The sequence below is a fragment of the Microbacterium sp. NPDC003461 genome, assembly GCF_053588335.1.
In genome coordinates this window covers 56817-169458 of the sequence record NZ_JBSFPT010000001.1, presented here as the reverse complement: position 1 = coordinate 169458, position 112642 = coordinate 56817, and the positions used below count along the sequence as shown (strand labels likewise).

The window sequence follows — 112642 nt, the reverse complement described above, 5'->3', positions numbered from 1 at the left end:
CCGCGCCCGATCATCTGCCAGAACTTGGTCTTCGAGTGCACCTCCTTGAACAGCACCAGATTGAGCACCTCGGGCACGTCGATGCCGGTGTCGAGCATGTCGACGCTGATCGCGATGTGCGGGGCCTTTGCCGGCTGTGAGAAGTCGTCGATGAGGCTCTGCGCGTACGCGGAGGCGTGGGTGATCACCTGGGCGAAGTCCCCACCGAGGTGGGGGTACTGCGCATCGAACCGCTCCTTGATGAAGTCCGCGTGGCGCTGGTTCTTCGCGAAGACGATCGTCTTGCCGAGCCTGTCGCCTCCCGCCACCCGGTGGCCGTGGGTCATGAGCTCGGCAAGCGCCTTGTCGACGGTGTCGGCGTTGAAGAGTGTGCGGAAGACCCGGACCGCCTCGACCTCGGTCGGCGGATCGTCGTGGTCACCCTCCTCGTCCCAATCCAGGGTGTCCCACTCCTCCTGCTCCTCCTCAGACAGGTCGTCGTAGCGCACGCCACGGCGGTGGAAGCCGAGGTCATATGAGTAGCCCTCCGGCCCGACGAGGTAACCGTCCGCGATCGCCTCATCGAGCGGGTACGAGTCTGTCGGCACGCCGGGCTCGAGGCCGAACAGCCGGTACGTGCTCCGCGCGATGTCGTCCACGGGCGTGGCGGTCAGACCGAGCAGCAGCCCATCGAACCAGTCGAACAGCGCGCCGTACTTCTGGTACACCGAGCGATGCGCCTCGTCGATGACGATGAGATCGAAGAATCCGGGCCCGAATCGCCGTTCGCCGCGCGGGCCGCGGTCGCCGTCGATGAGATTCATCATCGTCGGGTAGGTGGAGAGGTAGACGCGACCCTCGGTGACCTTGTCAGACGTGAGATTCACGGTGGCGACGTCGGGAAGGTGCTCGGAGAACGCCCGGCCGGCCTGACTGACGAGCGCGGTTCGGTCGGCGAGGAACAGCACGCGCTTGACCCAGCCCTGCGTCATGAGCTGCTTGACGAGCGCGACCGTGGTGCGGGTCTTCCCGGTGCCGGTCGCCATGACCAGCAGTGCCCTGCGCTGGAGCGCATCGAAGTGCTCCCCCACCTTCGCGATCGCGCGGAGCTGGTACGGACGCCCAGCGATGGCCGTGTCGACGGGAGCAGCCGTGAGTGGCTGACGGAGCGCGCGGCGCTGAACCATCAGCTCCAGCTCGTCCCGCGTGTAGAAGCCGGCGACGGTGCGCGGCGGGTAGCCGGCGGCGTCGTCCCAGATCTGGTGCCGATCGCCGTTGGACAGGAAGATGACGGGCCGCTGCCCCGTGACCGCCTCCAGCCGGTCCGCGTACAGCTTCGCCTGCGGGCCACCGGCAGCCGGATCCTTGATCGTGCGCTTCGCCTCGACGAGCGCGAGCGGGAGTCCATCGGCGCCCCACAGCACGTAGTCGACGTACCCGATGCCCGACTCGTTGACGCCGGGGATGACCGGCATGCCCTCGACCCTGTACTCGCGGTCTCGGGGCTGATCGAGCGGCCACCCCGCCTCGTGGAGGAGGAGGTCGATGAGCTGACGACGAGTGTCGTCCTCGCGATAGTCGTGAGTGTCCGCAGTCATGTCCGCCGCCTGCGCCGCCGCGATCTGCTGCCGCAGCCGCGCGATCTCGGCGTCGCGCTCGGCGAGAGTGGCATCGCGCTCCGCGAGTGCCCGCTCGGCGGCCTCCTGATCCGCCTTGATCCGCCTCGCGAGCGCGACCTGCTGCTCGGCCGTGAGAGGCGCGCGTCGCTTCACGATCTCGACATCGAACTGCGACCCAAGTGGCGCGGCATCGGGGAACGTCGAGTAGTGCTTGACGGTCCAGACGACGACGTCGAAGAGGTGCCGCAGCAGCTCGAGCGCCTCGCGCCCGGAGAGCTTTCGCTTCTCGTGGACGGCGTCGTTGCCGACCCGGCGGATGATGTTCATCTTCCCGTTCACGACGGACGTGCGCAGCTTGAACTGGTTGTCGTTCATCCGCGCGTTGAGGTCACTGCGGTACGGTTCGGGCAGACCGAAGACCTCGACGAAGAGGTACTCGACGAGTGCCTCTATCGCGCTGCGCGCGTACTTGCCCGCCGCTTGCGGGTCCGTGACGACGTAGGACTCCGCGCGCTGACACACCTCATACAGCTCCGGCCACTCGTCGCGGATGAACCCGAAGTTGCTCACCGATCCCCCGATCACACAGAAATCAGGATCAGCGTATCGGCGCCGTGCGACATCGCGTGTGGTCGGCAGATCCGGCCCGTGACGGGAATGTCGGCGGTCGGTGAGAGGTTGTTCATTGCAGGTGACCGGGAAGGACGTCCAGGGGATGTGTTCCTCGCGGATAACCGGTTACCACACCTGCCGGTATCGGCTACGCTGACACGTACACCCCCAGATGCTTCGGCTACTGGTTAGAAGGCCTCGCTTCGGCGGGGCCTTCGGAATTTCCGCGCCACTTCTCGGGGCGTCTCACCGTGCCGTGCTCGTCGCTGAGCTCGTCAGGGAGCTGGCACTCGGCGAGCGCCGACACCGGCACTCGCCGGAAGAGGTCGAGGTCGAGCTGGCGCAGTTCGTTGCTCGAGCGCTTCTCGTCGACCGGCGACAGGATCCCGACCTGCCGCCCCAGTTCCTGCTTCACCATGCGGATCGGCATCACGAGGTCGGAGTCGTTGCTCAGCACCACGAAGCAGTCGGCAAGCCCGCGCATGGCATCGATGAGGAGCATGCTGGCGAGCGCGACGTCGGACCCCTTCTCCTCCGTTTTCTTGACCCTCACGGTCTTCGCCGAACCATCTGCGAGCAACTCGACCGGGTGCACCGGCATCACACGTGTGTCCACGCGGAACTTGCCCTCGAAGATGCTCGTGCGCGGCAGAGTGCGCAGTGCACGCAAGTACGCCTGCTGGCGCTGGGGAGCGTTTCGATCCTTGCCGGGCAGCGGTTTGATCACCGCCGTGAAGTACCGAACAGCCACGACCTCGAACTCGGGAAGCAACCGCGTGGCGAGCGCTTCCAGGTCGAGCCACTTGTCCTGCGGCTGGCCCTCCAGAAGACGCCGGTACAGGTTGAAGCCGTCGACGTACACAGCCGCTGTCGGCCGCGTCGACGACTTTGCCATCACAGCTCCCCGCGGAAGGCTCGGTGCTGGAGGGCGGCGAAGAGCTCGTCGTCGGCTTCGAGTGCACGAGCGACACGGGCGCGCTCTGCGTGGATCGCCTCGACCTTCGCGGCGAACTCCTGCTGCGCGGCGAGCGAAGGCAGTGGCAGTGGCATCCGCTTGATGATGCCCATGTTCAATCCAGCCATGATCGCCCCCTTCGTCTCGCGCATCAGGTAGCGCCTCGACGCCGGGTGCCAGAGGAACGCCGCCCGGACGAATTGCGGCAAGGCGACGTCGGTCGCGAGCGTCAGAGCGCAGATGTGCTTCGTGTTGATCGCCGTCGGGATATCGGCTGGCACGATCGCGCACCGCCCCGTGGTCCCCATGATGCTGATCAGCACGTCGCCGGGCTTGACGGTGTATCGACGTAGCTGGGCGTACTTCTCCGGTGTGATGAAGCGCCGAGCCCCCCAACGAAACTCGTCGCTCACGACGTTGTCGAGTCCGAGCACCGCGATGCCCTCATCGACGAACTCCTCGTGCAGAAGTTGGCTTCCGAATGGGCCTGTCCTGATTGCATCTCTTGTGGCGGCCAGCACGTCGGCGACAACCGCGTCGGCACTCAATGCTCCGAACATCTCGCGAAACATTGCCCGGGGGAGATCGTCAAGGTGGGCGAGCTGGGCGCGGCGCTTCGCGCGGATCCCGTCGGCCGCGTCGAGGATCGCCGCGATCCGCCGTTGCTCGATGATCGAGGGCAAGGGCACCCGGAGCGCACGCAGCACGGCCGGATCGACATGCGGAATCGTCGCGCCCTTCGCCCGCGCACGCAACGAGTATTCAGCTGACCGAACAAACCACGCCAGGTACGCAGGAGCAACTGCACCGCTGTCGTTCACCCGGAGCACACCAATCGTGCTCCCCACGACTCCTTCGAGGCCACTCGCCGATACGCCCGCGTTGGCCCCGTCCCACGCCAACAGCACGTCGTCTTTGCGTGCGAAGACTGCATCCGCAGTCGGCCGGGTAAAGCGAGCGACTGCATCGCCGCGCAAGTCCGCTACCTGCAATAAACGAGCGTCTCCGTCCTGCCGATACTCACGGATCAGACCAGGTTTCCGGCCCTTGCGAATCGAGACCAGGCCACCGAGTGTAACGGCCCTCACGCCAGCAGCCCCCGCAGTTCCTTCACGCCGTCCGCGATCTCCGCATTGAGGCGCTCGACGTCGGCGAGGATGTCGGCCACCGGGCGGTGCTCGACCTCCTCGTACTCGACCTCCTTGTAGCGGTTGATGGACAGGTCGTAACCCTGCCCGCGGATCTCGTCGGCGGGCACGAGGAACGACTGCTCCGTGCGGGCGCGCTCCTTCTCCCCCGCACGGTTCCGCCAGCGGGTGAGCACGTCGGGCAGATCCGACGTCTCGAGCTTCGTGCGCTTGTCGTCAAGCGAGAAGCCGTCGCTGCGCACGTCGTAGAACCAGACGTCGTCGGTGCCGCCGGCCCCCGTCTTCGTGAAGAACAGGATCGCCGTCGACACCCCGGCGTACGGCCTGAAGACGCCCGACGGCAGCTTCACGACGGCGTCGAGCTTGTGCTCGTCGACGAGCATGCGGCGCATGTCCTTGTGGGCCTTGCTCGATCCGAACAGCACGCCGTCGGGCACGATCACCGCGGCGCGACCGCCCGTCTTCAGCAGGCGCAGGAAGAGCGCGAGGAACAGCAGCTCGGTCTTCTTGGTCTTGACGACGCGCTGCAGCTCCTTGCTCGTCGCCTCGTAGTCCAGAGAACCGGCGAACGGGGGGTTGGCGAGCACCATGTCGTACGACTCCGCGTCGTCCACCGATCCCTCCGCGAGCGAGTCGCGGTAGCGGATGTCGGGCGCGTTCACGCCGTGCATAAGCATGTTCATCGACCCGATCCGCAGCATCGTGGAGTCGAAGTCGAAGCCGTGGAACGCCGAGTGGTGGAAGTGCTTCGACTGCGCCTTGTCGACGAGCGCCTCGGGGTGCTTGTCGCGGATGTACTCCGAGGCGGCCATCAGGAAACCAGCCGTGCCGCAGGCGGGGTCGACGATCTCCATGCCGGGCTCGGGTGCCATCATGTCGACCATCAGCTGGATGATGTGGCGCGGCGTGCGGAATTGCCCGTTCACGCCGGCCGAGGCGATCTTGGACAGCAGGTACTCGTAGAGATCGCCGTTCGTGTCGCGATCCTTGATGGGGATGCCGTCGAGCTGATCCATAACCTTGCCGAGCAGCGCCGCGCTCGGGATGGTGAAGCGCGCGTCGCGCATGTGAGCGCCGTAGGTGGTCTCCACCCCCGCGATCTCCGATCCGAGACCGCGCAGGAACGGAAACACCTCCTCCGACATGACTTCGTACACCGCTGCGCTGTCGCCGTTGGCACGCAGTCGGGACCAGCGCAGGTGGTCCTGTCCCTCACCGAACGGCATCGGGCGCGACGTCGAGCCGGTCAGGTGCAGCTCGCGCTCGGCATCGGTCTGCTGGTCATCGAGGCGGCGGAGGAACAGCAGGTAGGTGATCTGCTCGATCACCTCAAGCGGGTTCGAGATTCCACCAGACCAGAACGCATCCCAGACCCGATCGATCCTGCTCTTGAGTTCACCCGTGATCACGAATCGAGCCTACGGCTGCGCCCGGACACGTTCCTGCACGCCGACCCGCCGCCTCTCTCCGAGCACCGCCGACGCGGCCCGCTACTGTGAGTCGCGTGACGACGCAGACGGCCGCCTCGCGCATCCGGATTCAGCTGGTGACGTGGGGGATCCTGCGCCTCGCCGCCGCCGCGCTCATCGCCGCCGCGGTCGTGGCGCAGCTGGCTCGCACACTGGACAACGCCGTCCAGGCCGACCAGCACCTGCCCACCGTGATCTGGAACTTCTTCAGCTTCTTCACCGTCGAATCGAACGTTTTCGCGGTGATCGTGCTCGTGATCGCCGCGATTCGCGGCTGGACTGCGCGGGAGGAGCGCGATCCGGCGTGGCTGGCGGTTGCCCTGGCGGCCGTGAGCACCTTCATGATCATCACCGGCATCGTCTACAACCTGCTGCTGCGGGGCATCGAGCTGCCGCAGGGACAGACCGTGCCGTGGTCGAACGAGGTGCTGCACGTGGTCGGCCCCCTGTTCCTGCTGCTCGACGTGCTGTTCGCGCCGCGCCGGCGCGGGCTCCCGTGGGCGGCGATCGGCATCGTCGTGATGTACCCGATCGTGTGGGCGGTGTACACGCTGGTCCGCGCCAACCTGGTGACGAACCCCGGCACCGGCGACCCGTGGTGGTACCCGTACCCGTTCCTCAACCCGCACGTGCAAGACGGCTATGGCGGCGTGGCCATCTACATCGTCGGCATCGCGATCGCCTTCGCCGTCGTAGCGTCTGGCGTCGTGGCGATCGGCCGACGCGGCGATCCGCTCACCGCGCGCTGACGTACACCAGGCGCCCCCGCGGTTCGCCGCCTCGTCACGTCTCATTCACCGAGACCGCGCGCGCCGTTTACCCGCCGTGTCCCGAGTGGACACGCGGCCTGCGTAGCGTGCGACGCGTCGCGCCCTCCCGAGCGCGACGTCGGGCGCGCTCGCGCCGCACACACGCCCCGCACCGGAGGACCCGCAATGTCACGTCGTCATCTGCTCACCGCGCTCGGCTTCACCGCCGTGTCCGCCATCGCCCTCGCCGGCTGCGCGTCGGCGGCCCCCACCTCCGGGGGCGAGGGGACCGACGCCGCTGCCGCCACGAGCGTCGAGGACTTCGGCTCGTTCGAGGCTCTCGAGGAGGCCGCCAAGGCCGAGGGAGCCCTCAACGTGATCGCGCTGCCGCGTGACTGGGCCAACTACGGCGAGATCCTCGACCTGTTCGCCGAGCGCTACCCGGAGATCACGATCACGGAGGACGCTCCGGATGCCTCCAGCGCCGAGGAGATCCAGGCCGCCAAGAACAACGCCGGCCAGGACAACGCCCCCGACGTGTTCGACCTGGGCCTGACCGTCGCGCTGCAGAACACCGACATGTTCGCCCCGTACCAGGTGCAGACCTGGGACGACATCCCCGACGCGCTGAAGGAGCCCACGGGCCTGTTCGTGGGCGACTACGGCGGGTACATGTCCGTCGGCTACGACTCGTCCAAGTTCCCGGAGATCACCAAGCTGGACGACCTGCTCGGCGCAGAGTTCAAGGGCGCCGTGGCGCTCAACGGCGACCCGACCCAGGCCGGCGCGGCCTTCGCCGGCGTGGGCCTCGCGGCCCTGCTGAAGAGCGGCGGTCTGGACGACTTCCAGCCCGGCATCGACTTCTTCCAGGAGCTCAACGCCGCTGGCAACTTCCTCAAGGTCGACGTGACGCCCGCCACGATCGCGAGCGGCGAGACGCCGGTCGTGTTCGACTGGGACTACCTGAACGCGGTGCACACCGCCGACAACGAGGACTGGAAGGTCGTCGTGTTCGACGATCTGGGCTACGCCGGCTACTACTACCAGGCGATCAACAAGGACGCTCCGCACCCCGCCGCCGCCCGCCTGTGGCAGGAGTTCCTCTACAGCGACGAGGTGCAGAACCTGTGGCTCAAGGGCGGCGCCCGCCCCGCGCGCATGGACGCCATGATCGAGGCCGGCACAATCGACGCAGACCTCGCCGCTGCGCTCCCCGCAACCCCGGCCGAGACGTTCGTCCCGACCGAGGAGCAGAGCACCGCGGCCGGCGAGCTGCTCGGATCCGAGTGGGCCTCGGCCATCAGATGACCGCCGCCACCCTTCCGGCCGCGAGGCCCGCTCCGGCGGGCTCCGCGGCCGGCGGGGCGGCTCCCGCCCCGCGTCAACGCGCCCTCCGCGCCGCACTGCCCTGGATCGGCCTCGCGCCGTTCACGGCGTATGTCGTGCTGTTCCTCGTGCTGCCGACCGTGCTCGCGCTCGGCTCCGGGCTCTTCGACAGCGCGGGTGCGCTCACCGGCGACAACCTGTCCGCCCTCGCCGATCCCGTGATCCTCGAGGCCTTCTACAACACCATCTGGATCTCCGCCCTCACTGCCGCCGTAGGCGCCGTGGTCGGGGCGCTGGTCTGCTACGCGCTGCTCGGGCTGCCCGAGGCGAGCCTTATCCGCCGTGGCGTCGACGCGGCGGCGGGCGTGCTCGCCCAGTTCGGCGGCGTCATGCTGGCATTCATGTTCATCGCCACGATGGGCACCAACGGCGTCGTCACGCTGCTGTTGCAGAACGCGCTCGGCATCGACATCTACGCCGGGGGAACCTGGCTCTACGACCTGCCGGGCCTCATCGCCCCCTACATCTACTTCCAGGTGCCGCTCATGGTGATCACCTTCATGCCCGCACTGACCGCGTTGAGGCCGCAGTGGGCCGAGGCCAACCTGACCCTCGGCGGCACGCGGCTCGGGTTCTGGACCCAGATCGGGATCCCTGTGCTGGCGCCCGCATTCCTCGCCAGCCTGCTGCTGCTGTTCGCAAACGCATTCTCGTCCTACGCGACGGCCGCGGCCCTCGTCAGCCAGGGCGCGCCGATCATCCCGCTCCACATCCGCGGGGCGCTCACGAGCGAGACTGTCCTCGGCCGGGAGAACCTCGCCGGGGCGCTGGCCGTGGGCATGATCGTCGTCGTGGCGCTGGTGATGTGGGGCTACTCCGCCATCCAGAGCCGCGCCACGAGGTGGCAGCGATGAGCGCGGGCCTGATCGCACCGTCGCGCGTCACCCGCGGCGTCATCGGCGTGGTCGTCGGCCTGTTCTTCCTGATCCCGCTGATCGCGACCTTCCTGTACACGCTGCGCGACGGCGACGGGTACTCCGGCGCGAACTGGGCGCGGCTGATCGACCCCGCCGCGGCCGGCACGCTGAGACCGCTGTGGACAGGGCTCGTCAACTCACTGATCCTCGCGCTCGTCACCGCACTGATCGTGCTGCTTCTGATCGCTCCGACGATCATCTTGGTCAACCTCCGGTTCCCCTCGCTCAAGCGCGCCTTCGAGTTCGCCGCCCTGCTGCCGATCTCGATCCCCGCGATTGTGCTGGTCGTCGGTCTCTCACCGGTGTATCTGCAGGTGTCGCGCATGCTCGGCACCGGCGCGTGGACGCTGGCCTTCGCGTACGGCGTCACCGTGCTGCCCTTCGCTTACCGCGCCATCCAGGCGTCGATCGACGCGATCGACATGCGTACCCTCGCGGAGGCTGCGCGCTCGCTCGGATCCGGCTGGGTCACGGTGGTGCTGCGGGTCCTCGCGCCCAACCTGCGACAGGGCCTGCTGGCCGCGTCGCTCATCTCGGTCGCCGTCGTACTCGGCGAGTTCACGATCGCGTCGCTGCTGAACCGTCAGGTGCTGCAGACGGCGATGGTCGTCGTCAGCAAGCAGGACGTCTACGCACCCGCCATCTTCACGCTGATCGCGCTGGTGTTCGTCTTCGTTCTGCTGCTCATCATCGGAGGGGTCGGCGGGGGCGCCGCGCGCCCCGGCAGGAAGGCGAAGGATCGGACATGACCACCACACCGATCGGCACCGCACGCCAGCTGCCGCGCACATCCGACAACGCGCTGCTCGCGGACGCGGGAGCGGGAACACACGTGGAGCTGCGCTGCATCGTGAAGGACTACGGCCCCACTCGGGTGCTGCACGGCATCGACCTCGACATCCAGCCGGGGGAGTTCGTGTCGGTGCTGGGCCCGTCGGGCTGCGGCAAGACCACGGCTCTGCGTGTGCTGGCCGGTCTCGAGCAGGCCACCGGCGGATCTCTGCTGTTCGGGGGGCAGGACGTCTCCGGTACTCCGACCAATAAGCGTGACATCGGCATGGTGTTCCAGGCGTACTCGCTGTTCCCGCACCTGAAGGTCGTCGACAACACCGCGTTCGGCCTGCGTCGACGCGGCGTGGGCCGCGCGCAGGCGACGAAGCGCGCCGGCGACGCCCTCGACCTCGTCGGGCTCGGGCACCTCGCCGACCGGTTCCCGCATCAGCTGTCCGGCGGTCAGCAGCAGCGCGTCGCGCTCGCCCGCGCGCTCGTCACCGAGCCGCGTGTGCTGCTGCTGGACGAGCCGCTGTCCGCGCTCGACGCGAAGGTGCGCGTGCAGCTGCGCGACGAGATCCGCCGCATCCAGCTGCGCCTCGGCACCACCACCGTGTTCGTCACGCACGATCAGGAGGAGGCGCTCGCCGTCTCCGACCGGATCGCCGTGATGAACGCCGGGAGGATCGAGCAGATCGGCACGCCCGAGGATCTCTATCTGCGCCCGCAGACGCCGTTCGTGGCGGCGTTCGTCGGCCTGTCGTCGACCGTCCCGGCCACGGTGACGTCAGGCGTCGCGGATGTGCTGGGCGTCGCGCTGCCCGTGATCGGCCAGGCCCCGGACGGCGCGGCAGAGGCCCTCGTCCGGCCCGAGAACGTGCGCCTGGGCGGCACGATCCCGGCGGTGGTGCAGGAATCCACCTTCCTCGGATCCCTGCGCCGGACCCTCGTGCGCACCGAGACGGACGCGTTGCTGTGGCTGCAGCACGCGGCCGCCGAGCGGCTCGAGTTCGGCGAGCGCGTGACGGTGGGGATCGACCCGGTTCCCGTGGTGGTGCGCCCCGTCGCATAGTCGACGCACGTGAGCGCACCCGCCGCGGGCAGAACTCCCGCGCTGTCGATGCGGGACGGCGGCAGCCCCCGCGCGCTGAGCGGCGGCAGGTACGCCGGCGTCAGTCAGTCGCTTCTGGGAGCACATACCGCGCCCCTCGACGTTCTCCGATCATCTTCAGGACGCCACGCGCCTTCAGGGACCGGAGGAGGTTCTTGGCCGCGTCCGAGTTCAGGGAGCAGAGGTGCGCTGCTTGGGCGCGGGTGATGCTGCCGTGCGAACGAACGTATGACAGAACCATCTGCTCCTGCTGCTCGTCATCGAAGGCGCGGACTCGGACGTAGCCTGCGGGCGTGCTGATCTCACGGTAGGTCGCTGCGCTTAACGTGTATCGACGTCCGCGGCCGTTGCCGCGCATTTCGATGAGTCCATCCTCGAGCATTCGCGTCAGGACCGCGCGGGTGGCGATCTCAGAGCGCTGTACCGTCGACGCCAGTTCACCGACCGTGAGACGCGGGTCGTCCTGCAACGCATGGAGGACCAGCAACTCCTCCACCGAGAACGGGCGACCGCGCCTCTCCGCATGCGCGACGAGGAAGCGCACAACGGCGAGGTCAGCGCGACCGACCGGCAGGGTGACCACCACATGGTCCGCATCGGTTCGCGAGTAGTCGGGTGCAGCACGCCCACTGCGGAGCGTCCATTCGAACACCCGGTTGATTCCGCGTCCGGTTCGCTCTACCAGCCCTGCACGGAAGAACGCCTCCGACAGAATCCGACTGCGCGGCTGAGACGTCGACAGCAGGTTGTCGAGGGTGACACCGCGCGGGAGACCACCCGGGTTCGACACCGTCAACTCCTCATCGGTGAGCTGGATCGAGACGGGGCCCTGCATCGTGTAGTCCCTGTGCACCAGCGCATTGGCGATGAGCTCGCGCGCCGCAACCGCCGGGATTCGCGGCACCGAGATGCGTGTCAGACCGATGTCGAGCTCGTCCTCTTCGTCATACCTCATGAGCTTCGCGTACAGGTCCTCCGCCGCGCTGAGGAGCGGCGCGTTTCCGAACTGGTTCTGCCGCACGCTCGTGCCGGACAACACCTGAAACGCCGTCTCATGGGTGGGAATGAACTCACGCAATCGCTCGGCCTGACCGAAGAGAAGAAGCGCACCGCGACGGATGAGCGGCGCACCATCGTGGCCATCGATCACGCCCAGTGCGCGGCCGATATCGAGGTCGCTGAGCGTCGCGAGAGCGGAGGGCGCACCTGACTGCTCGACCAGCCGTCGAAGACGCTCGAACTCCGCGGGGTCGAGATCATCCAGAGTGGCGCCGGGCTCTTCGATCGCGGCATAGTCCACCTCGCCCCTCTCGATGCGGGAGGCGAGCATCTCGTGCGCGAGAAATGGGAAGCATGCCGGGCGACCGTCACCGCCCAGACCGCGTCGTGTGTACTGACCCCCGGACGTGCCCGTGACGGTGGCGGCCTTCGGCACTTCCACCAGGATCACATGCACGTCGTCGAGTGCCACGACTTCGACCTCCACGACGACGGACGGCACAGTCTTGTTCGAGATCATCGCCTGCAGGCGGCGCGGATTCGTCACATCCCCATGCCGCGGTTGCGCCCCCGTGATCGACCCGTCGTCCTCGACGCCGATCAGCAGCGTGCCTCCCTGTGCGTTGGCCATGCAGACGACGACCTCGACGATGCGATCGTCGGCGAGACGCGGACGATCCGATCTGAACTCGACGGCGATCGACTCCCCCGCCGCGACGACAGCTCGCACTTGGTTTGGGGTCACATCCCAAATATCCCAAATTATTTGGGCATTGACAATCAAGTTTTGGACCGACCCAAAAGTTCCCCAGAACGGCGACGGGGCCGCAGTGACAGCAGACCCCGTCGCGCACACCTCATCGCGTCGACCGGGCACAACTCCCCGCGGCCGGGTCGGCGGCGCCCACGTAGGCTGGCCGGAGGCACACGGAGGGGAACCGATGAGCACTGCACCGACCGATCAGGAGCTGGCCCGCGCGCGCGAGGTGCTCGACCACATCGCGACGGCGTACTCGCGCAGGGTGGTCGGTCAGGAACGACTGCGCACGAGCCTGCTCATCGCGCTGATCGCCAACGGGCACATCCTGCTCGAGTCGGTTCCCGGCCTGGCCAAGACGACGGCGGCGAGCACGCTGGCCGACACGATCGCGGCCGACTTCAAGCGCATCCAGTGCACGCCCGACCTGCTGCCCAGCGACATCACCGGCAACCAGGTGTACGACGCCTCGACCGGCTCGTTCCGCACGGTGCTCGGCCCGGTGCACGCGAACTTCGTGCTGCTCGACGAGATCAACCGCTCGAGCGCCAAGACGCAGAGCGCCATGCTCGAGGCGATGCAGGAGCGGCAGACCACGATCGGCGGCGAGGTACATCACCTTCCCAAGCCGTTCCTCGTGATCGCCACCCAGAACCCCATCGAGCAGGAGGGCACGTACGAGCTGCCCGAGGCGCAGCTGGACCGCTTCCTGATCAAGGAGATCGTGGAGTACCCGAGCCCCGCCGAGGAGTTCGAGGTGCTGCAGCGCATCGACACCGGCGTGCTCGACCCGGAGCGCCACCTCGAGAGCTCCGCGACGATCGAGGACGTCCTGATGATGCAGGACGTCGCCAGCCGCATCCACGTCTCCCCCGCCGTGCGCAACTACATCGTCGGGATCAGCTATGTCACGCGGAACCCCGCGCCCTACATCGGCGAGGAGAAGGCGCGCTACATCAAGTACGGCGCGAGCCCGCGGGCGAGCATCGCGTTCCTGCAGTGCTCGCGCGCGCTCGCGCTGCTCAACGGCCGCACGCACGTGCTGCCGGAGGACGTGCGCACGCTGCGCCACCTCGTGCTGCGCCATCGCGTGCTGCTCACGTTCGAGGGCGAGGCCGACGGCATCCGCAGCGAGGACCTCATCGACGCGATCTTCCAGTCGGTCCCGACCCCGTGACCGCATGACCACCCTGCTCACGCGGGTGAAGGGCAAGCTCTTCATCCACTCGCGGCGCAAGTCGATGCACGCGCTCGACGGCGCGTACGCGTCGCTGCTGCACGGGCGGAGCCTGGACTTCGAGGACCTGCGCCGCTACGAGCACGGCGACGACATCCGCGACATCGACTGGCGCGCCACCGCACGCCTATCGACCCTGCTCGTGAAGCGCTCCCGCGCCACGCGCATGCACACGATCCTGTTCGCCGTCGACACGGGACGGCGGATGGCGGCGGTGGCGCCGGACGAGACCTCGAAGAAGGAGCTGGCGATCATGACCGTCGGCGCGCTGGGGCTGCTGAGCGTGCGCCACGGCGACGACGTCAGCGTGCTCTACGGCGACGCCGCCGACGTGCGCCGCACGCCGCCGCGCCGGTCCGAGGGCGCGCTCGAGCACGCGCTGCGCACGATCGACGCGGCGTGCACCCCGGCCTCGGCCCCGAGCGACCGCGCGGCGCTGCTGCGCACGATCGCCCGCACCGTGCAGCGCCGCATGATCATCGTCGTCGTCACGGACGAGGCGCCGCTCACCGACGAGCACGAGGCGGCGCTGCGGCGCCTGCGCGTGCAGCACGACGTGCTGTGGATCACGGTGCGCGACGCCGATCCCGTGCTCGAGCGGGCCTCGCGCGACGCCCGGCGCGACGTCGACAGCGGCTGGCGGGTGCCGGAGTTCCTGCACGGCGACGAGGAGGTGCGGCGCGAGCTCGCGGCCGAGCGCGAGGCCGAGGACGCCCGCCGCGCCGAGACGCTGAACGCGCTCGAGATCAGCCACGCCGACGTGTCGACCCACGACGACGTCGTGCCGCGGCTCATCGCGCTGCTGCACAGGAGGGCCGCCCATGTCGGCGCGCGCTGAGGCGGCGGCGCGGCTGGCCGCGCCCGCCGACGAGCTCTACCCGCCCGTGCAGTACGGCGGCGGCTGGCTGCTGCTGGCCGCCGCGATCCTCGTCGTCATCGTGCTGGCCGTGTGGCTCATCCTGTTCCTCACGCGCGAGCGCCCCGTGAAGGCGCCGCCGGCCGACGACGGCCGCCCCACCGCGCAGGCACTCGACGCCCTGCGCGGCGACTACCTGCGCCGGATCGACGAGGTCGAGCGCGCATACGCCGACGGCGCGCTCAGCCCCCGCCGGGCCAACCACGAGCTGAGCGGTCTGACCCGCGCGTTCGTGAACGAGTACACCGGCATCGCCGCGCCGGTCATGTCGCTCGACGAGCTCGAGGCGCACGGCGTGCACCCCGCGCTCGTCGACGCGGTCAAGCGCCACTACTACCCGAGCCTGTTCGCCCGCGGTCCCGTCATCGATCCGCATGCCGGCGCCTCGGCGGCCCGCGAGGTGGTGAACGCATGGCACTGACGAGCATCTGGCCCCTCATCGCCATCGCCGTGGCGGCCGTGGTGGCCATCGGCGCAGGCCTGGCGTGGGGACTGCGTCGGGGCCGCGGCGCGCGCGGGGGCGACGGCCGCCTCGTGGCGCGCGCCGAGCGGCTGCGCGAGCTCCCCGCCGTGCGGCGGGCCACGCGGCGCCGCGCCCTGGGCCTGGCCGCCATCGCGCTGCTCGCCGGCACGGCGGCGGTCGCCGGCGGCGTGGTCGTGGCGCGTCCCATGGCGGCGCAGACGATCGTGCCCGAGAACACGAGCCGCGACATCATGCTGTGCCTCGACGTCTCCGGATCGATGACGGAGGTCGACAAGGAGGTGCTCGACGTCTTCCTCGAACTCGTCGACGGCTTCGAGGGCGAGCGCATCGGCCTGACGATCTTCAACGCCTCGCCCGTGCAGGTCTTCCCGCTCACCGACGACTACGCGTTCGTGCGCGAGCACCTCGAGTCGATGCGCGAGAGCTTCGAGTACGGCGACGTCACGCCCGAGCACTGGCTGGGCACGCTCGACGGCCCGGGCGCCTCGCTCATCGGCGACGGCCTGGCCGCGTGCGCGATGCGGTTCGACCACTCCGACGAGGACCGCTCGCGCTCCATCATCCTCGCCACCGACAACGAGGTCGCCGGCGCGAGCGTGCTGACCCTCGAGGAGGCGGCCGCATACTCCGCCTCGGTGGGCGTGCGGGTGTTCTCGCTCAACCCCATCCAGGACGAGGACGAGGTCTCGCAGCAGCTCGTGGCGGCGGCGCGGTCGACGGGCGGCGAGGCGTACGGCCTGCGCGGCACGACGACCGTCGCCGAGATCGTCGACCAGGTGCAGCAGGAGGAGGCCACGGCGCTGCGGGGCGAGATCGAGGTGATGTGGACCGACGAGCCCACGCTCTGGATCGTCGTGACGCTCATGCTCGTCCTCGTGCTGATCCTCGTCGCGTGGAGGGTGAAGCTGTGACCTTCCTGCCCGTCCTGCATCCGCTGCTGCTGCTGGCGCTGTGCCTTCCCGTGCTCGCGGCGGCCGTGTGGGCGCTCGCGAGGGCGCGCACCGGCGCCGACCGTGCGACGTGGATCCTGCGCGTCGCGCTCGTGCTCGCGTGCACGGCGCTCGCGTTCCGGCCCGGCATCCCGGACGGCGCGGCGCGCTCGGTCGCCACCGACGTCGACATCGTCATCGCGCTCGACAACACCGCGAGCATGCTCGCGGAGGACTGGAGCGGCGAGCGGCGGATGGACGGCGTCACCGAGGACGTGCGCGCCATCGTCGAGGAGTACCCGGGCGCGCGGTTCGCCCTGATCGCCTTCGACGACAGCGCGCAGCTGCGGCTGCCGCTCACGACCGACACGAGCGCGCTCATTGCCTCCCTCGAGGTGATGGCGCCGCCGCCGGCCGACCGGGCCTCCGGCAGCTCGATCGGCATCGCCGCCGACGTGCTCGAGCAGACCCTGCGCAACGCGCAGGAGTCACAGGCCGAGCGCGCCCGCATGGTGTTCTACCTGGGCGACGGGGAGCAGACGGCGACCGGCGAACCGGAGTCGTTCGCGGCGAGCGCCGAGCTCGTCGACGGCGGGGCCGTGCTCGGCTACGGCACCGAGGAGGGCGGGCGGATCCCGCGCGTCGAGCCGGGCGTCGAGGGGCCGACGGGCGAGTACCTCGAGGACCCCGCCACCGGCGAGCCGGCGCTCTCGCGCATCGACGAGGCCGCGCTCGGCACGATCGCCGAGCAGTTGGGCGTGCCGTATCAGCACCGGCTGCCGGGTGAGGAGCCGCAGCTGCCCGAGGCGCCCGCCGAGACGACGACGGTGGCGGATCAGGAGACCCCCGGCGCGCGCACCGAGCTGTCGTGGATCCTGGGTCTCGTGGTCGCGGGACTCCTCCTGACCGAGGTGCTCATCGCGTCCGCCCGGGTCGGCCGCACGCTGCGGCTGGCCGCCCCCGCGAAGGGAGGAACCCGATGACGCGCTCGCGCCTGCGCCTCTGGCTGCTGCTCGGCGTCGCGCCGTTCGCCCTCGTCGGCCTCGTCGTGGTGGTGAAGATCCTCAGCATGTACGCCTTCGCGCACCAGTCCGTCACCGCCCACGTGCAGGGCGACCCGGCACGCACCGTCGCGGCCGCGCAGGGGCAGGAGCCACTGAACTGGTTCGAGCCGTACAAGGCGCCGTACAACCAGGGCGTCGGGCTCGCCGGCATGGAGCGACTGCCCGAGGCGCGGGCGCAGTTCGAGCGGGCGCTGCCGCTCGCGCACGGCCTGGAGGTGTGCGCGGTGCAGCTCAACCTGGCGCTCGTGATCGAGCGCCAGGGCGACGCGGCCGACGACCCGGCCGAGGCCCAGGAGTTCTACGCCGAGGCCCTCGCGCTCAACGCGTCGCTGCCCGAGGAGTGCCGCACCCCCGAGGCGAACGAGCAGTCGCCCGATCCGGAGCGCGACAACTCCCAGACGCAGGACGACCAGCAGGATCGTCTGCAGCGGAAGCAGCAGGAGCAGCCGCCGCCGGACGACGGATCCGAGGGCGACGAGCAGGATCAGCCGGGCGAGCAGGAGCAGCAGGACAAGCTCGACGAGATCGAGCAGAAGCTCGAGGACGGCGCCGAGGAGCGCGAGCAGGGCGGCGACGACGGCGAGGGATCGGGCGGCGGAACGGACAAGCCATGGTGAATCGCGCGCGCTTCGTCTCGAACCACGACGGCGCTCCGCCCACGCCGCCGCCGGGCGGCTACGAGCGCCCGCGCCGGTTCCCCTCCTCGCCGTTCGCGCCCGAGCTGGCGCCGCTCGGCGCGCCGCTGCCGCCACAGGCGACGCCGCGGCAGCGCCCCGCCCGGCACTGGATGGGCTGGGCGGCGCTCGGGGCGGCCGCGCTCTTCGCGCTCGCGCTGCTCGTGATGCTCGCGCAAGGCGCGACCGACGCGATCTACGGCACGACCATGCTCGCCCTCCAGCTGGTCGTCGTCGCCGTGGTGGTGGCGGCGCTCTTCGTTCCGAGCGCCCGCACGATCGCCGCGATCGCCCTCGCGACGACCGTCATCCTGAACGTCGGCACGATCGGCGCGGCCAGCGCGCTGCGCTCGTCGGCGGCCGGCGCCTACGACGGCACCACGGTCGAGGAGCAGGGCGAGCGCGCGTACCCCGGCATCCGGGACGTCGATCCGGATCTCGTGCGGGAGGCCGACTCGCTCGAGCAGGTGAGCGCGCGCTTCGAGGAGCTGTCGCGGCTCGTGCGCGAGGAGCTGTCGGCGCAGTTCGGGTTCACCTGGGTGCGCATCTCGGACGAGAGCACCCGCCCCGAGCGCAACGGCTACGGCGGCGAGTCGATGCTCGTGGAGTACAGCGCACCCGTCTGGGCCACCGAGCAGCCGATCCGCTCGCTGTCGCAGAAGCGGGCCGTCATGGCCGCCATCGACGAGGTGCTGCTCGACGCGGGCAACTACTGGACGCTGTATCCGCTGAACGAGTCGCAGGGGATCAGCGAGGAGACCCTCGAGAAGCTGTACGGATCCGCCGATCCGGAGACGCAGACCGTGTGGGAGTACTACACGGAGATCTCGGACGACGATCCGTACGGATCGGGCGGCGCCCCCGATCCGAACCTCATGTACGCGACACTCACCGACCTCACGCACGACGACACCGGCGTGTTCCGCCAGCGTGCCGAGGCCGACCAGGCCCGCAGCGGCGCGCCGCTGGAGGGGCTGCAGCTGTACTTCCTCGGCCGCCAGCTGCTCAGCGAGGGCGACGTGGAGGAGTTCGAGCAGCGCCTCGAGGAGAGCCCCGTGCCGTGACCGCGGTCGGTCGCGACCGCCCCGCGGCGGGGCCGGCCTGCGGCGGCGCCTCCCGAGACGGGGCGCACCGTCGCGCGCCGCCTAGGATTGAGGCCATGTCGAACGTCCTTCAGTCCCTGCCCGTCGGCGAGCGCGTCGGCATCGCCTTCTCGGGAGGTCTCGACACCTCCTGCGCCGTCGCCTGGATGAAGGACGCCGGCGCGGTCCCCTACACGTACACGGGCGACCTCGGCCAGTACGACGAGGACGACATCGCGTCGATCCCGGAGCGCGCGCTGCAGTACGGCGCGGAGAAGTCGCGGCTCATCGACTGCAAGCCGCTGCTCGTCGAGGAAGGCCTGTCGGCGCTCGCGTGCGGCGCGTTCCACATCCGCTCCGCCGGGCGCACGTACTTCAACACCACCCCGATCGGCCGGGCCGTGACCGGCACGCTCCTCGTGCGCGCCATGAAGGAGGACGGCGTCGACATCTGGGGCGACGGCTCCACCTACAAGGGCAACGACATCGAGCGGTTCTACCGCTACGGCCTGCTGGCCAACCCCCGCCTGCGCATCTACAAGCCGTGGCTCGACGCCGACTTCGTGACGCAGCTCGGCGGCCGCACCGAGATGAGCGAGTGGCTCGTCGCGCACGGCTACCCGTACCGCGACTCGACGGAGAAGGCGTACTCGACCGACGCGAACATCTGGGGCGCCACGCACGAGGCCAAGACCCTCGAGGACCTCGACGTCTCGCTCGAGACCGTCGAGCCCATCATGGGCGTGCGGTTCTGGGACCCGGAGGTGCAGATCGCGACCGAGGACGTCACCGTGACCTTCGAGGCCGGCCGCCCCGTCGCCATCAACGGCCGCGAGTTCCCCGACGCCGTCGCGCTTGTGCAGGAGGCCAACGCGATCGGCGGCCGCCACGGCCTGGGCATGAGCGACCAGATCGAGAACCGGATCATCGAGGCCAAGTCGCGCGGCATCTACGAGGCGCCCGGCATGGCGCTGCTGTTCATCGCCTACGAGCGCCTCGTGAACGCGATCGTGAACGAGGACACCCTCGCCACGTACCACGAGCAGGGCCGCCGCCTCGGCCGCCTCATGTACGAGGGCCGCTGGCTCGAGCCGCAGTCGCTCATGCTGCGCGAGTCGATCCAGAAGTGGGTCGGATCCACCATCTCGGGCACCGTGACGATCCGCCTGCGCCGCGGCGAGGACTACACGATCCTCGACACGAGCGGCCCGGCCCTGTCGTACGCGGGCGAGAAGCTGTCGATGGAGCGCGTGGGCGACGCCGCCTTCGGGCCGACCGACCGCATCGGCCAGCTCACCATGCGCAACCTCGACATCGCCGACTCGCGCGCGCGGCTGGAGGGCTACGTGGCCCGCGGCATCATCGGCGGCGCCACGGGCGAGCTGATCGGCGCGCTCGAGCGCGGCGAGGCCGGCGCGATCGTGGAGTCGGCCGTGCCTCTCAGCCCGGCGGGCGAGCAGGCCGCCTCGGCGATGGACGAGGTCGGCGAGGCCGCGGCCTTCGACTCCGGCACCGACTGAGCTCGCGAACAAACTCAGCCCGTGGCGACGTCGAGGGTGGCACGGGCGCGGGGGCGGTCAGGAACGAATGGCCGCCGCGCGGAGCGCGTCGAGCGCGGCCGGCCATGGAATGCGCTCCTGTTCCAGGCGCACACCGCCTTCGTCCGCGATCCGATCGAGGGTTCGCTGCTCTGCCGGGGTCAGGGTCGGCAGCGCACGACGGGCGACACCCCCGGGGTCCGGCACCCACAGGTCGCGGTAGGCGAGCAGAGTCTCCTCATCCATCAGGACGCTGCGGGCCTCGACTCCGTGGGCGCGCAGGCGGTGCAGGATCGCGAAGCCGTCGGCATCGAGGTCTCCCCAGTACACGACTCGCCCGCGCCGCGCCCACGGGATCGCATGGACCGGGACGGCGTAGCCTGCCCCATGGATCGCGACCGCTCCGGGCCAGTCCGGCAGGGCGAGCACCGACTCGAGGTTCTCGAAGACGAGCACCGTGTCCGGCGCGATCGTCATGGCCGCGAGTTCCTGGATCGGCGCGGTCACATCCGTCAGCCCGCCCGGGCGCGATGACGGGTCGAGGAAGCGCACACGAACCGTCTCGGGGGCGCCCACGAGCCCAAGGGAAACGCTGCCCGTGACCGCCGCATGAAGCCCCTCGACGAGAGCCCGCCGGGCCCCGAGCCACTTGGTGTGCATACCCGGGATCGGCACCTGTCGCAGCCGGTATCCCGAGGACGGGTTCTCACGCAACCAGCAGAGCACGTGCAGCAGGAGGGCGAAGTCGGGATCATCGAGGCGATCGATGGCGGTGCCGTGGCGTCGGATCGCATCGACCAACGCGGACTCGGGTTCCGCGCCGTCCCGCGCGCGGCCGAGCTCGCCGCCGCGCCCGCCAGGGGTTCCGAGACGCTCCCGAAGCGCCTGCGCGCGGTCCCGCAGCCGCGCCCAGTCGCCTGCCACATCGCGGCCGGCGAAGCGCGCGATCGCGTCAGCGCCGGTCAGGATCACCCTCTCCGGGATCTCCTGCCGCCCCATGCTCGGCCAGCTCCGCGAGCTCCATCGCACGACGACCCCGTCGCCGCCCACGGCACGCCAGGCTGCCGCCCACTCTGCCGCGGCACGGGGGTCGGCCAACGCGGCCCGCTCATTCGGCGGACGCAGCGGGATCTCGCAGGCAGCGCCGGCGCCATCGCCTGCGGCCGCCCAGCCCCGCCGATCCCGTTCGACGAGCTTGGCCGCTCGGGCGCGCGCCTCGTCGACGGTGACGGGCGCCGGCATCAGTCCGCTCCTCCGATCACGCCGGTGGCCGCCTCCTCGAAGGGGACGTTCGCCAGAAGCGACTGCCGGCGCGTGGGATTCGAGACGCTGGTGACGGCGCCGATGTACCGCTCGATCGTCTGCAGCAGCTTCTGCGGCGTGGCGAGGATCATGTGGAACCCGAACTCGCGGAAGACATCCATAGCCATGCGCGTGTACTGGCTGTCCGCCTTGTCGAACGCCTCATCGAGCACGATCGTGCCGTAGGTGGGCACGTCCTGGTCGTCGTCCGTGAGCTGGTACCGCAAGGCGGCCGCGAGGCAGAAGATCACGAGCTTTTGCCTCTGCCCGCCGGACAGCCCGGCACTCGAGTCGTGGACGTTCAGCACACGCCCCGCCCGGTCGACCTCCTGAGCCTGAAAGGTCACGTGCTCGCGGGTGTCGAGGCAGCGCTGCCGCCACAGGGCATCGATACGGTCACCGTTGTCGGCTGATTCGAGTCGGTCCATCACGCTCTTCAGCACGGTGAACCGCTCCTCGGCCCTGGCGTCGTCCTGGTCGAAGGAGCCGTCGACGATGCTCTTGAGCTGCCCGATGAACTCGATCGCCTCCGGGGGCCTCTTCACCTTCACCCGGATCCTCAAGAACCGGTCGACATCGAACAGGGAGCGGCCGAGCGAGGCGTTGACCGGATCGATCCGCTCCTCGATCTCCTTCGGCGCATCGCGGATCTCCTTGAGCAGATGACCGATGAGGTCGCGTGACTTCTCGCGGAGCAGCCGCCGGAAGTTCTCTTCGTGATCGGGCAGGCCGCGAGAGCGGATCGCCTCCCGCAACGCCAGGAAGCCCCCGCGGTCGTCGATATGGGGCGCGAGGTCGGCCGCGGCAGCCTCCCACCTCGTGCGGAACTCCGCGGCGAGGCGGACGAACTCCGCCTCCGCGCGGGACCGGCTCCTCGCGCTCTCGTCAACGACCGCGTGGAGGTGCTTGACAACCGCCGCCCCGACCTGCGCGATGTTCGTGCCGTCGATGCGGCGCTGGACGGCGCGATAGCGCGCCTCGAGGTCGGTCGCGTCCGTGTCGTCGAGGGTGCGCCCGGCGAGCCGATCGGTCAGGCGCTCGATGAGCTCGTCTGTCTGCTGCAGCGCATTCTCGGCGATCGCCGCCGCTCTGCTCGCGGTCTCCGCCTCGTCGTCGCGCTCCTTCTTGAGAGCCTCGGCGGACGCGACCTCCCGCGAGGCCTCCTCCAGTTCTCTGCTGCGCTCCGTCAGAAGGGTGAGCTCGCCTTCGCGGGCCTCGAGCGCCGCGTGGGCCGCGGCGACGTCGAACTCGGACCAGTCCTGGGTCAGGAGGCGACGCAGCACCCCGCGCCGAGCGGCATCGGCCTCGGCGGCCGCGCGTCTCTCCTCAAGCACAGCGAGCGCGAGGCCCTCCTCACGCTCCATCTCGCGGCGGCGCTCCAAGAGATGGTCGATCTTCGCCTGGTTGTCGGATCCGAGGATCCAGTGCCGACGATCCCCGATTTCATGCCGGTCGTTCTTCTCGTAGCGCCGGGCAGCGAGCTTGACCTGCCCGGCGATCGTGACGCCGCGCTCGACTGCATCGAGGTCGTCGGGACTGTCGACGCACGAGATGTCGTAGGCATCCGAAAGTCGGCGCTGCAGCCAGGACGCGAAGGGGCCGTCGGTGACGCGGATGCGGTACAGCAGCGATTGCGGCGCGGCCGCCGGGCGGGGCGCCTCCGCCTCGGCCGGGACGGCTTCGATGACGAGCCGCGTGCCGAGGTGCCAACCGTCGATGTACCGGCGCACGCGCGGCAGATCGACGTCGCGCACGAGAAGCGCGGATGCGATCGGACGCAGCACGCGCTCGAGAGCACCCGTCCACTCCGCATACTCGGGCAGGACGTCGATGAGCTCCCCGCCGAACGGCAGCGCCTTCTCGCTCACGCCCAGTTCGGCGCACAGCCGCTCCCGTACGCCGAGCAGGCGCGGTTCGATGTTGCTTCGGCGGTTCTTCAGCGCCGTCAGCTCCTCGTCGATTCGCGTCATCTCGCGCTTGGCCGCGGCGTGACGTGCGTACGCTGCGTGGTCGTCGCCGCCCTCTCGCCTCTGGCCGAGCGCCTCACGCGCCGACTCCTGCAGCTCGGCGAAATCGGCGGCGCTGCCGGGAACGCTCTCGATCCCGGCGCCCGACAACTCGGCGGCGAAGTTCTCGACGTTCTTCCGGATGCGGTCCGCCCAGCGCCGGGCGTCCTCGATCCGGCTCCGCAGCAACGCGGCGTCCGCCCCGCCCAGGTTCGCCTCGCGCAAGCGTGCGGCCTGCAGCGCGTCCTCCGCCTCCCGCTGGGCGGCACGGGCTCGGTCCCGCGCCTCGGTTTCGCGGGCGAGCGTCACGATCTGATCGGCCCGATCCCCCTCGGAAATCTGCAGGTGGAACCGATCCTGGAAAACCTCCTGCGCGGCGAGCAGTCGCTGGGCCTCGCCGACCTCGCGTGCCGCGCGGTCATAGTCCGCGACGACCTCGGCGAGGTGATCGAGATGCTCGACCTGCCGGCGCAGCTCAACGACGTGCTCGTGCGCGGTGTTCAGCTCCCGGAACTGCTCGGTCGCGTTGCGCGCCTGGTCGAACGTCTCAGGGCGATCGAGCATGAATGTGCGGAACAGGTGGTCGAGATCGCCCAGGTTCTTCGCGGACTGCGTCTTGTGCAGCAGATGCAGGGCGTTGTCCCCGCCGATCCCGAAAACGCGTCGCACGCGCGCGTAGAAGCCTCCGTGGCTGCTCGTCGAGACGAGACCCTCCGGGAATGCTGCCTTGAGCCGCCTCGCCTCGATGCCCTTCGCCACGAACCCCGCGAGGTCCGTGAGCGAGATCTCCGTGCGCAGCATCACGAGCGCGTCCTTGAGATCGGCGCGGCTCGTGCTCGTGCCGGGCAGGTGGAACAGCCGCACCAGCGTCACCGGCGCGTCACGCAGGTTCTCGTAGTGCAGAAGCACGCCGCTCCACGTGGCCCGCGAGCGGAGGTAGCTGGCGACCGCGCGATCCTCATGCTCGTCCGCCTCTTTGCTCCACGCACCGCGCACGTAGCTGACGAGCCCACGATCGTTGCCCCGAGAGGAGGCGTCCTGCGCGGCGGCGTTGAATCGGAGCCATTTCTCGGGCGTGAGCACCGCGGCGATCGCATCGAGAAGCGACGACTTGCCGGATCCGGAGGCTCCCGTGATCAGGTGGCCCTTTCGGGAGACCTCGATCCGGTGCGCACCGTCGAACGTGCCCCAGTTCACGACCTCGATGCGGGCGAGTCGCCACTGCCCGATCCGAAGCTCGTCCGACGCCTGGGCGGCGGGAAGATCAAGCAGCATCGTCATCCTCCGCCCCGGTGTCGATCCCCGACGTCACCGGGGCGGACTCCCCTCGCGCGACCCGCTCGTACTCGGCGCGGATCGCCGCAACCTGCTCGGCATCGACGAGCATGCGCAGCACTGGCGAGATCTCCACGCGGTCCTCCGAGACCGTGTGCACGACGCGCAACCGGTTCTTCATCTTTCCCCAGGAGGAGTTCAGCCTCTTGCCGAAGTCGGTCTCGTCGCGATCGACCGTGCGCAGAGGCCCAAGCTGCTCGAAGACCTCCTCCCGCCCGACGATCACGCGGGATTCTCCCTCACCCGAGAGCAGCATCTGCCGGAGGACGAGCAGCATCGCCGTGTCGAGGAATGTCAGCTGCTCACTGCGCACGGCGACGGGTGCCTCGACCTCGCCGGTCTGCGCGTTGCGGACGAAGGCGAAGCCGGCATCGCGGTCGATCACGAGATCGAGGAAGAGATCGTGCAGCCGCGAGCGGACGGTCCTCTCGTCTGCGAGTAGCGCCGCCCATGGACCGGGCTCGCGCGCGGCCGAAAGGTACGGACCCTTCACCAGCCTGAGGAACGCCCGCCGCGCATCGAGCGCGAGCGTGCCGGTGTCCCCCGGCCAGCGCCCTTCGTCGGCCGCGGTCTCGATCTCCTCGGTCGTCTGCATGCTCACAGCACCCTCCCGGTGAAACGGTAACGAGGAATCCGCGCAGCCCGGGGCACGCCGTCGGCGCCCTCCCACTGCACGTGCTCCGTGTCGCCCGTCGATGCGCCCTGCGCAGCTGCGAGCGAGAGAAGGCCGACGACGCTCGCGACGCCCTGGGTCGCCGGAAAGCTCTCCAGCACCTCACCGATCGACGCGTCGCCACGCTCGTCGAGCAGCGCATTGACGTTGCGTGTCAGCTCCTCGAAATCGATCTCGGTCTCGCGCGCGAGGGCCCGCAGGTCCTCGATGCTCACAGGGTCCGTCGCATGCAGAACGACATCCTCCGGTGCGTCGTACGCGGCCGGATCGAGAAGACGGAGCGCTCCGGCGCTACGCACCGGTACCGCCGACAGCTCGAGGCGCCGCGAGGTCGCAGCGTAGGGCTTGGTGCGCGCACTCGCCCGCTGGGCGGCGGCCAGAGCGTCACGCAGCTCGCGCCGGAGCACACGGTCACGCTGATACTCGTGGGATTGCACGTACCGACGCAGGCCCCGCGCGAAGGAGGTCACGACGTCGTGAATCTCCGCGCTGCGCTCCTTGAGCGTGCGGAGCAGTCTGCGGAGGAATCGCCGCTCGGCGAGCGTCAGGGCGCCCGCGAACTCGCGCTCCAGAACGCTCCGGATGTCGTCCTCCAATGCCTGCCCTCGTTCGGGGTCGAGGACGAGCGCGGAGAAGCCCGAGAAGCTTCGCCCGGCGTCCGACTGGTCGATCAGGTCGACACCGCGGAAGATCTCGTCCAGCACCGCCTTCTGTGCCTCATCCGACTCGAGCACACGCGTACGCAGGTCGCGATTGAGGCTCTCGAACTCGGCCCGCACACGCGCGAAATCACTCGGGATGTCCTCCGCAAGCGTCAGAACCTCGCGCACCCGCTCCATGGCTCGCTCCGGATCGAGCGTCGGCGCCTCACCCCGATTGACCGCCTCGATCTCGGCATCGATCCGCTCTCTCTGCTCCTCGAGACGGGCGATCCGGGTGCGTGCATCCGGGTCGGAGTCGACGGCGAGCCGGTGCAGCTGGTCGGCGATGCTTGTCAGACGGGATTCCGTCGCCGTCTGCCGCGGTTGTGCCAGCTGGTTCAGAAGGCGGATCGCGGCGAGGGCCGCGGGAGACAACTCGAACGTCTCGCCGCGACTCGACTCGGCCGGGCGACGCACGAGGTATCCGGCCTGCCGCCAATCGGTGCAGTATGCGCGCGCAGTGAGAGGAAGGTCGAAGCCGTGCGCACGCAGGTCGTCGAGGTCGACATCGATTCGCTCATACAGCTCCTCGCTCTCGATGCGGCGCTCCTCTCCGCCCAGATGCGCGTCCAGGATCGCCGCGATCACCGGCGCGTTGTCGGCGCGCAGCAGACGCCACGCCTCGTTCTCGTCGAGGAGTCTGGTGAGCGCATGAGCCTGCGCCAGAGCTCCCATCGCCTCACCCTCCGTTCCGGCCTGCTCCCGGGTCAATCTTGGGGCATGGCGCGGACATTCTTCAGTCCGGGCATGCGCGTACCGAGCTCGAAGCCGCCGGCACCCACTGAGCTAGCTGTTGCGGCTCTGCTTCTCGCGGATGAGGTCGAGCGCGATCACCGATCCGATGACGGCGGCGCGCTGCGCGTCGCTCAGGCCGTCGGCCAGCTGCACCACGTAGGTCGACTTGCCGAGCAGGGCGTTGCTCATACCCGACCACTGCCGCGACACGGTCGCCATGACGCCGTGCGCGCCCACCACCCGGAACTCGAAGCCCCACAGGTTGCCCTCGAGCTCGATCGGCTCGCCCATCAGGTCGACCGAGACGCGCATCTTGAAGAACGTGATCCGCTTGACGAGGCTCGCGAGCGGATTCCCCTGACCGTCGAGGATCTCCATGCGATCGCGCCCGAGCGTCATGGTGTCCTTCACCTGGATGATCGGGTTGCCGGGGCCGTCGAACACGGTGAGCTCGCGGGCGCCCACGAGCATCCGGCCCATCGTGCTGCCGCCGGTCTCGACGTGGGCGACCTGCTGTCCCTGAACGTCCAGGATCGCGAAGTCGTTCTTCGAGAAGTTCCTCGTCTGCTGGAAGACGAGCACGTTGTTGCGCAGGAGCGACATGCGACCGATCCTTCCACCCCCGCGCGTTCACCGCACGGTCTATCGGATGTCGGCGGCGGATGCCATGATCCAGACGTGACCGGGCATTCCGGCCCGGCGCTCAGCGACGAGGGGATCGGATCATGGCGTTCAAGGTTTCGCCGTACATGGGCTTCAACGGGCGGGCGGCCGACGCGCTCGCGTTCTACCAGGCGGTGTTCGGCGGCTCGCTCGACATCACCCGCTACCGCGACATGCCGATGGAGGACATGCCGGGCGACCCGGACTGGGTGATGCACGGCCAGCTCGAGCTGGAGAACGGCATCAGGCTCATGGCGGCCGACGGCCCGGAGGCCCGCACGAGCGGCAACGTCGAGATCTGCCTCTACGGCGACGACGAGGCCGAGCTCGAGCGCTGCTTCGAGGCGCTGAGCGACGGCGGCACGGTCGAGCTCCCCTTCGAGCCGGCGCCGTGGGGCAGCTACTTCGGCCAGGTGAAGGACCAGTTCGGCATCGTCTGGATGCTCGAGGGCGGCAGCACGGGCGACCAGCCCGCGGAGTGACGCGCGCCGCCCGGGTTGCGGAACCGATCGGTTGCGGAGCGGAGCGCCGGAGGCCGCGCAGATGAAGCGACCACCGCAACACACCCGCTTCACCCACGCACAGGCCCACCGGCAGACTGGCACGCATGGATCCTCTCGACGCGCTCACCGAGATCGCCTTCCTGTTGGAGCGCGAGCGGTCGTCGCGCTACAAGTCGAAGGCCTTCCGCACCGCGGCCGACGTCATCGCGGGGCTCACCGCCGAGGAGCTGAACGATGCCGCGGCCCTGCGCCGGCGGCCCGGCATCGGGGAGACGACGTTCCGCGTGATCCAGGAGGCGCTCGCGGGCGAGGTGCCGTCCTACCTCGCGGAGCTGCGCACCCGCACGGGCGTGGCCGGGCGCAGCGCGCTGCGGGAGGCCCTGCGGGGCGACCTGCACTGCCACTCCGACTGGTCAGACGGCCTCACACCGATCGACGCGATGGTCGCCGCCGGACGCCGCCTCGGCCACGAGTACCTGGCGCTCACCGATCACTCCCCGCGCCTGCGCGTCGCCAACGGCCTCTCGGCCGAGCGCCTGGAGCGGCAGCTCGAGGTCGTGGCCACGCAGTCGGGCGACGGCTTCACCCTGCTCAGCGGGATCGAGGTCGACATCCTCGCCGACGGCGGGCTGGACCAGGACGACGCGCTGCTGGACAGGCTCGATGTCGTGGTCGCCAGCGTCCACTCCGAGCTGCGGATGGATGCGGCGAGCATGACGAGGCGCATGCTCGCCGCCGTCCGGAACCCGCGCACCGACGTCCTGGGCCACTGCACGGGGCGGCTCGTCGAGGGGTCGCGGGGCACACGCCCGCCCTCGGAGTTCGATGCGCGAGCGGTGTTCGAGGCCTGCGCGGAGCACGGCGTGGCCGTGGAGATCAACTCGCGGCCCGAGCGGCAGGATCCACCCGACGAGCTCCTCGCGCTCGCCCACGAGCTCGGCTGCCTCTTCTCGATCGACAGCGACGCCCACGCCCCCGGGCAGCTGTCGCTGCTGGACTACGGGGCCGAGCGGGCCGAGCGCGCGGGTGTGCCGGCCGACCGCATCATCACGACGTGGCCGCTCGAGTGGCTGCGCACCTGGCTCGACCGCGACCGCGGGTGAGCCACCGCTACTCCCCCGTGCCGAGCTCCTCCGAGCCGATGGGCGTGAGCGCGTCGGGCAGGTCGCCGTCGGCGGGCTCGAAGGTCTCCACCTCGACCTCTCCCCGCAGCCGAGCCACGGCCTCGCGGAACTGCTCGTCCAGCGCCGCGACGGCGCGCTCGGCATCGCCGTCGCGGAGGGCGCCGATCAGCGAGCGATACGTCTCGGACACCTCCCGGCGCACCGAGTACCCGTCGGGCGCGCTGAACGCGGCGATGCGCGTCTCGAGCGCCAGCGTCGACATCGCGCGGCTCAGGCGCGGACTGCCCGACGCGTCGACCAGCGTCTGGTGGAACTCGAGATCCGCGTTGCCGGCGTCGATCGCGTCGTCGCCGGCGCTGCGTCGCACGAGATCCTCGTACGCGCGCTCGATCGCATCGACGGACGACATCCGCTCGTCGCGCACGATCCTCCGGATGGCCTGCCCCTCCACCGCCAGCCGCGCCTCGTAGACGTCGGCCACCTCCTCGGGACCGATCGTCGTCACCCGCAGGCCGCGTCCGGGCACCGAGGTGAGCACGCCCTCCTCGACGAGCCGCTGCGCCGCCTCGCGCAGCGGTCCCCTGCTCACGCCGAGCTGCTCGGCGATCTCCACCTCGCCGATCTGCGCGCCGACGGGCAGCGCACCCGAGCGGATGGCCTTGCGCAGCTCCACCGCGATGAGATGCGCCGTCGAGGTGCGCGCCACGCGGAAGACGGAGCTCTGGCCCCCTCGCGCCCTGCCGGTCATCCCCGTCCTTCCGTTCCGCTGCCTGCGCCGATCCTAATCGCCCCCTTCGGCTCCCTCCGGACCATGCCGTCCCATGGTAACGATACGGTATATCTGTCAACAATCAGCGCCGTCGAATGTACATGTGTACGCAAACTCCGTAAGGTGATCGACGGCCCACCCGAGGGTCGCCGGTGCGACGCGCCGCAGCAGACAGAAGAGGAGCATCGATGACGAAGCGGACCCTGACCACGATCGGAATGTCGACCGCGGCGGTGGCGGCCCTGGCACTCGCCGGCTGCTCCTCGACCGCGACGGACCCCGATGCCAGCACGCTCGAGCGCGCGCAGGAGGAGGGCACCATCACCCTCGCGGTCGCGTCCGAGCGCCCCTACTCGTGGGTGGACGAGAGCGGCGAGCCCACCGGCGCTACCATCGCGATGCACAAGGAGATCTTCGGCAACCTCGGCATCGACGACATCGAGGTCGAGGAGGTCGCGTGGGACAACCTCATCCCGGGCCTCAACGCCGGTCGCTGGGACGTCATCAGCGCGGGGATGTCGATCCTTCCCGACCGCTGCGCCGAGGCGGCGTTCAGCGAGCCCGAGATCATGTACACCACCGCGCTGGCCGTGCCCGCGGGCAACCCCGAGGGGCTCACCGACCTCGACTCGGTCGCCGCGGCCGACGGCGTCACGCTCGCGGTGCAGTCGGGTGCGATCGAGGACGGCTACGCCGACGAGCTCGGCATCACCGACAAGATCGAGGTCGACACCGCCAGCTCCGGCCTCGAGGCCGTGCAGACCGGGCGCGCCGACGCCTTCGCGCTCACCGCCGTGTCGCTCAACTGGATGACCGAGGACATGGACGACCTCGAGACCACCGAGCCGTTCGTGCAGGAGATCGACGGCGTGGAGCAGATCGGCGCGGGATCGACCGTGTTCCGCAAGCAGGACACCGCGCTGCTCGAGGCCTACAACGCCGAGCTCGAGAAGATCAAGGGTGACGAGCAGACGTACCTCGACCTGGTGGAGCCGTTCGGCTTCACGGCCGAGAACCTGCCGCCGGCCGACCTGACCGCCGAGCAGCTCTGCGCCGGCGAGGTCGAGTGAGCGGGGCGCGGACCACTCGTGACCGATAATCTCGAGGCGCTCGGAAGGGCGCTGCCGCGGATCCTCGACGGGTTGCTGATCACCCTCGAGCTCACCGTGGGCGGCGCTCTCCTGGCGTTCGTCGTCGCCGTCGTCTTCGGGCTGCTCGCCCGCTTCCAGAACATCCTGATCCGCGGCATCGCCCGCGTCTTCATCGAGTTCTTCCGGGGCACGTCGCTGCTCGTGCAGCTGTTCTTCCTGTTCTTCGTGCTGCCGCTGCCGCCCATCAACCTCGAGATGGAGCCCGTGCTCGTGGGCATCGTCGCGCTGGGGCTGAACTACGGCGCGTACGGCGCCGAGGTGGTCCGCGGATCGATCAACGCGGTCCCCGCAGGGCAGTGGGAGGCGACGACGGCCCTGAGCCTGTCGCGCTTCCAGCGCATGCGCCGGGTGATCTTCCCCCAGGCGTGGGCGCTCATGATCCCGTCGCTGAACAACCTGCTGATCCAGCTGCTCAAGGGCACCGCGGCCGTGTACCTCATCACGATCGTCGACCTGACGGCCGAGCTGAACCGGCTGCGCGTCGACACCGACGTGTTCTTCGCGTACAGCATCGGCCTCATCCTGTACTTCGCCCTGGCCTACCTGCTGAGCCTCGTCATGAACGCGCTCGAGGTGCGCGCCAAGCACCGCCTCGGGCAGGGCGAGTCGCTGCGTGAGGCGCTGCGCTTCGCGAAGGCCGACACGAAGGGGACCGCCGCATGATCGATGAGAGCCCCTGGAACTGGGACCACGCGCTCGCGGCGCTGCCGCAGCTGCTGCAGGGCTTCTTCACCGTCACGCTGCTCGTGACGGTGGTCGGCAGCGCCATCGCCGCGCTGCTCGGCCTCGTCGTGGCGCTCGTGCGCCGCACGGCGCCGCGCCCCGTCGCGGGCGTCGTGGCGTTCGTCATGAACTTCGTGCGGATGACGCCCATTGTCGTCCAGCTGCTGTTCGCCTACTACGCCTTCACGAGCGTGCCGCCGATCGTGCTGGGGATCGTCATCTTCGGCATCCACTACGCCAGCTACATGGCCGAGGTGTACCGGGCCGGGATCGACGCCGTGCCGCGCGGCCAGTGGGAGGCCGCCACGGCGCTGTCGATGTCGCCGCGGCGCACCTGGACCGCCGTGGTCATCCCGCAGGCGGTGCGATCCACGCTGCCGGCGCTCGGCAACTACGTCATCTCGATGTTCAAGGACACGCCGTTCCTCGCGGTCATCACCGTGACCGAGCTCGTGCGCGCCGCGCAGCTGTACGGCGGCCAGCACTTCCGCTACATCGAGGCGATCACCCTCGCGGGCCTCATCTTCCTGGCCGCGAGCTACCCGACATCCGTCCTCATCGGGCGATTGGAGAAGCGACTTGCCTACCGTTCCTGAGACCCACACCGGAGCCATCGCGCTGAGCGACGGCGAGGTGCCGGCCATCCGATTCGACAAGGTCGAGAAGCGGTTCGGCGACCACGTCGTGCTGCACGACCTCGACTTCACTGTGCGCCGGGGCGACCGCGTCACGCTCATCGGCCCGAGCGGATCGGGCAAGACGACGATCCTGCGCCTCCTCATGACGCTCGAGGAGGCCGACGCGGGGTACATCCTCATCGACGGGCAGCCGCTGACGCACGCCCGCCGCGGCGACCGGCGCGTGGCGCTCAAGGAGAAGCACCGCAACGAGATGCGCAAGCGCATCGGCATGGTGTTCCAGCAGTTCAACCTCTTCCCGAACATGACGGTGATGCAGAACATCATCGAGGCGCCCGTGCACGTGCTCGGGCTGTCGAAGGACGAGGCGATCGCCCGCGGCCGGCAGCTGCTGGAGAAGGTCGGCCTGCCCGACAAGGAGGACGCGCACCCCACCTCGCTGTCGGGCGGGCAGCAGCAGCGCGTGGCGATCGCCCGCGCCCTCGCCATGGAGCCCGAGATCCTGCTGCTCGACGAGGTCACGAGCGCGCTGGACCCCGAGGTCGTCGGCGAGGTCCTGAACATCCTCCGCGACGTCGCCGCCACCACCGACGTGACGATGCTCATCGTCACGCACGAGATGCAGTTCGCGCGCGACGTGTCCAACCGGGTGCTGATGTTCGACGGCGGCCGGATCGTGGAGGAGGGCTCCCCGGAGAAGATCTTCGGCTCCCCCGACGAGCAGCGCACGAAGGACTTCCTCTCCGCCGTGCTGTGAGCGCTGCGCCCTGACCGGGCCCCTCAGCTGAAGCTCGCCGCGACGCCGTTGCGGTGGTACTCGAAGATGAGGCTCGTCCGCGTGGCGGCGACGAAGGGCTGGGTCGACAGATTGTCGACGACGAACTGCCGCACCTCGCTCGAGTCGCCCACGGCGATGTGCACCATGAAGTCGTCGGTGCCGCCCAGGAAGAACAGCTGCACGACCTGCGGCAGCGCGCGCACCTCGTCCGCGAAGCTCACGATGCTGTCGTGCCGTGTGCCGCCGCGCAGCGTCACGCCGATGATCGCCTGCAGGCCCCGCCCGAGCCGGCGGTGGTCGACGCTCGCGTGGAAGCCCGTGATGACGCCGCGCTCCACGAGCGATCGCGTGCGGGCGTGCGCGGTGGACGGCGCGATGTCGAGCGCGGCGGCGAGGTCGGCGTTCGTGATGCGGCCATCGCGCTCCAGGATCTCCACGATCCGCTGGTCCGTCTCGTCGAGCTCGATGGGTCGAAGCTTCTTCGGATCGGACGGCACCATCGCATCGGTCATGCAGGCGATCGTACGTGATCGGCACGGGATGCCGAAGGGTCTTCGGGCGTTACGCGGCGGAAACGAATCTCCTGCGATTCTCGACGCAACCGAACACCCGTGTCGCTGAACGAGGAGCCCCGATGCGCGTCGGCATCCCCACCGAGATCAAGAACAACGAGAACCGCGTGGCCATCACGCCCGCGGGGGTCGACGCCCTCGCGCGGCGCGGACACGAGGTGCTCGTGCAGGCCGGCGCCGGCGCCGGGTCGCGCATCTCGGACGCCGACTTCGCCGCCGCCGGCGCCCGGATCGTGCCGAGCGCCGCCGACGTGTGGGGCGATGCCGAGCTGCTCGTGAAGGTGAAGGAGCCGATCGCCGAGGAGTACCCGCACCTGCGCGACGACCTCACGCTCTTCGCCTACCTGCACCTCGCGGCCGACCGTCCGCTCACCGACGCGCTCGTCGCCGCCGGCACCACGGCCGTCGCCTACGAGACGGTGCAGCTGCCCGATCGCTCCCTGCCGCTGCTCACCCCGATGAGCGAGGTGGCGGGACGCCTGTCGATCGCCGTCGGCTCCTACCACCTCATGCGCGCGCAGGGCGGGCGGGGCGCCCTGCTGGGCGGCGTCGCCGGCACGCGCCGCGGCAAGGTCGTCGTCATCGGCGGCGGGGTTGCCGGCGAGCACGCCGCCGCGAACGCGCTCGGCCTCGGCGCGCAGGTGACCGTCCTCGACGTGAACCTGCCCCGGCTGCGCGAGCTGGAGCACCGCTACGGCAACGGCCTGCAGACCGCGCACTCCACGCGCTACGCCATCGCCGAGGCGCTGGCCGACGCGGATCTCGTGATCGGGTCGGTGCTCATCCCCGGGGCTGCCGCGCCGAAGCTCGTCACCGACGACATGGTCGCGGGCATGAAGCCCGGCGCCGTGCTCGTCGACATCGCGATCGACCAGGGCGGCTGCTTCGAGGGATCGCACGCGACGACCCACGACGACCCGACCTTCGCGGTGCACGACACCCTCTACTACTGCGTCGCCAACATGCCAGGCGCCGTGCCCGAGACCTCCACGCGCGCGCTCACGAACGCCACGCTGCCGTACCTCACCGCGATCGCCGAGCGCGGCTGGGACGCGGCCGCGGCGGCCGACGCGGCCCTCGCCAAGGGCCTCAACGTGCGCGCTGGCCAGGTCACGAACGCGGGCGTCGCGAGCGCCTTCGGCTACGCCCTGGCCAGCTGATCCGCCTCAGCTCTCGTCGCGCTCCTGCGCCAGCTCGTCCACGATGAGGCTCTCGGGGTTGTAGGTGCCGTTGCGGTACGCCTGCCTGCCCACCATGTGCGCCGACAGCGGCGCGGTCGCCAGCTGGATGAGCACGACGGGCACGAGCATCGCCAGCACGGGCCACGACCGCATCGTGAGCGCGATCGCCGTGGCGATCAGCAGCAGCCCGAGCACCTGCGGCTTCGTCGCGGCGTGCAGGCGCGAGAGCACGTCGCCCAGGCCCAGCAGGCCGATCGACGCGATGAGGCACAGCAGCGCGCCCGCCAGCACGAGCACCAGCGCGACGGCGTCGAGCACGGATTCGAGGGTCACTGGTCCCTCCTCGCCACGAAGCGGGCCACCGCCACGGTGCCGAAGACGCCGACGGCCGCGATGATCAGCATGATGGGCAGCGTCTCGGTGTGACGGTTGATCACCATCTCGGCCCCGATCAGGCACATCACCTCGGTGAGCAGCACATCGCTCGCCACGGCGCGATCCAGGATCGACGGCCCGCGCACGAGGCGCACGAGCGCGATCGCCGCCGCCGCGGCGAAGACCACGGCGATGATCGTCACGAGCACGCCCGTCATTCCGCACCTCCCGCATCCGCGTGATCCGCGTCCGCCCGATCCGCGATGGGCTCGGCGCCGTCGCGCAGCGCGCGCAGCTGAGCCCTCGTGCCCACGGCCGCGACGGCGCGCTCCTCCCAGTGCTGCACGCGGCGGCGCTGCGCCTCGACCGCCGCCTCGTCCCTCATGCCGATCGCGTGCAGGTAGACCACCCGGCGCTCGCGGTCCGCCTCGATCACCGTGGATCCGGGGATCAGGGAGGAGGCGACGGCGACGTGCGTCATGATCAGGTCGTCGTCCACGCGCAGCGGCACCCGGATGATGGCGGCGCGCGTCGGGCCGGGGCGCAGCACCTCCCACGTCACGCTCAGCGCACCCTGGACGAGCTCGACGAGGAACGTCACCCCGAACACCACGCCGTACCAGAGGTTGACGCGCCCCGACATCTGGGCGGCGGGAAGCCGGAACCACGTGCTCACGAAGATCGCGACGAGCACGCCCGTGATCAGCGCCAGCATGGTGAGCTGCCCCCACAGCAGCATCCAGAGCACGACCAGCCAGACGAAGAACGGCAGCTGCCGCCAGAACAGCTTCAGACGGGCGCGGAGATCGATCACGGCTGCGCCTCCACATCATCGAGCTCGACGAGCGAGATGGGCTGGAGCAGCGATTGGCCGATCCGGTCGCAGATGGCGTACAGCGGCCCGGCGAACACCGTCAGGCCCACCGAGAGCACGACCATGCCGCACGTGGCCGCCGTCATGATGCGCGGGATCACCCGGCGCTCGCTCTGCTGCTGCGCCTCGGGCGATCCGCCGAGGTAGGCGATGCGCGCCTCCGTCTCGCTCGAGTCCTCCTGCTCGCGCCAGAACGACAGGTTCCACGCCCGCATCAGCGCGTACAGCGTGAGAAGGGACGTGACGATCCCGCCCACGATGAGCACGTACATCAGCGGATCGCCCTGCTCGGCGGCCGCGTCGAACAGCGCGTACTTGCCCAGGAACCCCGAGAAGGGCGGCAGCCCGCCGAGGTTCAGGGCGGGGATGAAGTAGAGCACGGCGATGAGCGGAGCGGCCGCCATGAGCCCCTTGACCTTCAGGATCGACGTCGATCCCGCGCGCCGCTCGATGAGCCCGACCGCGAGGAACAGCGTCGTCTGCACCACGATGTGGTGGACCATGTAGTAGATCGTCGCGCCGACGGCGGCCTCGGTGCTGATCGCGAGCCCGAACACCATGTAGCCCACGTGGCTCACGAGCGTGAACGACAGGATCCGCTTCAGCTCGGCCTGCGCCACGGCGCCGAGGATGCCGACGATCATCGTGGCGAGCGCGACGATCAGCAGCAGCGGATTGATGTCGCTGTCGTAGAACAGCTGCGTCTCCGTGCGGATGAGCGCGTACACGCCCACCTTCGTCAGCAGGCCCGCAAACACCGCCGTCACCGGCGCGGGCGCCGTCGGATACGAGTCGGGCAGCCAGAACGACAGCGGAAACACGGCCGCCTTGATGGCGAAGGCCAGCACGAGCAGCAGGTGCAGCAGCAGCTGCACGTCGTCGGGCAGCTCGACCATGCGCTCGGCGATGTGCGCCATGTTCACCGTGCCGAGCGCGCCGTAGATCATCGCGATCGCCGAGAGGAACAGGATGCTCGACACGAGCGAGACGACGATGTACACGGTGCCGGTGCGGATGCGCGACTCCGTGCTGCCGAGCGTGATGAGCACGTACGAGGCCACGAGCAGGATCTCGAAGCCCACGTAGAGGTTGAACAGGTCGCCGGCGATGAACGCGTCGAAGATGCCCGCCGCGAGGATGAGGTAGGAGGGGTGGAAGATCGACACGGGCGTCTCGTCGTCGCCGTCCGCGGCGCCCTGGCCGACCGAGAACAGGAGGACGGCGAGCAGCACGACGCTCGAGACGGCCACGAGCAGGGCCGACAGCCGGTCGACGTACAGCACGATGCCGAAGGGCAGGTCCCAGCCCGCCACGCTCACGGCGAGCGGGTTGCCGGCGTCGACGACGAGCAGCAGCACGACGGCGATGACGAACGTCAGCGTGAGCGTGGCGATCGACACGCTCACCTGCCAGCGGCGGTGATGCCCGAGCACGAGCGTGATGGCCGCCCCGAGCAGGGGCAGCACCACGAGCATCGGCACGAGGAGGCTCCAGCTCATCGCTTCCCCTCCCCTTCGCCGTACCCGTCGGCAACCGATCCGCCGGCCGCCGATCCGCCGGCCGCCGATCCGTCCCCGTCTTCCGGCCCGTCGTCCGAGCCGTCGACGCCGTATGCACCCGTCGGCATATCGACCGGTGCGTTCTCCGCGATCGCCGACATGTCGGCCGAGCCGAGCACGCGCAGCGGGATGGGCGCGCCGTCGACGAACTCCGTCGTCGCCTCGTCCTCGGTGGCGGCGTCCTCCGCCTCGTCCTCCATGGCGTCCTCGGTGCCCGCCGCGGTCTCGCGCAGGGCGAGATCCTCGGCGTCGTCCATGACGGTGTCGGCCTGGCCCAGCTGCCACGAGCGGTAGATGAGGGCCAGCAGGAACGCGCTCACGGCGAACGTGATGACGATGGCGGTGAGCATGAGCGCCTGCGGCAGCGGATCGCTCTGCGGTTCGTCGGCACCATAGAAGGGCGCGGTCCCCGGGAAGCCCATGACGATGAGAAGCAGCAGGTTCGTCGCGTTGCCCAGCAGCAGGAAGCCGATGAGAACGCGCGTCAGGCTGCGCTCGAGCATGGCGTAGACGCCGCCGGCGTACAGCGCGGCCATGACGATCACGAGGGTGAGCGAGACGCTCATCGCGTCACCTCCACGCCGCCGGTGTGGGCATCGGGCGACGGCGAGCTGTGGAACGTCTCGTCCGAGGACTCCTTCAGCTGCTTGTCGACCTCGGCCCCGAGGCTGCGCAGCACGTCGAGCACGAGCCCGATGACGACCAGGTAGACGCCCATGTCGAAGATCGTCGAGCTGACGAACTCGATGTGGCCGACCACCGGCAGGTCGGCCTCCCACACCGCGCGGGTGAGCGGGTCGAGGCCGAAGAGCATGGGGGCGAGCGCCGTGCCGACGGCCAGGATCATGCCCACGCCCAGCAGCTGACCGGCGTCGCCCGGGGCGGCCGCGCCCAGCTCCCAGCGCCCGCCGGCCACGTAGCGCATGACGAGGGCCATGCCCGCGACGAGGCCGCCGGCGAAGCCGCCGCCCGGCAGGTTGTGGCCGGCGAAGAGCAGGTAGATCGACACGACGATGATCGTGTGGAACAGGATCCGCACGACCACCTCGAGGATGATCGAGCGCGATTCGGCGCGCAGCTTCTGGCCGCCCACGAGCCAGGCGCGCGGGCTGTCGCGGTTGTCGGCCGTCTGCGGGCGCAGGCCGTCGGTGGTCTCGACGAGCGGCCGGCGCGAGGCCTTGTTCGCGGCGATCCGGCTGCGCAGCGGCAGCCGCCGGCTCAGGCGGGTGAGGGTGTTGTCGGTGCGATGCGTCACGAACACGAGCGAGGCGACGCCCGTCGCGGCGAGGACGAGCACCGACAGCTCGCCCATCGTGTCCCACCCGCGCAGGTCGACCAGCGCGACGTTGACGACGTTCTTGCCGTGCCCGATCTCGTACGCGAGCTCGGTCCACGACGCCGACACCGGTTCGTGCACGCGCGCGCCCGTGGCGATGACGACGAGGAACGCCATGGTCACGCCGACGGCGACGCCGATCACGGCGCGCAGCAGCGGCACCGAGCTGCCGCTGTGGGCGCCCAGCCGCGACGGCAGCCGGCGCAGGACGAGCGCGAACGCCACGAGCGTGACCGCCTCGACGAGCACCTGCGTGAGCGCGAGATCGGGCGCGCCCATGCTCGCGAACAGGGCGACCATGCCGAGGCCCGTGACCGAGACGAGCACGACGCCCGTGTAGCGCTTGCGGGCCATCACGGCGATGATCCCCGCGAGGATCATGATCGGCGCGGCGGCGAGCTGGAGGGGGTGCTGCCAGGCATCGAGCTCGACGCGCCACTCGCGGCCCGCGAGCAGCACCGTGCCCTCGGCCGCGATGAAGACGAGGAACACCGTGCCGACGTAGATGGGGAGCGATCCGCGCTGCGTGAAGCGCGTGACGATCACCGACAGGCGATCGACGGCGCGCACGGCGAGGAAGTACACGTCCGACGCCGTGAACGGCAGCACCCGGCCGGACGCGTCCCAGCGGCTCGCGCGGGCAGCCCAGAACACGACCGCGCCGAGGGCGAGCGTGCCGAGCGAGATGAACAGCGCGGGCTGCAGGCCGTGCCACAGCACGAGGTGCCCGTGCGCCTCGCCCGGCGCGGTGTCGGCGTACGGCGCGAGAAGCCGCTCGATCCACGGCCCCGCGAATCCGCCCGCGAGCGCCAGGACGGCCAGGGTGATGGGGGCGGCGAGGAAGCCGAGCGGCGGATCGGGCCACTCGGTCGTGGGCCGGGGGTGCCCGGCCCCGTCGCGCTTGACCCAGAAGGCGCCCCACAGGAAGCGGATGCCGTAGGCCACCGTGAGCACCGACCCGAGCGACACCCCGATGAGCGCGGCCCAGCCCCACCCGCCGCCGGCGAGCGCGTCGTCGACGAGCGCGGTGAGCGCGGCCTCCTTGGCGACGAAGCCGAGCGTGGGCGCGACGCCGGCCATCGACGCCACGGCCACGAGCGAGACGATCGCCATCGTGGGCGCCTGCCGCGCGAGCCCGCTGAGCTCGTCCACGTCGCGCGTGGACAGCTGCCGGTCGATGACGCCGACGACGAGGAAGAGCGTCGACTTGAACAGGGCGTGCGCGAGCACGAGCGCCCCGCCCGCGAGCGCCGCGTCGCGCGTGCCGAAGCCCACGACGACCGCGATGAACCCGAGCTGGCTCACGGTGCCGAACGCGAGGATGCGCTTCAGGTCTTTCTCGCGCAGGGCCTGGACGCCGCCGAGCAGCATCGTGAGCAGCCCGAGCGAGACGACGATGGGCCGCCACGGCCCCGTCTCGGCGAAGAAGGGCGCGAACAGGGCGAGCAGGTAGACGCCCGCCTTCACCATGGCCGCGGCGTGCAGGTAGGCGCTCACCGGTGTGGGGGCCGCCATCGCGCCGGGCAGCCAGAAGTGGAAGGGGAAGATGGCCGACTTGCTCAGCGCGCCCACGAGCACGAGCACGAGTGCCGCGTTCACCATCGCGCCCGCCGGCGGGTCGGCGAGCAGGGCCGAGATGCTCGTCGTGCCGCTGACGGCGACGAGCATCACGACGCCCACGAGCATCACGAGCCCGCCGAGCGTCGTCACGAGGAGCGCCTGCAGCGCGGCGCGGCGACTGGCGGCGCGCAGGTGGTTGTGCCCGATCAGGAGGTACGACAGGATGCTCGTCGCCTCCCAGAACATCACGAGCAGCACGAGGTCGTCCGTGAGCACGAGCCCGTACATCGCGCCGGCGAACGCGAGCAGCACGCTCGCGAACCGCCCGATCCCGTCGGCCGTGCCGCGGAAGTAGACGACGCAGTAGATCATCACGAGCGCGCCGACGCCCGTGACGATGAGCGCCATCAGTGCGCCGAGCGCGTCGAGCTGCATGGAGAGGCGGATGTCGAGCGCCTCGATCCACACCCACGACTCGGTGACGACCCCGCCGTCGGCCACGAGCGGCAGCTGCAGCACCGTGTGCACGAAGGCCGCGAGGGGGAACACGGCGGCGACGAGGAAGACGCGGGGGCCGAGCGGCCGCGCGAGCAGCGCCGTGAGGACGGAGCCCACCGCGAACGACAGCAGCAGAGCGAGCATGGGCGGCTCCTCTCGCTCTGCCGAGCAGGGGTCATCGTGGGCTTTTGTCTATTCTAGCGGGCACTGCCGTGGCGGCGCTGGTCGATCCATTCCGCCGCGGGAATGTCATGCCAGCGCCCGGATGAGTTCGAGGTGCTCCGCGGCGTCGTCGGCGGCCGTGATCCCGCGCACGACGACCTCGTCGACGATCCCCTCGTACTCCCGCAGTCGCGACGGGATGTCCGCCGGATCGTCGGCAAGGATCGCGGAGGCGGCGGGCTCGTACCCGTACCGGGCGAAGTTCGCCGCGTAGGTGGGGATCGCGCCGTACCGTTCCGCCTCCTCCCGCAGCCGGTCGTGTGCCGGCGGCAGCGCCGTGCGCACGTAGAGGGCGAGCTGCGAGCCGCCCTCGGGGTCGTCGGCGTCGCGATCCGCCCGCGCCTGCCGCGCGGCCTCCGGGGTGAGCCAGTTCAGGAGCACGCCGTCGGCCTCGGTCACGCCGAGCCGCCGCATCCGCGGGCCCAGCGCGCCCACGACGACCGGCACGCCGAGGTCCGCCCGCAGCCGCGCCGCCGCCTCGCCCACGGTCGTGAGCGGGCTCGGCTTCGCGCTCGCCCCGATGCCGATCACCGTGCGCTCCGGCGGCAGCCGCAGCGCGCGCACCCGCGCGACGATCTCGTCCGCCGGGTACAGGTCCACCGGGATCACGCCGGCGGCCACGCGCAGCGTCGTCGTCTCGGCGGCGGCCGCGGCCATGGCGCCCAGCGCGTCGCCGTGCCGCCCCGGCTGGTTCACCCAGAGGGTGTCGACGCCCGCCCTCTCGAGCTCGGGCGCGATCGCCCGTACCGTCTCCACCGCCAGCCCACCCGTGATCCCGTACCCGATGCGCATGACCTCAACCTATCCGCGCGCGCCGGCCGGCGGCAGGGGCGGCGACCGCGGGGAGGGGTGGCGGGTAGGCTCATCCGGTGCGCCTCGTCATCGCCCAGTGCTCCGTGGACTACACCGGCCGGCTCAACGCGCACCTGCCGCTCGCCAAGCGCGTGCTCATGCACAAGGGCGACGGCAGCGTGCTCATCCACTCCGACGGCGGCTCGTACAAGCCGCTGAATTGGATGAGCCCGCCGTGCCGCGTCGACGTGATGGCGCCGGAGGAGGAGCTCGCCGAGGCGGGCGTCGTCGAGGTGTGGAAGGTCACGCACCAGAAGACCGGCGACGCGCTGACGGTGCGGATCCACGAGATCTTCAGCGACTCCTCGCACGACCTCGGCGTGGACCCCGGCCTCATCAAGGACGGCGTCGAGTCCGACCTGCAGCGCCTGCTGGCCGAGCAGGTGGAACGGATCGTGGAGGGCGCGACCCTCGTGCGCCGCGAGTACCCCACCGCGATCGGCCCGGTCGACCTGCTCGTGCGCGACGCGCAGGGCGCGCCGATCGCCGTCGAGGTGAAGCGCCGCGGCGACATCGACGGCGTCGAGCAGCTCACCCGATACCTCGAGCTGCTGGGGCGGGATCCGATCCTCACGGGCATCCGGGGCGTGTTCGCCGCCCAGGAGATCAAGCCGCAGGCGCGCGTGCTGGCCGAGGACCGCGGCATCACCTGCCTCGTGCTCGACTACGACGACATGAAGGGCATCGAGTCGGGCGTGCCCCGCCTGTTCTGATCCCGGCGCCTCGAGTGCGGTTGCGCGCCCGACGGCTCCGGCCACACGGGCGAGCACGGGAGGGGGTCGACCGCGTTCCGGCGCGATCGACCCCCTCCCGTCTGCTCAGTGCGCGGCGCGGTACAGCACCGGCTCGGGCAGCCCGTGCGCGGCTCGCACCCGGCGTGAGAGACCCTCGATCGCCATGAGCGCGGCGACGACCATATCGGCGGTGACGGGGAACGGCAGGTTGTGGATCGTCTCGTCCGGCACTGTTGCGGCCTCGGCGACGGCCCGCAGCTCCGCGGTGTCCTCGGGGCTCAGGCCGATCTCGGTGAGGGTGTTCGGCAGCCCCACCCTCGTCGTGAAGACGATGAAGTCCTCGATCTCCTCGGTCGGCGCTCCCTCCATCACCAGCTGCGTGACCGATCCGATGTTCACCTTCTGCCCGTGGGTGAGGCCGTGGGTCTGCGGCGCCGCGGTGAGACCGTTGTGGATCGCGTGCGCGCCCGCGAGCCCGCCCGACTCGAACCCGAGACCGGACAGCAGAGTGTTCGCCTCGACGACGGCCTCGAGGGCGGGGGTGACGACATTCGCCCGGACCGCGTCGAGCGCGGGCAGGGCGTTCTCCCACAGGATCTCCCACGACAGCCGCGCAAGAGCGGTGCCTGCCCGCGTGGGCCGCCCGCCCGCCATCGTGGCACCCCGACCGCGCTGCGTCGCGCGCGCCTCGATCCACGTCGCCAGGGCGTCTCCGATGCCCGCGACGAGGAACTTCTCGGGCGCGCCGGCGACGAGCCGCGTGTCGATGAGGACCAGGTCCGGGTTGTGCGGGAAGAAGCGGTACTCGATGAACTCGCCCTCCTCGCTGTAGATCACGGCGAGCGCGGAGGTCGGCGCGTCCGAGGAGGCCGCCGTCGGAACGCTTGCCCAGCGGATCCCGGCGAGGTGCCCGGCCGACTTGGCGGCGTCGATCGCCGATCCGCCGCCGAGCCCCACGATCACGTCGTGCCCGCCGGCGCGGATCGTCTCGGCGAGACCATCCACCGCCTCGGGCGTCGCGAAGCGACCGAAGCCGACCCGCGCGACGGGCAGCCCTGCGGCCTCGAAGCCCGTCGTGAGGACCCCCTCGACCAGGCCCCAGACGACATCGTCCGCCACGAGGAGCGGGTTGCCGCCGAGTCCCTTGAGATGCATGCCGAGATCGGCGATCGCGTTCTTCCCCTGCACGTAACGGGCAGGGCTGGCCAGTACGGAGATGGACATGGTTCCTTCTTCCTCGAATCCCTCATCGGCGTGCTCGTCCGGCGGCCTCTGCGGCAGAATGCTCCTCGCAGGCGCAGTCTGCCCGGTTCCCGTCGACATGTCGATTCTCGTCCCCCGCCGGGGGAACACGCCAGCGGTCGCCGAGACGAGCAGGCGATGCGGTGCCACCGCCTGATCCGCGCTCCGCGGCCCTCGCCCGATAGGCTCGAGGCATGTCGTCGTCCCCCTGGTCCTGCGTCCTGTGGGACGTCGACGGCACGGTCGCCGACGCCTCCGCCGGCATCCTGCCCCGCATCACCGAGGTGCTCACGCAGCTCGGCCGCATGCCCCCGGAGCCCGATGAGCTGCGCCACTGGATCGGCCCTCCCATGCTCGAGTCGTTCGAGGTGCGCGGCCTGCTCTCGCCCGACGAGGCCGTCGAGGCGGTGCGCAGGTACCGCGAGCTCGCGGCGCGCGACGGCTACGCCGCGTCGGTGCGCCTGTACGACGGCGTGCCCGAGCTCATCCGCGCGCTGCACGAGGCCGGGGTCCCCCAGGCCACCGCGAGCACGAAGCCCGAGAACCAGGTGAAGGCCATCCTCGAGCACTACGGCCTCACGTCGTGCTTCGTCACGATCGTCGGCGCCCGCGCCGAGGCGACCGTGCTCGACACCAAGACCGACGTGATGCGCCGCGCGCTGGATCGCCTCACCGAGGCCGGCGTCGATGTGTCGCGCCCCGTGCTCGTGGGCGACCGCCATCACGACGTGGACGGCGGCGCCGCCCTCGGCGTGCCCGTGATCTTCGCCCGCTGGGGCTTCGGCAACCCGGGCGAGGAGGAGGGCGCGAGCGCGGTGGTCGACGACGCCGGCCAGCTGCGCGAGCTGCTTCTCACCGACTGATCGCCCACACGGAGGCACGCATGACACAGCCCGCACCCGACATGGCCGCGGTGTTCGACGCGGTCACCGCCGAGCAGCTCCGCGCCGCGGGGTCGATCAAGTGGACCCTCTTCCCCGACACGATCGCGGCCTGGGTGGCGGAGATGGACTTCGGCACCGCGCCGGTCGTCACCGAGGCGCTGCACGCCGCCGTCGACGCCGGTGCGTTCGGCTACCTGCCTCCCGCGTTCGCGACGCGGCTCGGCGAGGCGTTCGCCACGTGGTCGGCGACGCGCTACGGGTGGGCCGTCGACCCCGCCGACGTCAAGCCGATGCCCGACGTCATCGCGGCCCTCGAGCTGGCGATCGAGCACTTCAGCGCCCCGGGCTCCGCGGTCGTCCTGCCCACGCCGGCGTACATGCCGTTCCTCACCGTGCCGCTCGCCCACGGCCGGCGGATCATCCAGGTGCCGATGATCCGCACCGCCGACGGCTGGGAGTACGACCTCGACGCCCTCGACGCCGCCTTCGCGGACGGCGGCGGGCTGCTCGTGCTCTGCAACCCGCACAACCCGATCGGGCGCGTGCTGCGCCGCGACGAGATGGCCGCGATCGGCGAGATCGTGGCGCGCCACGGCGCACGCGTGTTCTCGGACGAGATCCACGCGCCGCTCGTCTACGACGCGCCGCACGTGCCCTACGCCTCGGTCAACGCGGTGAATGCCGGTCACACCATCACGGCGACGTCGGCGTCGAAGGCCTGGAACCTGCCCGGGCTCAAGTGCGCGCAGCTCATCCTCTCCAACGACGCGGATCGCGCCTACTGGCAGGAGCACGGGCAGTCGTTCGGTCACGGCGCGGCGAATCTCGGCGTGATCGCGAACACCGCGGCCTACTCCGCCGGCGGCGCCTGGCTCGACGGCGTGGTGTCGTACCTCGAGGGCAACCGCCGACTGCTGGCCGACCTCGTCGCCGAGCACCTGCCCGGCGTGGTCTACACGCCGCCGGAGGGAACGTACCTGGCGTGGCTCGAATGCGCCGCCCTCGGCCTCGAGGGATCGCCGGCCGAGTTCTTCCGCGGGCACGCGGGCGTCGTCACGACCGACGGCGCGATGTGCGGCGCCGGGGCGGAGACGGCCATCCGGTTCAACATCGCCATGCCGCGCCCCCTGCTGGAGCAGGCGATCGCCGCGATGGGTGCGGCGCTGCGCGCCCGCTGATCCGCCTCGCCCGCGCGGGGGCAAGACGAAAGCCCCACCCGCCTGAGCGGATGGGGCTTGTCGGTGATCCGGACTACAGCGGCCGGATGTTCTCCGCCTGAAGACCCTTGGGGCCCTGGGCGATCTCGAACTCCACGCGCTGGTTCTCTTCCAGCGAGCGGTAGCCCGACGACTCGATTGCGGTGTAGTGCGCGAAGACGTCGGAGCCGCCCTCGTCAGGAGAGATGAAGCCGAAGCCCTTCTCCGAGTTGAACCACTTGACGGTGCCCTGCGTGCTCATTTACTGCCGTTCTATAGAAATTCGGCCGCCGTAGTGTTGTCGACGACCAAGGCCCACGCTAGCCGGTCGCGGCTGTGAGCGATAGGGGAACGGCGTAAAGAATGGAAACAGCCCTCACCGTTGGGGGGAAACAGTGAGGGCCGGACGACCGAGAGAGGACGTCGGGCATTATGTTACGCCACGTGTCCCCCAAACGGTGGACACGTACCCGCCCTCCCCGGGCAGCCCCCAAAGCCCACCGCCTGAAGCGTGCCAGGCGGCCGTCACAGGAGCGAGCGGCGCTCCACCGTCCGCGCGCACCGGAAGCCGATGTGCGTCGTCGCCGAGTCCTCGCTCTGCGGAGAGCGGGCCGCGGGGCGGTAACGCAGGCAGTACTCGGGCGCGCACAGGTGCGAGCCCCCCTTGAGTACGCGGCGCGGGATCGCCTCCCCGGGAGCCGCGTCGGCGGCGGCGTCCGAGGGGCCGCAGGAGCAGGCACCCTCGCAGGCGGCCGAGGGATCCCGATGGCGATCGGTCCAGCGATCGCTCGTCCACTCCCACGTGTTGCCGGTCATCTCGTAGAGGCCGTACCCGTTCGCCGGGAACGACCCCACGGGTGCCGTGCCGATCCACCCCCGCGCGCCGGTGTTCTCGTAGGGGAACCGGCCCTGCCAGGTGTTGGCGTGCGCGGCGCCCTCGTTGCCGTCCTCGCCCCACGCGTATGTCGCGCCGCGCAGCCCGCCGCGCGCGGCGAACTCCCACTCCGCCTCGGTCGGCAGCCGCTTGCCGGCCCACGCCGCGTACGCGTTCGCGTCCTCGAACGACACCTGCACCACGGGATGGTCCTCGCGCCCGTCCACCGTCGTGTCCGGCCCGCCCGGGCGGCGCCAGCACGCCCCGGGGACCCATGCCCACCACTGCCGCCAGTCCCGCAGGTCGACGGGACCGGAGGTCATCCGGAACACGAGGCTGCCGGCCGCGCGCATCGCCGGATCGGCGCCGGGGAAGGCGGCAGGGTCCAGGGGCCGCTCGGCGACCGTCACGTAACCGGTCTCGGCCACGAACCGGGCGAACTCCGCGTTCGTCACGGCGTGCTCGTCCAGCTCGAACGGATCCACCCGCACGCGGTGCACGGGGCCCTCTTCGGGGTAGAACCGCTCGGAGCCCATCTCGAGGACGCCGCCGTCGATCCGGACCATGCGGATGCCGTCGCTCACCGGATCCCCTCCCACAGCACGTAGGCGGCGCAGGCCGACGCGAGCGCCGCGAGCGCACCGGCGAGCAGCGCGAGCGGTACGGCGTCCTGGTGTGCCAGCGCGCGCCCCGCCGTGAGCGCGTCGTGCGCCCTGCGGTACCGGCGCCCGGCGGCCAGGTAGGCGGCGAGCGCCAGCACGACGCCGCAGAGTCCCAGGGCGGCCGCGAGCGCCCCGGCCTGGGGCGCGGCGAACCGTGCGGCCACCGCGCTGCCCACGCCGAGCGCGAGGCAGGTGCGGCGCCACGCCAGCAGCGTGCGCTCGGGCTGCAGGCCGGGATCGAACACGGTCACAGCAGCATCCCGATCGCCACGAGCACCGTCCCGGCGACCACGCCGAGCGCGATCACACCCCCGAGCGACTGGCCGGGCAGCGGCCGGCCCAGTCGCATGGCGCGCTCGGTGCGGGCCCAGCCGATCCATGCCTGCAGCGCCGCCGCCGTGCCGAGCGCGACGAACACCGCGGCGGCGGCGAAGCGGAACCGCTCGTCCGCCGGAAGGCGCAGCGCCTCCAGCGCCACCCCGGCCGCGAGGAGCGCGAGGGACGTGCGCACCCAGGCCAGGAAGGTGCGCTCGTTCGCGAGGCTGAACCGCGGGTCGGGCTCCTCGCCCCGGCCGTACACCGACGACGGGAAGCGCGCACCCGGGCTCACGCGCCCCCTCCCGCCCGGACCCCGGCGTCGACCGGGGCGCCCGGGTCCGCGGGGTGTCCGACGTCGGCGGGATGCGGCGCGTCGCCGAGCCGCCGCTGCTCGGCGCGCAGGCGGCGCCGCAGGTCGTCCCGGACCTCGGCGTAGTCCGGATCATGGAACACGTTCCGCAGCTCGCCGGGATCCGCCGCCAGGTCGTACAGCTCCCACTCCAGCGGGTAGGTGAACGCGCCCGTGCCGGGCAGCCCGAGGCCGTCGTTGTAGAAGCAGATGAGCTTGTACCGCTCCGACCGGTAGCCGTAGTGCGCGGGGGCGTGGTGGAAGACGTCGTCGTGCTCCCAGTAGCGGTAGTACATCCCCTCGGCCGGCGGATCGGATGGGGCGCCGACGAGATCGCCGAAGACGCTGCGCCCCTGCATGCGCGGGTGGTGCGCGACCCCGGCGGCGTCGAGGATCGTCTGCGCGAGGTCGACGTTGGTGACGATCCCCTCGTGCACCCCGCCGGCCGGCACGCGCGCCGGATAGCTCATCAGCAGCGGCATCCGCAGCGACTCCTCGTACATGAACCGCTTGTCGAACCAGCCGTGATCGCCGAGGAAGAACCCCTGGTCCGAGGTGTAGATCACCAGGGTGTCGTCGAACTCGCCGCGCTCACGCAGCCGGTCCGTCACGCGGCCGACGCTCTCGTCGACCGCCGCCACGCACCGCAGGTAGTCCTCCATGTAGCGCTGGTACTTCCACAGCGCCTCCTCCTCGTACGACAGGCCCGCCGGCGGATCCTGCTTCAGGTCCTCGCGGTTGAGGTTCTCGGCGATGCGCATGAGGGCCCGCCGCGCCGACGAGGTGCGCGTGGCGTAGTCGTCGCCGAAGGTCCGCGGCACGGGGATCGGATCGGTGTAGAGGTCGCGGTGGCGCGGGTGCGGCTCCCACGGCCGGTGCGGTGCCTTGTGGGAGATCAGCACGCACCACGGTTCATCGCCGTCCAGCGACTCCACCCAGCCGAGCGCGAGATCCGTGATGACGTCGGTGGCGTATCCCTCCACCGTGCGCAGGCCGTCCGCCGACAGGAACCGCGGGTCCCAGTACTCCCCCTGCTCGATGAGCACGTCCCAGTAGTCGAAGCCCTGCGGATCGTGCCCCTCGCCGTCGCCCATGTGCCACTTGCCGATCACCGCCGTGCGATACCCGGCGGCCTTCAGCGCGCTCACGAAGGTGGGCTGGCTCGCGTCGATCGGCGTCACGAGCGTCGTCACGCCGTTCACGTGCGAGTACGTGCCGGTGAGGATCGACGCGCGGCTCGGCGAGCACAGGGCGTTCGTCGCGAAGCAGTTCTCGAAGCGCACGCCGTGCGCACCGATCTCGTCGATCCGGGGCGTCGCGTTCACGACCGACCCGTACGCGCCGATCGCGTGCGCCGCGTGATCGTCGGTGAGGATCATGACGATGTTCGGCCGCCGGTCGGGCGTCATGCGCCCTCCCGCCCTCGTCCCTCCGGCGCCGCCGCGTAGGTCGACTCGTCCAGCCCCGACATCATCGGGTCGTAGTCGAGGTCGCCCACCTCGTACATCGACGTCATCCAGTGATAGAAGTTGTCCCCGCGCTCCCGCAGCAGCGCGTACAGCCGCTGCATCATCCGCGTCCGGACGCCCTTCATCTCCGGCAGCTCGTACACGTTGAGGAGCTCGTCGGGATCCGTGAGCAGATCGTAGAGCTCGTTGACGGAGTCGGGGTTGACGACGAGCTTGTAGCGCTCGTCGCGCAGCATGCGCTGCGGGTAGGGGAAGTGGTGCCCGTGGAACTCGCACACGATGTCCTCCTGCCACGCGACCTCGTCCCGCGAGGCGAGGGGCAGCAGGCTGCGGGAATCGACGGCGGGCGAAGGATCGATGCCGGCCAGCTCGAGGATGGTGGCCGTGCAGTCGAGCAGGCTCACGAACTCGGTGCGGACCACACCCTCCGGCTGGCCGGGCACGCGCAGCAGGCCCGGCGTGCGGTAGATGTCCTCGTACATCGCCGGGCCCTTGTCGTGCAGGCGGTGCGCACCGGTGAACTCGCCGTGGTCGCACGTGAAGAACACCGCGGTGTCGTCGGCCAGGCCCAGCCGGGTCATGGCGTCCATGACCCGGCCGACCTGCGCATCGATGAGCGCCACGTATCCCCAGTAGACCGCGATGAGCTTGCGCGACTGCTCGATCGGCATGGTGTCGAACGTCCAGTGCGCGCTGTAGTTCTTCTGCACGGTGGGCTTGCCCTGGAACGTCTCGGCCACCGAGCGGGGCAGCTCGATGAGCTCCGGATCGAACATGTCGAAGTACTCGTCGGGCAGGATGTACGGCAGGTGCGGCCCGAAGAAGCTCAGCTCGAGGAAGAACGGACGCCCGTCCCTGTGGCTCTCCTCCGCGTAGCGCTCCAGCAGCTCGATCGCCCGCGTGGCGAGGTAGTGCTCGAAGGTGGCCTCGACCGGCTGGTGCAGGCGCGCGGCGAGCAGGTTGCCGGGCCCGCCGTTGGGAAGCGTGCCGCGGATCCGGTCGCTGATCGCATAGGGCGGCAGGCCGTGCTCGGCGAGGTAGCGCAGGTAGTCCTCGTGCTCGACGGGGTTGTGCCAGCCGGGCAGGTCGGGACCGTCGAACCCGAACGAGGCGGCGTTCTTCTCCGTGCCGATATGCCACTTGCCGATGAGGCCGGTGTTGTAGCCCTTCTCGCGCAGCGCCTCGACGAAGGTGAACGTGCCGTCGGCGATGTCCTCCGAGTAGCCCACGTTGCGCTCGTGGTTGGCGAGCACCTTGTGGCGGAACGGCGCCTGACCGGTCAGCAGGCTCGCGCGGGACGGCGTGCAGATGGCCGTGGGCGTGTACCAGCGGTCGAACCGGGTCCCGGTCCGCGCCAGCTCGTCCAGCACCGGGGTGGTGCCGAACGCGTTGCCGTACGCACCGAGGGTGTCGACCCGGTGCTGGTCGGTCATGAGGAAGAGGATGTTGCGGGGCTTCGTCACTTCTCTCCCTGCCCGGCCTGCACGAACAGGTCGCCGGTGTAGTAGGTCGCGGGGTCCACCTCGCTGGGGATCCGCTCGGCCGAGATGAAGAAGTCGTTCATGCTCGTGAGCCATTCGTCCACCGTGCCGTCCTCGGTGTACTCGTCGAGCTGCTCGGCCGTGAGCAGCTCGACGTTCGCCGCATCGGCCTCGACCTGCGCGGGCTCGAGCTGCAGCATCGCGGCGGTCAGCTTGATGGTCTCCGGCATGTTGTCCGCGCGGTACGCCATCGCCTCGCGCAGCACGGCGAGCACCTTCTCGACGGTCTCCGGGTCGTTCTCGACGAGCTCGTTGCCCGCCACGAAGGCCGTCGGGAACGCGGTGGTCTCCGAGAAGTCCTCGTTCTTGGCCAGCTCGACGACGTCGGGCACCTGCTCCTTGATGGTCGCGATCGCCGGGTACCAGAACCCCGCGGCGTCGATCTGGCCGGACGCGAACGCCGACACGATCGTCGACGCGTCCATGTTCACCACCTCGACGTCGTCCTTGGTCAGGCCGGCCTCCTCGAGCGCGAGGGAGAGGATCATGTCGCCCGACGTGCCCTCGGGCACACCCACGGTCCTGCCGGCGAGATCCTCGACCGACTCGATGCCCGGCTGCGCGATGACGCGGTCGGCGTTGCCCAGGGTGTTGAGGGCGACGATCTTGGCCTGGCCCGTGGCCGGCAGCCAGAAGGCGCCGGGACCGATGTAGCCGAAGTCGAGGTCGCCGGTGTCGAGCGCCTGGATCTGCAGGGGGCCGTTCGTGAACGAGCTCACGTTCGCGTCGATGCCGTGCTTCTCCCAGAGGCCCTGGTCCTCGGCGACCGCGAGCAGGCTCGCGCCGTTGAAGTCGGCGATGTAGCCGAAGTCGACGGTCGTGGTCTCCTCGCCGCCGGTTCCCCCCTGCGCCGAGCAGCCGGCGAGCGCGAGGGCGGCGAGGGTCACGGCCGAGGCCGCGCCGATCAGGTGTCGTGTGCGGGTCATGTTCATTCGCTTTCTGTGGGTGTCACGCCGTCGTCGTCGACGGCGTGGAGGGGGCGGTCTGGTGGTAGACGGCGTGCCACACGCGGTTGCGCAGCTCGGTGAACTCCGGGCTGAGACGCATCTCCTCGGTGCGCGGGTAGGGCAGGTCGACGTCGACGATCTCCGCGATGCGGCCGGGACGCGCCGCCATCACGACGACGCGGTTGGCGAGGAACACCGCCTCGTCGACGTCGTGCGTGATGAACATCACCGTGCGCTTGTCCTGGCTCCACGTCTCGAGCAGCTGCTCCTGCAGCCGCACGCGGGTGAGGGCGTCCAGGGCGCCGAACGGCTCGTCCATGAGCAGGATCGACGGGTTGACGGCGTAGGCGCGGGCGATGGCGCAGCGCTGCTTCATGCCGCCCGACAGCATCTTCGGCAGGGCGTCGGCGAACTGCTCCAGCCCCACCATGCGGATGAAGTGCTCGGCCCGCGTGTGGCGCTCGGCCTTCGGCACGCGCGCCGTCTTGAGGCCGAACTCCACGTTCTGGCGCACCGTGAGCCACGGGAACAGGGCGTACTGCTGGAAGATGACGCCGCGCTCCGGCCCCGGCCCCGTCACGGCCCGGCCGTCGACGAGCGCCTCTCCCGCGGTGGGCTGCTCGAGCCCGGCGAGGATGTTCATGAGCGTCGACTTGCCGCAGCCCGACGGCCCGACGACGGTGACGAACTCGTTGTCGGCGATGTCGAGGTCGACGCCCCCGAGGGCGACGAAGTCCTCTCCGGCGAGCGGGAACACCTTCCGCACGCCGCGGATCTCGATCTTCGGGTCGGTCGTCATCAGCGGCGCTCCTGCCATCCGGTCAACTTCGCTTCGGCGAGCAGCAGCAGCCGGTCCATCACGAGACCGAGCACGCCGATCACCACGATGCCGACGAAGATCGTCGGCAGGTCGTAGAAGAGCTGCGCCTGCTGCATCCGGCGCCCGAGGCCCTGCTGCGCGGCGAGCAGCTCGGCCGCGACGAGGGTGGCCCACGCCGATCCGAGGCCCACGCGCATGCCGACGAGGATGAACGGCGTCGAGGCGGGCACGACGACCCTGGCGAAGATGTAGCCGTCCTTCGCGCCCAGCACGCGTGCGGCGTTGATCAGGGTGCGATCGACGCTGACGACGCCCTGGTAGGTGGAGATGACGCAGGCCAGGAAGGCGGCGAGGAAGATCACGAACACCTTGGGCAGCTCGCCGATGCCCATCAGCACGAGCACGAGCGGCAGCAGCGCGAGCGGCGGGATCGTGCGGAAGAACTGGATCCACGGCTCGAACAGCCCGCGCGCGACGGCGTACCAGCCCATCAGGAAGCCGACGGGGATGGCCGCCGCGGTGCCGAGGACGAAGCCGGACAGCACGCGTCCGAGGCTGGCGAGGACATCCTGCAGGAGCACCCCGCTCGCGGCGAGCTCGATGCCCTTCTGCACCACCTCGAGCGGGGTCGGCAGCTGGAGCCCGGCGAGCGCGAGCACCCACCACAGGGCGATGCCGCCGAGGACCGATGCCACGTTGTAGGTGAGCAGGCGCCCGGCACGGCGGTCGCGCCGGGCGCCGGTGGTCGCGATGGCGCGCGTGGGGGTCTCCGCGGCGGGGCCGGAGGGCGCGCGCTCGATGCGTGTGGTGCTCATGCGCGCCTCCTCCCCTCGTCGGGGCGGTGGCTTGTGTCGTTCACGAGGTGCTCCTTAGCGATCGGGTGAACGGGCGCACGGGGGCTGGCGCGCCGGAGGTGAGAGAGGGGCCGGAGCGCAGCAGCGCGGCGATCGCGCCGCGCGCGCCGCCGTCGTCCGAGAGCCGAGCGGCGCGTGCGGTGGGCGCCGCTCCCGCGAGGGGGAACAGCTCGAAGGTGAGCGTGGAGTGCACCTGCTGCAGCAGCGGCGGCGCGAGGCGCACCAGCTCGCCGGCGACGACGACCTCGGAGGGGTTGAGCACCATGGCGGCGCCGCCGAGCACGCGCCCGACGGCGGCTCCGGCCTCGCGCAGCACCTGCTCGACGACGGGGTGCGCGATGCCGACGGCGCGCCGCAGCTCGTCGAGGTCGCGCACCTCGGCGCCCCTCGCGCGGCATTCGGCGAGGATCGCCGGCACGGACGCCACGGACTCGAGACAGCCCCGCTTGCCGCACCGGCACGCGCGGCCGTTCTGCTCCACGGTCACGTGGCCGAGTTCGCCGCCGAACCCGTGGGCGCCCGTCACGAGGTGCCCGTCGATGACGAGCCCGCCGCCGACGCCGTCGCCCAGACGCAGGTACAGCAGGTGCCGGGAGTCGCTCTCGATCGCCTCGGCGAGGGCCGCGAACCGGGTGTTGTTGTCGATCACGAGGCGCGCGTCGAAACGGGCCGCGAAGGCCGCGTCGACCCCAGTCGCGGCGGAGCGATGACCCCAGCCTCCGCCGTCGCGGTCGTTCACCGGCGAGTACGGGCCGGGCACGCCGATCCCCACGCCCTGGATGTCGTGCAGGTGCGCCCCGCTGTCGGCGCAGAGCCGGTCGATGAGCGCGAACGCCGCGTCGATGCGCTGGGGCCATTCGCTCTCGGCCGGGTAGTGCTCGGCACCGGAGGCCAGCACCTCGTGCGCCGCGTCCGCGATCACGGCGTGCACCCGGCGGTGACCGAAGTCCACCCCGAGGAACTGCCCGGAGCGCGGATCGAGGGCCAGGCGCTCGGCCGGGCGCCCGCTGCCGGTGCGGGAGCGGGCATCCGTCTCGGCGACGACGATCGCGCCGCGACGCAGCAGATCGGCCGTGATCTCGGAGAGGGTCGTCCGCGAGAGACCGACCCGCTCGGCGAGCTCGCCGCGGCTCAGGGCGCCGTGCTCGCGCAGGGCGCGCAGCACCCGGTCTTCGTGGGTGGAGCGGACGAGCCTGTGCACTCCGTTGAGCATGGACACGAGGGGTAGCGAATCACGGCCGAATTTTTCCGTCTACAGCCCGATAGAAAAACCGCGTCCTTTCGTCCCGCCCGTGTGCGAAACCACGGCGGAGCGAAAGGACGCGGAACGTGAGTCAGCGCCGTCGCGACCGGGCCACGTAGAGGCGGCCCTCTTCCGGCCCCGTCCACTCCAGACGCACGATGCCCGGCACCGCCGCGTCGCCGACGCGCGACGGATCCGACCAGTACCCCGCGTTCGGATTGCGGAAGAACGTCGCCCACAGGTGCCCGCTGCGGTCGCGGAAGATGTTGTTGTGGCCGGCGCCCACGCCCATCGTCCACCGCGGGGAGTACGGCCCCTCGAACCTGTCGGCCACTGCGAGCACGGCGTCGTACTGGAACTGCGTGCGTCCCGCGCCCGGCGGATCGTACGCGTAGCGCACGGTGCCGTCGGCGCGGGTCGAGGCGCGGCTCCAGGCGGCGTGCATCAGGTAGTACCGCCCCTCGTGCGCGAACACCGTCGCGCCCTCGAGGTAGGGCTCCGGCGCGTAGGGCACCTGCGCGAACCGCGGCAGGTTCGTGGTCGGGACGATGTCCTCCATGTCGTCGCGGAACGGGGCGAACAGATCGTTGTGCAGCACGAGCCAGGCCCGGTCGCCCTCCGTGAACATGCCGCCGTCGATGTGGTGATAGGCGCCGGGCTCGATGAACGCCGGTCCGCCGATGAACGGATCGCCGAACGGCTTGTGCAGGTTGCCCTGCGCCAGCCGGTAGGGCCCCTCGATCCCGCCCTCGCTGACGAGCAGGAAAGATCCGACCTTGCGCGAGTGGTCGCCCATGCAGGCCACGATGTACCAGCGGTCACGGAAGTGGTGCAGTTCGGGCGCCCATGCCTGCCCCCGCTTGCCGAAGCGGTCGTCGTGCCAGTACTCCTGCCACGGCGCCACGACCGTGCGGCCAGGGCGGTTCTCGTCCACGAATTCGGGCGACCAGACCTTGCCCTTCTCGGCGGCCGGGCGGATCCCCGTCGTGTCCGCCAGGCGCCACGGCCCGTGCAGCGAGGGGGCCGTCCACACGAAGATGCCGTCGTTCCACGGTCCCGCCGCCTGCAGGCCGGGCACGCGGGTGGTGCCGGTGGCCACGTAGAGGGGCCGGCCGTCGACGACGAAGCAGTTCACATACGTGTCGCGCATCCACACGCGACCCAGTTCCTCGTCGCGCGGCCGGAGCTCCAGCGGCAGGATCATCGAGTTGTCCTCGCGCGGCCAGAGCTCCTCGCGCACGTCCGCCAGACCGTACGGCTCGGGATCCGGCCAGTTCTCCGGCCAGCGCCCGCCGTTGCCGCCGCCCGCCTGTGCCGGCGAGGCGGCCAGCGCCACCATCCCCAGCGATCCGCCGATCCCCGCCAGCACGGTCCTGCGGCCGATCGCCCCATCCTGCGCACGCGTCATCGCGCACTCCCTTCGTCCGCGCGGGCGCCGATGCCCGCCGCGAGACACAAGGTAGGGAGGGCGTTTTCGACCCACAACAGCCGACAGAAAGACCATTCGCCGCCCCGCACGGCAGGCACTCGAACGCGCCCCCGATCGCTCTCGCCCGGCGTCGCCCCGCCCGTCAGCCCACCGCCCGGCGTCGCGAAGCGACGCATCGGGGGGGCGGTGGGGTCGCCCCCCGCACAGACAAACGCAGATGGCCCCTGGGAAGCGACATCCGTCGCGACCAGGGGCCATCCATCTGCGTGGTGCGCGAGGGGGGACTTGAACCCCCACGTCCGTAAGGACACTGGCACCTGAAGCCAGCGCGTCTACCTATTCCGCCACTCGCGCGAGGCGGCTTGCAACCGCACTCAACCAAGCGAGGATATCACGGCGGAGGAGGCCGTCACGAACCGGCCAGGACGTCGCGCGCGGGCCTCGTCGCGTGTCGTGAGAGGCCCCGCCACCTTGTGTACAGACGCCCTGGCTACGATGGCCGCAACCGATACGCCCCGCGGAGGAGCCATATGGGACTGCTGGACAGCTTCGAGAAGGGTCTCGAGCGCGCCGTGAACGGTGCGTTCGCGAAGACCTTCCGCAGCGGCATTCAGCCCGTCGAGATCGCCTCCGCGCTGCGCCGCGAGCTCGACACGAAGGCCGCCGTGGTCAGCCGCGACCGCATCCTCGTGCCGAACGAGCTGACGGTGCGGCTGAATCCCACCGATGAGGAGCGCATGGCGCGCCTCGGCTCGGCGCTGCACACCGAACTCGACGAGATGGTGCGCAAGCACGCGGCCTCGCAGGGGTACAGCTTCGCCGGCGCCGTGCGCATCGCGATCCGCGCCGACGAGCAGGTCTCCACGGGCACGATCGCGGTCGACTCCCGCTCGGCGGAGGGCGACGTCTCGTGGCAGCCCGTGGTCGAGATCGGCGGGCGGCGGCACCCGCTGCGGGGCGCGCGCACGGTGATCGGCCGCGGCAGCGACGCCGACATCACGATCGCCGACACGGGCACGAGCCGCAAGCACGTCGAGATCCTGTGGGACGGGCGGAACGCGATGATGCGCGATCTCGGATCGACGAACGGCTCGAAGGTCGACGGGCGCGCCACGAAGCAGGCGCCCCTGCACTCCGGATCGGTGGTGCGCATCGGCCGCACCGATATCGTGTTCCGCGTCGTGCCGCAGTCGGCGCCGCGGAGCGCGCCCGGCACGAGCGCCACGCGCCTGTTCGACGCCCGGGAGAGCTGAAGACGTGACCGATCTGACCCTGCTGATCCTGCGCGGCGGCTTCCTGCTGCTGATGTGGCTGTTCGTGCTGTCGGTCGTGTTCGCGCTGCGTGCCGACCTGTTCGGCGGCCGCGTGCGCCGCCTGCCGGAATCGGCCGCGGCGAGCGCGCCCCGGTCCGCCGCGGCGGCGAAGGCACCGGCCACTCCCCCGACCCCGAGCCCCACCGTCGGCTCGAGCGGGCCGGCGACCACGTCCACCGTGAACCGGATCGTCATCACCTCGGGCCCGAAGGCGGGCCTGGAGCTGCCGCTCGGCACCGAGCCGCTCACGATCGGCCGCTCCTCCGAGGCCGGCCTCGTCATCCGCGACGACTACACCTCCAGTCACCACGCGCGTCTCGTGCTGTGGGGCGACCAGTGGATGATCCAGGATCTCGACTCGACGAACGGCACCCTGCACGACGGCGAGCGCGTGCAGCCCTCGTCCCCCGTGCCCGTGCAGGCCGGCGCCCCCATCAAGGTCGGCGCCACGACGTTCGAGCTGCGGAAGTAACCCGAACGCATGGTCTTCGAGGGCTCGAGCGCCGCCATCTCCCACACGGGAAAGGTGCGGACGAACAACCAGGACTCCGGTTACGCCGGGTCCAACCTGTTCGTCGTCGCCGACGGGATGGGCGGGCACGCCGGCGGCGACGTCGCCTCGAGCGTGGCCGTGAACCGGCTGCAGGCCCTCGACCGCGCGTTCGAGACCCCGCAGGAGGCCGAGGCCGAGCTGCGCGACACGATCGCCGACACGGCGGGCGACCTCATCCAGCTCGTCACCCGCCGGCCCGAGCTGGCCGGCCTCGGCACCACGGTGAGCGCCATCGCGATGGTCGACGAGTGGGCCGTCATCGCGCACATCGGCGACTCGCGCATCTACCTGTGGCGCGACAGCGAGCTGACGCAGATCACGAACGACCACACGTTCGTCCAGCGCCTGGTGGATTCGGGTCGCATCACGCTCGAGGAGGCGCGATACCACCCCCGCCGGTCGGTGCTCATGCGCGTGCTCGGCGACATGGACCCGAACCCCGAGATCGACACGCTGATCATGCAGACGCGACCGGGCGACCGGTGGCTGCTCTGCTCGGACGGCCTCTCGGGCGTGGTGGACGAGCAGCACATCGCCAAGGTGCTGCGGCGCGACGAGGCGCCGGGGCGCACGGCCGACGCGCTGCTGCGCCAGACGCTCGACGGCGGCGCGCCCGACAACGTGACGATCGTCATCGTCGACGTGGGCGGCCAGCACCCCACCTTCCTCGCCGCGCCGTCCGTCGTGGGCTCGGCGTCCAATCCCCAGGGCGTCAGCCTGCCCGCCGCCACGCGATCCGGTCTGCCGACCGGCTGGCTGCATCCCCGCAGCCAGGCGGCGAACGAGCCCAGCCACTTCGAGCCCGACTCGGACTACCTCGAGGAGCTCATCGCCGAGGACCGTCGGCGCGCGCGGCGCCGGCGCATCGGCGCGATCGTCGCGATCGTGCTGCTGGTCGGCATCCTCGCCGCCGGATTCGCCGGCTTCTACAGCTGGACGCAGACCCGCTACTTCGTGGGTGCCGACGAGGACACCGTGGTCGTCTACCAGGGCGTGCAGGCGAACCTCGGGCCGATCACCCTCGCCCGGCCGTACGAGGACACCGAGATCCCGCTCGACGAGCTGACCGACGCCAACCGCGCGGCGGTGGAGCGCACGATCACCGCGCGCTCGCTCGCGCATGCGGAGGAGATCGTCGACCGCCTCGAGGCCAACCTCCCCGCCGAGGACGAGGAGGCCACCCCCACGCCGTCGCCCTCGTCGAGCACCGCGGTGCCCACCATCCCGAACCCCGTGCCCACCGACGAGCCCACCCATACGCCCGACGGAGGTGAGGGATGACCGACGTCGCCGCCGACACCGCGGTCCTCAAGGCCCTGCGCCGCGTGCGCACGCCCGCACCGCGTCGCAACCGCGAGCTGCTCCTGCTGCTGTTCGCCATCGTCCTGTCCACGGGCGCCATGGTGCTCGTGCAGTTCGGCGCCCTCGGCGAGCTGTCGACGACCGAGCTCGTGCTCTCGGGGCTGCTGGGCGCGCTCGCGCTGGCCCTGCACGTGGTCCTGCGCATGCGCGCACCCGACGCCGACCCGCTCGTGTTGCCGATCGCGTTCCTGCTCACCGGCCTCGGCATCGCCGAGATCTATCGGATCGGGCTCTCGGGCGCCGACGGCACGAGCCCCACGGCGGGCAGCAGCCAGATCGCGTACGCGGCGGTGTCGATCCTGCTGGCCGGCGCGGTCGTGTGGCTGCTCGGCAACTACCGCATCCTGTTCCGGTACACGTACCTCTTCGGCCTGGCGGGCATCGTCCTGCTGCTGCTGCCGTTCATCCCGTTCCTCAACGGCGGCGGCAACGCGCAGGTGTGGATCCAGATCGCGGGCTTCAACTTCCAGCCGGGCGAGATCGCCAAGATCTGCCTCGCGATCTTCTTCGCCGGCTACCTCGTCCGCACGCGCGAGAGCCTCGCCACGACGGGGCGGAAGTTCCTGGGCTTCACGTTCCCGCGCGCCCGCGAGTTCGGCCCGATCCTCGTGATCTGGCTCGTCTCGCTCGCCATCATCGTGTTCCAGCGCGACCTCGGCACGGGGCTGCTCGTGTTCGGCATGTTCGTCGCGACGCTCTACGTGGCCACGGGCAAGACCGGGTGGATGCTCATCGGCGTGCTCCTCGCGCTCGGCGGCGCCATCGCCGCGGCCTTCACCCTGGAGTACGTCGGCTGGCGCTTCACGAACTGGCTCGACGCGTTCGACCCGGAGGTGTACGACAGGCCGGGCGGCAGCTTCCAGCTCGTGCAGGGCATCTTCGGCCTCGCGCACGGCGGCCTGTTCGGCACCGGGCTCGGGCAGGGACGGCCGTACATCACGCCCGTGTCGCAGAGCGACTACATCCTGCCCTCGCTCGGCGAGGAGCTCGGGCTCGTCGGCATCTTCGCGATCCTCTCGCTCTACCTCGTCTTCGTCGGGCGCGGCCTGCGGATCGGCGTGGCCGGGCAGGACGACTTCGGCAAGCTGCTGGCGACGGCGCTGTCGTTCACCCTCGCGCTGCAGGTGTTCGTCATGGTCGGCGGCGTCACGCGCCTGCTGCCGCTGACGGGCCTGACCACGCCGTTCCTCGCGGCGGGCGGATCGTCGCTCGTGGCGAACTGGATCATCGTGGCGCTCGTGCTGCGCATCAGCGATGCGGTGCGCCAGCAGCCGAGGGCGGTGATCGGATGACGATCGTGACCTCGACTCGCTGCGCTCGCTCGGCCCGTCTCGGCTCCCTGCGCCCGCTCGACGAACGGAGGATCCGATGACCAAGGAGCTGCGCAGGCTCACCACCATCGTGATCCTCATGTTCATCGCGCTGTTCGCCTCGACGAGCGCGGTGCAGTTCGTGTACGTGGGCGCCCTCAACGACCACCCGAACAACCGCCGCACCCTGTACGACAGCTACGAGGTGCAGCGCGGGGCGATCGTGGCGGGCGGCCAGCGCATCGCCACCTCGGTGCCGAGCGGCGACCTGTACGCGTGGCAGCGCCAGTACGTCGACTCGCCCATGTGGGCGCCGGTCACGGGCTACATCAACCCGGTGCTCCAGTCCGCGCGAGGCATCGAGGAGGCGATGAGCCAGGAGCTGGCGGGCAACGCCGATTCGGCCTTCTTCTCGCGCCTCGAGCAGATCCTGTCGGGCCAGGACCCCCGCGGCTCGTCCGTGGAGCTGAGCCTCGACCCCGACGTGCAGCGCGCGGCGTACGAGGCGCTCGGCGACCTGCAGGGCGGCATCCTCGCGATCGAGCCCGCCACCGGGCGCGTGCTGGCCATGGTGAGCACCCCGAGCTACGACGCCAACCAGCTGGCGGGCCACGACTCGCAGGCCGTGAACGCCACCTTCCAGGCCCTCGTCGACGACCCGGGCGACCCGCTCCAGAACCGCGCCATCGGCGGCAACCTCAATCCCCCCGGCTCCACGTTCAAGCTCGTGGTCGCGGCGGCGGCGCTCGAGTCGGGCGAGTACACGGCCGACTCCACGTTCCCGAACCCCACCTCCTTCACGCTGCCCGGCACGTCCACGTCCATCCGCAACGCCGGCGGCGGGGCGTGCGGGCCCGGCGAGACGGTCACGCTCGCCGACGCGCTGCGGCTCAGCTGCAACATCCCGATGGCCGAGCTCGCGATCGAGCTCGGCGACGAGGCGATCCGCCAGCAGGCGGAGCGGTTCGGCTTCAACCACGAGTTCCTGCTGCCGCTGCCGGCGACGCCGTCGGTCTACCCGACGAGCGCGCTCAGCGACGACCAGACGGGGCTCACCGGCTTCGGCCAGGGTCCGCTCATCGCCACGCCGCTGCAGATGGCGCTCGTCTCGGCGGGCATCGCCAACGGGGGCGTCGTGATGAACCCCTGGATGGTCGATCAGGTGGTCGGCGACGACCTGTCGGTGCAGCAGAGCTGGGACCCGACGGTGTTCGGCGAGGCGATGGACCCGGAGATCGCGGATGCCCTGGTGGACATGATGGTCCGGAATGTCTCGGACGGGGCCGCGTCGAATGCAAGAATAGACGGCGTCGAGGTGGCCGGGAAGACGGGCACGGCCGAGAACGACGGGGACGATCCCTACTCCCTCTGGTTCACCGGATTCGCGCCGGCGGACGATCCGCAGGTCGCGGTCGCCGTCGTCGTGGAGGCCGGCGGTGGCCAGGGTCAGTCGGGCATGGGTAACACGATCGCGGCACCCATCGCGAAGAAGGTCATGGAGGCGGTGCTGGACTGATGAGGCCAACGCAGGGAGTGACGTTCGGCGGACGCTACGAGCTCAGCTCGCGGATCGCGATCGGCGGCATGGGCGAGGTCTGGGAGGCCACGGATCACGTCATCGGACGGACCGTCGCCATCAAGATCCTCAAGGACGAGTACATGGGCGACCCCGGCTTCCTCGAGCGCTTCCGCGCCGAGGCCCGCCACGCGGCGCTCGTGAACCACGAGGGCATCGCGAGCGTCTTCGACTACGGCGAGGAGGCCGGATCGGCGTTCCTCGTCATGGAGCTCGTGCCGGGCGAGGCGCTCTCGACCATCCTCGAGCGCGAGACGTCGCTGCCGCCCGAGCGCACGCTCGACATCGTCGGCCAGACCGCCGCCGCGCTGCAGGCCGCGCACGCCGCGGGCCTCGTGCACCGCGACATCAAACCGGGCAACCTGCTCATCACCCCCGACGGGCGCGTGAAGATCACCGACTTCGGCATCGCCCGCATCGCCGACCAGGTGCCGCTGACGGCGACCGGCCAGGTGATGGGCACCGTGCAGTACCTCTCGCCCGAGCAGGCCTCGGGCCACCAGGCGAGCCCCGCCACCGACATCTACTCGCTCGGCATCGTGGCGTACGAGTCGCTGGCCGGGAAGCGCCCCTTCACGGGCGAGTCGCAGGTGGCCATCGCGATGGCGCAGATCAACGACGCGCCGCCGCCGCTGCCCGCCGACATCCCGCAGCCGGTGCAGAACCTCGTGATGACGATGATCGCGAAGAAGCCGGAGGACCGTCCGGCCTCGGCCGCCGCCGTCTCGCGCGCCTGCACCGCCCTGCGCCGCGGCGACGTGGCGGCCGCCGCGGCCGCCGTGCCGGCCATCGCGACCGCCGGCGCCCTGGCCGACGAGGGCTTCACGCAGCTGCTGGGCACCGCCGGCGACGGCACCACGCAGCTGATCCCCGCGACCTCGCCGCTGCCCGTCGCCACCGACGAGGAGGTCGTCGAGGAGACGCCGCAGAAGAAGAAGCGCAGCCCCTGGACGTGGCCGCTCGTCGCGCTCATCGCGCTGCTGCTGATCGCGGTGGTCGGAACGCTCATCGCGCTGTTCGCCAACCAGGACGACGAGCCCTCGGCCGATCCGTCGACCCCCAGCAGCAGCGCCCCGCGCCCCACCCCCACACGCACCACCTCGACCCCGACTCCCACGGGGGTCGACATCGACGCGCTGCAGCTGAACGGCCGCACGTGCGACGAGGCGACCTCGCTGCTGGGCGCCGAGGGCGACTTCCAGGTGAACTGCCCCACGGGCAACGCCGCGGCCACCCAGGACGAGGTCGGCCGCATCTACAGCGTCGACCCGCGCGGCGTCGTGCCGGAGGGCAGCACCATCACGCTCACCGTCTACGGCGACATGGTCGCGATCCCGGCGCCGGGCAGCGGTCCCCGCTTCCCGGAGACCGTCACCACGGGCACTCAGAGCACCGTGTACTGGGACTACTACCAGTGCCCGAGCGGCGCCGGGTCGCTCACGGGCTACGCCGTGACGCTGCACCAGGGCGCCACGTTCGTCGACGACGGGTCGACGTCGCGCATGTTCGGCGCCGACGTGACGCAGGCGCAGATCAACGTGACGGGCCCCGCCGCGTCGTCGGTCTCGGCGAGCTACACGGCCCTCTGCGGCGACCGCGAGTCGGCCGCGTCGCCGTCGGGAAGCCAGGTGGTCAGCGGCGCCGAGCAGCCCGAGCCCGCGCCGACCCCGACCACGAGCCCCGAGGCGGAAGGCGACCAGGGTCAGGGCTGATCGCCCCCGCGCCTCGCCCACGGGCCTCTCGGCTCGGCGGGAGGGGCCTCGGATATTCTGAACTGATCACCGACCTCGGGAGTCATCTGTGCCGTCTGAGACCCGCGTCCTCGCCGGGCGCTATCGCGTCGAGGAGCTGATCGGCGAGGGCGGGATGGCCAGGGTGCACCGCGGGTACGACGAGACCCTCGACCGCGCCGTGGCGATCAAGATCCTCAAGCGCGATCTCGCGTCGGACAGCACGTTCCGCACGCGGTTCCGGCTCGAGGCGCAGGCGGCGTCGCGCATGGCGCACCCCTCGATCGTGCGCGTGTTCGACGCGGGCGAGGAGGTCGAGACCGAGGGCTCGCGCACCTTCCACACGCCGTACATCGTCATGGAGCTGGTGCAGGGCACGCTGCTGCGCGACATCATCGCCCGGGGCCCCGTGCCGCCCGCCGACGCGGCCCGCTACGTCGACGGCATCCTCGAGGCCCTCGAGTACTCGCATCGGGCCGGTGTGATCCACCGCGACATCAAGCCCGCGAACGTCATGGTGACGCCGGCCGGTCAGGTCAAGGTGATGGACTTCGGCATCGCCAGGGCCGTCTCCGACAGCTCCTCGACGGTCGCCGAGACCACGCAGATCCTGGGCACGGCCGCCTACTTCTCGCCCGAGCAGGCCAAGGGCGAGCCCGTCGACGCGCGCGCCGACCTCTACTCCGCCGGCGTGGTGCTCTACGAGCTCGTCGCCGGAAGGCCGCCGTTCCGGGGCGAGTCCCCCGTCGCCGTCGCGTATCAGCACGTCAGCGAGACGCCGGTCAAGCCGTCGGAGCACAATCCCGACGCCCCGCGCGCGCTCGATGCCATCGTGCTGCGCGCCCTCGCGAAGGATCCGTATCAGCGCTACCCCGACGCCGCCTCCTTCCGCGCCGCGCTCGCGGAGGCATCCAGCGGCCGCGAGCCGTCCAAGCGCGCCATCACGTCGCTCACGAACACGCTGTACGGCCCCAACCCCCGCCAGGCGCAGGAGACGGCCCGCTCGCTGCGCCAGCTCAGCACCGACACCACGATGACGCGCACGCAGTCCGGGCCGCCGGTGGCGTGGATCTGGGCCGGCGTCGCGCTCCTGGCCGTGCTGCTGATCTCCGTGCTCATCTGGGTGCTCGCCATCCGGCCCATCCCGGCGGTGCCGGCGGGCGCGCGGGTCGTGCCCGAGGTCGCGGGCCTCGCCGCCGATCGGGCGATCGAGGATCTCGAGGCGCTCGACCTCGAGCCCATCCGCACCGAGGAGCCGAGCGAGACCGTCCCGGAGGGCGTGGTCATCCGCACCGATCCCGAAGCGGGCGAGTCTGTGGCGCCCGGGCAGCGGATCGACGTGGTCGTGTCGGACGGCCAGGAGCTCGCCGCCGTGCCCGCGCTGGTCGGCACGAGCGAAGCGGAGGCGCGCGCCGCGCTGGAGGAGGCCGGACTGTCGGTCGGCACGATCACGCCGCGCAACGACCCGCAGGCCGCCGCCGGCACCGTGCTCGAGGCGGATGCGGACGAGGGCGACGAGCTCGCCGTCGGCACGCGCGTGTCGCTCGTGGTGGCGACCGGTCGCGTGGCGATCGTGGACTACAGCGGGTTCACCCTCGATGCGGCCAGCCGCGATCTCGAGCAGCTGGGGCTGTCGCCGGAGCCGGTGGCGGATCCGGGATGCCCGGGATCGGCGGACGATCCGCAGGTCAGCCGCCAGCAGCCGGCCCCCGGCGAGGTCGACATCCACTCGGCCGTGCAGCTGTTCTACTGCACGGGCGAGTGAGCCGGCCTCGGATCACGTCGCGAACGAGAGGGCGTCGATGACGCCGTCGTCCGGCACGAACGTCGCGGCGACCCACGGGAAGATGTGGAAGAACAGCCCGTACAGCGCGAGCGCCGCGAGCACGAGCAGGATGAGCACCCGCACCCACCACGGCCCGGGCAGCACGCGCCACAGCGCGCCGTACATCAGGCGACCGCCTCGGTGAGCGAGGCCGGCTCGCCCTCGGCGCGCGGCTGGAACGACTCGAACACCCCGTAGGCGATGATCCGCTCCGCGAGCGAGTACCGCGGCGAGCACGCCGTCAGCGTGATGTACGCCTCGTCCGCCGGTGCCTCGGGGGCCTGCGGCACGTCCAGCAGCACGTCCACCTCGTCGGGGCGCACGTACTCGAGCGTGCGGAACCGGTAGGTGAACCACCCCTCCTCCGTCTCCACGACGATCGCATCGCCCACACGCAGCGATGCGATGTCGGCGAAGGGCTTGCCGAACGTGGTGCGGTGGCCCGCCAGCGCGAAGTTGCCGATTTGCCCCGGCATCTCCGTTCCCGGGTAGTGCCCGATGCCGATCGGGTCGAGCGTGACGGGCCGCGTCACGCCGCCCGCCATCGGCATGAGGTAGTCGTCCCCCCAGCGCGGCACGTGCATCACTCCGAACCGCTCGCCATCGGCCGGCTCGGGCAGCGCCGGGGGCGCGAACACCGGCGCGCCCGTGCCGGGATCGGCGACGACCGGCGGCGGCGCCGGCGGGTCGCCCGCCTCCCATTCCTGCGCGAGCTCGGCGCCCTGCGCGTTGCGCTCGGCGCCGTAGATGACATCGCCGATCCAAAGCTGCCACACCACGTACAGCAGCAGCACGACGCCGGCCGTCAGCAGGAGCTCGCCGAGCACGCCGGTCACCGAGACGCGGCGCGACGGGCGCGGCGCGCGGAGTGGCTCTGCCACGGTGCTCACGTGCCCAGTCTAGGGATGGCGCCCCGGCCCAGTAGACTTTCCGCATGGCACGCAAGAGCGACGACGAGACCCCCGAGCGCCCCGTCGGCGAGCCCGGCCCGAATCCGGTCTGGTTCAAGCCGGTGATGATCGGGTTCATGCTGCTCGGGCTGGTGTGGATCCTCGTGTTCTACCTCTCGAGCCAGGCCTACCCGATCCCCGACATCGGCGCCCTGAACCTGCTCATCGGCTTCGGGATCGCCTTCATCGGCTTCCTCATGACCACACGCTGGCGCTGACGCCGGCCGACAGAACCCCGCCCTCGAGGCGGGGTTTTCTCGTTCCTCGGCAGACGACGCGGCGAATCACATCGTTGTGATTCTTCCCACAGCTGTGGGAAGACCTGTGGAGAGCGCGCCCCCCGACGACCGCCCGCCACGACGAATGACACGGGTGTAGTTCTCCCCAGTGTGGAGGAATCTGTGGATAACTCCGGGGAGAACTCCGCCGATCCGTGGACAGCCCGTGGAGGAGCCGGTGGACAACGGGTCGATCGGCTCCGAGCGGCGTCAGGTGAGGGCGGGGAACCCGAGCAGCGGCGGCAGGAGGAAGACGGCCACGATGCCGGCGCCGATCACGCCGAGCAGCACGCGCTGGCGCACCTGCTGATCCGCGCGGCGTGTGCGGGTGAAGACGAGCCCGATGAGCGCGCCGACGAGCAGGCCGCCCACGTGCGACTGCCACGAGATGCCCGCCCCCGGGATGAAGCCCAGCACCAGGTTGATGCCCAGCACGATGAGCATGCCCGTCATGTTGGCGCCGATGTGGCGGGCGATCACGATGAGCGCGCCGAACAGGCCGAACACCGCGCCGGACGCGCCGACGACCGGCGTGTAGAACGACAGCAGCGCCACGGCCGCCGAGCCTCCGGCCGCGCACATCACATAGGTCGTCACGAAGCGCGCCGTCCCGAGCATCGGCTCGAGCACCCGCCCGATCATCCACAGCGACAGCATGTTGAGGAACACGTGCATGAAGTTCGAATGCGCGAGCGCGACGGTGACGACGCGCCACGGCTCGAAGTGGCCGGACTGCGGGTACAGCCAGGGCGCGATGAAGCCGAGCCACTGGTTCAGCGAGAACCCCACCGTCCGGCCGGCCCAGTCGACGAGGAACGCGACGGCGGTGAGGATGAAGATCCACATCATGCCGCGTGTGCCGCCGCCGGTCGACGCGGCGATCGCCGAGCCGCCCTGGCCCCAGCGGCGGCGGGCGCGCTTCTGCGCGGGCGTGTGCGCGCGGCGCTGCTCGGCGAGGCACTCGGGGCAGATCACGCCGACGGCGGCGGGCGTCTGGCACTCACCGCAGATGGTGCGCGCGCACCGCTGGCACAGCACGAAGCTCTGCCGGTCACGGTGCCGATAGCAGAAGTTGTCGCGGTTGCGCGCGAAGTCCGGCGTCGTCATCCGAGGGTCCTCACGCCCGCCGCTTGCGTCAGACCGCGGCGATGTCGATCGACGAGATCACGACGTCCGACGTCGGGCGGTCCTGCGCACCGGTCGGCACGGCGGCGATCGCGTCGACGACCCGCTTGGAGTCCTCGTCGGCGACCGCGCCGAAGATCGTGTGCTTGCCGGTCAGCCACGGCGTCGGGTCGGTCGTGATGAAGAACTGCGAGCCGTTCGTGCCCGACAGCTTGCCGAACGCGTTCGGGCGCTTGCCCGCGTTCGCCATCGCGAGCAGGTAGGGCTCGGTGAAGGCCAGCTCCGGGTGGATCTCGTCGTCGAACGCGTAGCCGGGGCCGCCGATGCCCTGACCGAGCGGGTCGCCGCCCTGGATCATGAAGCCGGGGATGATGCGGTGGAAGATGACGTCCTTGTACAGCGGGCCCTCGCCCTTGGCGCCCGTGCGCGGATCGGTCCACTCACCGGATCCGTCGGACAGGCCGATGAAGTTCTGGACCGTCTTGGGCGCGTGGTCGCCGAAGAGGTTGACGACGATGTCGCCGTGGTTGGTGTGGATGGTCGCGACGGCGGTGTGCTGGGGCATGATGCCATTCTCTCAGAGTTCCGTGAAGCCTCTGCCGCCGCGGCGCCCGCATGGCAAGATGAGGGAAACCAGACCGCCACGCAGATGGAGGGCGACCGTGAGCATAAGCCCCAGCAGGAAGCAGAAGAAGGAGCTTCGCAGGCTCCAGAAGACGGCAGCGGAGCTGTGGGAGGACCAGCAGGTGCTGGCGCAGCGGGCCGCGGACGTCGCCCGCGAGGCGGGCCGGCAGGCGAGCGTGTTCGGCCGCCAGAAGGTCGTGCCCGCCGCGCAGGCGAAGTACCACGAGGTCGTCGACCCGTACGTCCAGAAGGCCCGCCCGTATGTCGAGCAGGGCATGACCACGACCAAGCGCGTGGTGGACTCGAAGGTCGTGCCGGTCGTCGGCTCCGTCGTGGGCAAGGCGATGGGCGCCTGGGACGCGGCGAACGAGACGCGCCTCAAGCTGACCGGCAAGCCCGTGGTCGTGCCGAAGAAGAAGAGCGCGGGCCCGGTCATCGCGCTCGTGCTCGGCGCCGCCGCCGCGATCGGCATCCTCGTCGCCGCCTGGCAGACCCTGCGCGCCGACGACGAGCTCTGGGTCGCCGACGACCCGCTGTCCGCGCCCGACGCGTGACCCACGACGATCCGACGGCGCGCGTGCGCGCCGCGGCGGCCGAGCGCGGGCTCGAGATCGAGGTGGTCGAGAGCCCGTGCGCCGCATCGCTCGAGGAGGCGGCCGCGCTGCGCGGCATCACCCCCGGCGACATCGTCAAGACGCTCGTCGTCAAGGGCAAGGGCGACGAGTATTACTTCGCTCTCGTGCCCGGCGATCGCGCCATCTCCTGGCCGAAGCTTCGCGCGCTCCTCGGCGTGAACCGCCTGCGCCTGCCCGAGCCCGAGCTCGCGCTGCAGGCCACCGGGTACGAGCGCGGCACGATCGTGCCCCTCGGCTCGACGACCGCCTGGCCCGTGTACGCCGACGAGCGGATGCGCGGCAAGCGCGTGTCGATGGGCGCCGGCGCCCACGGCTGGACCATGTACGTCGACGCCGACGCCCTGCTCGAGGCCTACGGCGCAACGGTCGCCGACATCACCGACCCGATCGACGAGCTCCGCGCCTGACCTTGCCGTCCCTCAGCGAAACAGCATCCGCGCGCCGAGACAGCGTGCAGACGCCACGGTCTCGGCGCGCAGTTGCTGTTTCGCGCGTGGATCAGGCGGTGACGACCGCGGCCAGGCGACGCACCGCGAACTCGTAGCCCTGGATGCCGGCGCCCACGATCACGCACGAGGCCACGTCCGACAGGTAGGAGTGGTGGCGGAACGGCTCGCGCGCGTGCACGTTCGACAGGTGCACCTCGGCGAACGGCAGCGCCACCCCCGTGAGGGCGTCGCGCAGCGCGACGGACGTGTGGGTGAAGGCCCCGGGGTTGATGACGATCGCGTCGCAGTCGGCGCGCGCGGCGTGGATCGCGTCGATCAGCACGCCCTCGTGGTTGCTCTGCACGGCGCGCACCTCGAACCCGAGCTCGCCGGCCGTCCGCGTCGCGAGCGCCACGACATCGTCGAGCGTCGCGGTGCCGTAGACCTCCGGCTCGCGCGTGCCGAGCAGGTTGAGGCTGGGGCCGTTGACGAGGAGCAGGCGGCTGTTCATCGCTTCAGCGTATCGGCTGGCCGGCAGGGCCCTCAGTGCCCGAGCCCGGCTACGCGCAGGCCGTACCCGACGAGCGAGGTCCGCTCCAGCCCGCGCACTGCGTCGAGGGGGAACCACTCGGCCATGTCGGTGGACCCGTCGATCTCGTGGGCGAGATGGCCGCCCACGATGCGGGCGCGGTACACGATCCGCAGCGCCTGCAGCGGCGCGTCGCCGTGGATCCGCCGCCGCGCGGGGATCACGTGCGAATCGACCCCCAGCAGGTTGCCGACCTCGACCTCGTAGCCCGTCTCCTCGCGGACCTCGCGTCGCACGGTCTCCTCGGGGTGCTCGCCGGGCTCCATGCCGCCGCCCGGCATCGTCCAGGCAGGCTTGGATCCGTCGATCCATCGGGAGAGCAGCACGCGGCCGGCGTCATCGGTGACGACGGCGTAGGCGGCGACACGCAGGTCCATCCGCCCACATTACCGATCCGGCGTCAGGACCAGTCGCCCGTCTCGAGGAACCGGTCCATCCGCGCCCGGTGCGGCGCGAGGTCGAAGCCCTGCGCGGCGACCCAGTCGTCGTCGTAGTACGTGTGGGCGTAGCGGTCGCCGGCGTCGCAGATGAGCGTCACGACGCTGCCGCGCTCCCCCGCGCGCCGCATGCGCGCGATGAGCTCGAACGCGCCCCACAGGTTGGTGCCGGTGGATCCGCCCGCCCAGCGCCGCGTGCGCTCGCGCAGCAGGCGGATGGCGGCGAGCGAGGCGGCGTCGGGCACCCGGATCATCTCGTCGATCACGCTGGGGATGAACGAGGGCTCCACGCGCGGCCGCCCGATCCCCTCGATGCGGCTCGGCAGGCCCGTGGCGTGGTCGCTCGCCCCGGTCTGCCATCCGCCGTAGAACGCGGAGTTCTCGGGATCGACGACGGCGACCCTCGTCGGGTGGCGGCGGTAGCGCACGTAGCGCCCGAAGGTCGCGCTCGTGCCGCCCGTGCCGGCGCCCACGACGATCCACGTCGGCACCGGGTAGCGCTCGGCCGAGAGCTGCTGGAAGACGCTCTCGGCGATGTTGTTGTTGCCGCGCCAGTCGGTGGCCCGCTCGGCGTAGGTGAACTGGTCGAGGTAGTGCCCGCCGCACTCGGCCGCGAGGCGCTCGGCCTCGGTGTACATCGCGCTCGGCACGTCGACGAAGTGGCAGCGGCCGCCGTAGTGCTCGATCAGCTCGATCTTCTCGGGGCTCGTCGTGCGCGGCATCACGGCGACGAAGTCCAGGCCGAGCATGCGGGCGAAGTAGGCCTCCGACACTGCCGTCGATCCGCTCGACGCCTCGACGAGCGTGGTCCGCGGACCGATCCGCCCGTTGACGAGGCCGTACAGGATGAGCGAGCGCGCCAGGCGGTGCTTGAGCGAGCCGGTGGGGTGGACCGATTCGTCCTTCAGGTAGAGGTCGATGCCCCACTCGGCCGGCAGCGGGAACACGTGCAGGTGCGTGTCGGCGCTGCGGTTCGCGTCGGCCTCGAGCAGCCGGATCGCCTCGTCCACCCATGCGTCGCGCATGCGTCCGATCCTCTCATCCCCGGGTGCCGGGGCGTACCGGCCGGATCAGGCGCCGGAGATCAGGTCCCACGACAGCTTCACGATGAGCGCCCCGACGACGACGATGAAGACCACACGCACGAAGCGCGACCCCTTCGACATGGCCATGCGCGCGCCGAGGTAGCCGCCCGCGAGGTTCGCGGCGCCCACCGCGAGCCCCAGCGGCCAGAGCACGTGACCGGCGGGGATGAAGAACACGAGCGCGCCCAGGTTGGTGCAGAAGTTGGCGATCTTGCCGAGCGCCGAGGCCGGCATGAAGGCGTAGCCGAGCACGCTCACGAGCAGGATGACGAAGAACGATCCCGTGCCCGGCCCGAGGGCGCCGTCGTAGAGCCCGATCCCGAGGCCGATCGCCATGGCCGCGACGATGTGGCGCCACCCGTGCCAGCGCTGCACGGTGTGCACGCCCATCTTGGGCTTCAGGACGGTGAACGCGCCCACGCCGATGAGCACGACGAGGATGATCGGCGTGAAGGCGTCGTCCGAGATGAAGGTGGCCAGCATCGCGCCGAGGATCGCGCCCGCCAGCGCCGTGATCGCGAGCGGCGCGGCCGTTCGCGGATCCGGCTTGAGGCGACGCGCGTACGTGACCGCCGCCACCGACGTGCCCATGATGCTCGCGACCTTGTTCGTCGCCAGCGCCTGCAGCGGCGAGATGCCCGGCACGAGCAGGAGCGCGGGCAGCTGGATGAGGCCACCGCCCCCGACGACGGCGTCCACCCAGCCGGCGGCGAACCCGGCGAGGATCAGCAGGATCAGCGTCAGCAGATCCAGATCGGGCACCAGACGATCCTATGTCCGCGCCGCACCCCCGCCGCACGGGTCGGCTGCCGCCCGCGATCGTCGTCCGGGTGAACCCGTGTTCGAGATACTGGGTCCATGCCCTGAGTCGCCACCGCCGCCCCTCCCCGCATCGGCGCCAGACCGTCGAATGCCGGCGCTGCGTCGGCGGGAGCCGAGCGATGACCGAGTCCGCAGGCGCCAAGGTCCGCCCGTCTGCTCGCGATCCGCGCGCGCATCCTGGACATCCTGGTGGACCGGGGGTTCATGAGCGCAGAACTCGCGGAGCAGGGGAAGGCCATGCCGCCGCGAAGGCTTCACATGCTGGACCCCGAGCTGGCGGAGGGCGAGCGCAACGGCAAGTGAACCGGCCCGATATGCAGCAGAGCGCCACCCCTACGGGACGGCGCTCTGCTGGTTGTGGAGCCTAGGAGATTCGAACTCCTGACATCCTGCTTGCAAAGCAGGCGCTCTACCAACTGAGCTAAGGCCCCGAGAAGAGGTACGTGGTGGGGCTACCAGGACTTGAACCTGGGACCTCTTCATTATCAGTGAAGCGCTCTAACCGCCTGAGCTATAGCCCCGTTGTGACCGGCTCGCGCCGTCAACCTTCAAGAGTTTACTCGATGGCTCGCGTTCCCGCGAATCGGCGCGAGCGCCCGGTCAGTTCGAGGTGAAGCCCACGAGCAGGCCGCCCGTGATCTTCACCGCGAGGTTGTAGATGCCCGCCAGCACCGCCCCCATCACCGTGACGATGATGAGGTTGAGGATGGCGATGACGACCGCGAAGGCCATCACCTGGGGCAGGCCGATCACCGCCGCGATCGAGATGCTGCCGTCGGTGAAGCTCACGAAGAACTCGTCGAGCTGCGCGATGAGCCCCGTGGTCTCGACCACGAGGTAGCTGAGCAGGAACGACACCAGGGTGACGATCGCCACGGCGACCGCCGCGAGGAACGACATCTTGATCGCCGACCAGAAGTCGATGTAGACGAGGCGCAGGCGGACCTGCTTGGCCTTGGGCTTGCGCGAGGACTTCTTGGCGAGCTTGTCGGCTACGGTCGTCATGCGTCGGTGCTCTCTTCGGGGGTCTCGGGAGCGGTGCTCTCTGCGTCGTCGGCGACCTCGTCGGCCGCGCCGTCGTCACCCAGTCCCCGCTCGCTGTTGCGGGCGATCGCCAGGATCCGGTCGTCCTTGTCGGGCCGCGCGAACAGCACGCCCATGGTGTCTCGGCCCTTCGCGGGGACCTCGGCAACGGCCGAGCGTACCACCTTGCCCTTGGCGAGGACCACGAGCACCTCGTCCTCCTCGTCGACGATCAGGCCGCCCGCGAGGGTTCCCCGCTCGTCGTTCAGCTTGAGCGCCTTGATGCCCAGTCCGCCGCGGCCCTGCACGCGGTACTCGTCGATCGAGGTGCGCTTGGCGTAGCCGCCGTCGGTCACGACGAACACGAACGTGCCCGGCCGGGCGACGCCCGCCGTGAGGAGGTCGTCGTCGGCCCGGAACGACATGCCCTTCACGCCGCTCGTCGAGCGGCCCATCGGGCGCAGCGCCTCGTCGGTGGCCGAGAACCGCAGCGACATGCCCTTTCGGCTGAGCAGCAGGATGTCGTCGTCCTGGTTCACGAGCATCGCCGAGACGAGCTCGTCGCCCTCGCGGAGATTGATGGCGATGATGCCCCCCTGGCGGTTCGAGTCGTAGTCGGCCAGGCGCGACTTCTTCACGAGACCCGAGCGGGTGGCGAGCACGAGGTACTCGGCGGCGTCGTACTCGCGCAGCTCGATGACCTGCGCGATCTGCTCCTCGGGCTGCAGCGCGAGCAGGTTCGCCACGTGCAGGCCCTTGGCGTCGCGGCCGGCCTCGGGCACCTCGTACGCCTTGATGCGGTAGACCCGGCCCTTGGTCGTGAAGAACAGCAGCCAGTGGTGCGTCGTCGTCACGAAGAAGTGCTCCACGACGTCGTCGGCCCGCAGCTGCGCCCCGCGCACGCCCTTGCCGCCGCGGCGCTGCGAGCGGTAGTTGTCGCTGCGCGTGCGCTTGATGTAGCCGTCGCGGGTGATCGTGACGACCATCTCCTCCTCCGCGATGAGGTCCTCGATCGACACGTCGCCGTCGAAGCCGGGGAGGATCTGCGTGCGACGCTCGTCGCCGAAGCGGTCGACGATCGCCGTGAGCTCGGTCTTGATGATGTCGCGCTGGCGCATCTCGTCGGCGATGATCGCCTTGAAGTCCGCGATCTGCGCCTCGAGCTCCTGCGCCTCGTCGACGATCTTCTGCCGCTCGAGCGCCGCGAGGCGGCGCAGCTGCATCGCGAGGATCGCGTCGGCCTGCAGGTCGTCGATGTCGAGCAGCGACTTCAGGCCCGTGCGGGCGTCGTCGACCGTGGGCGAGCGGCGGATGAGCGCGATGACCTCGTCGAGCGCGTCGAGCGCCTTGAGGTAGCCGCGCAGGATGTGCATGCGCTCCTCGGCCTTGCGCAGGCGGAAGTGCGTGCGGCGCACGATCACGTCGAGCTGGTGGGTGATCCACAGCGTGATGAACGCGTCGAGCGGCAGCGTGCGGGGCACGCCGTCGACGATCGCGAGCATGTTCGCGCCGAAGTTCTCCTGCAGCGAGGTGTGCTTGTAGAGGTTGTTCAGCACGACCTTCGCCACGGCGTCGCGCTTGAGCACGACGACCAGGCGCTGACCGGTGCGGCTCGAGCTCTCGTCGCGGATGTCGGCGATGCCCGTCACACGGCCCTCGCGGGCGAGCTCGCCGATCTTCACGGCGAGGTTGTCGGGGTTGACCTGGTACGGCAGCTCGGTGATGACGAGGCAGGTGCGGCCCTGGATCTCCTCGATCTCGACGACCGCGCGCATCGTGATCGATCCGCGGCCCGTGCGGTACGCCTCGTGGATGCCCTTGTTCCCGAGGATCTGCGCGCCGGTCGGGAAGTCGGGTCCCGGGATGCGCTGGATGAGACCGGCGAGCAGCTCCTCGCGCGGCAGCTGCGGGTTGTCGAGCACCCACAGGGCGCCGGCGGCCACCTCGCGTAGGTTGTGCGGCGGGATGTTGGTCGCCATGCCGACGGCGATGCCGACCGAGCCGTTCACGAGCAGGTTCGGGAACCGCGCCGGCAGGACGGACGGCTCCTGGGTCTGGCCGTCGTAGTTGTCCTCGAAGTCGACGGTCTCCTCTTCGATGTCGCGCACCATCTCGAGCGCCAGCGGAGCCATCTTCGTCTCGGTGTAACGCGGGGCCGCCGCGCCCTGGTTGCCCGGCGAGCCGAAGTTGCCCTGACCGAGCGCGAGCGGGTAGCGCATCGACCACGGCTGGACGAGGCGGACGAGGGTGTCGTAGATCGCGCTGTCGCCGTGCGGGTGGTACTGACCCATCACCTCGCCGACGACGCGCGTGCACTTCGAGAACGACTTGTCGGGCCGGAAGCCGCCGTCGTACATCGCGTAGATCACGCGACGGTGCACGGGCTTGAGGCCGTCGCGCACATCGGGCAGCGCGCGCCCGATGATCACGCTCATCGCGTAGTCGAGGTAGCTGCGCTGCATCTCCGACTGCAGATCGACCTGGTCGATGCGGCCGTGGTTGTGATCCGCGTTGATGTCGGGGCGCTCTTCGTCTGCCATGTCCGTCTTTCCCTACGTCTGGTTCCGCTGTCCGTGTCGACTCAGATGTCGAGGAACCGGACGTCCTTCGCGTTGCGCTGGATGAAGCTGCGGCGGGACTCGACGTCCTCGCCCATCAGCACGGAGAAGATCTCGTCGGCCGCGGCCGCGTCGTCGATGGTGACCTGACGCAGCGTGCGCGTCTCGGGATCCATCGTCGTCTCCCACAGCTCGCTGTCGTTCATCTCGCCGAGACCCTTGTACCGCTGCAGGCCGGCGTCCTTGGGCAGGCGCTTGCCGTTCGCGAGGCCCTCCTTCAGCAGCGCGTCGCGCTCGCGGTCCGAGTACACGTACTCGTGCGGCGCGTTCGACCACTTCAGGCGGTACAGCGGCGGCATCGCGAGGTAGACGTAGCCGGCGTCGATGAGGCCGCGCATGTACCGGAACAGCAGCGTGAGCAGCAGCGTCGTGATGTGCTGGCCGTCGACGTCGGCATCGGTCATCAGCACGATCTTGTGATAGCGCGCCTTCTCGATGTCGAACTCCGGCCCGATGCCCGTGCCGAAGGCCTGGATCATCGCCTGCACCTCGCGGTTGCCGAGGGCCTTGTCGATGCGAGCGCGCTCGACGTTCAGGATCTTGCCGCGCAGGGCCAGGATCGCCTGGGTGCGCGGATCGCGGCCGCCGACAGCCGATCCGCCGGCGGAGTCTCCCTCGACGAGGAAGATCTCGGAGATCGACGGGTCCTTGCTCGTGCAGTCCTTGAGCTTGTCGGGCATCGCGGCCGACTCGAACACGCTCTTGCGGCGCGCGGTCTCGCGCGCCTTGCGGGCGGCCAGGCGCGCGGTGGCCGCGTCGATCGCCTTGCGGATGATGTTCTTGGCCTGCTGCGGGTTGCGCTCGAACCAGGCGCCGAGCTCCTCGTTCACCACGCGCTGCACGAAGGCCTTGACCTCGGTGTTGCCGAGCTTCGTCTTGGTCTGACCCTCGAACTGCGGCTCGCTGAGCTTGACGGAGATGACGGCCATGAGGCCCTCGCGGACGTCCTCTCCCGTAAGGTTGTCCTCCTTCTCCTTGAGCAGGTTGTTCGCGCGCGCGTACCGGTTCACGAGGGTGGTCAGCGCGGCGCGGAAGCCCTCCTCGTGCGTGCCGCCCTCGTGCGTGTTGATCATGTTCGCGTAGGTGAACACGTTCTCGCTGTACGAGGTGGTCCACTGCATGGCGACCTCGAGCGAGATGTTCCGCTCGGTGTTCGCCGTCTCGCTCGAGAAGTCGATGACCTCCTCGTGCACGCGCTCGGCCTTGCGCACCTTGCACAGGTACTCGACGTAGTCGACGAGGCCGCGCTCGTAGAGGAAGGTGTCGTGACGCTGCACGAGCTCGGGCGAGCCGTCCTCGAGCTCGTCCTCTTCCATGGCGGCCGGGCGCTCGTCCTTGAAGTCGATCCGCAGGCCCTTGTTCAGGAACGCCGTCTGCTGGAACCGCGTGCGCAGGGTCTCGTAGTCGAAGTCGATCGTCTCGGTGAAGATCTCGGGGTCCGGCCAGAACGTGATCGTCGTGCCGGTCTCGTCGGTCGGCTCGCCCTGCTCCACGGGGCCGAGCGGCGCGCCGCCGTTCGCGAAGGACTGGCGCCACTCGTAGCCGTCGCGCTTGACGACCGCGTCGAGGCGCGTCGAGAGCGCGTTCACGACGGACGATCCGACGCCGTGCAGGCCGCCCGAGACGGCGTATCCGCCGCCGCCGAACTTGCCGCCCGCGTGCAGCACCGTGAGCACGACCTCGAGCGTCGACTTCTTCTCGGTCTTGTGCTCGGCGACCGGGATGCCGCGGCCGTTGTCGACGACCCGGATGCCGCCGTCCTCGAGGATCGTGACCTCGATCGTGTCGCAGTAGCCGGCGAGGGCCTCGTCCACCGAGTTGTCGACGATCTCGTACACCAGATGGTGCAGGCCGCGCGGGCCGGTCGAGCCGATGTACATGCCGGGGCGCTTGCGCACGGCCTCGAGGCCTTCCAGCACCTGGATGTTGTCGGCGCCGTAGTTCCCCTGGGACGCATCACCCCCGGCGGCAGCGGTGTTCTCGGGCTCGCTCTGAGGGGTGTCCGTCGTCATATGGGGGCGCGCTCCGCATTCCGTGGGTATGGGCACCTCCATCCTAGCCGGGAATCGGTTCTCAACAGCCGCAGACAGGCCCGCAGAGGCCATAACGGGAGCGGGGGCAGGACGCCGATCGTGGTCGGGGGTGTTGCGGGCGCTGTGACGCCGCACGGCCTCGGCTCGCGCGATCAGCCGTAGGTGTCGCGCGGCCCGCGACCCGGCACCGTGCGCGGACCCCACTTCCAGGTGGGGGCGTCGGGTCCGACGAAGCGCACGTTCTCGACCGCCGCGTCAGGGAAGCGGGTGACGACCTGGGTCAGGATGTGCGAGCGCATGAACTGCAGGTTCTTGGCCCACGCCGTCGAGTCGCACTGGATCGTGAGGGTGCCGTCGACGAGCGAGGTCGGGGTCGAGTGCTGGGCCGTCTCGGCGCCGGCGACCTCCTCCCATCGCCGCACGAGGTCCTCGCGCGCGAGCTGGCCCGACCAGCCGTGCTGCTTGGACAGCGCGTCGAGCGCGTCGCCCACCGGCTTCGGATCGCGTCCCGGCGTGAACGGCAGGTTCTCGTCGCCCTCCGCGGGCCGGCGTCGCCGGCGGCGCTTGGCGTACTTCGACGGCTCGAGCCCGCGCAGCCGCAGGTAGGTGGCGAGCGTCTCGGGCACCTCGGGGGTCGGCTCACTCATCGCGGTCCTCCCCGGCGGTGAGGGGATGGTCGGCGAGCGCGCCGAGGATGCGCCCGTGCTCGATCCGCACGGCGTTGGCGCGCAGGGGCTCCGGCACATCGGCCGAGACGGCGGCCGTGACGATGACCTGCTCGTACCCGGCGACGACCCCCGCCAGGCGCGCGCGCCGGTCGGCATCGAGCTCGGCGAAGACGTCGTCGAGGATGAGGATCGGATCGCCGCCTGGCGACTCGGCCCGCAGCAGCTCGGCCGAGGCGAGCCGCAGCGACAGCGCGGCCGACCAGCTCTCGCCGTGCGACGCGTACCCCTTCACGGGCAGGCCGCGCAGCCGCAGCAGCAGGTCGTCGCGGTGCGGGCCGACGAGCGTGAGCCCGCGCTCGAGCTCGAGCGGGCGCTTCGCCTCCAGCGCCGCGCGGAACTGCGCCGCCGTCTCGCCCTCGCCGCCGGCGTCGGCATCCTCCCCGTCCTCGGGGTCGGCTCCGTGGATCGTGAGCGTCCACGACAGCTCGGGGCGATGATCCGCCCCCGCCACGCCCTCGTACGCCGCGGCGACCGGTCCTGACAGATCCTGCGCCAGCCGGATGCGCGCGTCGATGATCTCCGATCCGAGCGAGACGAGCTTGTCGTCCCACACGTCGAGGGTCGTCAGCTGCGCGGCCTTCATGCCCCGCGCCCTGGCCGACTTGAGCAGCGTGGTGCGCTGGCGCAGCGTGCGGTCGTAGTCGGCGAGCACGCCCGCCAGCCGCGGGGTGCGCTGCACGAGCAGCTGATCGGCGAAGCGCCGGCGCTCGGACGGATTGCCCCGCACGATCTGCAGGTCCTCGGGCGCGAAGAGCACGACCTGGGCGTATCGCGGCAGCTCACCGGGGCGTGACGGCGAGCCGCCGATGCGCGCGCGGTTCGATCCCTGCCGGTTGATCTGCAGCTCGAGAACGATGCGGCGGGCGCCGTGGGCGAGGCGGGCGCGGACGAAGGCCGCATCCTCCCCTTCCCGAACCAGCGGCGCATCGGAGGACACCCGGTGCGAGCCGAGCGTGGCGAGGTAGGCGACGGCCTCGGCGAGGTTCGTCTTGCCCTGTCCATTGCGCCCCACGAGCACGTTCGGCCCAGGCAGCAGCTCGAGCTCGGCCTCCGCGTAGTTGCGGAAGTCCTTCAGGCTCAAGTGCTCGATGATCACTCGAAAACCCTAGCTTTCGGGCCCGACAGTGGGCCGAGGCCGTGGCGGACTCAGCGCAGCAGCAGGTTCGGCTGCAGCAGGTACTTGAACGAGTCGCTGCCGGCCTGATCCACCGAGGTCTGGCTCGTGATGAGCACGGGGCTGAGCTTGTTGGCGTTCTCGCTCGAGGTGAACGTGATGCGCGCGAACTCGCTCTTCACGGCGCCGAGCGCCTCGAGGAGGTACTGCGGGTTGAGCCCGAGCGTGACGTCCTCGCCCTGCAGGTGCGCGTCGACCGACTCCGACGCGCGGGCCTGGTCGCCGCCGGAGGCGTCCATCGTCACGGCCGAGGTCGTGAAGGTGAAGCGCAGCGGCGCGGAGCGGTCGAGCACGAGCGAGACGCGGCGCACGGCCTCGGCGAGATCGGCGGTGCTGACCACGGCGTAGTGGTCGGTCTGCTCCGGGAACAGCCGGCGCACCGGGGGGAAGTTGCCCTTGATGAGCAGCGAGGTGACGGTCTTGTTGCCCGACGTGAACGCGATGATCTCGCGGTCGCCCGATCCGCTGAACGCGATGGAGATCTCGCCGCCGTGCGAGAAGGTCTTGCCGACCTCCTGCAGGGTGCGGGCCGGCACGAGCGCGTGCGCCTCGTCCTGGCTGCCGTCCCACTGGATGTCGCTCAGCGCCACGCGGTAGCGGTCGGTCGCCACGAGGCTGAGCTGCGTGCCGGTGACCTCCAGCTGCACGCCCGTGAGCACGGGGGTGACGTCGTCGCGCGAGGCGGCGAAGGCGACCTGCGAGATCGCGGTGCCGAAGTCCTCGGCGGGGACGAGACCGGACTCGCCGGAGACCTCGGGGATCGCGGGGTACTCCTCGACGGGCATCGCCGCGAGGGCGAACCGGGCGGAGCCGCAGGTGAGGGCGATGTTGCCGTCCTCCTCCGTCACCATCTCGATCGGCGCGTTCGGCAGGCGGCTCGCGATGTCCGAGAGCAGGCGGCCGTGGACCAGGATCGTGCCGGGCTCGTCGACCGTCGCCTCGATCGTCGTGCGCGCCGACGCCTCGTAGTCGAACGCCGACAGCGCGAGCGAGCCGTCCTCGGATGCCTCGATGAGCACGCCGGCGAGGATCGGCTGAGGGTTCCGCTGAGGCAGGAGCTTGACGACGAACGACACGGCCTCGCTGAAGACATCACGGTTCACGTGGAACTTCACAGGTGGATCCCCTCGTATCGCCACGGTTCCCTATCCGTGGGGAATCCCATGCTAGTGCCCACCGGCAGACGCCGTGTTGCGCCGGCTCGTCCGGTGAAGGTCATCGGATCGCGCACAAGGAAGAGATGTTCTTTCTTGGTATTCACTGCTGTGGATAATGTGGATAACTCTGTGGATGCCTGTCGCGCGTAGGGAACTACATCCGTGTGAGATGTGGAACGGCTGCGGATGAGCGGTGAGGGAATCTCGTCCTCCGGCGGTCGCGGTCACAGGCCGGTCCACATCCGCACCGCGTGTCGCTCACAGGCCGCAGGGTGTGTCTCAACAGTTATCCACAGGCTGTCCACACTGGGGAAAGAGATTTATAGGGGTCGCCGACGCGCACTGTCAAGGACGAGTTCAGGAATACGTCGCATTCCGAACGCCCCATCCGGTGAACGAGGGGTGACGGGAACCGGATCAGCGGCGGCTGAGCTGCGTGGTGATCTCGCTGACCTGGTTGTAGATGGAGCGGCGCTCCTTCATGAGGTCGGCGATCTTGCGGCACGCGTAGATGACCGTGGTGTGGTCGCGGCCGCCGAACAGCTGCCCGATCTTCGGCAGCGAGAGGTTGGTGCGCTCGCGGCACAGGTACATCGCGATCTGGCGGGCCTGGGCGACGGCCTGCGACCGGCTGGAGCCGTAGAGGTCGTCGACGGTGAGCTTGAAGTACTCGGCGGTCATCGTGATGATGTCGGTCGGCGAGACGACGTTGTCCTCGGCCTGATCCACGATGTCGCGCAGCACGGTCTGGGCCAGCGGCACGTCGACGTCGGAGCGGTTGAGGCTCGCGAACGCCGAGACGCGGATGAGGGCGCCTTCGAGCTCGCGGATGTTGGTGGAGACGTTCTTCGCGATGTACTCGACCACGTCGTCGGGGATGAGCAGACGCTCGGACTGCGCCTTCTTGCGCAGGATCGCGATGCGGGTCTCGAGGTCGGGCGCCTGCACGTCGGTGATGAGGCCCCACTCGAAGCGGCTGCGCATCCGATCCTCGAAGCCGGTCAGCAGGCGCGGCGCGACGTCGCTCGTGATGACCACCTGCTTGTCGTGGTCGTGCAGCGTGTTGAAGGTGTGGAAGAACGCCTCCTGCGTCTCGGCGCGACCCTGCAGGAACTGGATGTCGTCGATGAGCAGGATGTCGACCTCGCGGTAGCGCGCGTTGAAGGCGGCGCCGCGGTTGTTCGCGATCGAGTTGATGAAGTCGTTCGTGAACTCCTCGCTCGACACGTACCGCACGCGCACCCCGCTGTAGAGGTTGAGCGCGTAGTCGCCGATGGCGTGCAGCAGGTGCGTCTTGCCGAGGCCGGAGTCGCCGTAGATGAAGAGCGGGTTGTACGCCTTGGCCGGTGCCTCGGCCACCGCCACCGCGGCCGCGTGCGCGAACCGGTTCGACTGGCCGATGACGAAGTTGTCGAAGGTGTAGCGGGGGTTCAGCCGCGTCTCGCCCCGGGCCGCGCTGCCGCCGCCGGTGCTCTCGGTGGGATTCTCGGCGATCGGGCGCTGTGCGGCCTCGACCGCGATCGGGACCGGCTCCGGCACGTAGGGCTGGTCGCCGATGTCGGGGTTCACGACCACCCGGAAGGTGTGGACATCGCCGCCGACGGCCGCGAGGGCGTCCATGATCGGGGCGCGCATGCGCTTGTTGATCTGCGCCGCCGTGAGGTCGTTGGGCACCTCGACGTACACGGTGCCGCCCATCACTCCCTGCGGGACGGCGAGGTGCAGGAAGCCCCACATCGGGGCGCTTATCCGGTCGTCCGTCTCGAGCTGCGCCAGCACGGCCGCCCACACCGGAACGTCCGGCACCTCCTGCGTCGACATGTCCCCCCTCGTGGATGAGCGCGTCACGACGATCCTGCCGCGCACGCATCGGGTCGCGGGGCGCGGCCCCGTCCTGTGGATAACTCTCCACAGGCTAGCCAGGACGCGCGGGGACGGCAAACCCTCGTGCGTGTCCTGCCCGGGGATCGCGCGGACTGTGGAGATACTGTCAGGTTGCCGGGCCATTTGCGCCGGGCAGCGGGGGCGACGTAGTCTATGTCGGTTGACTTATGCCCTTTCGAGGGCGCTGTTCCGACTGTCCCCGGGGAAACCGGTGACGCATCCTCCGGAGTGATTTTCCATGAGCAAGCGCACGTTCCAGCCCAACAACCGTCGTCGCGCCAAGAAGCACGGTTTCCGCGCCCGCATGCGCACCCGCGCCGGCCGCGCGATCCTCGCCGCCCGCCGCGGCAAGGGCCGCACCGAGCTCTCGGCGTAAGGCCGACGGCACGGCGTCACGGCAGTCCAGCGTGCTCGCGCGGCCGAATCGCCTGACCCGCGGGATCGACTATCGATCGGTCTCCCGTCGGGGGGCGCGGTGCGCGGGCGCGCATGTGGTGACGCACGCGGTGCTGACGGACGAGGCGCGCCCGGCGCGCTTCGGCTTCATCATCACGAAGGCCGTGGGCGGCGCGGTGGTGCGCAACACCGTGCGGCGGCGGCTGAAGGCCGTCTGCGCGGAGGCGCTGCCCGACGTACGGGAGGGCGCGGATGTCATCATCCGCGCCCTCCCGTCGTCTGCCGACGCCTCGTTCGCCGAGCTGCGCGCCGAGGTGCGACGCTGCCTGGAGCGACGGTCGGTGCTGACCGCCGGCCGACGGGAGGCGTCGCGGTGAGCGTGCTCCCCGCCAGCTCCTACGGCACCGCGCGCCTCGATCCGCGCGACGCGCTCCAGGCGATTCCGCTCGCGCCGCGCAATCTCGGTGTGGCGCTGCTGATCGCGTATCGCGCGACGATCTCGAGGCTGTACGGCGATGTGTGCCGGTACTTCCCCTCCTGCTCCGCGTATGCCGTGGGCGCCGTGCAGCAGCACGGCCTCGTGAGAGGATCGGGGATGGCGCTCGCGCGCATCGCCCGGTGCCACCCATGGGCGGCCGGCGGCGTCGATGACGTGCCGCCCCACTCGAACTTCCGCTTTGACCTGACCCCCCGCGGCTTCGTGGTGCCGCGCCGAAAGGACTGATCCGTGGACTTCTTCGGAACCCTCCTCTTCCCCATCCGCTGGGTGATCGAGGCGATCCTGGTCGGCTGGCACTGGCTGTTCACCGCGGTCGGCATGGACTCGGCCGGCGGCCTCACCTGGGTGCTGTCGATCCTCGGCGTGGTCGTCATCGTGCGACTGCTGATCTTCCCGCTCACGATCCGCCAGATCAAGAGCCAGCGGAAGATGATGGAGATCGCGCCCGAGATGCGCAAGATCCAGGAGAAGTACAAGGGCAAGCGCGACCAGCTTTCCCGCGAGGCGATGAGCCGCGAGACGATGGATCTGTACAAGAAGCACGGCACCTCGCCGGTGGGCGGCTGCCTGCCGATCCTCATCCAGATGCCGATCTTCTTCTCGCTGTACTGGACGCTGTTCGACATCAAGACGTGGGCGGCGAACGACAGCTCGGGCCGCAACTCGTGGCTGTTCACGCCGGAGCGGGTGCACGAGTTCAACGATGCGTCGCTGTTCGACGTCGCGCCGCTGCACATGACGCTGATCGACCACTTCAACGCGTCGCCGGTGTCGGTGGCCGCGATCGTGCTGCTGATCATCCTCGTCGCGCTCATGATCGCGACACAGTTCTTCACGCAGCTGCAGATCGTGTCGAAGAACCTCTCGCCCGAGGCCAAGACCGGTCAGGCGTACCAGATGCAGCGCATCATGCTGTACATCATCCCGTTCGCGATGATCTTCTCGGGTGTCGCCTTCCCGCTCGGCGTCGTGACCTACTGGTTCTTCAACAACCTCTGGACCATGGGGCAGCAGTTCCTCGTGATCCGCTCGATGCCGACGCCGGGCTCGGAGGCCGCGAAGGCCCGCGAGGAGCGCCTGGCGCGCAAGGGCAAGGCACTGAACTCTCAGGGCAAGGTCGTGTCGATGGAGGAGTACCAGCGCGAGCAGGAGGAGCTGCTGCGGCAGGCCGAGCTCGAGCGGCAGCAGCGTGCCAAGCGCCAGCAGCCGATGAGCAAGCAGCGCGCGAAGAAGCAGGCGCAGAAGCAGCCGAAGCCGGGCAATGGTCAGCCCGACCCTGGCGCCGCCGCGCCGTCCGGATCCGACTCCTGACCGCACGAGGACGATGGTGAACACCACTCCCCTGCCCAGTGCCGACATGCCCGGCGCCGAAGAGCCGACCGAGGCCGAGCTGGAGCGCGAGGGCGACGTCGCGGCCGACTTCCTCGAGGGCCTGCTCGACATCGCCGACATCGACGGCGACCTCACGCTCGACGTCCGCCAGAGCCGCGCCTACGTGTCGGTGGAGTCGGAGGACGAGTCGCTGCGCCGACTCGCCGACCCCGACACCGTGCAGGCGCTGCAGGAGCTGACGCGCCTTGCGGTGCAGAGCGAGACCGGGCGGTTCTCGCGGCTGATCCTCGACATCGGCGGATCGCGCGAGACGCGGCAGCGCCAGCTGGAGCGACTCGTCGACGCCGCCGTGGCAAAGCTGGACGAGGGCGCGTCGCAGGCGTCGCTCCCCGCCATGTCGTCGTACGAGCGCAAGCTCGTGCACGATGTCGTCGCGGCGCGCGGCCTGATCTCCGAGTCGTACGGCGAGGGCGCGGATCGGCACACCGTCATCCGCCGTCGCTGAGCCCGTCGCGGAACGAGGAGCGTTCATGACCGATCCGTCCGTTCCCCCCGTCGAGGCGGAGCCGGCCGAGGCCGCCGCGCTGTTCGGTGATCGCATCGGGCTGGCGCGCGCCTATGCCGATGCGCTCGTCGCGCATGGCGAGGAGCGCGGGCTGATCGGGCCGCAGGAGCTGCCCCGACTCTGGACGAGGCACCTGCTGAACTGCGCGATCGCCGCTCCCCTGTTCCCGTCCCGCGGGCGCGTGGGCGACGTCGGCTCGGGCGCCGGGCTCCCGGGGATCGTGCTGGCGATCGCCCGTCCGGATGTGACGTGGGAGCTGATCGAGCCGATGGAGCGCCGCGTGGCCTGGCTCGAGGAGCAGGTGGCGAGCCTCGGCCTGGCGAACGTGACGGTGCATCGGGCGCGCGCGGAAGAGGCCGGTCTCGAGGGGCTGCTCGATGCCGCGACGGCGCGGGCCGTGTCGGCGCTGCGGACCCTCATCCCGTGGACCGCTCCCCTGGTCCGCGACGGCGGAGAGCTCATTCTGCTCAAGGGCCGCAACGCCGAGAACGAGATCGAGGCGGCGGCGAAGCAGATTCGGAGGTTCACGCTGAGCGAGGTTCGCGTGGAGGTCCTCGGTGAGGGTCTGCTCGCCGAGGAGACCCGCGTGGTTCGGGCTCGCGTCCGCGCCTGACGTTTCACGTGAAACGCGGGGGTGGCGCTCGTCACGCACGTGTGCTGCCGCCCGGCCTCTGCTCGCCCCGAATGCGCGGTTCGTCGTGAGGGATGTTTCACGTGAAACGCATGCGGGGGATGTGCGCGCTGGCTCGAGCCAGTCACGACCCGGATGTTTTACGTGAAACCCGCCCATCGACCGCTCCCCCTCGCTCGGAACCCGAGGGCTGCAATCCACCGGTCGTTGAACGGAGTGCCGGAGGCGTGGAGTCCCAAATGTCGCACCTTTTTTGATCGCTCGCTCGTTCAGCTCATCGCTGCCGTGGCCGCGCGTGCCTCGGGCGAGAAGCGGAGTTGCTGTGGTCGCTTCATCTCCGTTCGCTTCGCCCACTTCGTTCAGCAACCGGGAGTCTCGCCAGTTGGTCGAACCTCTCGGTTGCTGAACGGAGCGGCCGGCGGCCGCGAAGATGAAGCGACCACCGCAACCGGTCGTCGACCGAGCGAAGCGATCGGAGACGGCTTGAGCGAGCGAAGCGAGTCGAAAGCATCGCCCGCGCCCTCGGCCTCGACTCGCTTCGCTCGCTCGGCCCGTCTCCGCTCCGCGCCCTGCGGGCGCTCCGGTCGACGAGCGGTGTTGCTCTGGTCGCTTCAGCTGCGCTCGCTCTGTTCAGCAACCGTGCGTTGCACCTCATCGGTTGCTGAGCGGAGCGGCCGGAGGCCGCGGAGATGAAGCGATCACCGCACCCGGTCGTCGACCGAGCGAAGCGAGCGGAGACGGCTTGAGCGGAGGCCGCGCAGCGCCCGGAGTCGAAAGCAAGGCCTGCACCCTCGGCCTCGGCTCGCTGCGCTCGCTCGGCCGGTCTCCGCTCCGGCGGCTCCGCGCCTCCGGTCGACGAACGACGTTGCCCTGATCGCTTCATCTGCGCTCAATCTGTTCAGCAACCGTGGGGTTGAACTCATCGGTTGCTGAACGGAGCGCCGCAGGCGCGGAGATGAAGCGACCACCGCAGCCGGTCGTCGACCGAGCGAACAGAGCGGAGGTGGCTTGAGCGAGCGAAGCGAGTCGAAAGCAAGGCCTGCGCCGTCGGCGTCGGCTCGCTGCGCTCGCTCGGTGCGTCTCCGCTCCCGCGCTTCGCGCCTCCGGTCGACGAGCGGGAGTTGCTGTGGTCGCTTCATCTCCGGCCGCTGGCGCGGCACTCGTTCAGCAACCGTGGGGTCGCACCCGATCGGTTGCACTCATCGGTTGCTGAACGGAGCGCCGCAGGCGCGGAGATGAAGCGACCACCGCAGCCGGTCGTCGACCGAGCGAAGCGAGCGGAGACGGCTTGAGCGAGCGAAGCGAGTCGAAAGCAAGGCCTGCGCCGTCGGCGTCGGCTCGCTGCGCTCGCTCGGCCCGTCTCCGCTCCGGCGCTTCGCGCCTCTCTGGTCGGTTGAACCTCTCGGTTGCTGAACGGATCGGCGAAGCCGCGGAGATGAAGCGACCGCCACAACCGTCCTCGACACGCGCTCACGCGCCAGCGCCCGCGCCGTGCGATGTTTCACGTGAAACAGACGCAGGGGGATCGCGGGGGCCGAGTGGTCGAGCGCGCCCTCAAGGTGCAGGAGGTGGAGACGACCCCGATCGCCGGCACCGGACGGGCGGCCTCGACCCGTTCACTCAGACCATCCGCGCTCCCGGGCCCCGGGGGTGGCTCGGCTCTCGCTCAGCAACTGCGCCGTCACGCCCGCGCGGCCACGGGACGGAGCGAACACCACAACCGGGCTCGACACCTGCTCGTGAGCCAGCGCCCGCGAGGTGGAGAGGATCCCGATCGCCAGCACCGGACGGGCGACCTCGACCCGTTCACTCGATCCATCTGCACACTCGAGTCCCGGAGGCTCGATCAGCGACCGCGCCGTCACGCCCACGCGGCCGCGCGACGCAGCGCGAACGTGCGGAACGACGCGGCCAGCCGGCGTTTCACGTGAAACGCCCCCGAGTCCCCGATCCGTCGTCTCGGACGCTCACGGGTGCGCGTGGAACGAGATCGCTCGGCATTTGATTGAAGCGACACACACCCGGCCGCCGGCGTAACCGTCCGCGCGCTCGCAGTTTCACGTGAAACATCACGCGCCACGGCGGTCGGCCGAAGTTCCTGTCGGGCCCGCGGGTTAGAGTGGAACCTGCCCGCCGGAAGCGAAGCGAAAGAGTGTGTTTCACGTGAAACAGTCCGAGAACGAGAGCTCCTTCTCGCTTCCCGACGACACCCCGCTCGCCCGCGAGCTCGCGGATCTCAGCGCGCGCAGGAAGCGTCTCGCGCAGGCGGAGGTCACGTTCACGGGCGAGACCCGGATCATGACCGTGTCGAACCAGAAGGGCGGCGTCGGGAAGACGACGACCACGGTCAACGTCGCCGCGGCGATCGCGACCCTGGGCGGTCGCGTGCTCGTCATCGATCTCGACCCCCAGGGCAACGCGTCCACGGCCCTCGGCGTGCCGCACACGGCCGATGTCCCGAGCGTCTACGACGTCCTCATCGACGAGTTCCCGATCGCGGATGTCATTCAGCAGAGCCCGGAGCACGAGAACCTGTTCTGCGTGCCCAGCACGATCCACCTTGCCGGTGCGGAGATCGAGCTCGTCTCCCAGGTGGCGCGAGAGCACCGGCTGAAGACGGCGCTCGACGACTTCCTCGAGCGCGCGGAGACCCCGTTCGACTTCATCCTGATCGACTGCCCGCCCTCGCTCGGCCTGCTCACGATCAACGCGTTCACGGCCGCCGACGAGGTGTTCCTGCCGATCCAGGCGGAGTACTACGCGCTCGAGGGCCTCAGTCAGCTACTGGGGAACATCCGCATGATCCAGAAGCACCTGAACCCGCGGATCCACGTCTCGACGATCCTGCTGACCATGTACGACCAGCGCACCAAGCTCTCGCAGCAGGTGGCCGATGAGGTTCGCCAGCACTTCCCCACCGAGGTGCTGAACACGCTCATCCCGCGCTCGGTGCGCGTCTCCGAGGCGCCGAGCTTCGGGCAGACCGTCATCACCTACGACGGCGGCTCCGCCGGCGCCGTGGCCTACCGGGAGGCCGCACTCGAGATCGTGACCCGTGGCGCGCGACGCACGGAAGAAGGGACATCCTGATGGCGAAGCGAACGGGTCTGGGCCGAGGCATCGGCGCCCTCATCCCCACCTCCGAGTCGACGAACACCCGCCCGGTGGACGTCTTCTTCCCGGGTGGCAGCAAGACCAAGAAGGACGCCCCGGTCGAGGCGGCCGCCGAGGAGGCGCCCGCGCCCGAGCCGGAGGCCGACCTCGTTGCGGTGCCCGGCGCGCGACTCGTCCAGATCGACCCGCACGCCATCGTGCCGAACCCGCGTCAGCCGCGCACGCACTTCGACCCCGACGACCTCGCGGAGCTCGTGCACAGCGTCCGAGAGTTCGGCGTGCTGCAGCCGGTGGTCGTGCGGGACAAGGGCGACGGCACCTACGAGCTCATCATGGGAGAGCGCCGCACCCGTGCCTCGCGCGAGGCGGGCCTCGAGACGATCCCGGCGATCGTGCGCGACACATCGGACGAGGACCTGCTGCGCGACGCGCTGCTCGAGAACCTGCACCGCTCTCAGCTGAACCCCCTCGAGGAGGCGTCGGCCTACCAGCAGCTGCTCGAGGACTTCGGCATCACGCAGGACGAGCTGGCCAAGCGGATCGGGCGCTCGCGCCCGCAGATCAGCAACACCATCCGTCTGCTGCGCCTGCCCGTACCCGTGCAGCAGCGCGTGGCGGCGGGCGTGCTCAGTGCCGGCCACGCGCGTGCCATGCTCTCGCTCGACGATCCCGAGGCGATGCAGCGCCTGGCCGACAAGGTGGTGAACGAGGACCTCTCCGTGCGCGCCGCCGAGGCTGCCGCGAAGGCGATGGCGGCGGGATCGGAGAAGAACGATCCGAAGCCCAAGCCGAAGGCGGGAGCCCGCCGCGCGTATCTCGACGACGTTGCCTCGCGCCTGGGCGATCGGCTCAACACGCGCGTCCGGATCAGTCTCGGCGCCAGAAAAGGCCAGGTCACCATCGATTTCGCATCGATCCAGGACCTGAACCGGATCCTCGCGGAGATCGGCGAGGAATCGTACGGCGAGTAGGCGAGGAATCCGCGCCCGAATCCGGAGGCGCCCTCGGCGCGCTGCGGGTATGGGCAGTGGTACCCCTCGCGGTGCTCGGTCGGCGGCCCTAGGCTCGCGAACATGAGCGATCAGAACCGCGGCGACCAGAACCGCGACGAGCAGCCCGCGTCCATTCCGACACCCGAGCCCGTCGTCGATTCGCCGTTCGACGCGATCCCCCCGGCCGCACCCGGATCTGTGCCGCCCCCGGCCGCACCCCGCGCGCCCGGCTCGGGCGACCACGCCACGCCGCCCGTCGTTCCTCCCGCGGCCGCCGCGTCCCACGCGAACCCCGGCGGATACCCGGGCCACCCCGGCGCCGCGCCGGGCGCCCCCTCCCCCGCGCCGGCTCAGCCTCCGTACTCCGGCACGCCCCAGCCGTACCCGGGTTCTGGTCCTGCGCAGCCCGGCGGATACCCGGGCGCATACCCGGCGCCGGGATACCCGGGGCAGCCGTACGGGTCGGCCCCCGTCCCGCCGGCCGGACGACCGCGCCAGGTGACGACCGCCTGCATCCTCGCGTGGGTGATCGCCGGGCTCGGGCTGTTCAGCGTCGTCGCCGCGCTGCTCCTGCTGGTGCAGTACCCCGGGATCGACGGCGCCTTCCTGTTCGGCGCCCTGGTGATCCCGGTGCTCGTGATCATCGGGCTCGCGGTCTTCGCGTTCTTCACCTGGCAGGGGAAGGGCTGGGCGCGCATCGCCCTCACGGTGGTCTTCGCGCTCAATGCCATCAGCGCACTGTCCAACATCGGCAACGGACAGCCGCAGTCGCTCCTGGGCCTCGTGCTGAGCGTCGGCTCCATCGTGCTGCTGTGGCTGCCGGCGAGCAACGCCTGGTTCCGCGCGAAGCGCTCCGCAGCCTGACGGCTGCGGCCGGACCGATTCGGTGTGCCGGCGACGGCCCGCCGGCTGTTGCGCAGGGCCGGGGCGTGTCAAGGGGGTATCGGGCGTCGCGGGCCGGCGCGAGGGTGGATGACGTACGCCCAGGCCGGCGTGCGAATCGTCTAGGAGGAGGCAGAGATGACCGATCCGAACACCACCGATCCGCGCGAACCCGCCGAGCAGCCGCCGGCTCAGCAGCAGGGGTCGCAGCCGGGGCACACCGGCGAGATGGCTCCCACCCCCGATCACGGCGAGAACGAGTGGCAGGGTCGTGAGCGCCTGGTGGGGCGCAAGGCCCTCATCACCGGTGGTGACTCCGGGATCGGGCGCGCCGTGGCGATCGCCTATGCGCGCGAGGGCGCGGACGTGGCGATCGCGTACCTGCCGGAGGAGGAGCAGGACGCGCAGGACACGGAGCGGCTGGTCCGGGAGGCGGGGCGCACCTGCGCGCTTTTCCCGCTCGATGTGCGCAGCGAGCAGTCCTGCATCGATCTCGTCGCGGGCGCGGTCGAGCAGCTGGGGGGGCTCGACATCCTCATTCCGAACGCGGCATATCAGAAGCAGCGCGATGGGATCGAGAGCCTGCAGCTCTCCGAGATCGAGCGCGTCTTCGCGACGAACATGACGAGCGCGCTCCTGCTGGCCCGAGAGGCCGTACCCCACATGTCGGCGGGGGCATCGATCATCACGACGACGTCGATCCAGGCGGCCGAGCCGTCGCCGGGGCTGCTCGACTACGCGATGACGAAGGCGGCGCTCGTCGCCTTCACGAAGGGCCTCGCGCAGGAGCTCGGCCCCAAGGGGATCCGCGTGAACGCGGTGGCACCGGGGCCGATCTGGACGCCGCTCATCCCCGCCACGGGATTCCCCGACGACAAGGTCGAGAGCTTCGGCAAGGACACGCCTCTCGGCCGGCCCGGCCAGCCGAGCGAGCTCGCGGGGGCGTACGTCTATCTCGCAAGCGACGAGGCGTCGTATGTCTCCGGCGCCGTCATCCCCGTCACGGGGGGAAAGGGGTTCTGAGATGCCGAACCCGAGCATCAAGGACGAGGAGCTCTACGAGAAGCTGCGCGACGAGGGCAACTCGAAGGAGAAGGCCGCGCGCATCGCGAACGCCGCCGCCCGCGACGGCCGCGAGAAGGTGGGTGAGCGCGGCGGCGAGGCCGAGAACTACGAGGAGCGCACGGTCGACGAGCTGCGCGACCGCGCGAAGGAGCTGGGCATCGAGGGCACCTCGAAGCTGAAGAAGGACGAACTGATCGACCGCCTCCGGCGGCACTGACCGGCCGGGCGCGGTGCGGGTCCGGAGCCCGTCCAGCCCCCGCGCCTTAGGCTGGATTGATGGACGACGAGCACTCGGCACCGCGCCGGCGCGCCAGCGTGGAGCTGCTGCGCGCCGAGGCGGGCGACGAGCTCGCGGCCCTCGTGCACGAGCGGCTGCGGGCCGGCGAGGACCCGTGGGAGTTCATGGAGGACCTGCCGACGGTCGACGAGCTGGTCGTCTTCACCCTGCGCGCGGAGCACATCCAGGCCGATGGCGGGCTGCGTCCCACGCGGGCGCGCAATCAGCGCCTGTTGCGCCAGATCGCGGCCGAGTACCCCGAGCTCACACGGGCGGTGTGGCGGCTCATCGGGCAGGAGAACACGCACCGCCGCTGGGACGCCGTCGTGCGGGTGATCGACAGGGCGTGAACCGAGAGACGAAGAGACCCCGGTGCCGACTGGCGACCGGGGTCACTTCGTTGCGGGGCTGATCAGCTCAGGTACTGCGCGAGGTCCTGCTCGAGGGCGAACTTCGGCTTCGCGCCGATGATCGTCGTGGCGACCTCGCCGCCCTGGAACACCTTCATGGCGGGGATCGAGGTGATCTGGTACTTCATCGCCAGATCCGGGTTCTCGTCCACGTTCAGCTTCAGCACGGTGATCTTGTCGGGGTGCTCGGCCTGGATCTCGTCGAGCACGGGCGAGACCATGCGGCACGGGCCGCACCACTCGGCCCAGAAGTCGACGAGCACGGGGCCGTCGGCCTGCAGCACGTCCTGCTCGAAGGTTGCCGAGGTGGTTGCCTTGGCGGTCATGTCGTTCTCCCTTGTCTTCGGATCTGTCGGTGTCAACGCGGCGGCGCGCCGCGCATTCCCGTGTCAGACGGTGGCGATCTGCTCCAGCGCCTCGGCATTGTCGAGATCCTCCTGCGCGGCGAGGTAGTGCTCCGCGTCGAGGGCCGCGACGGTGCCCGATCCGGCGGCCGTGACGGCCTGGCGGTACGTGGGGTCGATGACGTCGCCGGCGGCGAAGACGCCCTCGACCGAGGTGCGCGACGAGCGCCCGTCGACGGCGACGGTGCCCTCGGCCGTGAGGTCGAGCTTGCCGTGCACGAGGTGTACGCGCGGGTCCGATCCGATCGCGACGAACATGCCGTCGAGCGGGAGCTCCAGCTGCTCGCCGGTGGTGAGGTCGCGCAGCAGCGCGCCCGTGAGGCCGGAGGCGCCGAGCATCTCGACGACCTCGGTGTTCCAGATGAACTCGATCTTGTCGTTCGCGAACGCGCGGTCCTGCAGCGCCTTGGAGGCGCGCAGCTCGCCGCGGCGGTGGATGACGATCACCTTCGAGGCGAACTTCGTGAGGAACGTCGCCTCCTCGAGCGCCGAGTCCCCGCCGCCGACGACGGCGACCGTCTTGTCGCGGAAGAAGAAGCCGTCGCACGTGGCGCACCACGAGACGCCGTGGCCGGAGAGGGCCTCCTCGCCGGGGACGCCGAGCTTGCGGTAGGCCGATCCGGTCGCGAAGATCAGCGCGCGGGCCTCCTCGACCTTGCCGCTGCCGAGCGTCACGCGCTTGACGGGGCCGTCGAGGTCGAGCTCGGTCGCGTCGTCGTAGGCGATCTCGGCGCCGAACTTCTCGGCCTGCTCCTGCATCTTGGCCATGAGGTCGGGGCCCATGACGCCCTCGGGGAAGCCGGGGAAGTTCTCGACCTCGGTGGTCTGCATGAGGTCGCCGCCCACCTCCACCGAGCTGGCGATGACGAGCGGCTTGAGGTTCGCACGCGCCGCGTAGATGGCGGCCGTGAACCCGGCCGGACCCGATCCGATGATGATGAGCTGTCGCACGCGCGCCTCCTGTGTTCGCCGACCTCAACCCATACTAGCCGCGGGGTATTCCGCGCGGCTGAGGATCGCGGTGCTAGTCACGCCCGGCAGCGGCCGCGCGGCGACGACGGCGGCGGACCGTTCGGATCGTGCCGAGCACGGCCAGACCGGCCACGAGGACGCCGAGGACGATCATCGCGGCGCGCTCCCAGTCCGCCCGCACGGTGACGTCGATGGCCTGCGGCGCGCCGACCGCGACCCCCGTCGGGCTCTGCAGCGACAGCGAGATGCGCACCTGGCCGTTGCCGATGCCCGCCTCCACGGGAACGCGAACGCGCGTGTTCTGGGACGGCGCGGCCTCCACCGTGGTCGTCTCCTGCACGGCGACGCGCGGATTGTCGGGCTGGGCGTGCAGGGTGACGGTGACGGGGTACGGCAGATCGTTGCGGATCCACACCGGCAGCGGCGCCTCGGAGCTGAGCAGCTGCACGTCGCTCGGCGGCACGATGCCGACCGCGCCGCCGAGGGCGGTGATCGACTCGCGCTCGGCCGCCACGGCGGCCTCCCAGGCGTCCGGGTGCGCGCTCCACGGTGTGCCCAGCAGCTGCAGCGTCTCGGCGCGTGCGCGGGCGGTGAGGAGCGTGGGGTCGTTCAGGATGCTGCCGAGCTGCGTCAGCCGATCCTCGCGGCCGTGCATCTCGTTCGCGGCGGCCACGCGCGCCGCATCGGGGCCGGGACCCGTGACGTCCACGGGGACGGGGGCGGCGGCGAGCAGCGCCGCGAGCGTGAGCGGGGCGAAGGAGCTCGCGGTCGCCACCGCATCCGACACGGCCTCCGCGGGTCGCGGGGACGGGTCGCGGTCGAGGCGGTCGTCGCCGGCGTCCACGCCGCCCTGCCGCTCGAGCGCGACGAGCAGGGTGCCGCCGACCTCTCCCGCGGCGAGCCAGAGGGAGGCGCGCGCGGCGGCGAGGGCCTCCTCCCGTGCGCGCTCGTCCTCGAGCGCGGCCGCCGCCGACAGCAGCTCCGACGCCGCGGCGTCGTACACGAGGGCTCCGTCGGCGCGGGGCGGGACCGGTGCCCCGTCCGCCCCGGCGGCCGTGGCGGTGGAGGGCACGAGCGAGGCGCTGCCGGCATCACGCAGCGCGGCGACCGTGGCGGCGTCGACCGCGGCCGGATCGGGCCAGCCCACGGCGGCGGGATCGCCGCCGATCGACAGCAGCTCCTCGAGGTCGAGCGAGCCGGGGTCGGGCGCCGCCGATGCCGTCGGGCTGGGCGTGGGTGTGGGGGTGGGATCGCCGGTCGGCTCCGGGGACGGCTGGGGCGCGGGCTCCCCCGCCCCCGGCAGGTACGGCGCGAGGGAGAGGGGGGCGAGCGGATCGCCGAATCCGGCGGCGATCTGGACCGCGGGATCGGCGTCGCCGAACCCGAGGGCGAAGCGCTCGTTCGGCAGCGACTCGAGGCGCTCGAGCCACGTGATGGCCGACGCCGGCGCCGAGGAGCCGAGCGCGCGGATGGCAGCGGGGATGGCGGGGTCGACGGCCAGCACCGCCTGCGTGCCCGCCACGGCCTCGAGCTGCGTCGTGAGCGAGCCGCCCGCGACCGTGAGCTGCGCGAGCTGCTCGCTCGTCAGCAGTCCGCGATCCGTGGCGGGGGCCGTGAGCGGGACGACGACGGCGATCGACGGGCGCGTGCCGCCCTCCACGAGCACGAGCGCGTCGTCCTCGAGACGCTGCCCCCCTCCCGAGAGCGCGGCGCGGAGCGGATAGACGCCGGGCGCACGCGCGGTCGTGCGCTCGTCCTCTCGAAGCGCGATCGTCTGCGACGCGCCCGGCGCCGTCACCCCCGCCTCCGCGGTGTCGAGGTCGACGAGGCGCGCGGACGAGGATCCGTCCAGCCAGGCCTCCAGCGCGGCGCGATCCGGCAGCGGCTGGTCGCCGATGCGAAGCGTCACGGTTCCCGCCGGGACGGCGGCGAGGCCCAGCGGGCTCTCGATCGAGGCGGTCGCCGCGACCTCGTCCTCGCCGCCGATCGTGCCGGCCGACGGCGTGAGGGTCAGCCGCGCGCGCTGCTCGTCGTCGTCCTCGCCGGTTCCGGCCGTCGGGGTGGGCGTGGGCGAGAGGGTGGCGGCGTCGACCAGGCGCGCGTCGGCGGCGGCGGGCCCGGCGAGCCCGGCCGTCAGGAGCGCGGCGAGCACCGCGGGGAGGGGGGCGAGGAATCGCCGCCTGCGCGCGGTCGTGCTGGAGGGGCGACGGGGTGCGGACATGCCGGAACCATCCTACGAACGCGCCTGGGCGTTCCCCGCAGGCCGTGCGGCGCGGCAGGCACCGCGGCTCCGCTTGAATAGGACGCATGGTGCCCCGTCCCGACCCCGCCCTGTGCCGAGCGCTCGCCGCGGACCTCGCCGCCGCGCGGTTCCGCTCCGAGGCGCTGCGCGCCGCCTGGGGCGTGGAGGCCGACGACGCGGCCGGCCGCGGGCTGCGCGAGCCGGCGCTGCGCGGCCTGGGCGACCGGCGCGACCCGCTCGCGGTGCTCGCCCGCCTGCTCGTCTTCGGCGTCGGGCAGCCGGCTGCGGACGTCGATCGCGCGCTCCCGACCCTGGGCGCGGCCGGCCTCGAGCGGCTGGGGCTGGCGGAGCGAGACGGCGACGTCGTCGCCCCGCGCGCCATCGTGCGCCCCCAGTCGTTCCACGACGACCGCGGGCCGGGCGAGTGGTGGGTGGCGAGCGACCTCGACGAGCTCGCGCTCGGCGGCGGCGCGCTCGACGAGGACCACGTGCTCGGCGTGGGAGGGGCGTCGCTCACCCTGGCGGGGCTGCAGCTGCCCACCCCCGCGCGCCGCGTGCTTGACCTCGGCACGGGGTGCGGCATCCAGGCGCTGCGGGCGCGGCGCTATGCGGAGGCGGTCGTCGCCACCGACATCTCGGAGCGCGCGCTCGCGTTCGCGCGGCTGAACGCGCATCTCAACGGCGTGGACGGCGTCGAGGAGCGGACGGGATCGCTGTTCGCCCCCGTGGCGGGGGAACGGTTCGACCGCATCGTCTCCAATCCCCCGTTCGTCATCACGCCGCGCGCAAAGGGCGTGCCCGCCTACGAGTATCGCGACGGCGGCCTGATCGGCGACGCGCTCGTCGAGCAGGTCGTCGCGGGCGTCGGCCCCCACCTGGAGCCGGGCGGCGCGGCGCAGATGCTCGCCAACTGGGAGACCCGCGACGGCGTGGCGGGTCTGGATCGCGTGCGCGCGTGGGTCGCGGCGTCGCCGGTGCCGCTGGACGCGTGGGTGATCGAGCGCGAGGAACTCGACCCGATCCGGTACGCGGAGATGTGGATCCGCGACGGCGGCACGACGCCGGGATCGGCGGCCTTCGACGCGCTGCTGACGGCGTGGCTCGACGATTTCGCCGCCCGCGGGGTGACGGCGATCGGCTTCGGCTACGTGCTGCTGCGCCGCGCCGAGGGGGAGCCGACGCTCGCACGATATGAGCGCGTCACGAGCCCGATCCCGTCGGAGGGAGCGCTCGGATCGCACCTCGCAGCGGCGCTCGCGCACCACGACCGCGCGGCCGCCCTCGACGACGAGGCGCTCGCCGCGGCCCGGCTGCGCACGGCCGCGGATGTGACCGAGGCGCGCCACCACCGCCCCGGCGAGGAGGCGCCGAGCGTGATCGAGCTGCGCCAGGGCGGCGGCTTCGGCCGATCGGTGCAGGCCGACCCGGCGCTCGCCGGCCTGCTCGGCGCGTGCGACGGCGAGCTGCCCGCCGGCGTGCTCATCGACGCGATCGCGCAGCTGCTGGAGGCGGACGCCGCCGGCCTGCGCGCCGCGCTGCTGCCGACGATCCGCGAGCTGCTGCTCGACGGCTTCCTCACCTTCGCGGACTGATCCTCGTGTCCGCCCCGGTCGGAAGCACCGCCGACGTCAGGGGCGCAGCAGGGACTTGATCGCGCGCCGCTCGTCCATCGCGGCATACGCCTCCGCGGCGTCGGCGAGGGCGAAGCTCGCGTCGAACACGGCGCCGGGGTTCAGTGATCCGTCCAGCACCTCGGGCAGCAGCTCGTCGACGTAGTCGCGCACGGGCGCCACGCCGCCGCGCACGCCGACGTTCGTCGAGAACATGGTGCGCATCGGCAGCTCCGGGCCGCCGTTCGGCACGCCCACGAACCCGACCTCGCCGCCGGGGCGCGCGGAGCGCAGCGCCTGATCCATCGACTCCTTCGTGCCCACGCACTCCAGCACGCAGTCCGGCCCGATGCCGCCGAACATGTCCTTGAGGGCCGCGACGCCCTCGTCCCCGCGCTGCGGCACGATGTCCGTCGCGCCGAAGTCCGTCGCCAGCCGCTGGCGCGACTCGTGGCGCGACATCGCGACGATCCGCTCGGCGCCCAGGCGCTTCGCGGCGAGCACGCCCGAGAGCCCCACGGCGCCGTCGCCCACCACCGCGACGGTCGAGCCCTCGCGCACGCCGGCCGACACGGCGGCGTGGTGCCCGGTGAGGAAGACGTCCGAGAGCGTGAGCAGGCTGGGGATCATCGACTCGTCCGGCAGGCCGCCCTCGACCACCTTCAGCGTGCCGTCCGCGTGGGGCACGCGCACGAGCTCGCCCTGGCAGCCGTCCACGTCGAGGCCCCAGTGGTCGCGGCCGCCCCAGCCGCCGCGCTCGAGGCACGAGGGCGTGAAGCCGTTGCGGCAGTTCGCGCACTCGCCGCAGCAGTCGTAGAAGGGTGCGATGACGAAGTCGCCGGGCTTGACCCGCGACACGTCGGCGCCGACGCGCTCGACGACCGCGATCATCTCGTGCCCGATGCGCTTGGGCGTCTTCGGCTCCGTCACGCCGCGGTAGGGCCACAGGTCGGAGCCGCACACGCACGCCGCCACCACGCGCACGATCGCGTCGCGGCCGACGCCGCCGCCCTCCGTCGCGAGCTGCGGATCGGGCACCTCCTCGACGCGGATGTCGCGGGGCCCGTACAGGATCGTCGCCAGCATGATCCGAGCGTATCGCCGTCGCGCCGGAGGTGGCGCGGCGCTGGCCGCTCCGCCTTCGACCGGCCCCTCAGCGCGCCCCGGCTACCCTGGAACGCATGCTCAACATGGCCGCCGGACTCGCGCGCCTCGGCGACCTCGCGGCCTCCCCCGTGGTGGCGGAGCTCGGCCGGGCGTTCGCCGCCGCCGGGCACGACCTCGCGATCGTGGGCGGTCCCGTGCGCGATGCGCTGCTCGGCCGCGCGACGCACGATCTCGACTTCACGACCGATGCGCGGCCCGACGACATCCTGCGCATCGTCACCCCGATCAGCACCGCGCAGTGGGACATCGGCCGCGCGTTCGGCACGATCGGCGCGCGCGTGCGCGGCGAGCAGGTCGAGATCACGACGTACCGCGCCGACAGCTACGACGGCACCACGCGCAAGCCCGCCGTCGAGTTCGGAGACACGCTCGAGGCCGACCTCACGCGCCGCGACTTCACGGTGAACGCCATGGCGCTGCGCGTGCCGTCGGTGCAGCTGGTCGACCCCACCGGCGGCGTGGAGGATCTGCTCGCCGGCGTGCTGCGCACCCCGATCGATCCCGCCGTGAGCTTCGGCGACGACCCGCTGCGCATGCTGCGCGCCGCCCGCTTCTCGTCGCAGCTGGAGTTCGACATCGAGGACGCCACGCGTGCCGCGATCGAGCGGCTCGGCCGCACGCTCGAGATCGTGAGCCCCGAGCGGATCCAGGGCGAGCTGACCCGCCTGCTCGGCACGGAGGATCCGGTGCGCGGCATCCGCGTGCTCGTGGAGACGGGCCTCATCGAGGAGTTCCTGCCCGAGGTCTCGGCGCTGCGGCTCGAGGTGGACGAGCACCACCACCACAAGGACGTGTACGAGCACTCGCTCACGGTGCTCACCCAGGCGATCGAGCACGAGCACGCGCGTCGTCCCGGCGCCGATCCGGACATCCCGCTGCGGCTGGCCGCGCTGCTGCACGACATCGGCAAGCCGCGCACCCGCAAGCTCGAGAAGGGCGGCGCCGTCACCTTCCACCACCACGACGTGGTCGGCGCGCGCATGGCGCGCAAGCGGCTGCAGGCGCTGCGCTTCGACGGCGACACCATCGCCTCGGTCTCGAAGCTCATCGAGCTGCACCTGCGCTTCTTCGGCTACTCGGAGGGCGCGTGGACCGACTCGGCCGTGCGGCGGTATGTGCGCGACGCGGGCGACGAGCTCGAGCGGCTGCACATCCTCACCCGCGCGGATGTCACCACGCGCAACAGGCGCAAGGCCATGCGCCTGGCGACGGCCTACGACGACATCGAGGAGCGGATCGCCGCGCTGCGCGAGCAGGAGGAGCTCGAGGCGATGCGCCCCGAGCTCGACGGCAACCGCATCCAGGAGATCTTGGGCATCCGGCCCGGCCCGCAGGTGGGCGCCGCCTACCGCTTCCTGCTCGATCTGCGCCTCGACGAGGGCGTGCTCGGCGAGGAGGAGGCCGAGCGCCGCCTGCGCGCGTGGTGGGCCGAGCAGGGCTGAGCGCGCGCGGCCGGGCACCCCGCCGGGCTCGCACGGGAAGGACGCGCCCGGTGAACTCCGGGTAACCCCCGAATCCCGGCAGGGCGCCGCGGAAACCGGGCCCTCCCCGGGTAACTTCGTGGGGTGGACCATACGTCGAACGAGCAGCCGCTGAAGATCCTCCTCGGATGCGACACGTTCTCGCCCGACATCAACGGCGCCGCCCGGTTCGCCGAGCGGCTGGCCGCGGGCCTCGTGGAGCGTGGGCATGAGGTGCACGTCTCCGCGCCGAACACGCGCTACCGCCGCGCCGAGCCCCGATTCGAGACGATCGAGGGCCGCGAGCTCATGATGCACCGGCTGCCGTCGGTGCGCTGGCCGGGCCACGAGTGGCTCCGGTTCGTGTGGCCGTGGCGCTCCAAGCACTACGCGCGCGCCGTGCTCGACCGCGTGCGCCCCGACGTCGTGCACATCCAGTCGCACATCGTCATCGGCCGTGGCCTCGCGCGCGAGGCGCGCAAGCGCGGCATCCCGGTGATCGCGACGAACCACGTCATGCCCGAGAACATCGTGGACTCCACGATGCTGCCCGATGCGCTCAACCGCCTTCTCGTGAAGTGGGCGTGGGGCGACGCGAAGCGCACGTTCGACCTCACGGCCGCCGTGACCACGCCCACGCGCAAGGCGGCGGAGTTCCTCGAATCGACGATCGACATCGCCGGCGTCATCCCCATCAGCTGCGGCATCGACAAGTCGAAGTACACGCCCGATCTGTCGCCGCGCACCGAGAACCGCGTCGTGTTCGTCGGCCGCATCACCACCGAGAAGCACGTGGACGTGCTGCTGCGCGCCGTCGCCAAGCTCGACCCGGCCCTCGACGTGAAGCTAGACCTCGTCGGCGACGGCGATCAGCGACCCTCGCTCGAGAAGCTGGCCGAGGAGCTGGGGATCCGCGACCGGGTCACGTTCTTCGGGCACACCACCGACGAGGAGCTGCGTGCCGCGCTGACGCGCGCGAGCGTGTTCGCGATCGCGTCGATCGCCGAGTTGCAGTCGATCGCGACGATGGAGGCGATGGCGTCGGGCCTGCCCGTCGTGGCCGCCGACGCCGTGGCCCTGCCGCACCTCGTGCACGAGGGCGAGAACGGCTACCTCTTCCCGCCGGGCGATGTCGACGCGCTCGCCGCGCGGCTCACCGACGTGCTCACCGCCGATCCCGAGCAGCGCCGCCGCATGCAGGAGGCGTCGCTCGAGATGGTGCAGGCGCACGACATCAATCGCACGCTCGACACGTTCGAGGCGCTGTACCGCGGCGAGCCCCTGCCCGAGTAGGCCGCCGTGCACATCGTGATGTTCGCCGACCAGCACGTCGAGACGCTGGGCGGCGCGCAGGTGTCGACGCGGCTGCAGCGGCGGTACCTCGAGCGTGCGGGGCACACGGTGACGATCGTCGCGCCGCGGCGGCACGGCCCGCGCGCGGCGGTGAACGCCGCGGACCCGGCCTACGCCGACCTGCCGTCGATCCCCGTCACGGTGGACCTCGAGTACTCCTTCACCTGGCCGGGGCGGCGCTCGGACGACGCGGTGGAGCGCGCGCTCGCGTCGCGCCCGCACGCCGACGTCGTGCACGTGCAGGCCGACTTCTGGGGCGCCCTCCTCGGATACCGTTACGCGCGCCGGCACGGCCTGCCCGTGGTGCACACGATGCACAACCGGGTGGACGTGGGCCTGCGCGCCACCGCCCCGTTCCCCGAGCTCGTGCTGCGCGCGCTGAACGCGTGGCGCCGCCGCGTGATGCCGGGCAGCGGGCCCGGATCGGACGGCTGGGCCTATCTGCGCGGGCTCGCGAAGACGGCGTCGGCGGTCACGGCGCCCTCGCACCACTTCGCCCGGCGGCTCGAGCGGCACGGTGTCGCCGCGCGCGTCGACGCGATCTGGAACGGCATGGACGACGACGTGCTCGACAGGATGTCGACCGAGCGCGCCGCCCCGCGCCGCGACGGCGACGTGCCCGCGTTCGTGTGGATCGGGAGGATGAGCCCCGAGAAGCGGCTGCTTCCGTTCCTCGAGGCCGTCGCGCGCGCCGGCGCCCCGATGCGCGTCGAGGTGATCGGCGGCGGCGCCCAGCGCCGCGCGGCGCAGCGGATCGTGCGCCGCTACGGGCTCGACGAGACGGTGACGTTCCTCGGCGGCCTCCCCTACGAGCAGACCCTCGCCCGCATCCGCGCCGCCGATGCGCTCGTGCAGACCTCGATCGGCTTCGAGACGCAGGGCATGACGCCCTTCGAGGCGGCGGCGCTCGGCACGCCGTCGGTCATGAGCGATCCCGACATCGCCGCCGAGGTGGGCTCCGGCGTCTGGCACGTCGGCGAACCGGATCGCGCGGACGCGTCCGTCGACGCCCTCGCCGCGGCGCTGCGGCGGGCGTCGGCCGACATCCGGTCCGGATCGGCGCCCGCGCCCGACGCGGCGGTGCGGCAGCGGTTCCGTCAGTCCGCGAGCACGGCGGCGATGATCGAGGTCTACGAGCGCGTGCGCTGACCGGACCGTGGCGTCGGCGCTCTGCCACGCTGCGGCGGGATCCTGCCGTTGTGCCCCGGTGCGGCGGGGCGAGGCGGCGCCGTCGCCTACGGTGTGGCCATGACCGCACCCGCCGACATAGCCGCGCACTACCGCGCCAAGCTCGCCTTCGAGACCGACCCCGCCGACGTGCGCGCCGCGCAGAAGGCGGGCGAGCGCTTCGTCCTCGTCGACACCCGCTCCGCCGAGGCGTGGGCCCAGGGCCGGGCCGCGGGCGCCATCCACCTGCCCACCCGCGAGATCCCCGCGCGCGCGGCCGCCGACATCCCTGCCGGCACGCCCGTCGTCGTGTACTGCTGGAGCCCCGGCTGCAACGGCGGCGACAAGGCGGCGCTGGCCCTCGCCGAGCTCGGCTACGAGGTGAGGCTCATGATCGGCGGCTTCGAGTACTGGGCGCGCGAGGGCTATCCCGTCGTCAGCGGCGAGGGCGAGACGCGCTTCCCCGTCGATCCGCTCACCGGGGTCGTGCGGTGACCTCCTGTCAGCGGTGCGAGGGCGCCGAGGGGCCGTTCCTCGCATGCTCGTTCGGCTGCACGTGGTGCGCCGCGTGCGTCGCGACGTTCCCGGGTGGCCGCTGCCCGAACTGTCAGGGCGAGCTTGTGCGGATCTGAGCGGTCACCGGTCGCCACGAGGGGCGAGATCCGGGGGCTGCGACCAGTCGTCGGTGCCGAACACGCGCTGACCGTAGCCGTCGTTGGGCAGCAGCCACAGCGTGGCCGCGACGGCCGCGACGGAGACCGCGGCGAGGAGGATGCCGAGAAGAAGGTCCATGTCCGAAAAGCTACGGTTGTGCGGATCCGGCCACGAGTGGCAGACTCGACGCAATCCGTTCGATTCCTGCCACCACGACTGCCGCTGTCCGCAGGAATCCCGCCACCGGGAGGATCCATGATCAAGACCGTCGCCTGCATCGTGCTGGACGGCGCCGCCGTGTTCGAGTTCGGCGTGGTGTGCGAGGCCTTCGGGCTCGACCGCTCCGACCAGGGCGTGCCGACGTTCGACTTCCGTCCCGTGACGCCCGATCCCGGCCTGGTGCGCACGAAGATGGGGTTCTCGCTGCAGGTCGAGAACGACCTGTCGTTCGCCGACGAGGCCGACGTGGTCGTCGTCACGGCGACGCCCCGGCAGTACTGGGACGACGTGGACCCCCGCGTGGTCGACGTCGTGCGCCGCGCGGTCGACCGCGGCGCATGGGTGCTCAGCGTGTGCAGCGGCTCGTTCACCCTCGGCGCCGCGGGCGTGCTCGACGGGCGGCGCGCCACCACGCACTGGATGTACGCCGACGAGATGGCGCGGCGCTTCCCGCGGGCGACGATCGATCCGGACGTGCTCTACGTGCAGGACGGGCGCATCATCACGAGCGCCGGCACGGCGGCCGGCATCGACGCGTGCCTGCACCTGCTGCGCCAGGAGATCGGCGCCGAGCTGACGAACGTCGTCGCGCGGCGCATGGTCGTCGCCCCGCAGCGCGACGGCGGCCAGGCGCAGTTCATCCTGCACCCGCTGCCCGAGGCGCAGGGCATGTCGCTCTCCCCCACGCTGGACTGGGCGCTGGCGAACCTGAGCCGCGACCTCACGGTCGACGATCTGGCCGCCCACGCGCACATGTCGCCGCGGACGTTCGCCCGGCGGTTCCGCGCCGATCACGGCACGACTCCCGCCGCGTGGCTCGCCCGCCAGCGCGTGATGCACGCCCAGCGCCTGCTGGAGCGCACGGACTGGGGCCTCGACCGGATCGCCGCCGAGTGCGGCTTCGGATCCGCCGCCGTGCTGCGCCAGAACTTCGCCAGGGCGCTGGGCACGAGCCCCACGGCCTACCGCGCGCGGTTCGCGTGCACCCCCGCGGCGGAGGCCGCGGCGGGCCAGGCCGCGCCGGAGCTGGCCCTCGCCTGACCGGCTGCGGCCCGTCCCCCTCCGCGAGACAGCATTCCCGCGCCGAGACCGCGTGCAGACGCCGCTGTCTCGGCGCACAGTTGCTGTGTCGCGGGGACTGGTGGTTCCCCCCGGGCGGGTACGGTTGCTAAAGTTGAGTGAGTCGGACTCAAGTGCGCACGGATCATCGGAGGGGACATGGCGGATCAGCCGCAGCAGGAGGAGCAGACCGCTCTCGCGCAGTTCGGGATCAACCTCACCGAGCGCGCGCGGGCCGGCAAGCTCGACCCGGTCATCGGGCGCGACGCCGAGATCCGCCGCGTCAGCCAGGTGCTCACCCGGCGCACGAAGAACAACCCCGTGCTCATCGGCGAGCCCGGCGTCGGCAAGACCGCCGTCGTCGAGGGCCTCGCGCAGCGGATCGTCGCGGGCGACGTGGCCGAGAGCCTGAAGGGTCGCGAGCTCATCGCGCTCGACATCTCGGCGCTCGTGGCGGGCGCGATGTACCGCGGCCAGTTCGAGGAGCGGCTCAAGAACGTGCTCAAGGAGATCACCGAGTCGGAGGGCCGCGTGATCACCTTCATCGACGAGCTCCACGTGCTCATGGGTGCGGGCGGCGGCGAGGGATCCGTCGCCGCGGCGAACATGCTCAAGCCGATGCTCGCCCGCGGCGAGCTGCGCATGATCGGCGCCACCACGCTCAACGAGTACCGCGAGTTCATCGAGAAGGACGCGGCGCTCGAGCGCCGCTTCCAGCAGGTGTACGTCGGCGAGCCGAGCGTGGAGGACACCATCGCGATCCTGCGCGGGCTGAAGGAGCGCTACGAGGCGCACCACAAGGTCGCGATCGCGGACGGCGCCCTTGTCGCCGCCGCGTCGCTCAGCCACCGCTACCTGCCCAGCCGCCAGCTGCCCGACAAGGCGATCGATCTCATCGACGAGGCCGCCAGCCGGCTGCGCATGGAGATCGACTCCGCGCCCCTCGAGATCGACGAGCTGCGCCGGCACGTCGACCGCCTCAAGCTCGAGGAGCTTGCGCTCAAGAAGGAGAAGGACCCGGCCTCGCAGGAGCGGCTCGCGGCCCTGCGCGAGACCCTGGCCGAGAACGAGCAGCGCCTGGGCGAGCTGCAGGAGCGGTGGGAGGCGGAGCGCGCCTCGCTCAACAAGGTCGGCGACCTCAAGACGCGCCTCGACGCCGCGCGCGGCGAGGCCGAGCGCGCGCAGCGCGAGGGCGACCTCGAGCGGGCCTCGCGGCTGCTGTACGGCGAGATCCCGTCGCTCGAGCGCGAGCTGGCCGAGGCCGAGCGCGTGGAGCAGTCGGACGAGCGCATGGTGGGCGACCAGGTGACCGAGGAGGACATCGCAAGCGTCATCGCGGCCTGGACCGGCATCCCCGTCGGCCGGCTGATGCGCGGCGAGACCGAGAAGCTGCTGCACCTGGAGTCCGAGCTCGGGCGACGTCTCATCGGCCAGGAGGACGCGGTGCGCGCCGTGGCCGACGCCGTGCGCCGCTCGCGGGCCGGCATCAGCGATCCGAACCGGCCGACGGGATCGTTCCTCTTCCTCGGCCCGACGGGCGTGGGCAAGACCGAGCTCGCCAAGGCGCTCGCGGCGTTCCTCTTCGACGACGAGCAGGCGATGGTGCGCATCGACATGTCGGAGTACGGCGAGAAGCACTCCGTCAGCCGCCTCGTGGGCGCCCCTCCGGGATACGTCGGCTACGACCAGGGCGGCCAGCTCACCGAGGCCGTGCGCCGGCGCCCCTACAGCGTCGTGCTGCTCGACGAGGTCGAGAAGGCGCACCCCGAGGTGTTCGACGTGCTGCTGCAGGTGATGGACGACGGTCGCCTCACCGACGGCCAGGGCCGCACGGTCGACTTCAAGAACGTCATCCTCATCCTCACGTCGAACCTCGGCTCCCCCGTGCTCATCGATCCGACGCTCTCGCCCGAGTCCAAGCGCGAGCAGGTGATGCAGCTCGTGCACGCGGCGTTCAAGCCGGAGTTCATCAACCGCCTCGACGACATCGTGATGTTCCACGCGCTGGGGCAGGACGACCTCGCGCAGATCGTGGAGCTGCAGGTGGACCTGCTGCAGCGGCGCCTGTCGGATCGGCGCCTCACGCTCGCCGTCACGCCCGACGCCCGGGCCTGGCTGGCCGAGCGCGGCTACGACCCCGTGTTCGGCGCGCGCCCCCTGCGCCGGCTGATCCAGACCGAGATCCAGGATCGCCTGGCCCGCGCGATCCTGTCGGGCGGCGTGCACGACGGCGACGCCGTGCGCGTGGACGTGGCCGCGACCGGCGACGAGCTCGCGCTCACGAGCCAGGGCCCGACCGAGGCCTGATCTCCCCCGCCGAACCCGCCCTCCTTGCGCGAACCCGCCCCCGATCCGGCGCGGGTTCGCGGATCGGGGGCGGGTTCGGCGGCGTGCGCGCGGTCAGCTGCGGAGGGCCTCCGCGAGCTTGACGCGGCCGCCCATGCGCAGCAGCGAGTTCTCGTAGATCCGCGCGCCCAGCAGCACGATCGCGACGCACGTGGCGGCCATGATCCCGAGTGCGAGGATCGGCTCCCACCAGGCCGCCTCGTCGAAGTACAGGCGGATCGGCATCGCGATGGCCGCCGAGAACGGCACGTACGACATGACGGTCATGACCACCGGATTGTCGCCGAGGAACATCGGCAGGTACGACGGGATCATCACGAGCATCATGATGGGCGTGACGGTCGGGCTGATGTCCTCCTGGCGCGAGACCATGGCGCCCGCGGCGGCGAACATCGCCGACAGGATCGGGAAGCCGAACAGGAAGAACACGGCGAACCAGGCCATGGGGGCGCCGAAGTCGTTCAGCACGTCCGACTGACCGGTCACGGCCAGCGTGATGGTCGCCGCCGCGATGATGAGCAGGATCTGGCCCATCGAGAGCACGAGGTTGCCGAGCACCTTGCCGGCCAGCAGCACGCGGGCGGGGACCGTCGAGATGAGGATCTCGATGACGCGCGTCTGCTTCTCCTCCACGACGGCGGTGGAGATCGGCATCGCGAAGCTGAGCGCCGCGCCCATGAACACGAGGCCGAAGATCATCCCGAGGATGTAGCGCAGGAAGAACGGCACGTCCGAGTCGTCGAGCAGCGTGACCTCGGGCGCGACGGACAGCAGCGAGACGACGTCCGAGGGCGCCTCGGTCAGCGCCACCACCTCCATGCCGGTGGCCGAGTCCGGGCTCGCCGCGATGAGGGCGTCCACCTCGCCGTCGCGGACGAGCTGCTCGCCCTCCGCCCGGTCGGCCACCTCCGTGACCTCGAGGGCGTCGGTGTCGGGCAGGGTGGCGGCGACGTCCGCCGTGGCGGCCACGGGCGTGCCGCCGGACGTCGCGTTCACGATGCCCATCACGACGATGCCGCCGACGACGATGAGCAGCAGGATGAGCGTCGAGATGACGAACGACTTGCTGCGCAGGCGTCCCATGATGTCGCGCTCGGCGACGAGCCACGTGGACTGGGCGGGCGCGAGGGGCCGGGGTGCGGTGCTCACTGGATGACCTCCTTGAAGATCTGGGCGAGGGAGGGGCGCTGGGGGGTGAAGCTCGCCACGTCGCCGCGGGCGACGGCCTGCTGCAGCACGCGCTGGGCGGCGGTGGCGTCGGCGGCCTCGAACAGCGCGTAGCCGCCGTCGAAGTCGAGCACCTCGACGCCGGCCTCGTCGCGGATCCAGCCCGCGTCGCCGGACGAGACGAGCTCGTAGCGGCGGGTGGAGTGCTGCTCGCGCAGCGCCTCGCGCGATCCGGCGGCGCGCACGGCTCCCGCGGCGATGATGACGAGGTCGTCGCACAGGCGCTCGACGACGTCGAGCTGGTGCGACGAGAACAGCACCGCCGCGCCGCCGGCCGCGCGCTCCTGGAGCACGCCGGCGACGACGTCGACGGCCAGCGGGTCGAGGCCCGAGAACGGCTCGTCGAGGATGAGCACCTCGGGGTCGTGCACGAGGGCCGCGGCGATCTGCGCGCGCTGCTGGTTGCCGAGCGACAGCGCCTCGACGTTGTCGTTCAGGCGCTCCCCCAGGCCCAGCTGCTCCAGGATGTCCTGCGCCCGGCGGGTGGACTCCGCGCGGCCGTAGCCGTGCAGGCGGGCGAGGTAGGCGATCTGCTCGAGCACCTTCATCTTCGGGTAGAGGCCCCGCTCCTCCGGCATGTAGCCGAAGCGGCGGCGGTCGTCGGCGGTCAGCTCGACGCCGTCGAACGTGACGCTGCCGGCGTCGCGGGCGAGCAGGCCGAGCACGATCCGCATCGTCGTCGTCTTGCCGGCGCCGTTTCCGCCCACGAAACCGGTGAGGCGACCGGGCGCGACGTCGAACGTCACGCCGTCGAGCGCCCTCCGCTCCCCGTAGCTCTTGGTGATCCCCTGCAGTCGCAGCATGGTCATCCTTTCTCGGTGATGCGTCCAGGCTAGGAACGCCCCGGTGCGCGGCACATCCGCCGCGTGGGGGATTCCGGCCGCTCCCCCGCGGCCGCGCTCCCCCGGGCGGGGGAATAGATCCGAGCGACGAGAACTTGCACCTGAATGGATCGGCCGACCGGCCGAAGACCCCCTCCCGAGTACAGGAGCAATCAACCGTGACCAAGATCGGCTACATCGTCGGCAGCATCAGCAGCACCTCGATCAACCGCACGCTGGCCGAGGCCGTCGTGAAGCTCGCGCCGGAGGGCGTGGAGTTCGTCGAGATCCCGATCAGGGACCTGCCCTTCTACTCGCCCGACTACGACGCCGACTTCCCCCAGGTGGGCAAGGACTTCAAGGCCGCCATCGAGGCCGTCGAAGGCGTGCTCATCGTCACGCCCGAGTACAACCGCTCCATCCCCGGCGTGCTGAAGAACGCCATCGAGTGGTCGGCCCGCCCGTACGGCCAGATGTCGCTCAGCCGCAAGCCGGTGGCCGTGCTCGGTGGCTCGCAGGGCGGCATCGCCACCGCCGCCGCGCAGCAGCACCTCAAGGCCGTGCTCTCGCACGTCGACGCCATCGTGATGGGCCAGCCCGAGGGCTTCATCCAGCTCACCCCGGGCCTCATCGACGAGAACCGCGAGATCACGAACGAGGGCACCAAGGCGTTCCTGCAGGGCTACCTCGACACGTTCCTGGGCCTCGTCGCCCGCGTGCAGAAGGCCAACGCCTGACACGCACCCACTCGCGAGCGCCCCGCGGCCCGGCACCGACCTCGGTGCGGCCCGGGGCGCTTCCGCGTGCGGGGCTTCCGCGTGCGGGCTTCCGCGTGCGGGCTTCCGCGTGCGGGCTTCCGCGTGCGGGCTTCCGCGTGCGGCTCAGGCGAGGCCGTGGCGATGGGCGTAGACCACCGCGGCGACGCGGTCGCGCACGCCGAGCTTGAGCAGGATGTTCGACACGTGCGTCTTGACGGTCGCCTCGCCGATGTAGAGCCGAGCAGCGATCTCGGCGTTGCTGAGGGCCTGCGCCAGCAGCCGCAGCACCTCCGCCTCGCGGTCGGTGAGGTCGACGGCGGTGAGGTCGACGCCCGGCGGCGCGCTCGCCGGGGCCGTGGACGGCGCGGTCGTAGATGGCGCGGGCGCCGCGGTCGCGAACCGCTCGATCACGCGGCGCGTGACCTCGGGCGCCAGCAGCGCGTCGCCCGCCGCCACGACGCGCACGGCGCTCACGAGCTCCTCGGGACCGGCGTTCTTCAGGAGGAACCCGCTGGCCCCGGCGTCGAGCGCCGCGAAGAGGTAGTCGTCGCGGTCGAACGTGGTCACGATGAGCACGCGCGGCGGCGGAGCGTCGGCGGCCGACGCCTCGGCGAGGATGAGGCGCGTCGCCTCGATGCCGTCCAGGTCGGGCATCTGCACGTCCATGAGGATG

General features: G+C 70.8%; 108 protein-coding genes and 3 tRNA genes (2 of these 111 only partly in view). 54 read left to right on the top strand and 57 right to left on the bottom strand.

Translation table 11 applies throughout. The features are described from left to right. From ACWDR7_RS00790 to ACWDR7_RS00775, 4 genes are all read right to left on the bottom strand, one after another. Positions 1 to 2168, bottom strand: the 5' portion of a protein-coding gene (locus ACWDR7_RS00790; protein ID WP_449853039.1) for a DEAD/DEAH box helicase family protein. Its footprint begins 1243 nt before the window's first position; only the first 2168 of its 3411 coding nucleotides appear in the window; it begins with the start codon at positions 2166 to 2168; its stop codon lies beyond the left edge, outside the window. A 223-nt stretch (positions 2169 to 2391) separates the two neighbouring features. Continuing rightward, positions 2392 to 3105 carry an NYN domain-containing protein gene (locus ACWDR7_RS00785; RefSeq protein WP_449853038.1) on the bottom strand — a complete coding sequence of 238 codons (714 nt, stop codon included), beginning with the start codon at positions 3103 to 3105 and terminating at the stop codon, positions 2392 to 2394. After that, the gene (locus tag ACWDR7_RS00780; protein ID WP_449853037.1) at positions 3105 to 4253 is read right to left on the bottom strand and encodes a restriction endonuclease subunit S; all 1149 of its coding nucleotides are present in this window, start codon (positions 4251 to 4253) and stop codon (positions 3105 to 3107) included. The genes ACWDR7_RS00785 and ACWDR7_RS00780 overlap by 1 nt, the downstream gene beginning before the upstream one ends. Beyond that, positions 4250 to 5722, bottom strand: a complete 1473-nt coding sequence (locus ACWDR7_RS00775) for a type I restriction-modification system subunit M (RefSeq protein ID WP_449853036.1) — start codon at positions 5720 to 5722, stop codon at positions 4250 to 4252. The genes ACWDR7_RS00780 and ACWDR7_RS00775 overlap by 4 nt, the downstream gene beginning before the upstream one ends. Positions 5723 to 5817: 95 nt before the next feature. Between ACWDR7_RS00775 and ACWDR7_RS00770 the strand changes: the two genes are divergently transcribed. The 5 genes from ACWDR7_RS00770 (at position 5818) to ACWDR7_RS00750 (ending at position 10677) form a co-directional block, all read left to right on the top strand. Then, positions 5818 to 6531, top strand: coding sequence for a Pr6Pr family membrane protein (locus ACWDR7_RS00770; protein WP_449853035.1), 714 nt, complete (start codon positions 5818 to 5820; stop codon positions 6529 to 6531). A gap of 186 nt (positions 6532 to 6717) precedes the next feature. After that, positions 6718 to 7839 carry an ABC transporter substrate-binding protein gene (locus tag ACWDR7_RS00765; RefSeq protein WP_449853034.1) on the top strand — a complete coding sequence of 374 codons (1122 nt, stop codon included), beginning with the start codon at positions 6718 to 6720 and terminating at the stop codon, positions 7837 to 7839. Continuing rightward, the gene (locus ACWDR7_RS00760; RefSeq protein ID WP_449853033.1) at positions 7836 to 8771 is read left to right on the top strand and encodes an ABC transporter permease; all 936 of its coding nucleotides are present in this window, start codon (positions 7836 to 7838) and stop codon (positions 8769 to 8771) included. Before ACWDR7_RS00765 ends, ACWDR7_RS00760 begins: the two co-directional genes overlap by 4 nt. Continuing rightward, complete coding sequence (locus tag ACWDR7_RS00755) at positions 8768 to 9583, top strand: ABC transporter permease (RefSeq protein WP_449853032.1); 816 nt, start codon at positions 8768 to 8770, stop codon at positions 9581 to 9583. The genes ACWDR7_RS00760 and ACWDR7_RS00755 overlap by 4 nt, the downstream gene beginning before the upstream one ends. After that, complete coding sequence (locus tag ACWDR7_RS00750; RefSeq protein WP_449853031.1) at positions 9580 to 10677, top strand: ABC transporter ATP-binding protein; 1098 nt, start codon at positions 9580 to 9582, stop codon at positions 10675 to 10677. The genes ACWDR7_RS00755 and ACWDR7_RS00750 overlap by 4 nt, the downstream gene beginning before the upstream one ends. A gap of 100 nt (positions 10678 to 10777) precedes the next feature. On the opposite strand, the gene ACWDR7_RS00745 is transcribed toward ACWDR7_RS00750, so the two are convergent. After that, positions 10778 to 12460, bottom strand: a complete 1683-nt coding sequence (locus ACWDR7_RS00745) for a DNA glycosylase AlkZ-like family protein (protein WP_449853030.1) — start codon at positions 12458 to 12460, stop codon at positions 10778 to 10780. A 196-nt stretch (positions 12461 to 12656) separates the two neighbouring features. Between ACWDR7_RS00745 and ACWDR7_RS00740 the strand changes: the two genes are divergently transcribed. The 8 genes from ACWDR7_RS00740 to argG all read left to right on the top strand — a co-directional run bounded on the left by ACWDR7_RS00740 (position 12657) and on the right by argG (position 20378). Beyond that, positions 12657 to 13649 carry an AAA family ATPase gene (locus ACWDR7_RS00740; protein WP_449853029.1) on the top strand — a complete coding sequence of 331 codons (993 nt, stop codon included), beginning with the start codon at positions 12657 to 12659 and terminating at the stop codon, positions 13647 to 13649. Positions 13650 to 13653: 4 nt separating this feature from the next. Next, positions 13654 to 14547 carry a DUF58 domain-containing protein gene (locus ACWDR7_RS00735; protein ID WP_449853028.1) on the top strand — a complete coding sequence of 298 codons (894 nt, stop codon included), beginning with the start codon at positions 13654 to 13656 and terminating at the stop codon, positions 14545 to 14547. Then, the gene (locus ACWDR7_RS00730; RefSeq protein WP_449853027.1) at positions 14531 to 15046 is read left to right on the top strand and encodes a hypothetical protein; all 516 of its coding nucleotides are present in this window, start codon (positions 14531 to 14533) and stop codon (positions 15044 to 15046) included. The genes ACWDR7_RS00735 and ACWDR7_RS00730 overlap by 17 nt, the downstream gene beginning before the upstream one ends. Beyond that, complete coding sequence (locus ACWDR7_RS00725) at positions 15037 to 16020, top strand: VWA domain-containing protein (RefSeq protein WP_449853026.1); 984 nt, start codon at positions 15037 to 15039, stop codon at positions 16018 to 16020. The genes ACWDR7_RS00730 and ACWDR7_RS00725 overlap by 10 nt, the downstream gene beginning before the upstream one ends. Continuing rightward, entirely contained in the window at positions 16017 to 17021 is a 1005-nt protein-coding gene (locus ACWDR7_RS00720) for a VWA domain-containing protein (protein ID WP_449853025.1), read from the top strand. The genes ACWDR7_RS00725 and ACWDR7_RS00720 overlap by 4 nt, the downstream gene beginning before the upstream one ends. Continuing rightward, entirely contained in the window at positions 17018 to 17719 is a 702-nt protein-coding gene (locus ACWDR7_RS00715; RefSeq protein WP_449853024.1) for a hypothetical protein, read from the top strand. The genes ACWDR7_RS00720 and ACWDR7_RS00715 overlap by 4 nt, the downstream gene beginning before the upstream one ends. Continuing rightward, positions 17713 to 18840 (top strand): hypothetical protein, encoded by a 1128-nt coding sequence (locus ACWDR7_RS00710; RefSeq protein ID WP_449853023.1) that lies wholly within the window; start codon positions 17713 to 17715, stop codon positions 18838 to 18840. Before ACWDR7_RS00715 ends, ACWDR7_RS00710 begins: the two co-directional genes overlap by 7 nt. 95 nt (positions 18841 to 18935) lie before the next feature. Beyond that, complete coding sequence (gene argG, locus ACWDR7_RS00705) at positions 18936 to 20378, top strand: argininosuccinate synthase (protein ID WP_449853022.1); 1443 nt, start codon at positions 18936 to 18938, stop codon at positions 20376 to 20378. 57 nt (positions 20379 to 20435) lie between these two features. Here the strand turns inward: argG and ACWDR7_RS00700 are convergent, their stop codons facing one another. From ACWDR7_RS00700 to ACWDR7_RS00680, 5 genes are all read right to left on the bottom strand, one after another. Continuing rightward, complete coding sequence (locus ACWDR7_RS00700; RefSeq protein ID WP_449853021.1) at positions 20436 to 21638, bottom strand: Wadjet anti-phage system protein JetD domain-containing protein; 1203 nt, start codon at positions 21636 to 21638, stop codon at positions 20436 to 20438. After that, positions 21638 to 24979, bottom strand: a complete 3342-nt coding sequence (locus tag ACWDR7_RS00695; RefSeq protein WP_449853020.1) for an ATP-binding protein — start codon at positions 24977 to 24979, stop codon at positions 21638 to 21640. Before ACWDR7_RS00695 ends, ACWDR7_RS00700 begins: the two co-directional genes overlap by 1 nt. Then, on the bottom strand, positions 24969 to 25634 hold the full coding sequence (locus tag ACWDR7_RS00690; RefSeq protein ID WP_449853124.1) for a DUF4194 domain-containing protein: 666 nt from the start codon (positions 25632 to 25634) through the stop codon (positions 24969 to 24971). The genes ACWDR7_RS00695 and ACWDR7_RS00690 overlap by 11 nt, the downstream gene beginning before the upstream one ends. A 2-nt stretch (positions 25635 to 25636) precedes the next feature. Further along, positions 25637 to 27088 (bottom strand): DUF3375 domain-containing protein, encoded by a 1452-nt coding sequence (locus ACWDR7_RS00685; protein ID WP_449853019.1) that lies wholly within the window; start codon positions 27086 to 27088, stop codon positions 25637 to 25639. Positions 27089 to 27199: 111 nt separating this feature from the next. Continuing rightward, positions 27200 to 27751 carry an LURP-one-related/scramblase family protein gene (locus ACWDR7_RS00680; RefSeq protein WP_449853018.1) on the bottom strand — a complete coding sequence of 184 codons (552 nt, stop codon included), beginning with the start codon at positions 27749 to 27751 and terminating at the stop codon, positions 27200 to 27202. A 122-nt stretch (positions 27752 to 27873) separates the two neighbouring features. Between ACWDR7_RS00680 and ACWDR7_RS00675 the strand changes: the two genes are divergently transcribed. Then, positions 27874 to 28293 carry a VOC family protein gene (locus ACWDR7_RS00675; RefSeq protein ID WP_449853017.1) on the top strand — a complete coding sequence of 140 codons (420 nt, stop codon included), beginning with the start codon at positions 27874 to 27876 and terminating at the stop codon, positions 28291 to 28293. A 125-nt stretch (positions 28294 to 28418) separates the two neighbouring features. Next, the gene (locus ACWDR7_RS00670) at positions 28419 to 29417 is read left to right on the top strand and encodes a PHP domain-containing protein (protein ID WP_449853016.1); all 999 of its coding nucleotides are present in this window, start codon (positions 28419 to 28421) and stop codon (positions 29415 to 29417) included. A gap of 7 nt (positions 29418 to 29424) precedes the next feature. On the opposite strand, the gene ACWDR7_RS00665 is transcribed toward ACWDR7_RS00670, so the two are convergent. Further along, on the bottom strand, positions 29425 to 30186 hold the full coding sequence (locus ACWDR7_RS00665; protein WP_449853015.1) for a GntR family transcriptional regulator: 762 nt from the start codon (positions 30184 to 30186) through the stop codon (positions 29425 to 29427). Between the two features lie 209 nt (positions 30187 to 30395). Here ACWDR7_RS00665 and ehuB point away from each other — a divergent pair, with 209 nt between their 5' ends. The 4 genes from ehuB to ehuA are packed head-to-tail and all read left to right on the top strand — an operon-like array spanning position 30396 to position 33476. Beyond that, positions 30396 to 31277, top strand: a complete 882-nt coding sequence (gene ehuB, locus ACWDR7_RS00660; RefSeq protein ID WP_449853014.1) for an ectoine/hydroxyectoine ABC transporter substrate-binding protein EhuB — start codon at positions 30396 to 30398, stop codon at positions 31275 to 31277. An 18-nt stretch (positions 31278 to 31295) separates the two neighbouring features. Further along, complete coding sequence (gene ehuC, locus ACWDR7_RS00655; RefSeq protein ID WP_449853013.1) at positions 31296 to 32021, top strand: ectoine/hydroxyectoine ABC transporter permease subunit EhuC; 726 nt, start codon at positions 31296 to 31298, stop codon at positions 32019 to 32021. Continuing rightward, positions 32018 to 32677 (top strand): ectoine/hydroxyectoine ABC transporter permease subunit EhuD, encoded by a 660-nt coding sequence (gene ehuD / locus ACWDR7_RS00650; RefSeq protein WP_449853012.1) that lies wholly within the window; start codon positions 32018 to 32020, stop codon positions 32675 to 32677. The genes ehuC and ehuD overlap by 4 nt, the downstream gene beginning before the upstream one ends. Next, positions 32661 to 33476: an ectoine/hydroxyectoine ABC transporter ATP-binding protein EhuA gene (gene ehuA / locus ACWDR7_RS00645; protein ID WP_449853011.1), complete on the top strand. Its 816-nt coding sequence runs from the start codon at positions 32661 to 32663 to the stop codon at positions 33474 to 33476. The genes ehuD and ehuA overlap by 17 nt, the downstream gene beginning before the upstream one ends. A gap of 23 nt (positions 33477 to 33499) precedes the next feature. Here the strand turns inward: ehuA and ACWDR7_RS00640 are convergent, their stop codons facing one another. After that, positions 33500 to 34009 carry an Lrp/AsnC family transcriptional regulator gene (locus ACWDR7_RS00640; RefSeq protein ID WP_449853010.1) on the bottom strand — a complete coding sequence of 170 codons (510 nt, stop codon included), beginning with the start codon at positions 34007 to 34009 and terminating at the stop codon, positions 33500 to 33502. A 122-nt stretch (positions 34010 to 34131) separates the two neighbouring features. Here ACWDR7_RS00640 and ald point away from each other — a divergent pair, with 122 nt between their 5' ends. After that, on the top strand, positions 34132 to 35229 hold the full coding sequence (ald, locus tag ACWDR7_RS00635; protein WP_449853009.1) for an alanine dehydrogenase: 1098 nt from the start codon (positions 34132 to 34134) through the stop codon (positions 35227 to 35229). 6 nt (positions 35230 to 35235) lie between these two features. On the opposite strand, the gene mnhG is transcribed toward ald, so the two are convergent. The 7 genes from mnhG to ACWDR7_RS00600 form a co-directional block, all read right to left on the bottom strand. Beyond that, a complete protein-coding gene (gene mnhG / locus ACWDR7_RS00630) occupies positions 35236 to 35583 on the bottom strand; it encodes a monovalent cation/H(+) antiporter subunit G (RefSeq protein WP_449853008.1) in 348 nt (115 codons plus the stop codon). After that, positions 35580 to 35843 carry a monovalent cation/H+ antiporter complex subunit F gene (locus ACWDR7_RS00625; protein ID WP_449853007.1) on the bottom strand — a complete coding sequence of 88 codons (264 nt, stop codon included), beginning with the start codon at positions 35841 to 35843 and terminating at the stop codon, positions 35580 to 35582. The genes mnhG and ACWDR7_RS00625 overlap by 4 nt, the downstream gene beginning before the upstream one ends. Beyond that, entirely contained in the window at positions 35840 to 36439 is a 600-nt protein-coding gene (locus ACWDR7_RS00620; protein ID WP_449853006.1) for a Na+/H+ antiporter subunit E, read from the bottom strand. The genes ACWDR7_RS00625 and ACWDR7_RS00620 overlap by 4 nt, the downstream gene beginning before the upstream one ends. After that, positions 36436 to 37998, bottom strand: a complete 1563-nt coding sequence (locus ACWDR7_RS00615; RefSeq protein ID WP_449853005.1) for a Na+/H+ antiporter subunit D — start codon at positions 37996 to 37998, stop codon at positions 36436 to 36438. Before ACWDR7_RS00615 ends, ACWDR7_RS00620 begins: the two co-directional genes overlap by 4 nt. Continuing rightward, a complete protein-coding gene (locus ACWDR7_RS00610; RefSeq protein ID WP_449853004.1) occupies positions 37995 to 38624 on the bottom strand; it encodes a Na(+)/H(+) antiporter subunit C in 630 nt (209 codons plus the stop codon). The genes ACWDR7_RS00615 and ACWDR7_RS00610 overlap by 4 nt, the downstream gene beginning before the upstream one ends. Continuing rightward, positions 38621 to 41596 (bottom strand): Na+/H+ antiporter subunit A, encoded by a 2976-nt coding sequence (locus ACWDR7_RS00605; protein WP_449853003.1) that lies wholly within the window; start codon positions 41594 to 41596, stop codon positions 38621 to 38623. The genes ACWDR7_RS00610 and ACWDR7_RS00605 overlap by 4 nt, the downstream gene beginning before the upstream one ends. 105 nt (positions 41597 to 41701) lie before the next feature. Then, positions 41702 to 42466 (bottom strand): LLM class flavin-dependent oxidoreductase, encoded by a 765-nt coding sequence (locus tag ACWDR7_RS00600; RefSeq protein WP_449853002.1) that lies wholly within the window; start codon positions 42464 to 42466, stop codon positions 41702 to 41704. A gap of 77 nt (positions 42467 to 42543) precedes the next feature. On the opposite strand from ACWDR7_RS00600, the gene nucS reads away from it, so the two are divergent. After that, a complete protein-coding gene (nucS, locus tag ACWDR7_RS00595) occupies positions 42544 to 43239 on the top strand; it encodes an endonuclease NucS (RefSeq protein WP_449853001.1) in 696 nt (231 codons plus the stop codon). Between the two features lie 105 nt (positions 43240 to 43344). Here the strand turns inward: nucS and ACWDR7_RS00590 are convergent, their stop codons facing one another. Further along, positions 43345 to 44484 (bottom strand): glycerol dehydrogenase, encoded by a 1140-nt coding sequence (locus ACWDR7_RS00590; protein WP_449853000.1) that lies wholly within the window; start codon positions 44482 to 44484, stop codon positions 43345 to 43347. A gap of 212 nt (positions 44485 to 44696) precedes the next feature. Between ACWDR7_RS00590 and ACWDR7_RS00585 the strand changes: the two genes are divergently transcribed. Together ACWDR7_RS00585 and ACWDR7_RS00580 are read left to right on the top strand one after the other, a co-directional pair. Beyond that, positions 44697 to 45365 carry an HAD hydrolase-like protein gene (locus ACWDR7_RS00585; protein ID WP_449852999.1) on the top strand — a complete coding sequence of 223 codons (669 nt, stop codon included), beginning with the start codon at positions 44697 to 44699 and terminating at the stop codon, positions 45363 to 45365. Positions 45366 to 45385: 20 nt separating this feature from the next. Further along, complete coding sequence (locus ACWDR7_RS00580; protein ID WP_449852998.1) at positions 45386 to 46564, top strand: MalY/PatB family protein; 1179 nt, start codon at positions 45386 to 45388, stop codon at positions 46562 to 46564. 73 nt (positions 46565 to 46637) lie between these two features. Here the strand turns inward: ACWDR7_RS00580 and ACWDR7_RS00575 are convergent, their stop codons facing one another. From ACWDR7_RS00575 to ACWDR7_RS00520, 12 genes are all read right to left on the bottom strand, one after another. After that, positions 46638 to 46844 (bottom strand): cold-shock protein, encoded by a 207-nt coding sequence (locus ACWDR7_RS00575; protein WP_067028170.1) that lies wholly within the window; start codon positions 46842 to 46844, stop codon positions 46638 to 46640. Between the two features lie 263 nt (positions 46845 to 47107). Then, complete coding sequence (locus tag ACWDR7_RS00570) at positions 47108 to 48022, bottom strand: formylglycine-generating enzyme family protein (protein WP_449853123.1); 915 nt, start codon at positions 48020 to 48022, stop codon at positions 47108 to 47110. Between the two features lie 14 nt (positions 48023 to 48036). Then, positions 48037 to 48369, bottom strand: coding sequence for a DUF202 domain-containing protein (locus tag ACWDR7_RS00565; protein WP_449852997.1), 333 nt, complete (start codon positions 48367 to 48369; stop codon positions 48037 to 48039). Next, complete coding sequence (locus tag ACWDR7_RS00560) at positions 48366 to 48728, bottom strand: YidH family protein (RefSeq protein ID WP_449852996.1); 363 nt, start codon at positions 48726 to 48728, stop codon at positions 48366 to 48368. Before ACWDR7_RS00560 ends, ACWDR7_RS00565 begins: the two co-directional genes overlap by 4 nt. Next, positions 48725 to 50194, bottom strand: a complete 1470-nt coding sequence (locus ACWDR7_RS00555; protein WP_449852995.1) for a sulfatase family protein — start codon at positions 50192 to 50194, stop codon at positions 48725 to 48727. Before ACWDR7_RS00555 ends, ACWDR7_RS00560 begins: the two co-directional genes overlap by 4 nt. Continuing rightward, positions 50191 to 51717, bottom strand: a complete 1527-nt coding sequence (locus tag ACWDR7_RS00550) for a sulfatase-like hydrolase/transferase (protein WP_449852994.1) — start codon at positions 51715 to 51717, stop codon at positions 50191 to 50193. Before ACWDR7_RS00550 ends, ACWDR7_RS00555 begins: the two co-directional genes overlap by 4 nt. Then, positions 51714 to 52721, bottom strand: coding sequence for an aliphatic sulfonate ABC transporter substrate-binding protein (locus ACWDR7_RS00545; protein WP_449852993.1), 1008 nt, complete (start codon positions 52719 to 52721; stop codon positions 51714 to 51716). The genes ACWDR7_RS00550 and ACWDR7_RS00545 overlap by 4 nt, the downstream gene beginning before the upstream one ends. Before the next feature lie 22 nt (positions 52722 to 52743). Beyond that, positions 52744 to 53541, bottom strand: coding sequence for an ABC transporter ATP-binding protein (locus ACWDR7_RS00540; protein WP_449852992.1), 798 nt, complete (start codon positions 53539 to 53541; stop codon positions 52744 to 52746). Continuing rightward, complete coding sequence (locus ACWDR7_RS00535) at positions 53541 to 54377, bottom strand: ABC transporter permease (protein ID WP_449852991.1); 837 nt, start codon at positions 54375 to 54377, stop codon at positions 53541 to 53543. Before ACWDR7_RS00535 ends, ACWDR7_RS00540 begins: the two co-directional genes overlap by 1 nt. 40 nt (positions 54378 to 54417) lie before the next feature. After that, positions 54418 to 55629, bottom strand: a complete 1212-nt coding sequence (locus ACWDR7_RS00530; RefSeq protein ID WP_449853122.1) for an ROK family transcriptional regulator — start codon at positions 55627 to 55629, stop codon at positions 54418 to 54420. 121 nt (positions 55630 to 55750) lie between these two features. Continuing rightward, positions 55751 to 57067, bottom strand: coding sequence for a family 43 glycosylhydrolase (locus tag ACWDR7_RS00525; RefSeq protein WP_449852990.1), 1317 nt, complete (start codon positions 57065 to 57067; stop codon positions 55751 to 55753). Between the two features lie 288 nt (positions 57068 to 57355). Then, a tRNA-Leu gene (locus ACWDR7_RS00520) sits at positions 57356 to 57442 on the bottom strand. 176 nt (positions 57443 to 57618) lie between these two features. On the opposite strand from ACWDR7_RS00520, the gene ACWDR7_RS00515 reads away from it, so the two are divergent. The 7 genes from ACWDR7_RS00515 (at position 57619) to pknB (ending at position 66697) form a co-directional block, all read left to right on the top strand. Continuing rightward, a complete protein-coding gene (locus ACWDR7_RS00515; RefSeq protein ID WP_449852989.1) occupies positions 57619 to 58341 on the top strand; it encodes an FhaA domain-containing protein in 723 nt (240 codons plus the stop codon). 4 nt (positions 58342 to 58345) lie between these two features. Continuing rightward, complete coding sequence (locus tag ACWDR7_RS00510; protein ID WP_449852988.1) at positions 58346 to 58873, top strand: FHA domain-containing protein FhaB/FipA; 528 nt, start codon at positions 58346 to 58348, stop codon at positions 58871 to 58873. Positions 58874 to 58882: 9 nt separating this feature from the next. Beyond that, positions 58883 to 60235 (top strand): PP2C family protein-serine/threonine phosphatase, encoded by a 1353-nt coding sequence (locus tag ACWDR7_RS00505; protein WP_449852987.1) that lies wholly within the window; start codon positions 58883 to 58885, stop codon positions 60233 to 60235. Then, the gene (locus ACWDR7_RS00500) at positions 60232 to 61608 is read left to right on the top strand and encodes an FtsW/RodA/SpoVE family cell cycle protein (RefSeq protein ID WP_449852986.1); all 1377 of its coding nucleotides are present in this window, start codon (positions 60232 to 60234) and stop codon (positions 61606 to 61608) included. Before ACWDR7_RS00505 ends, ACWDR7_RS00500 begins: the two co-directional genes overlap by 4 nt. Before the next feature lie 76 nt (positions 61609 to 61684). Further along, on the top strand, positions 61685 to 63142 hold the full coding sequence (locus ACWDR7_RS00495; protein WP_449852985.1) for a peptidoglycan D,D-transpeptidase FtsI family protein: 1458 nt from the start codon (positions 61685 to 61687) through the stop codon (positions 63140 to 63142). Further along, positions 63142 to 64914, top strand: a complete 1773-nt coding sequence (locus ACWDR7_RS00490; protein ID WP_449852984.1) for a serine/threonine protein kinase — start codon at positions 63142 to 63144, stop codon at positions 64912 to 64914. Before ACWDR7_RS00495 ends, ACWDR7_RS00490 begins: the two co-directional genes overlap by 1 nt. 88 nt (positions 64915 to 65002) lie before the next feature. Beyond that, the gene (pknB, locus tag ACWDR7_RS00485; RefSeq protein ID WP_449852983.1) at positions 65003 to 66697 is read left to right on the top strand and encodes a Stk1 family PASTA domain-containing Ser/Thr kinase; all 1695 of its coding nucleotides are present in this window, start codon (positions 65003 to 65005) and stop codon (positions 66695 to 66697) included. 12 nt (positions 66698 to 66709) lie between these two features. Here pknB and ACWDR7_RS00480 read toward each other — a convergent pair whose 3' ends face one another. Beyond that, a complete protein-coding gene (locus tag ACWDR7_RS00480; RefSeq protein ID WP_449852982.1) occupies positions 66710 to 66883 on the bottom strand; it encodes a hypothetical protein in 174 nt (57 codons plus the stop codon). Next, entirely contained in the window at positions 66883 to 67647 is a 765-nt protein-coding gene (locus ACWDR7_RS00475; protein ID WP_449852981.1) for a class E sortase, read from the bottom strand. Before ACWDR7_RS00475 ends, ACWDR7_RS00480 begins: the two co-directional genes overlap by 1 nt. A 44-nt stretch (positions 67648 to 67691) precedes the next feature. On the opposite strand from ACWDR7_RS00475, the gene ACWDR7_RS00470 reads away from it, so the two are divergent. Next, positions 67692 to 67925, top strand: coding sequence for a cell division protein CrgA (locus tag ACWDR7_RS00470; RefSeq protein ID WP_449852980.1), 234 nt, complete (start codon positions 67692 to 67694; stop codon positions 67923 to 67925). A gap of 270 nt (positions 67926 to 68195) precedes the next feature. On the opposite strand, the gene ACWDR7_RS00465 is transcribed toward ACWDR7_RS00470, so the two are convergent. Both ACWDR7_RS00465 and ACWDR7_RS00460 read right to left on the bottom strand, forming a co-directional pair. Further along, the gene (locus ACWDR7_RS00465) at positions 68196 to 69092 is read right to left on the bottom strand and encodes a rhomboid family intramembrane serine protease (protein WP_449852979.1); all 897 of its coding nucleotides are present in this window, start codon (positions 69090 to 69092) and stop codon (positions 68196 to 68198) included. Positions 69093 to 69120: 28 nt separating this feature from the next. Beyond that, positions 69121 to 69675 (bottom strand): peptidylprolyl isomerase, encoded by a 555-nt coding sequence (locus tag ACWDR7_RS00460; protein WP_449852978.1) that lies wholly within the window; start codon positions 69673 to 69675, stop codon positions 69121 to 69123. 97 nt (positions 69676 to 69772) lie between these two features. Here ACWDR7_RS00460 and ACWDR7_RS00455 point away from each other — a divergent pair, with 97 nt between their 5' ends. Next, positions 69773 to 70288 carry a DNA helicase gene (locus ACWDR7_RS00455; protein ID WP_449852977.1) on the top strand — a complete coding sequence of 172 codons (516 nt, stop codon included), beginning with the start codon at positions 69773 to 69775 and terminating at the stop codon, positions 70286 to 70288. After that, positions 70285 to 70776, top strand: a complete 492-nt coding sequence (locus ACWDR7_RS00450; protein ID WP_449852976.1) for an aminoacyl-tRNA deacylase — start codon at positions 70285 to 70287, stop codon at positions 70774 to 70776. Before ACWDR7_RS00455 ends, ACWDR7_RS00450 begins: the two co-directional genes overlap by 4 nt. Before the next feature lie 91 nt (positions 70777 to 70867). Here ACWDR7_RS00450 and aroQ read toward each other — a convergent pair whose 3' ends face one another. The 13 genes from aroQ to dnaA form a co-directional block, all read right to left on the bottom strand. Continuing rightward, positions 70868 to 71308, bottom strand: coding sequence for a type II 3-dehydroquinate dehydratase (aroQ, locus tag ACWDR7_RS00445; RefSeq protein ID WP_449852975.1), 441 nt, complete (start codon positions 71306 to 71308; stop codon positions 70868 to 70870). Between the two features lie 32 nt (positions 71309 to 71340). Continuing rightward, positions 71341 to 71763, bottom strand: coding sequence for an NUDIX hydrolase (locus ACWDR7_RS00440; RefSeq protein WP_449852974.1), 423 nt, complete (start codon positions 71761 to 71763; stop codon positions 71341 to 71343). A gap of 23 nt (positions 71764 to 71786) precedes the next feature. Next, a complete protein-coding gene (locus ACWDR7_RS00435) occupies positions 71787 to 72848 on the bottom strand; it encodes a PLP-dependent cysteine synthase family protein (protein ID WP_449852973.1) in 1062 nt (353 codons plus the stop codon). 45 nt (positions 72849 to 72893) lie between these two features. After that, entirely contained in the window at positions 72894 to 73670 is a 777-nt protein-coding gene (locus ACWDR7_RS00430; protein ID WP_449852972.1) for a TSUP family transporter, read from the bottom strand. A 418-nt stretch (positions 73671 to 74088) separates the two neighbouring features. Further along, a tRNA-Ala gene (locus tag ACWDR7_RS00425) sits at positions 74089 to 74161 on the bottom strand. Between the two features lie 13 nt (positions 74162 to 74174). Then, positions 74175 to 74251: transfer RNA gene (locus tag ACWDR7_RS00420), tRNA-Ile, on the bottom strand. 79 nt (positions 74252 to 74330) lie between these two features. Next, positions 74331 to 74735: a DUF3566 domain-containing protein gene (locus ACWDR7_RS00415; RefSeq protein WP_449852971.1), complete on the bottom strand. Its 405-nt coding sequence runs from the start codon at positions 74733 to 74735 to the stop codon at positions 74331 to 74333. Next, entirely contained in the window at positions 74732 to 77293 is a 2562-nt protein-coding gene (gyrA, locus tag ACWDR7_RS00410) for a DNA gyrase subunit A (RefSeq protein WP_449852970.1), read from the bottom strand. The genes ACWDR7_RS00415 and gyrA overlap by 4 nt, the downstream gene beginning before the upstream one ends. A 41-nt stretch (positions 77294 to 77334) precedes the next feature. Further along, positions 77335 to 79383 (bottom strand): DNA topoisomerase (ATP-hydrolyzing) subunit B, encoded by a 2049-nt coding sequence (gyrB, locus tag ACWDR7_RS00405; protein ID WP_449852969.1) that lies wholly within the window; start codon positions 79381 to 79383, stop codon positions 77335 to 77337. Between the two features lie 173 nt (positions 79384 to 79556). After that, complete coding sequence (locus ACWDR7_RS00400) at positions 79557 to 80051, bottom strand: DUF721 domain-containing protein (protein ID WP_449852968.1); 495 nt, start codon at positions 80049 to 80051, stop codon at positions 79557 to 79559. Beyond that, positions 80044 to 81228 (bottom strand): DNA replication/repair protein RecF, encoded by a 1185-nt coding sequence (recF, locus tag ACWDR7_RS00395; RefSeq protein ID WP_449852967.1) that lies wholly within the window; start codon positions 81226 to 81228, stop codon positions 80044 to 80046. Before recF ends, ACWDR7_RS00400 begins: the two co-directional genes overlap by 8 nt. A 50-nt stretch (positions 81229 to 81278) precedes the next feature. Next, positions 81279 to 82421, bottom strand: a complete 1143-nt coding sequence (dnaN, locus tag ACWDR7_RS00390) for a DNA polymerase III subunit beta (protein WP_449852966.1) — start codon at positions 82419 to 82421, stop codon at positions 81279 to 81281. A 459-nt stretch (positions 82422 to 82880) separates the two neighbouring features. After that, positions 82881 to 84284 (bottom strand): chromosomal replication initiator protein DnaA, encoded by a 1404-nt coding sequence (gene dnaA / locus ACWDR7_RS00385; RefSeq protein WP_449852965.1) that lies wholly within the window; start codon positions 84282 to 84284, stop codon positions 82881 to 82883. A 301-nt stretch (positions 84285 to 84585) separates the two neighbouring features. On the opposite strand from dnaA, the gene rpmH reads away from it, so the two are divergent. The 12 genes from rpmH to ACWDR7_RS00325 all read left to right on the top strand — a co-directional run bounded on the left by rpmH (position 84586) and on the right by ACWDR7_RS00325 (position 94450). Further along, positions 84586 to 84723, top strand: a complete 138-nt coding sequence (gene rpmH, locus ACWDR7_RS00380; protein ID WP_043595303.1) for a 50S ribosomal protein L34 — start codon at positions 84586 to 84588, stop codon at positions 84721 to 84723. Positions 84724 to 84754: 31 nt separating this feature from the next. Continuing rightward, the gene (gene rnpA, locus ACWDR7_RS00375; RefSeq protein ID WP_449852964.1) at positions 84755 to 85120 is read left to right on the top strand and encodes a ribonuclease P protein component; all 366 of its coding nucleotides are present in this window, start codon (positions 84755 to 84757) and stop codon (positions 85118 to 85120) included. Further along, the gene (gene yidD / locus ACWDR7_RS00370; RefSeq protein WP_449852963.1) at positions 85117 to 85467 is read left to right on the top strand and encodes a membrane protein insertion efficiency factor YidD; all 351 of its coding nucleotides are present in this window, start codon (positions 85117 to 85119) and stop codon (positions 85465 to 85467) included. The genes rnpA and yidD overlap by 4 nt, the downstream gene beginning before the upstream one ends. A gap of 3 nt (positions 85468 to 85470) precedes the next feature. Continuing rightward, positions 85471 to 86553 carry a membrane protein insertase YidC gene (yidC, locus tag ACWDR7_RS00365; RefSeq protein WP_449852962.1) on the top strand — a complete coding sequence of 361 codons (1083 nt, stop codon included), beginning with the start codon at positions 85471 to 85473 and terminating at the stop codon, positions 86551 to 86553. A 13-nt stretch (positions 86554 to 86566) separates the two neighbouring features. Next, complete coding sequence (locus tag ACWDR7_RS00360; protein ID WP_449852961.1) at positions 86567 to 87079, top strand: Jag family protein; 513 nt, start codon at positions 86567 to 86569, stop codon at positions 87077 to 87079. A 25-nt stretch (positions 87080 to 87104) separates the two neighbouring features. Beyond that, positions 87105 to 87752 carry a 16S rRNA (guanine(527)-N(7))-methyltransferase RsmG gene (gene rsmG / locus ACWDR7_RS00355; RefSeq protein ID WP_449852960.1) on the top strand — a complete coding sequence of 216 codons (648 nt, stop codon included), beginning with the start codon at positions 87105 to 87107 and terminating at the stop codon, positions 87750 to 87752. Positions 87753 to 89933: 2181 nt separating this feature from the next. Next, positions 89934 to 90860: a ParA family protein gene (locus ACWDR7_RS00350; protein WP_449852959.1), complete on the top strand. Its 927-nt coding sequence runs from the start codon at positions 89934 to 89936 to the stop codon at positions 90858 to 90860. Then, the gene (locus ACWDR7_RS00345) at positions 90860 to 91855 is read left to right on the top strand and encodes a ParB/RepB/Spo0J family partition protein (RefSeq protein ID WP_449852958.1); all 996 of its coding nucleotides are present in this window, start codon (positions 90860 to 90862) and stop codon (positions 91853 to 91855) included. Before ACWDR7_RS00350 ends, ACWDR7_RS00345 begins: the two co-directional genes overlap by 1 nt. 102 nt (positions 91856 to 91957) lie before the next feature. Next, positions 91958 to 92740 (top strand): hypothetical protein, encoded by a 783-nt coding sequence (locus tag ACWDR7_RS00340; RefSeq protein WP_449852957.1) that lies wholly within the window; start codon positions 91958 to 91960, stop codon positions 92738 to 92740. 156 nt (positions 92741 to 92896) lie between these two features. Further along, positions 92897 to 93781: an SDR family oxidoreductase gene (locus tag ACWDR7_RS00335; protein WP_449852956.1), complete on the top strand. Its 885-nt coding sequence runs from the start codon at positions 92897 to 92899 to the stop codon at positions 93779 to 93781. Position 93782: 1 nt separating this feature from the next. Further along, entirely contained in the window at positions 93783 to 94040 is a 258-nt protein-coding gene (locus ACWDR7_RS00330; RefSeq protein ID WP_449852955.1) for a DUF7218 family protein, read from the top strand. Between the two features lie 59 nt (positions 94041 to 94099). Continuing rightward, positions 94100 to 94450, top strand: coding sequence for a tryptophan synthase subunit alpha (locus ACWDR7_RS00325; protein WP_449852954.1), 351 nt, complete (start codon positions 94100 to 94102; stop codon positions 94448 to 94450). Between the two features lie 62 nt (positions 94451 to 94512). Here the strand turns inward: ACWDR7_RS00325 and trxA are convergent, their stop codons facing one another. The 3 genes from trxA to ACWDR7_RS00310 all read right to left on the bottom strand — a co-directional run bounded on the left by trxA (position 94513) and on the right by ACWDR7_RS00310 (position 98107). Beyond that, positions 94513 to 94872: a thioredoxin gene (trxA, locus tag ACWDR7_RS00320; RefSeq protein ID WP_449852953.1), complete on the bottom strand. Its 360-nt coding sequence runs from the start codon at positions 94870 to 94872 to the stop codon at positions 94513 to 94515. Between the two features lie 27 nt (positions 94873 to 94899). Beyond that, positions 94900 to 95865 carry a thioredoxin-disulfide reductase gene (gene trxB, locus ACWDR7_RS00315; protein WP_449852952.1) on the bottom strand — a complete coding sequence of 322 codons (966 nt, stop codon included), beginning with the start codon at positions 95863 to 95865 and terminating at the stop codon, positions 94900 to 94902. A gap of 73 nt (positions 95866 to 95938) precedes the next feature. Beyond that, a complete protein-coding gene (locus ACWDR7_RS00310) occupies positions 95939 to 98107 on the bottom strand; it encodes a DUF6049 family protein (RefSeq protein WP_449852951.1) in 2169 nt (722 codons plus the stop codon). An 86-nt stretch (positions 98108 to 98193) separates the two neighbouring features. Between ACWDR7_RS00310 and ACWDR7_RS00305 the strand changes: the two genes are divergently transcribed. Then, positions 98194 to 99720: a DUF7059 domain-containing protein gene (locus tag ACWDR7_RS00305; protein ID WP_449852950.1), complete on the top strand. Its 1527-nt coding sequence runs from the start codon at positions 98194 to 98196 to the stop codon at positions 99718 to 99720. Between the two features lie 36 nt (positions 99721 to 99756). On the opposite strand, the gene ACWDR7_RS00300 is transcribed toward ACWDR7_RS00305, so the two are convergent. Continuing rightward, positions 99757 to 100824, bottom strand: a complete 1068-nt coding sequence (locus ACWDR7_RS00300; RefSeq protein WP_449852949.1) for a zinc-dependent alcohol dehydrogenase family protein — start codon at positions 100822 to 100824, stop codon at positions 99757 to 99759. 95 nt (positions 100825 to 100919) lie between these two features. On the opposite strand from ACWDR7_RS00300, the gene ACWDR7_RS00295 reads away from it, so the two are divergent. The 5 genes from ACWDR7_RS00295 (at position 100920) to ACWDR7_RS00275 (ending at position 105517) form a co-directional block, all read left to right on the top strand. Continuing rightward, complete coding sequence (locus ACWDR7_RS00295) at positions 100920 to 102347, top strand: CCA tRNA nucleotidyltransferase (RefSeq protein ID WP_449852948.1); 1428 nt, start codon at positions 100920 to 100922, stop codon at positions 102345 to 102347. Between the two features lie 123 nt (positions 102348 to 102470). Beyond that, complete coding sequence (locus ACWDR7_RS00290) at positions 102471 to 103658, top strand: glycosyltransferase (protein WP_449852947.1); 1188 nt, start codon at positions 102471 to 102473, stop codon at positions 103656 to 103658. Between the two features lie 6 nt (positions 103659 to 103664). Further along, entirely contained in the window at positions 103665 to 104867 is a 1203-nt protein-coding gene (locus ACWDR7_RS00285) for a glycosyltransferase (protein ID WP_449852946.1), read from the top strand. A gap of 99 nt (positions 104868 to 104966) precedes the next feature. Further along, positions 104967 to 105380, top strand: a complete 414-nt coding sequence (locus ACWDR7_RS00280) for a rhodanese-like domain-containing protein (RefSeq protein WP_449852945.1) — start codon at positions 104967 to 104969, stop codon at positions 105378 to 105380. Beyond that, complete coding sequence (locus ACWDR7_RS00275) at positions 105377 to 105517, top strand: DUF1272 domain-containing protein (RefSeq protein WP_449852944.1); 141 nt, start codon at positions 105377 to 105379, stop codon at positions 105515 to 105517. Before ACWDR7_RS00280 ends, ACWDR7_RS00275 begins: the two co-directional genes overlap by 4 nt. Positions 105518 to 105521: 4 nt before the next feature. On the opposite strand, the gene ACWDR7_RS00270 is transcribed toward ACWDR7_RS00275, so the two are convergent. Then, positions 105522 to 105677 (bottom strand): hypothetical protein, encoded by a 156-nt coding sequence (locus ACWDR7_RS00270; RefSeq protein WP_449852943.1) that lies wholly within the window; start codon positions 105675 to 105677, stop codon positions 105522 to 105524. A gap of 117 nt (positions 105678 to 105794) precedes the next feature. Here ACWDR7_RS00270 and ACWDR7_RS00265 point away from each other — a divergent pair, with 117 nt between their 5' ends. After that, positions 105795 to 106799, top strand: a complete 1005-nt coding sequence (locus ACWDR7_RS00265) for a GlxA family transcriptional regulator (protein WP_449852942.1) — start codon at positions 105795 to 105797, stop codon at positions 106797 to 106799. A 177-nt stretch (positions 106800 to 106976) separates the two neighbouring features. Next, complete coding sequence (locus ACWDR7_RS00260) at positions 106977 to 109124, top strand: ATP-dependent Clp protease ATP-binding subunit (protein ID WP_449852941.1); 2148 nt, start codon at positions 106977 to 106979, stop codon at positions 109122 to 109124. 93 nt (positions 109125 to 109217) lie between these two features. Here the strand turns inward: ACWDR7_RS00260 and ACWDR7_RS00255 are convergent, their stop codons facing one another. Then, positions 109218 to 110312 (bottom strand): ABC transporter permease, encoded by a 1095-nt coding sequence (locus tag ACWDR7_RS00255; RefSeq protein ID WP_449852940.1) that lies wholly within the window; start codon positions 110310 to 110312, stop codon positions 109218 to 109220. Beyond that, the gene (locus tag ACWDR7_RS00250; protein WP_449852939.1) at positions 110309 to 111193 is read right to left on the bottom strand and encodes an ABC transporter ATP-binding protein; all 885 of its coding nucleotides are present in this window, start codon (positions 111191 to 111193) and stop codon (positions 110309 to 110311) included. Before ACWDR7_RS00250 ends, ACWDR7_RS00255 begins: the two co-directional genes overlap by 4 nt. 197 nt (positions 111194 to 111390) lie before the next feature. Between ACWDR7_RS00250 and ACWDR7_RS00245 the strand changes: the two genes are divergently transcribed. After that, positions 111391 to 111948 (top strand): NADPH-dependent FMN reductase, encoded by a 558-nt coding sequence (locus ACWDR7_RS00245; RefSeq protein ID WP_449852938.1) that lies wholly within the window; start codon positions 111391 to 111393, stop codon positions 111946 to 111948. Between the two features lie 144 nt (positions 111949 to 112092). On the opposite strand, the gene ACWDR7_RS00240 is transcribed toward ACWDR7_RS00245, so the two are convergent. After that, positions 112093 to 112642: the 3' portion of a response regulator gene (locus tag ACWDR7_RS00240; protein ID WP_449852937.1), read on the bottom strand. 146 nt of this gene lie beyond the right edge of the window; only the last 550 of its 696 coding nucleotides appear in the window; the start codon falls outside the window, past its right edge; the stop codon is at positions 112093 to 112095.

What these genes read in the sequence shown, in the direction of transcription:
- ACWDR7_RS00785 (WP_449853038.1), bottom strand. Translation starts at nt 3,105, where the DNA reads ATGGCAAAGTCGTCGACGCGGCCGACAGCGGCTGTGTACGTCGACGGC.
- ACWDR7_RS00765 (WP_449853034.1), top strand. Translation starts at nt 6,718, where the DNA reads ATGTCACGTCGTCATCTGCTCACCGCGCTCGGCTTCACCGCCGTGTCC.
- ACWDR7_RS00760 (WP_449853033.1), top strand. Translation starts at nt 7,836, where the DNA reads ATGACCGCCGCCACCCTTCCGGCCGCGAGGCCCGCTCCGGCGGGCTCC.
- ACWDR7_RS00755 (WP_449853032.1), top strand. Translation starts at nt 8,768, where the DNA reads ATGAGCGCGGGCCTGATCGCACCGTCGCGCGTCACCCGCGGCGTCATC.
- ACWDR7_RS00750 (WP_449853031.1), top strand. Translation starts at nt 9,580, where the DNA reads ATGACCACCACACCGATCGGCACCGCACGCCAGCTGCCGCGCACATCC.
- ACWDR7_RS00740 (WP_449853029.1), top strand. Translation starts at nt 12,657, where the DNA reads ATGAGCACTGCACCGACCGATCAGGAGCTGGCCCGCGCGCGCGAGGTG.
- ACWDR7_RS00735 (WP_449853028.1), top strand. Translation starts at nt 13,654, where the DNA reads ATGACCACCCTGCTCACGCGGGTGAAGGGCAAGCTCTTCATCCACTCG.
- ACWDR7_RS00730 (WP_449853027.1), top strand. Translation starts at nt 14,531, where the DNA reads ATGTCGGCGCGCGCTGAGGCGGCGGCGCGGCTGGCCGCGCCCGCCGAC.
- ACWDR7_RS00725 (WP_449853026.1), top strand. Translation starts at nt 15,037, where the DNA reads ATGGCACTGACGAGCATCTGGCCCCTCATCGCCATCGCCGTGGCGGCC.
- ACWDR7_RS00715 (WP_449853024.1), top strand. Translation starts at nt 17,018, where the DNA reads ATGACGCGCTCGCGCCTGCGCCTCTGGCTGCTGCTCGGCGTCGCGCCG.
- ACWDR7_RS00710 (WP_449853023.1), top strand. Translation starts at nt 17,713, where the DNA reads ATGGTGAATCGCGCGCGCTTCGTCTCGAACCACGACGGCGCTCCGCCC.
- argG (WP_449853022.1), top strand. Translation starts at nt 18,936, where the DNA reads ATGTCGAACGTCCTTCAGTCCCTGCCCGTCGGCGAGCGCGTCGGCATC.
- ACWDR7_RS00700 (WP_449853021.1), bottom strand. Translation starts at nt 21,638, where the DNA reads ATGCCGGCGCCCGTCACCGTCGACGAGGCGCGCGCCCGAGCGGCCAAG.
- ACWDR7_RS00695 (WP_449853020.1), bottom strand. Translation starts at nt 24,979, where the DNA reads ATGCTGCTTGATCTTCCCGCCGCCCAGGCGTCGGACGAGCTTCGGATC.
- ACWDR7_RS00690 (WP_449853124.1), bottom strand. Translation starts at nt 25,634, where the DNA reads ATGCAGACGACCGAGGAGATCGAGACCGCGGCCGACGAAGGGCGCTGG.
- ACWDR7_RS00685 (WP_449853019.1), bottom strand. Translation starts at nt 27,088, where the DNA reads ATGGGAGCTCTGGCGCAGGCTCATGCGCTCACCAGACTCCTCGACGAG.
- ACWDR7_RS00680 (WP_449853018.1), bottom strand. Translation starts at nt 27,751, where the DNA reads ATGTCGCTCCTGCGCAACAACGTGCTCGTCTTCCAGCAGACGAGGAAC.
- ACWDR7_RS00675 (WP_449853017.1), top strand. Translation starts at nt 27,874, where the DNA reads ATGGCGTTCAAGGTTTCGCCGTACATGGGCTTCAACGGGCGGGCGGCC.
- ACWDR7_RS00670 (WP_449853016.1), top strand. Translation starts at nt 28,419, where the DNA reads ATGGATCCTCTCGACGCGCTCACCGAGATCGCCTTCCTGTTGGAGCGC.
- ACWDR7_RS00665 (WP_449853015.1), bottom strand. Translation starts at nt 30,186, where the DNA reads ATGACCGGCAGGGCGCGAGGGGGCCAGAGCTCCGTCTTCCGCGTGGCG.
- ehuB (WP_449853014.1), top strand. Translation starts at nt 30,396, where the DNA reads ATGACGAAGCGGACCCTGACCACGATCGGAATGTCGACCGCGGCGGTG.
- ehuD (WP_449853012.1), top strand. Translation starts at nt 32,018, where the DNA reads ATGATCGATGAGAGCCCCTGGAACTGGGACCACGCGCTCGCGGCGCTG.
- ACWDR7_RS00640 (WP_449853010.1), bottom strand. Translation starts at nt 34,009, where the DNA reads ATGACCGATGCGATGGTGCCGTCCGATCCGAAGAAGCTTCGACCCATC.
- ald (WP_449853009.1), top strand. Translation starts at nt 34,132, where the DNA reads ATGCGCGTCGGCATCCCCACCGAGATCAAGAACAACGAGAACCGCGTG.
- ACWDR7_RS00625 (WP_449853007.1), bottom strand. Translation starts at nt 35,843, where the DNA reads ATGACGGGCGTGCTCGTGACGATCATCGCCGTGGTCTTCGCCGCGGCG.
- ACWDR7_RS00615 (WP_449853005.1), bottom strand. Translation starts at nt 37,998, where the DNA reads ATGAGCTGGAGCCTCCTCGTGCCGATGCTCGTGGTGCTGCCCCTGCTC.
- ACWDR7_RS00610 (WP_449853004.1), bottom strand. Translation starts at nt 38,624, where the DNA reads ATGAGCGTCTCGCTCACCCTCGTGATCGTCATGGCCGCGCTGTACGCC.
- ACWDR7_RS00605 (WP_449853003.1), bottom strand. Translation starts at nt 41,596, where the DNA reads ATGCTCGCTCTGCTGCTGTCGTTCGCGGTGGGCTCCGTCCTCACGGCG.
- ACWDR7_RS00600 (WP_449853002.1), bottom strand. Translation starts at nt 42,466, where the DNA reads ATGCGCATCGGGTACGGGATCACGGGTGGGCTGGCGGTGGAGACGGTA.
- ACWDR7_RS00590 (WP_449853000.1), bottom strand. Translation starts at nt 44,484, where the DNA reads ATGTCCATCTCCGTACTGGCCAGCCCTGCCCGTTACGTGCAGGGGAAG.
- ACWDR7_RS00585 (WP_449852999.1), top strand. Translation starts at nt 44,697, where the DNA reads ATGTCGTCGTCCCCCTGGTCCTGCGTCCTGTGGGACGTCGACGGCACG.
- ACWDR7_RS00580 (WP_449852998.1), top strand. Translation starts at nt 45,386, where the DNA reads ATGACACAGCCCGCACCCGACATGGCCGCGGTGTTCGACGCGGTCACC.
- ACWDR7_RS00575 (WP_067028170.1), bottom strand. Translation starts at nt 46,844, where the DNA reads ATGAGCACGCAGGGCACCGTCAAGTGGTTCAACTCGGAGAAGGGCTTC.
- ACWDR7_RS00570 (WP_449853123.1), bottom strand. Translation starts at nt 48,022, where the DNA reads ATGGTCCGGATCGACGGCGGCGTCCTCGAGATGGGCTCCGAGCGGTTC.
- ACWDR7_RS00555 (WP_449852995.1), bottom strand. Translation starts at nt 50,194, where the DNA reads ATGACGCCCGACCGGCGGCCGAACATCGTCATGATCCTCACCGACGAT.
- ACWDR7_RS00545 (WP_449852993.1), bottom strand. Translation starts at nt 52,721, where the DNA reads ATGACCCGCACACGACACCTGATCGGCGCGGCCTCGGCCGTGACCCTC.
- ACWDR7_RS00540 (WP_449852992.1), bottom strand. Translation starts at nt 53,541, where the DNA reads ATGACGACCGACCCGAAGATCGAGATCCGCGGCGTGCGGAAGGTGTTC.
- ACWDR7_RS00535 (WP_449852991.1), bottom strand. Translation starts at nt 54,377, where the DNA reads ATGAGCACCACACGCATCGAGCGCGCGCCCTCCGGCCCCGCCGCGGAG.
- ACWDR7_RS00530 (WP_449853122.1), bottom strand. Translation starts at nt 55,629, where the DNA reads ATGCTCAACGGAGTGCACAGGCTCGTCCGCTCCACCCACGAAGACCGG.
- ACWDR7_RS00525 (WP_449852990.1), bottom strand. Translation starts at nt 57,067, where the DNA reads ATGACGCGTGCGCAGGATGGGGCGATCGGCCGCAGGACCGTGCTGGCG.
- ACWDR7_RS00515 (WP_449852989.1), top strand. Translation starts at nt 57,619, where the DNA reads ATGGGACTGCTGGACAGCTTCGAGAAGGGTCTCGAGCGCGCCGTGAAC.
- ACWDR7_RS00505 (WP_449852987.1), top strand. Translation starts at nt 58,883, where the DNA reads ATGGTCTTCGAGGGCTCGAGCGCCGCCATCTCCCACACGGGAAAGGTG.
- ACWDR7_RS00500 (WP_449852986.1), top strand. Translation starts at nt 60,232, where the DNA reads ATGACCGACGTCGCCGCCGACACCGCGGTCCTCAAGGCCCTGCGCCGC.
- ACWDR7_RS00495 (WP_449852985.1), top strand. Translation starts at nt 61,685, where the DNA reads ATGACCAAGGAGCTGCGCAGGCTCACCACCATCGTGATCCTCATGTTC.
- ACWDR7_RS00490 (WP_449852984.1), top strand. Translation starts at nt 63,142, where the DNA reads ATGAGGCCAACGCAGGGAGTGACGTTCGGCGGACGCTACGAGCTCAGC.
- ACWDR7_RS00480 (WP_449852982.1), bottom strand. Translation starts at nt 66,883, where the DNA reads ATGTACGGCGCGCTGTGGCGCGTGCTGCCCGGGCCGTGGTGGGTGCGG.
- ACWDR7_RS00470 (WP_449852980.1), top strand. Translation starts at nt 67,692, where the DNA reads ATGGCACGCAAGAGCGACGACGAGACCCCCGAGCGCCCCGTCGGCGAG.
- ACWDR7_RS00465 (WP_449852979.1), bottom strand. Translation starts at nt 69,092, where the DNA reads ATGACGACGCCGGACTTCGCGCGCAACCGCGACAACTTCTGCTATCGG.
- ACWDR7_RS00460 (WP_449852978.1), bottom strand. Translation starts at nt 69,675, where the DNA reads ATGCCCCAGCACACCGCCGTCGCGACCATCCACACCAACCACGGCGAC.
- aroQ (WP_449852975.1), bottom strand. Translation starts at nt 71,308, where the DNA reads ATGAACAGCCGCCTGCTCCTCGTCAACGGCCCCAGCCTCAACCTGCTC.
- ACWDR7_RS00440 (WP_449852974.1), bottom strand. Translation starts at nt 71,763, where the DNA reads ATGGACCTGCGTGTCGCCGCCTACGCCGTCGTCACCGATGACGCCGGC.
- ACWDR7_RS00435 (WP_449852973.1), bottom strand. Translation starts at nt 72,848, where the DNA reads ATGCGCGACGCATGGGTGGACGAGGCGATCCGGCTGCTCGAGGCCGAC.
- ACWDR7_RS00415 (WP_449852971.1), bottom strand. Translation starts at nt 74,735, where the DNA reads ATGACGACCGTAGCCGACAAGCTCGCCAAGAAGTCCTCGCGCAAGCCC.
- gyrA (WP_449852970.1), bottom strand. Translation starts at nt 77,293, where the DNA reads ATGGCAGACGAAGAGCGCCCCGACATCAACGCGGATCACAACCACGGC.
- gyrB (WP_449852969.1), bottom strand. Translation starts at nt 79,383, where the DNA reads ATGACGACGGACACCCCTCAGAGCGAGCCCGAGAACACCGCTGCCGCC.
- ACWDR7_RS00400 (WP_449852968.1), bottom strand. Translation starts at nt 80,051, where the DNA reads ATGAGTGAGCCGACCCCCGAGGTGCCCGAGACGCTCGCCACCTACCTG.
- dnaA (WP_449852965.1), bottom strand. Translation starts at nt 84,284, where the DNA reads ATGTCGACGCAGGAGGTGCCGGACGTTCCGGTGTGGGCGGCCGTGCTG.
- rpmH (WP_043595303.1), top strand. Translation starts at nt 84,586, where the DNA reads ATGAGCAAGCGCACGTTCCAGCCCAACAACCGTCGTCGCGCCAAGAAG.
- ACWDR7_RS00360 (WP_449852961.1), top strand. Translation starts at nt 86,567, where the DNA reads ATGGTGAACACCACTCCCCTGCCCAGTGCCGACATGCCCGGCGCCGAA.
- rsmG (WP_449852960.1), top strand. Translation starts at nt 87,105, where the DNA reads ATGACCGATCCGTCCGTTCCCCCCGTCGAGGCGGAGCCGGCCGAGGCC.
- ACWDR7_RS00345 (WP_449852958.1), top strand. Translation starts at nt 90,860, where the DNA reads ATGGCGAAGCGAACGGGTCTGGGCCGAGGCATCGGCGCCCTCATCCCC.
- ACWDR7_RS00340 (WP_449852957.1), top strand. Translation starts at nt 91,958, where the DNA reads ATGAGCGATCAGAACCGCGGCGACCAGAACCGCGACGAGCAGCCCGCG.
- ACWDR7_RS00335 (WP_449852956.1), top strand. Translation starts at nt 92,897, where the DNA reads ATGACCGATCCGAACACCACCGATCCGCGCGAACCCGCCGAGCAGCCG.
- ACWDR7_RS00330 (WP_449852955.1), top strand. Translation starts at nt 93,783, where the DNA reads ATGCCGAACCCGAGCATCAAGGACGAGGAGCTCTACGAGAAGCTGCGC.
- ACWDR7_RS00325 (WP_449852954.1), top strand. Translation starts at nt 94,100, where the DNA reads ATGGACGACGAGCACTCGGCACCGCGCCGGCGCGCCAGCGTGGAGCTG.
- ACWDR7_RS00310 (WP_449852951.1), bottom strand. Translation starts at nt 98,107, where the DNA reads ATGTCCGCACCCCGTCGCCCCTCCAGCACGACCGCGCGCAGGCGGCGA.
- ACWDR7_RS00305 (WP_449852950.1), top strand. Translation starts at nt 98,194, where the DNA reads ATGGTGCCCCGTCCCGACCCCGCCCTGTGCCGAGCGCTCGCCGCGGAC.
- ACWDR7_RS00300 (WP_449852949.1), bottom strand. Translation starts at nt 100,824, where the DNA reads ATGCTGGCGACGATCCTGTACGGGCCCCGCGACATCCGCGTCGAGGAG.
- ACWDR7_RS00295 (WP_449852948.1), top strand. Translation starts at nt 100,920, where the DNA reads ATGCTCAACATGGCCGCCGGACTCGCGCGCCTCGGCGACCTCGCGGCC.
- ACWDR7_RS00280 (WP_449852945.1), top strand. Translation starts at nt 104,967, where the DNA reads ATGACCGCACCCGCCGACATAGCCGCGCACTACCGCGCCAAGCTCGCC.
- ACWDR7_RS00270 (WP_449852943.1), bottom strand. Translation starts at nt 105,677, where the DNA reads ATGGACCTTCTTCTCGGCATCCTCCTCGCCGCGGTCTCCGTCGCGGCC.
- ACWDR7_RS00265 (WP_449852942.1), top strand. Translation starts at nt 105,795, where the DNA reads ATGATCAAGACCGTCGCCTGCATCGTGCTGGACGGCGCCGCCGTGTTC.
- ACWDR7_RS00260 (WP_449852941.1), top strand. Translation starts at nt 106,977, where the DNA reads ATGGCGGATCAGCCGCAGCAGGAGGAGCAGACCGCTCTCGCGCAGTTC.
- ACWDR7_RS00250 (WP_449852939.1), bottom strand. Translation starts at nt 111,193, where the DNA reads ATGCTGCGACTGCAGGGGATCACCAAGAGCTACGGGGAGCGGAGGGCG.